General features: G+C 58.6%; 133 protein-coding genes, 4 tRNA genes and 2 pseudogenes (2 of these 139 running past the window's edge). 98 read left to right on the forward strand and 41 right to left on the reverse strand.

Annotated elements, in window-relative coordinates:
* The 19 genes from nuoF to QO002_RS10170 form a co-directional block, all read left to right on the forward strand.
* A protein-coding gene (gene nuoF / locus QO002_RS10080; protein ID WP_307229182.1) for an NADH-quinone oxidoreductase subunit NuoF crosses the window boundary here: on the forward strand, window positions 1–452 show its 3' portion. Its footprint begins 853 nt before the window's first position; 452 of the gene's 1,305 nt are visible here — the last part of the coding sequence; the start codon falls outside the window, past its left edge; the stop codon is at window positions 450–452.
* Between the two features lie 5 nt (window positions 453–457).
* Window positions 458–1,078 carry a helix-hairpin-helix domain-containing protein gene (locus tag QO002_RS10085; protein ID WP_307229184.1) on the forward strand — a complete coding sequence of 207 codons (621 nt, stop codon included), beginning with the start codon at window positions 458–460 and terminating at the stop codon, window positions 1,076–1,078.
* A 115-nt stretch (window positions 1,079–1,193) separates the two neighbouring features.
* A complete protein-coding gene (gene nuoG, locus QO002_RS10090) occupies window positions 1,194–3,275 on the forward strand; it encodes an NADH-quinone oxidoreductase subunit NuoG (protein WP_307229186.1) in 2,082 nt (693 codons plus the stop codon).
* Window positions 3,276–3,295: 20 nt separating this feature from the next.
* Window positions 3,296–4,339 carry an NADH-quinone oxidoreductase subunit NuoH gene (nuoH, locus tag QO002_RS10095; RefSeq protein ID WP_307229187.1) on the forward strand — a complete coding sequence of 348 codons (1,044 nt, stop codon included), beginning with the start codon at window positions 3,296–3,298 and terminating at the stop codon, window positions 4,337–4,339.
* 64 nt (window positions 4,340–4,403) lie between these two features.
* Window positions 4,404–4,895, forward strand: a complete 492-nt coding sequence (gene nuoI / locus QO002_RS10100) for an NADH-quinone oxidoreductase subunit NuoI (RefSeq protein ID WP_307233306.1) — start codon at window positions 4,404–4,406, stop codon at window positions 4,893–4,895.
* 136 nt (window positions 4,896–5,031) lie between these two features.
* Entirely contained in the window at window positions 5,032–5,646 is a 615-nt protein-coding gene (locus tag QO002_RS10105; RefSeq protein WP_307229189.1) for an NADH-quinone oxidoreductase subunit J, read from the forward strand.
* A 27-nt stretch (window positions 5,647–5,673) separates the two neighbouring features.
* A complete protein-coding gene (gene nuoK, locus QO002_RS10110; RefSeq protein ID WP_037169335.1) occupies window positions 5,674–5,982 on the forward strand; it encodes an NADH-quinone oxidoreductase subunit NuoK in 309 nt (102 codons plus the stop codon).
* Between the two features lie 7 nt (window positions 5,983–5,989).
* Window positions 5,990–7,987, forward strand: a complete 1,998-nt coding sequence (nuoL, locus tag QO002_RS10115) for an NADH-quinone oxidoreductase subunit L (RefSeq protein ID WP_307229194.1) — start codon at window positions 5,990–5,992, stop codon at window positions 7,985–7,987.
* Entirely contained in the window at window positions 7,987–9,498 is a 1,512-nt protein-coding gene (locus tag QO002_RS10120; protein WP_307229196.1) for an NADH-quinone oxidoreductase subunit M, read from the forward strand. Before nuoL ends, QO002_RS10120 begins: the two co-directional genes overlap by 1 nt.
* Before the next feature lie 19 nt (window positions 9,499–9,517).
* On the forward strand, window positions 9,518–10,957 hold the full coding sequence (gene nuoN, locus QO002_RS10125; protein WP_307229198.1) for an NADH-quinone oxidoreductase subunit NuoN: 1,440 nt from the start codon (window positions 9,518–9,520) through the stop codon (window positions 10,955–10,957).
* A complete protein-coding gene (locus QO002_RS10130) occupies window positions 10,954–11,721 on the forward strand; it encodes a biotin--[acetyl-CoA-carboxylase] ligase (protein WP_370878475.1) in 768 nt (255 codons plus the stop codon). Before nuoN ends, QO002_RS10130 begins: the two co-directional genes overlap by 4 nt.
* A 19-nt stretch (window positions 11,722–11,740) precedes the next feature.
* Window positions 11,741–13,408 carry a ribonuclease J gene (locus QO002_RS10135; RefSeq protein WP_307229200.1) on the forward strand — a complete coding sequence of 556 codons (1,668 nt, stop codon included), beginning with the start codon at window positions 11,741–11,743 and terminating at the stop codon, window positions 13,406–13,408.
* A 20-nt stretch (window positions 13,409–13,428) separates the two neighbouring features.
* Entirely contained in the window at window positions 13,429–13,833 is a 405-nt protein-coding gene (mce, locus tag QO002_RS10140) for a methylmalonyl-CoA epimerase (RefSeq protein WP_307229202.1), read from the forward strand.
* A 103-nt stretch (window positions 13,834–13,936) separates the two neighbouring features.
* On the forward strand, window positions 13,937–14,206 hold the full coding sequence (locus QO002_RS10145; protein WP_307229204.1) for a DUF1467 family protein: 270 nt from the start codon (window positions 13,937–13,939) through the stop codon (window positions 14,204–14,206).
* A 757-nt stretch (window positions 14,207–14,963) separates the two neighbouring features.
* Entirely contained in the window at window positions 14,964–16,292 is a 1,329-nt protein-coding gene (gene proS / locus QO002_RS10150) for a proline--tRNA ligase (RefSeq protein WP_307229206.1), read from the forward strand.
* A gap of 10 nt (window positions 16,293–16,302) precedes the next feature.
* Entirely contained in the window at window positions 16,303–17,607 is a 1,305-nt protein-coding gene (locus tag QO002_RS10155) for a lipoprotein-releasing ABC transporter permease subunit (RefSeq protein ID WP_307229208.1), read from the forward strand.
* A gap of 16 nt (window positions 17,608–17,623) precedes the next feature.
* Window positions 17,624–18,310, forward strand: a complete 687-nt coding sequence (locus tag QO002_RS10160) for an ABC transporter ATP-binding protein (RefSeq protein WP_307229210.1) — start codon at window positions 17,624–17,626, stop codon at window positions 18,308–18,310.
* Between the two features lie 190 nt (window positions 18,311–18,500).
* Window positions 18,501–19,274: an NAD kinase gene (locus QO002_RS10165; protein WP_307229212.1), complete on the forward strand. Its 774-nt coding sequence runs from the start codon at window positions 18,501–18,503 to the stop codon at window positions 19,272–19,274.
* Between the two features lie 172 nt (window positions 19,275–19,446).
* Complete coding sequence (locus QO002_RS10170; RefSeq protein WP_307229214.1) at window positions 19,447–19,968, forward strand: hypothetical protein; 522 nt, start codon at window positions 19,447–19,449, stop codon at window positions 19,966–19,968.
* 7 nt (window positions 19,969–19,975) lie between these two features.
* Here the strand turns inward: QO002_RS10170 and QO002_RS10175 are convergent, their stop codons facing one another.
* Complete coding sequence (locus QO002_RS10175) at window positions 19,976–20,920, reverse strand: LysR family transcriptional regulator (protein WP_307229216.1); 945 nt, start codon at window positions 20,918–20,920, stop codon at window positions 19,976–19,978.
* Between the two features lie 150 nt (window positions 20,921–21,070).
* Here QO002_RS10175 and QO002_RS10180 point away from each other — a divergent pair, with 150 nt between their 5' ends.
* Window positions 21,071–21,697: an FMN-dependent NADH-azoreductase gene (locus QO002_RS10180; RefSeq protein ID WP_307229218.1), complete on the forward strand. Its 627-nt coding sequence runs from the start codon at window positions 21,071–21,073 to the stop codon at window positions 21,695–21,697.
* Between the two features lie 157 nt (window positions 21,698–21,854).
* Entirely contained in the window at window positions 21,855–22,067 is a 213-nt protein-coding gene (locus tag QO002_RS10185) for an alkylphosphonate utilization protein (RefSeq protein WP_307229220.1), read from the forward strand.
* Between the two features lie 75 nt (window positions 22,068–22,142).
* On the opposite strand, the gene rlmB is transcribed toward QO002_RS10185, so the two are convergent.
* Entirely contained in the window at window positions 22,143–23,024 is an 882-nt protein-coding gene (rlmB, locus tag QO002_RS10190) for a 23S rRNA (guanosine(2251)-2'-O)-methyltransferase RlmB (protein WP_307229222.1), read from the reverse strand.
* A gap of 216 nt (window positions 23,025–23,240) precedes the next feature.
* Between rlmB and QO002_RS10195 the strand changes: the two genes are divergently transcribed.
* A tRNA-Tyr gene (locus QO002_RS10195) sits at window positions 23,241–23,325 on the forward strand.
* Between the two features lie 24 nt (window positions 23,326–23,349).
* A tRNA-Gly gene (locus QO002_RS10200) sits at window positions 23,350–23,423 on the forward strand.
* Window positions 23,424–23,527: 104 nt separating this feature from the next.
* Here QO002_RS10200 and QO002_RS10205 read toward each other — a convergent pair.
* Complete coding sequence (locus tag QO002_RS10205; RefSeq protein ID WP_307233567.1) at window positions 23,528–23,782, reverse strand: hypothetical protein; 255 nt, start codon at window positions 23,780–23,782, stop codon at window positions 23,528–23,530.
* Window positions 23,783–23,887: 105 nt separating this feature from the next.
* Between QO002_RS10205 and glf the strand changes: the two genes are divergently transcribed.
* From glf to rpoC, 13 genes are all read left to right on the forward strand, one after another.
* Complete coding sequence (gene glf / locus QO002_RS10210; RefSeq protein ID WP_307229224.1) at window positions 23,888–25,030, forward strand: UDP-galactopyranose mutase; 1,143 nt, start codon at window positions 23,888–23,890, stop codon at window positions 25,028–25,030.
* A 454-nt stretch (window positions 25,031–25,484) separates the two neighbouring features.
* A complete protein-coding gene (gene tuf / locus QO002_RS10215; protein WP_307229227.1) occupies window positions 25,485–26,660 on the forward strand; it encodes an elongation factor Tu in 1,176 nt (391 codons plus the stop codon).
* Window positions 26,661–27,048: 388 nt separating this feature from the next.
* On the forward strand, window positions 27,049–27,699 hold the full coding sequence (locus QO002_RS10220; RefSeq protein WP_307229228.1) for a hypothetical protein: 651 nt from the start codon (window positions 27,049–27,051) through the stop codon (window positions 27,697–27,699).
* Between the two features lie 53 nt (window positions 27,700–27,752).
* A complete protein-coding gene (locus tag QO002_RS10225) occupies window positions 27,753–28,646 on the forward strand; it encodes an NAD-dependent epimerase/dehydratase family protein (RefSeq protein ID WP_307229230.1) in 894 nt (297 codons plus the stop codon).
* A gap of 174 nt (window positions 28,647–28,820) precedes the next feature.
* A tRNA-Trp gene (locus QO002_RS10230) sits at window positions 28,821–28,896 on the forward strand.
* A gap of 202 nt (window positions 28,897–29,098) precedes the next feature.
* Window positions 29,099–29,299, forward strand: coding sequence for a preprotein translocase subunit SecE (gene secE / locus QO002_RS10235; RefSeq protein WP_307233310.1), 201 nt, complete (start codon window positions 29,099–29,101; stop codon window positions 29,297–29,299).
* A 12-nt stretch (window positions 29,300–29,311) separates the two neighbouring features.
* Complete coding sequence (gene nusG / locus QO002_RS10240; RefSeq protein ID WP_056323228.1) at window positions 29,312–29,842, forward strand: transcription termination/antitermination protein NusG; 531 nt, start codon at window positions 29,312–29,314, stop codon at window positions 29,840–29,842.
* A gap of 257 nt (window positions 29,843–30,099) precedes the next feature.
* Complete coding sequence (gene rplK, locus QO002_RS10245) at window positions 30,100–30,531, forward strand: 50S ribosomal protein L11 (protein WP_307229233.1); 432 nt, start codon at window positions 30,100–30,102, stop codon at window positions 30,529–30,531.
* 2 nt (window positions 30,532–30,533) lie between these two features.
* Window positions 30,534–31,232 carry a 50S ribosomal protein L1 gene (rplA, locus tag QO002_RS10250; protein ID WP_307229235.1) on the forward strand — a complete coding sequence of 233 codons (699 nt, stop codon included), beginning with the start codon at window positions 30,534–30,536 and terminating at the stop codon, window positions 31,230–31,232.
* A gap of 333 nt (window positions 31,233–31,565) precedes the next feature.
* A complete protein-coding gene (rplJ, locus tag QO002_RS10255) occupies window positions 31,566–32,087 on the forward strand; it encodes a 50S ribosomal protein L10 (protein ID WP_307229238.1) in 522 nt (173 codons plus the stop codon).
* A 57-nt stretch (window positions 32,088–32,144) separates the two neighbouring features.
* Complete coding sequence (rplL, locus tag QO002_RS10260; RefSeq protein ID WP_307229240.1) at window positions 32,145–32,519, forward strand: 50S ribosomal protein L7/L12; 375 nt, start codon at window positions 32,145–32,147, stop codon at window positions 32,517–32,519.
* Window positions 32,520–32,781: 262 nt separating this feature from the next.
* The gene (gene rpoB, locus QO002_RS10265) at window positions 32,782–36,921 is read left to right on the forward strand and encodes a DNA-directed RNA polymerase subunit beta (RefSeq protein ID WP_307229242.1); all 4,140 of its coding nucleotides are present in this window, start codon (window positions 32,782–32,784) and stop codon (window positions 36,919–36,921) included.
* A 181-nt stretch (window positions 36,922–37,102) separates the two neighbouring features.
* A complete protein-coding gene (gene rpoC / locus QO002_RS10270) occupies window positions 37,103–41,308 on the forward strand; it encodes a DNA-directed RNA polymerase subunit beta' (protein ID WP_307229244.1) in 4,206 nt (1,401 codons plus the stop codon).
* Between the two features lie 123 nt (window positions 41,309–41,431).
* Here the strand turns inward: rpoC and QO002_RS10275 are convergent, their stop codons facing one another.
* Window positions 41,432–42,139, reverse strand: a complete 708-nt coding sequence (locus tag QO002_RS10275; RefSeq protein WP_307229246.1) for an acid phosphatase — start codon at window positions 42,137–42,139, stop codon at window positions 41,432–41,434.
* Window positions 42,140–42,351: 212 nt separating this feature from the next.
* Complete coding sequence (locus tag QO002_RS10280; protein WP_307229248.1) at window positions 42,352–42,648, reverse strand: transcriptional regulator; 297 nt, start codon at window positions 42,646–42,648, stop codon at window positions 42,352–42,354.
* A 642-nt stretch (window positions 42,649–43,290) separates the two neighbouring features.
* Here QO002_RS10280 and rpsL point away from each other — a divergent pair.
* The 22 genes from rpsL to rplR all read left to right on the forward strand — a co-directional run bounded on the left by rpsL (window position 43,291) and on the right by rplR (window position 56,328).
* Entirely contained in the window at window positions 43,291–43,662 is a 372-nt protein-coding gene (gene rpsL / locus QO002_RS10285; RefSeq protein ID WP_003507760.1) for a 30S ribosomal protein S12, read from the forward strand.
* An 80-nt stretch (window positions 43,663–43,742) separates the two neighbouring features.
* Complete coding sequence (rpsG, locus tag QO002_RS10290) at window positions 43,743–44,213, forward strand: 30S ribosomal protein S7 (RefSeq protein ID WP_307229251.1); 471 nt, start codon at window positions 43,743–43,745, stop codon at window positions 44,211–44,213.
* A 30-nt stretch (window positions 44,214–44,243) separates the two neighbouring features.
* Window positions 44,244–46,343, forward strand: a complete 2,100-nt coding sequence (gene fusA / locus QO002_RS10295; protein ID WP_307229253.1) for an elongation factor G — start codon at window positions 44,244–44,246, stop codon at window positions 46,341–46,343.
* A 72-nt stretch (window positions 46,344–46,415) separates the two neighbouring features.
* Entirely contained in the window at window positions 46,416–47,591 is a 1,176-nt protein-coding gene (gene tuf, locus QO002_RS10300) for an elongation factor Tu (RefSeq protein ID WP_307229227.1), read from the forward strand.
* Between the two features lie 295 nt (window positions 47,592–47,886).
* Window positions 47,887–48,195: a 30S ribosomal protein S10 gene (gene rpsJ, locus QO002_RS10305; protein ID WP_003507767.1), complete on the forward strand. Its 309-nt coding sequence runs from the start codon at window positions 47,887–47,889 to the stop codon at window positions 48,193–48,195.
* Window positions 48,196–48,333: 138 nt separating this feature from the next.
* On the forward strand, window positions 48,334–49,014 hold the full coding sequence (gene rplC, locus QO002_RS10310) for a 50S ribosomal protein L3 (RefSeq protein WP_307229256.1): 681 nt from the start codon (window positions 48,334–48,336) through the stop codon (window positions 49,012–49,014).
* 12 nt (window positions 49,015–49,026) lie between these two features.
* Entirely contained in the window at window positions 49,027–49,647 is a 621-nt protein-coding gene (gene rplD / locus QO002_RS10315; RefSeq protein WP_307229258.1) for a 50S ribosomal protein L4, read from the forward strand.
* Window positions 49,644–49,937 carry a 50S ribosomal protein L23 gene (locus QO002_RS10320; protein WP_307229261.1) on the forward strand — a complete coding sequence of 98 codons (294 nt, stop codon included), beginning with the start codon at window positions 49,644–49,646 and terminating at the stop codon, window positions 49,935–49,937. Before rplD ends, QO002_RS10320 begins: the two co-directional genes overlap by 4 nt.
* 54 nt (window positions 49,938–49,991) lie before the next feature.
* Window positions 49,992–50,828, forward strand: coding sequence for a 50S ribosomal protein L2 (rplB, locus tag QO002_RS10325; protein WP_307229263.1), 837 nt, complete (start codon window positions 49,992–49,994; stop codon window positions 50,826–50,828).
* Between the two features lie 15 nt (window positions 50,829–50,843).
* A complete protein-coding gene (gene rpsS, locus QO002_RS10330) occupies window positions 50,844–51,122 on the forward strand; it encodes a 30S ribosomal protein S19 (protein ID WP_307229265.1) in 279 nt (92 codons plus the stop codon).
* 2 nt (window positions 51,123–51,124) lie between these two features.
* Window positions 51,125–51,514: a 50S ribosomal protein L22 gene (gene rplV, locus QO002_RS10335; protein WP_307229267.1), complete on the forward strand. Its 390-nt coding sequence runs from the start codon at window positions 51,125–51,127 to the stop codon at window positions 51,512–51,514.
* A complete protein-coding gene (rpsC, locus tag QO002_RS10340; protein ID WP_307229269.1) occupies window positions 51,514–52,227 on the forward strand; it encodes a 30S ribosomal protein S3 in 714 nt (237 codons plus the stop codon). Before rplV ends, rpsC begins: the two co-directional genes overlap by 1 nt.
* Window positions 52,228–52,265: 38 nt before the next feature.
* Complete coding sequence (gene rplP, locus QO002_RS10345) at window positions 52,266–52,679, forward strand: 50S ribosomal protein L16 (RefSeq protein WP_117372290.1); 414 nt, start codon at window positions 52,266–52,268, stop codon at window positions 52,677–52,679.
* Between the two features lie 11 nt (window positions 52,680–52,690).
* Window positions 52,691–52,891 (forward strand): 50S ribosomal protein L29, encoded by a 201-nt coding sequence (rpmC, locus tag QO002_RS10350; protein WP_056319072.1) that lies wholly within the window; start codon window positions 52,691–52,693, stop codon window positions 52,889–52,891.
* Window positions 52,892–52,903: 12 nt separating this feature from the next.
* Window positions 52,904–53,140, forward strand: a complete 237-nt coding sequence (rpsQ, locus tag QO002_RS10355) for a 30S ribosomal protein S17 (protein WP_307229273.1) — start codon at window positions 52,904–52,906, stop codon at window positions 53,138–53,140.
* A gap of 243 nt (window positions 53,141–53,383) precedes the next feature.
* Window positions 53,384–53,752, forward strand: coding sequence for a 50S ribosomal protein L14 (rplN, locus tag QO002_RS10360; RefSeq protein WP_018328276.1), 369 nt, complete (start codon window positions 53,384–53,386; stop codon window positions 53,750–53,752).
* A gap of 13 nt (window positions 53,753–53,765) precedes the next feature.
* Window positions 53,766–54,077 carry a 50S ribosomal protein L24 gene (gene rplX / locus QO002_RS10365; RefSeq protein WP_307229275.1) on the forward strand — a complete coding sequence of 104 codons (312 nt, stop codon included), beginning with the start codon at window positions 53,766–53,768 and terminating at the stop codon, window positions 54,075–54,077.
* The gene (rplE, locus tag QO002_RS10370) at window positions 54,070–54,630 is read left to right on the forward strand and encodes a 50S ribosomal protein L5 (protein ID WP_307229277.1); all 561 of its coding nucleotides are present in this window, start codon (window positions 54,070–54,072) and stop codon (window positions 54,628–54,630) included. Before rplX ends, rplE begins: the two co-directional genes overlap by 8 nt.
* A gap of 30 nt (window positions 54,631–54,660) precedes the next feature.
* On the forward strand, window positions 54,661–54,966 hold the full coding sequence (gene rpsN, locus QO002_RS10375) for a 30S ribosomal protein S14 (RefSeq protein WP_307229279.1): 306 nt from the start codon (window positions 54,661–54,663) through the stop codon (window positions 54,964–54,966).
* 12 nt (window positions 54,967–54,978) lie between these two features.
* Complete coding sequence (gene rpsH, locus QO002_RS10380) at window positions 54,979–55,377, forward strand: 30S ribosomal protein S8 (RefSeq protein ID WP_307229283.1); 399 nt, start codon at window positions 54,979–54,981, stop codon at window positions 55,375–55,377.
* Between the two features lie 42 nt (window positions 55,378–55,419).
* Window positions 55,420–55,953, forward strand: a complete 534-nt coding sequence (gene rplF, locus QO002_RS10385; RefSeq protein ID WP_307229285.1) for a 50S ribosomal protein L6 — start codon at window positions 55,420–55,422, stop codon at window positions 55,951–55,953.
* 12 nt (window positions 55,954–55,965) lie between these two features.
* Entirely contained in the window at window positions 55,966–56,328 is a 363-nt protein-coding gene (gene rplR / locus QO002_RS10390; RefSeq protein ID WP_056319051.1) for a 50S ribosomal protein L18, read from the forward strand.
* A gap of 9 nt (window positions 56,329–56,337) precedes the next feature.
* Here the strand turns inward: rplR and QO002_RS30890 are convergent, their stop codons facing one another.
* Complete coding sequence (locus QO002_RS30890) at window positions 56,338–56,466, reverse strand: hypothetical protein (protein WP_370878476.1); 129 nt, start codon at window positions 56,464–56,466, stop codon at window positions 56,338–56,340.
* Between QO002_RS30890 and rpsE the strand changes: the two genes are divergently transcribed.
* The 12 genes from rpsE to sugE all read left to right on the forward strand — a co-directional run bounded on the left by rpsE (window position 56,460) and on the right by sugE (window position 66,148).
* Complete coding sequence (rpsE, locus tag QO002_RS10395) at window positions 56,460–57,029, forward strand: 30S ribosomal protein S5 (RefSeq protein WP_307229290.1); 570 nt, start codon at window positions 56,460–56,462, stop codon at window positions 57,027–57,029. The genes QO002_RS30890 and rpsE overlap by 7 nt on opposite strands.
* A gap of 13 nt (window positions 57,030–57,042) precedes the next feature.
* Window positions 57,043–57,246 (forward strand): 50S ribosomal protein L30, encoded by a 204-nt coding sequence (gene rpmD / locus QO002_RS10400; RefSeq protein ID WP_307229292.1) that lies wholly within the window; start codon window positions 57,043–57,045, stop codon window positions 57,244–57,246.
* Between the two features lie 13 nt (window positions 57,247–57,259).
* Window positions 57,260–57,730 carry a 50S ribosomal protein L15 gene (gene rplO / locus QO002_RS10405; RefSeq protein ID WP_307229294.1) on the forward strand — a complete coding sequence of 157 codons (471 nt, stop codon included), beginning with the start codon at window positions 57,260–57,262 and terminating at the stop codon, window positions 57,728–57,730.
* A gap of 227 nt (window positions 57,731–57,957) precedes the next feature.
* Window positions 57,958–59,298, forward strand: a complete 1,341-nt coding sequence (gene secY, locus QO002_RS10410) for a preprotein translocase subunit SecY (RefSeq protein ID WP_307229297.1) — start codon at window positions 57,958–57,960, stop codon at window positions 59,296–59,298.
* Window positions 59,295–59,873 carry an adenylate kinase gene (locus QO002_RS10415; protein WP_307229299.1) on the forward strand — a complete coding sequence of 193 codons (579 nt, stop codon included), beginning with the start codon at window positions 59,295–59,297 and terminating at the stop codon, window positions 59,871–59,873. Before secY ends, QO002_RS10415 begins: the two co-directional genes overlap by 4 nt.
* A 228-nt stretch (window positions 59,874–60,101) precedes the next feature.
* Window positions 60,102–60,470: a 30S ribosomal protein S13 gene (gene rpsM, locus QO002_RS10420; protein ID WP_307229301.1), complete on the forward strand. Its 369-nt coding sequence runs from the start codon at window positions 60,102–60,104 to the stop codon at window positions 60,468–60,470.
* Between the two features lie 237 nt (window positions 60,471–60,707).
* Entirely contained in the window at window positions 60,708–61,097 is a 390-nt protein-coding gene (gene rpsK, locus QO002_RS10425) for a 30S ribosomal protein S11 (RefSeq protein ID WP_018328263.1), read from the forward strand.
* Window positions 61,098–61,194: 97 nt separating this feature from the next.
* Entirely contained in the window at window positions 61,195–62,205 is a 1,011-nt protein-coding gene (locus QO002_RS10430) for a DNA-directed RNA polymerase subunit alpha (RefSeq protein ID WP_037100639.1), read from the forward strand.
* A gap of 120 nt (window positions 62,206–62,325) precedes the next feature.
* The gene (gene rplQ / locus QO002_RS10435) at window positions 62,326–62,748 is read left to right on the forward strand and encodes a 50S ribosomal protein L17 (RefSeq protein ID WP_307229306.1); all 423 of its coding nucleotides are present in this window, start codon (window positions 62,326–62,328) and stop codon (window positions 62,746–62,748) included.
* Window positions 62,749–62,923: 175 nt separating this feature from the next.
* Window positions 62,924–64,357 carry a DegQ family serine endoprotease gene (locus QO002_RS10440; protein ID WP_307229308.1) on the forward strand — a complete coding sequence of 478 codons (1,434 nt, stop codon included), beginning with the start codon at window positions 62,924–62,926 and terminating at the stop codon, window positions 64,355–64,357.
* Window positions 64,354–65,664, forward strand: coding sequence for a replication-associated recombination protein A (locus tag QO002_RS10445; protein ID WP_307229310.1), 1,311 nt, complete (start codon window positions 64,354–64,356; stop codon window positions 65,662–65,664). Before QO002_RS10440 ends, QO002_RS10445 begins: the two co-directional genes overlap by 4 nt.
* A 169-nt stretch (window positions 65,665–65,833) precedes the next feature.
* On the forward strand, window positions 65,834–66,148 hold the full coding sequence (sugE, locus tag QO002_RS10450; RefSeq protein ID WP_307229312.1) for a quaternary ammonium compound efflux SMR transporter SugE: 315 nt from the start codon (window positions 65,834–65,836) through the stop codon (window positions 66,146–66,148).
* Between the two features lie 157 nt (window positions 66,149–66,305).
* On the opposite strand, the gene QO002_RS10455 is transcribed toward sugE, so the two are convergent.
* The 4 genes and pseudogenes from QO002_RS10455 to crcB all read right to left on the reverse strand — a co-directional run bounded on the left by QO002_RS10455 (window position 66,306) and on the right by crcB (window position 69,233).
* Complete coding sequence (locus tag QO002_RS10455; RefSeq protein ID WP_307229314.1) at window positions 66,306–67,091, reverse strand: ATP12 family chaperone protein; 786 nt, start codon at window positions 67,089–67,091, stop codon at window positions 66,306–66,308.
* Window positions 67,084–67,748 (reverse strand): annotated as a pseudogene (locus QO002_RS10460) (HAD-IA family hydrolase). Before QO002_RS10460 ends, QO002_RS10455 begins: the two are co-directional and overlap by 8 nt.
* Entirely contained in the window at window positions 67,748–68,734 is a 987-nt protein-coding gene (locus QO002_RS10465; RefSeq protein WP_307229316.1) for an RluA family pseudouridine synthase, read from the reverse strand. The pseudogene QO002_RS10460 and the gene QO002_RS10465 overlap by 1 nt, the downstream one beginning before the upstream one ends.
* Window positions 68,735–68,855: 121 nt before the next feature.
* The gene (gene crcB / locus QO002_RS10470; RefSeq protein ID WP_307229318.1) at window positions 68,856–69,233 is read right to left on the reverse strand and encodes a fluoride efflux transporter CrcB; all 378 of its coding nucleotides are present in this window, start codon (window positions 69,231–69,233) and stop codon (window positions 68,856–68,858) included.
* 143 nt (window positions 69,234–69,376) lie between these two features.
* Here crcB and QO002_RS10475 point away from each other — a divergent pair, with 143 nt between their 5' ends.
* Window positions 69,377–69,688, forward strand: a complete 312-nt coding sequence (locus QO002_RS10475; protein ID WP_307229320.1) for a DUF1883 domain-containing protein — start codon at window positions 69,377–69,379, stop codon at window positions 69,686–69,688.
* A 42-nt stretch (window positions 69,689–69,730) separates the two neighbouring features.
* Here QO002_RS10475 and fghA read toward each other — a convergent pair whose 3' ends face one another.
* From fghA to QO002_RS10505, 6 genes are all read right to left on the reverse strand, one after another.
* Entirely contained in the window at window positions 69,731–70,564 is an 834-nt protein-coding gene (gene fghA, locus QO002_RS10480) for an S-formylglutathione hydrolase (protein ID WP_307229322.1), read from the reverse strand.
* Window positions 70,565–70,583: 19 nt separating this feature from the next.
* Window positions 70,584–71,246, reverse strand: coding sequence for a DUF1345 domain-containing protein (locus QO002_RS10485; protein ID WP_307229325.1), 663 nt, complete (start codon window positions 71,244–71,246; stop codon window positions 70,584–70,586).
* Between the two features lie 9 nt (window positions 71,247–71,255).
* Window positions 71,256–71,723 carry a YaiI/YqxD family protein gene (locus tag QO002_RS10490; protein WP_307229327.1) on the reverse strand — a complete coding sequence of 156 codons (468 nt, stop codon included), beginning with the start codon at window positions 71,721–71,723 and terminating at the stop codon, window positions 71,256–71,258.
* A gap of 21 nt (window positions 71,724–71,744) precedes the next feature.
* A complete protein-coding gene (locus QO002_RS10495; protein ID WP_307229329.1) occupies window positions 71,745–72,224 on the reverse strand; it encodes a hypothetical protein in 480 nt (159 codons plus the stop codon).
* A gap of 107 nt (window positions 72,225–72,331) precedes the next feature.
* Window positions 72,332–73,459, reverse strand: coding sequence for an S-(hydroxymethyl)glutathione dehydrogenase/class III alcohol dehydrogenase (locus tag QO002_RS10500; RefSeq protein ID WP_307229331.1), 1,128 nt, complete (start codon window positions 73,457–73,459; stop codon window positions 72,332–72,334).
* 102 nt (window positions 73,460–73,561) lie between these two features.
* Window positions 73,562–73,960 (reverse strand): helix-turn-helix domain-containing protein, encoded by a 399-nt coding sequence (locus QO002_RS10505; protein ID WP_307229333.1) that lies wholly within the window; start codon window positions 73,958–73,960, stop codon window positions 73,562–73,564.
* Between the two features lie 304 nt (window positions 73,961–74,264).
* Between QO002_RS10505 and QO002_RS10510 the strand changes: the two genes are divergently transcribed.
* The 3 genes from QO002_RS10510 to QO002_RS10520 all read left to right on the forward strand — a co-directional run bounded on the left by QO002_RS10510 (window position 74,265) and on the right by QO002_RS10520 (window position 77,202).
* Complete coding sequence (locus tag QO002_RS10510; RefSeq protein ID WP_307233311.1) at window positions 74,265–75,146, forward strand: DMT family transporter; 882 nt, start codon at window positions 74,265–74,267, stop codon at window positions 75,144–75,146.
* Between the two features lie 96 nt (window positions 75,147–75,242).
* Window positions 75,243–75,845: a hypothetical protein gene (locus tag QO002_RS10515; protein ID WP_307229335.1), complete on the forward strand. Its 603-nt coding sequence runs from the start codon at window positions 75,243–75,245 to the stop codon at window positions 75,843–75,845.
* A gap of 94 nt (window positions 75,846–75,939) precedes the next feature.
* On the forward strand, window positions 75,940–77,202 hold the full coding sequence (locus tag QO002_RS10520) for a zinc metalloprotease (protein ID WP_307229337.1): 1,263 nt from the start codon (window positions 75,940–75,942) through the stop codon (window positions 77,200–77,202).
* On the opposite strand, the gene lipB is transcribed toward QO002_RS10520, so the two are convergent.
* Window positions 77,175–77,927 (reverse strand): lipoyl(octanoyl) transferase LipB, encoded by a 753-nt coding sequence (lipB, locus tag QO002_RS10525; protein ID WP_307229339.1) that lies wholly within the window; start codon window positions 77,925–77,927, stop codon window positions 77,175–77,177. The genes QO002_RS10520 and lipB overlap by 28 nt on opposite strands.
* Window positions 77,928–78,125: 198 nt before the next feature.
* On the opposite strand from lipB, the gene QO002_RS10530 reads away from it, so the two are divergent.
* Window positions 78,126–78,210 (forward strand) — tRNA-Leu (locus QO002_RS10530).
* 90 nt (window positions 78,211–78,300) lie between these two features.
* Here the strand turns inward: QO002_RS10530 and QO002_RS10535 are convergent.
* The 11 genes from QO002_RS10535 to QO002_RS10585 form a co-directional block, all read right to left on the reverse strand.
* Window positions 78,301–79,368: a tyrosine-type recombinase/integrase gene (locus tag QO002_RS10535; protein ID WP_307229342.1), complete on the reverse strand. Its 1,068-nt coding sequence runs from the start codon at window positions 79,366–79,368 to the stop codon at window positions 78,301–78,303.
* A 205-nt stretch (window positions 79,369–79,573) separates the two neighbouring features.
* The gene (locus QO002_RS10540; RefSeq protein ID WP_307229344.1) at window positions 79,574–79,999 is read right to left on the reverse strand and encodes a GTP pyrophosphokinase; all 426 of its coding nucleotides are present in this window, start codon (window positions 79,997–79,999) and stop codon (window positions 79,574–79,576) included.
* A gap of 351 nt (window positions 80,000–80,350) precedes the next feature.
* Window positions 80,351–80,731 carry an HNH endonuclease gene (locus tag QO002_RS10545; protein WP_307229346.1) on the reverse strand — a complete coding sequence of 127 codons (381 nt, stop codon included), beginning with the start codon at window positions 80,729–80,731 and terminating at the stop codon, window positions 80,351–80,353.
* On the reverse strand, window positions 80,731–80,913 hold the full coding sequence (locus tag QO002_RS10550; protein WP_307229348.1) for a hypothetical protein: 183 nt from the start codon (window positions 80,911–80,913) through the stop codon (window positions 80,731–80,733). The genes QO002_RS10545 and QO002_RS10550 overlap by 1 nt, the downstream gene beginning before the upstream one ends.
* Window positions 80,910–81,797 carry a phage Gp37/Gp68 family protein gene (locus tag QO002_RS10555; RefSeq protein ID WP_370878477.1) on the reverse strand — a complete coding sequence of 296 codons (888 nt, stop codon included), beginning with the start codon at window positions 81,795–81,797 and terminating at the stop codon, window positions 80,910–80,912. Before QO002_RS10555 ends, QO002_RS10550 begins: the two co-directional genes overlap by 4 nt.
* Window positions 81,798–81,801: 4 nt before the next feature.
* Window positions 81,802–82,575: a recombination protein NinB gene (locus QO002_RS10560; protein WP_307229353.1), complete on the reverse strand. Its 774-nt coding sequence runs from the start codon at window positions 82,573–82,575 to the stop codon at window positions 81,802–81,804.
* A 1-nt stretch (window position 82,576) separates the two neighbouring features.
* The gene (locus QO002_RS10565) at window positions 82,577–83,524 is read right to left on the reverse strand and encodes a recombinase family protein (protein WP_307229355.1); all 948 of its coding nucleotides are present in this window, start codon (window positions 83,522–83,524) and stop codon (window positions 82,577–82,579) included.
* Entirely contained in the window at window positions 83,524–83,793 is a 270-nt protein-coding gene (locus tag QO002_RS10570) for a primosomal protein N' family DNA-binding protein (RefSeq protein ID WP_307229357.1), read from the reverse strand. The genes QO002_RS10565 and QO002_RS10570 overlap by 1 nt, the downstream gene beginning before the upstream one ends.
* Window positions 83,790–84,791 carry a hypothetical protein gene (locus QO002_RS10575; protein WP_307229359.1) on the reverse strand — a complete coding sequence of 334 codons (1,002 nt, stop codon included), beginning with the start codon at window positions 84,789–84,791 and terminating at the stop codon, window positions 83,790–83,792. The genes QO002_RS10570 and QO002_RS10575 overlap by 4 nt, the downstream gene beginning before the upstream one ends.
* 63 nt (window positions 84,792–84,854) lie before the next feature.
* Window positions 84,855–85,040 (reverse strand): hypothetical protein, encoded by a 186-nt coding sequence (locus QO002_RS10580; protein WP_307229361.1) that lies wholly within the window; start codon window positions 85,038–85,040, stop codon window positions 84,855–84,857.
* Window positions 85,037–85,261, reverse strand: a complete 225-nt coding sequence (locus tag QO002_RS10585) for a hypothetical protein (protein ID WP_307229363.1) — start codon at window positions 85,259–85,261, stop codon at window positions 85,037–85,039. The genes QO002_RS10580 and QO002_RS10585 overlap by 4 nt, the downstream gene beginning before the upstream one ends.
* A gap of 79 nt (window positions 85,262–85,340) precedes the next feature.
* On the opposite strand from QO002_RS10585, the gene QO002_RS10590 reads away from it, so the two are divergent.
* A complete protein-coding gene (locus tag QO002_RS10590; RefSeq protein WP_307229365.1) occupies window positions 85,341–85,475 on the forward strand; it encodes a hypothetical protein in 135 nt (44 codons plus the stop codon).
* Window positions 85,476–85,755: 280 nt separating this feature from the next.
* Complete coding sequence (locus QO002_RS10595) at window positions 85,756–85,977, forward strand: hypothetical protein (RefSeq protein ID WP_307229367.1); 222 nt, start codon at window positions 85,756–85,758, stop codon at window positions 85,975–85,977.
* 171 nt (window positions 85,978–86,148) lie between these two features.
* On the opposite strand, the gene QO002_RS10600 is transcribed toward QO002_RS10595, so the two are convergent.
* The 4 genes from QO002_RS10600 to QO002_RS10615 form a co-directional block, all read right to left on the reverse strand.
* Window positions 86,149–86,850: a DUF3800 domain-containing protein gene (locus tag QO002_RS10600; protein WP_307229368.1), complete on the reverse strand. Its 702-nt coding sequence runs from the start codon at window positions 86,848–86,850 to the stop codon at window positions 86,149–86,151.
* Window positions 86,847–87,155 carry a hypothetical protein gene (locus QO002_RS10605; RefSeq protein WP_307229370.1) on the reverse strand — a complete coding sequence of 103 codons (309 nt, stop codon included), beginning with the start codon at window positions 87,153–87,155 and terminating at the stop codon, window positions 86,847–86,849. The genes QO002_RS10600 and QO002_RS10605 overlap by 4 nt, the downstream gene beginning before the upstream one ends.
* Before the next feature lie 64 nt (window positions 87,156–87,219).
* Window positions 87,220–87,591 carry a hypothetical protein gene (locus tag QO002_RS10610; protein WP_307229371.1) on the reverse strand — a complete coding sequence of 124 codons (372 nt, stop codon included), beginning with the start codon at window positions 87,589–87,591 and terminating at the stop codon, window positions 87,220–87,222.
* Window positions 87,592–87,878: 287 nt separating this feature from the next.
* Window positions 87,879–88,688 carry a S24 family peptidase gene (locus tag QO002_RS10615; RefSeq protein ID WP_370878478.1) on the reverse strand — a complete coding sequence of 270 codons (810 nt, stop codon included), beginning with the start codon at window positions 88,686–88,688 and terminating at the stop codon, window positions 87,879–87,881.
* Between the two features lie 38 nt (window positions 88,689–88,726).
* Here QO002_RS10615 and QO002_RS10620 point away from each other — a divergent pair, with 38 nt between their 5' ends.
* On the forward strand, window positions 88,727–88,978 hold the full coding sequence (locus QO002_RS10620) for a carph-isopro domain-containing protein (RefSeq protein ID WP_307229373.1): 252 nt from the start codon (window positions 88,727–88,729) through the stop codon (window positions 88,976–88,978).
* A gap of 280 nt (window positions 88,979–89,258) precedes the next feature.
* On the opposite strand, the gene QO002_RS10625 is transcribed toward QO002_RS10620, so the two are convergent.
* On the reverse strand, window positions 89,259–89,519 hold the full coding sequence (locus tag QO002_RS10625; protein WP_307229375.1) for a hypothetical protein: 261 nt from the start codon (window positions 89,517–89,519) through the stop codon (window positions 89,259–89,261).
* A 131-nt stretch (window positions 89,520–89,650) separates the two neighbouring features.
* On the opposite strand from QO002_RS10625, the gene QO002_RS10630 reads away from it, so the two are divergent.
* The 8 genes from QO002_RS10630 (at window position 89,651) to QO002_RS10665 (ending at window position 93,128) form a co-directional block, all read left to right on the forward strand.
* A complete protein-coding gene (locus tag QO002_RS10630) occupies window positions 89,651–89,875 on the forward strand; it encodes a hypothetical protein (RefSeq protein ID WP_307229377.1) in 225 nt (74 codons plus the stop codon).
* Window positions 89,876–89,978: 103 nt separating this feature from the next.
* A complete protein-coding gene (locus tag QO002_RS10635) occupies window positions 89,979–90,203 on the forward strand; it encodes a hypothetical protein (protein ID WP_307229379.1) in 225 nt (74 codons plus the stop codon).
* The gene (locus QO002_RS10640) at window positions 90,203–90,502 is read left to right on the forward strand and encodes a hypothetical protein (protein ID WP_307229380.1); all 300 of its coding nucleotides are present in this window, start codon (window positions 90,203–90,205) and stop codon (window positions 90,500–90,502) included. The genes QO002_RS10635 and QO002_RS10640 overlap by 1 nt, the downstream gene beginning before the upstream one ends.
* 119 nt (window positions 90,503–90,621) lie before the next feature.
* Window positions 90,622–90,972 carry a hypothetical protein gene (locus QO002_RS10645; RefSeq protein WP_307229382.1) on the forward strand — a complete coding sequence of 117 codons (351 nt, stop codon included), beginning with the start codon at window positions 90,622–90,624 and terminating at the stop codon, window positions 90,970–90,972.
* Window positions 90,969–91,517 (forward strand): hypothetical protein, encoded by a 549-nt coding sequence (locus QO002_RS10650; protein WP_307229384.1) that lies wholly within the window; start codon window positions 90,969–90,971, stop codon window positions 91,515–91,517. Before QO002_RS10645 ends, QO002_RS10650 begins: the two co-directional genes overlap by 4 nt.
* A 5-nt stretch (window positions 91,518–91,522) precedes the next feature.
* Window positions 91,523–92,071, forward strand: a complete 549-nt coding sequence (locus tag QO002_RS10655; protein WP_307229386.1) for a hypothetical protein — start codon at window positions 91,523–91,525, stop codon at window positions 92,069–92,071.
* Between the two features lie 80 nt (window positions 92,072–92,151).
* Window positions 92,152–92,505 carry a helix-turn-helix domain-containing protein gene (locus QO002_RS10660; RefSeq protein ID WP_307229388.1) on the forward strand — a complete coding sequence of 118 codons (354 nt, stop codon included), beginning with the start codon at window positions 92,152–92,154 and terminating at the stop codon, window positions 92,503–92,505.
* Complete coding sequence (locus QO002_RS10665) at window positions 92,502–93,128, forward strand: hypothetical protein (protein ID WP_307229390.1); 627 nt, start codon at window positions 92,502–92,504, stop codon at window positions 93,126–93,128. The genes QO002_RS10660 and QO002_RS10665 overlap by 4 nt, the downstream gene beginning before the upstream one ends.
* A 20-nt stretch (window positions 93,129–93,148) precedes the next feature.
* Here QO002_RS10665 and QO002_RS10670 read toward each other — a convergent pair whose 3' ends face one another.
* A complete protein-coding gene (locus QO002_RS10670) occupies window positions 93,149–93,397 on the reverse strand; it encodes a DUF982 domain-containing protein (protein ID WP_307229392.1) in 249 nt (82 codons plus the stop codon).
* A gap of 89 nt (window positions 93,398–93,486) precedes the next feature.
* Between QO002_RS10670 and QO002_RS10675 the strand changes: the two genes are divergently transcribed.
* Both QO002_RS10675 and QO002_RS10680 read left to right on the forward strand, forming a co-directional pair.
* Window positions 93,487–94,065 (forward strand): MT-A70 family methyltransferase, encoded by a 579-nt coding sequence (locus QO002_RS10675; RefSeq protein ID WP_307229395.1) that lies wholly within the window; start codon window positions 93,487–93,489, stop codon window positions 94,063–94,065.
* Window positions 94,062–95,531: a DnaB-like helicase C-terminal domain-containing protein gene (locus tag QO002_RS10680; protein ID WP_307229397.1), complete on the forward strand. Its 1,470-nt coding sequence runs from the start codon at window positions 94,062–94,064 to the stop codon at window positions 95,529–95,531. The genes QO002_RS10675 and QO002_RS10680 overlap by 4 nt, the downstream gene beginning before the upstream one ends.
* A gap of 2 nt (window positions 95,532–95,533) precedes the next feature.
* On the opposite strand, the gene QO002_RS10685 is transcribed toward QO002_RS10680, so the two are convergent.
* The gene (locus QO002_RS10685) at window positions 95,534–95,803 is read right to left on the reverse strand and encodes a DUF982 domain-containing protein (protein WP_307229399.1); all 270 of its coding nucleotides are present in this window, start codon (window positions 95,801–95,803) and stop codon (window positions 95,534–95,536) included.
* A gap of 71 nt (window positions 95,804–95,874) precedes the next feature.
* Here QO002_RS10685 and QO002_RS10690 point away from each other — a divergent pair.
* The 4 genes and pseudogenes from QO002_RS10690 to QO002_RS10705 all read left to right on the forward strand — a co-directional run bounded on the left by QO002_RS10690 (window position 95,875) and on the right by QO002_RS10705 (window position 97,883).
* A pseudogene (locus QO002_RS10690) lies at window positions 95,875–96,521 on the forward strand (hypothetical protein).
* Window positions 96,518–96,805 (forward strand): hypothetical protein, encoded by a 288-nt coding sequence (locus tag QO002_RS10695; protein ID WP_307229401.1) that lies wholly within the window; start codon window positions 96,518–96,520, stop codon window positions 96,803–96,805. The pseudogene QO002_RS10690 and the gene QO002_RS10695 overlap by 4 nt, the downstream one beginning before the upstream one ends.
* Window positions 96,802–97,245, forward strand: coding sequence for a hypothetical protein (locus QO002_RS10700; RefSeq protein ID WP_307229404.1), 444 nt, complete (start codon window positions 96,802–96,804; stop codon window positions 97,243–97,245). Before QO002_RS10695 ends, QO002_RS10700 begins: the two co-directional genes overlap by 4 nt.
* Window positions 97,242–97,883, forward strand: a complete 642-nt coding sequence (locus tag QO002_RS10705) for a hypothetical protein (RefSeq protein WP_307229406.1) — start codon at window positions 97,242–97,244, stop codon at window positions 97,881–97,883. Before QO002_RS10700 ends, QO002_RS10705 begins: the two co-directional genes overlap by 4 nt.
* Before the next feature lie 986 nt (window positions 97,884–98,869).
* Here the strand turns inward: QO002_RS10705 and QO002_RS10710 are convergent.
* The 3 genes from QO002_RS10710 to QO002_RS10720 form a co-directional block, all read right to left on the reverse strand.
* Entirely contained in the window at window positions 98,870–99,046 is a 177-nt protein-coding gene (locus QO002_RS10710) for a hypothetical protein (RefSeq protein WP_307229408.1), read from the reverse strand.
* Window positions 99,047–99,132: 86 nt separating this feature from the next.
* Window positions 99,133–99,327, reverse strand: a complete 195-nt coding sequence (locus QO002_RS10715) for a hypothetical protein (RefSeq protein WP_307229410.1) — start codon at window positions 99,325–99,327, stop codon at window positions 99,133–99,135.
* Between the two features lie 42 nt (window positions 99,328–99,369).
* On the reverse strand, window positions 99,370–99,573 hold the full coding sequence (locus QO002_RS10720) for a hypothetical protein (protein ID WP_307229412.1): 204 nt from the start codon (window positions 99,571–99,573) through the stop codon (window positions 99,370–99,372).
* A 324-nt stretch (window positions 99,574–99,897) separates the two neighbouring features.
* On the opposite strand from QO002_RS10720, the gene QO002_RS10725 reads away from it, so the two are divergent.
* Window positions 99,898–100,125: a hypothetical protein gene (locus QO002_RS10725; RefSeq protein ID WP_307229415.1), complete on the forward strand. Its 228-nt coding sequence runs from the start codon at window positions 99,898–99,900 to the stop codon at window positions 100,123–100,125.
* Window positions 100,126–100,170: 45 nt separating this feature from the next.
* Here QO002_RS10725 and QO002_RS10730 read toward each other — a convergent pair whose 3' ends face one another.
* Entirely contained in the window at window positions 100,171–100,698 is a 528-nt protein-coding gene (locus QO002_RS10730; protein ID WP_307229417.1) for a hypothetical protein, read from the reverse strand.
* 22 nt (window positions 100,699–100,720) lie between these two features.
* On the opposite strand from QO002_RS10730, the gene QO002_RS10735 reads away from it, so the two are divergent.
* From QO002_RS10735 to QO002_RS10755, 5 genes are all read left to right on the forward strand, one after another.
* A complete protein-coding gene (locus QO002_RS10735; protein ID WP_307229418.1) occupies window positions 100,721–101,206 on the forward strand; it encodes a terminase small subunit in 486 nt (161 codons plus the stop codon).
* Window positions 101,154–101,873 (forward strand): hypothetical protein, encoded by a 720-nt coding sequence (locus QO002_RS10740; protein WP_307229420.1) that lies wholly within the window; start codon window positions 101,154–101,156, stop codon window positions 101,871–101,873. The genes QO002_RS10735 and QO002_RS10740 overlap by 53 nt, the downstream gene beginning before the upstream one ends.
* A 57-nt stretch (window positions 101,874–101,930) precedes the next feature.
* On the forward strand, window positions 101,931–103,451 hold the full coding sequence (istA, locus tag QO002_RS10745; RefSeq protein WP_307226926.1) for an IS21 family transposase: 1,521 nt from the start codon (window positions 101,931–101,933) through the stop codon (window positions 103,449–103,451).
* Window positions 103,441–104,235, forward strand: a complete 795-nt coding sequence (gene istB / locus QO002_RS10750) for an IS21-like element helper ATPase IstB (RefSeq protein WP_307226847.1) — start codon at window positions 103,441–103,443, stop codon at window positions 104,233–104,235. Before istA ends, istB begins: the two co-directional genes overlap by 11 nt.
* A 421-nt stretch (window positions 104,236–104,656) precedes the next feature.
* Window positions 104,657–104,839, forward strand: coding sequence for a hypothetical protein (locus tag QO002_RS10755; protein ID WP_307229423.1), 183 nt, complete (start codon window positions 104,657–104,659; stop codon window positions 104,837–104,839).
* Window positions 104,840–105,340: 501 nt separating this feature from the next.
* Here the strand turns inward: QO002_RS10755 and QO002_RS10760 are convergent.
* On the reverse strand, window positions 105,341–105,574 hold the full coding sequence (locus QO002_RS10760) for a hypothetical protein (RefSeq protein WP_307229425.1): 234 nt from the start codon (window positions 105,572–105,574) through the stop codon (window positions 105,341–105,343).
* Between the two features lie 325 nt (window positions 105,575–105,899).
* A protein-coding gene (locus QO002_RS10765; protein ID WP_307229427.1) for an ImuA family protein crosses the window boundary here: on the reverse strand, window positions 105,900–106,353 show its 3' portion. The gene runs 338 nt beyond the window's last position; 454 of the gene's 792 nt are visible here — the last part of the coding sequence; the start codon falls outside the window, past its right edge — the gene reads right to left on this strand; it ends in the stop codon at window positions 105,900–105,902.

A 106,353-nucleotide genomic window follows, 5' to 3' on the forward strand; every position in this document is an offset into this window, starting at 1 on the left:
CCGGTGGCTCGTCCTGCCCGGTCGTTCGGGCCGAGGACATCGTCGATGCGCCGATGGATTTCGACGGCATGCGCGACGTCAAGTCGTCCTTGGGAACGGCCGCTGTCATCGTCATGGACAAGTCGACCGATATCATCAAGGCTATCTGGCGCCTTGCAGCGTTCTACAAGCACGAGAGCTGCGGCCAGTGCACGCCTTGCCGCGAAGGCACCGGCTGGATGATGCGCGTGATGGAACGCATGGTTCAGGGGCGTGCCCAGAAGCGCGAGATCGACATGCTGTTCGACGTGACGAAGCAGGTTGAAGGCCATACGATCTGTGCGCTGGGTGATGCGGCTGCATGGCCGATCCAGGGCCTGATCCGAAACTTCCGCCCGGAAATGGAAAAGCGCATCGACGAATATACGCGCAACTCCTCGTCGCATGGTGCGGGTCTGGAGGCGGCGGAGTAACAATCATGGTTGGGCCGAAAGAAGAAAACGGTAAAGGGACGGGACCGGCAGATGCCGGCGCCGACCCTTCGTCCGCTTTCGGTTCGGCTGACGATCCGTTCGGGATGACCGAGTGGCTGAAGGAGGTGCCGGTGGCATCGCTTCATCCGCTGATGCAGCATCCGGTGGCGGCCATGGCGGCAGCGACTGCGATCGGATTTGGCGTCACCAGCCATTTTGCCGGTGTCATGTTCGGGGCGATGCAGGGCATGGCGGAGGCGGCGCAGAAGGCAGGGACGACCGGAGCGGAAACCGCGCCGGTTCATCAGCCGACGCAATCGGCTCCGGTGAAGGCACCAAAGGTGGAAACTGTCGAAAGGGCCGATCCGGTCGAGAAGACAGTCAAGCCGAAACGCAACAAACCGGCCGCTCGGGTGGTCGAGACTGTTGCGGATGACTTGAAGAAGATTGCGGGCATCGGCCCGAAGCTGGAGCAGGTGTTGAACGGCATGGGCATCCAGCGCTACCAGGATATTGCGCGCTGGACGACCAAGGATGTGCAGCGGGTGGACGAACAGCTCGGCTTCAGCGGACGGATTGCCCGCGACGGTTGGGTTGAAAGTGCAAAGACCCTGATAAAGGGCTGAAGGAAATTTCGGGGGAGGGCCTGCCAAGGGCATCCTCGACAAAGGTCTTCGTGACCTTGGATTATCTGTCCGTGGCCTCAAAGGCGGCGGACGAAGGACAGGATTGAGTGCTAAGATGGCAAAGCTGAAAGTCGACGGAAAAGAGATCGATGTTCCGGATCATTTCACGCTGCTTCAGGCGTGCGAAGAAGCCGGCGCTGAAGTTCCGCGCTTCTGTTTTCACGAGCGGCTTTCGGTTGCCGGGAACTGCCGCATGTGTCTGATCGAGGTGAAGGGAGGGCCGCCAAAACCCGCCGCTTCCTGCGCCATGGGCGTGCGCGACCTTCGCCCCGGCCCGAACGGCGAAGCCCCGGAAGTCTTCACAACCACGCCGATGGTCAAGAAGGCCCGCGAGGGTGTCATGGAATTCCTGCTGATCAACCATCCGCTGGATTGCCCGATCTGTGACCAGGGTGGCGAATGCGACCTGCAGGACCAGGCGATGGCCTTCGGCGTCGATTCGACCCGCTACAACGAAAACAAGCGTGCCGTCGAAGACAAGTATATCGGCCCGCTGGTCAAGACCGTGATGAACCGCTGCATTCACTGCACGCGCTGTGTCCGCTTCACCACGGAAGTGGCCGGCATCGCCGAACTCGGCCTGATCGGCCGCGGCGAGGACGCCGAGATCACCACCTATCTCGAGCAGGCGATGACATCCGAGCTGCAGGGCAATGTTGTTGATCTCTGCCCGGTTGGCGCGCTGACCTCCAAGCCATACGCCTTCAACGCTCGCCCTTGGGAACTCGGCAAGACCGAATCCATCGATGTGATGGATGCCGTCGGTTCCGCGATCCGGGTCGATACCCGCGGCCGTGAAGTGATGCGCGTTATGCCGCGTGTCAATGAAGAGATCAACGAAGAATGGATCTCCGACAAGACCCGCTTCATCTGGGATGGCCTCAAGACCCAGCGTCTCGACCGTCCTTACGTGAAGACGGATGGTCGTCTGCGTCCTGCAAGCTGGAACGAAGCCTTCGCTGCGATCGAGGCTGCCGTTTCGAAGACCACCGGCGACCGGATCGGCGCGATTGCCGGCGATCTGGCCTCGGTCGAGGAAATGTTCGCGCTGAAGGCGTTGATCTCATCGCTCGGCTCGGCCAATATCGACTGCCGTCAGGATGGCGCAGCGCTTGATCCATCGTTCGGCCGCGCCAGCTACATATTCAACCCGACGATCCAGGGAATCGAACGAGCCGACGCGATCCTCCTCGTCGGCGCGAACCCGCGCTATGAAGCGTCTGTACTCAACGCCCGCCTGCGCAAGCGTTACCGCATGGGCGGTCTGCCGATCGCCGTGATCGGCGAGCAAGCTGAGCTGCGTTACCCTTACGAATACCTTGGCGCGGGTACGGATACGCTTTCCGACCTGATTGCCGGCAAGGTCGGCTTCCTCGATGCGCTGAAGAAGGCCGAGCGTCCGATGATCATCGTCGGGCAAGGCGCGATTTCGGGTGCCAACGGTGCTGCCGTTCTCGCATCCATTGCCAAGCTTGCTTCAGCCGTTGGCGCTGTGAACAATGACTGGAACGGTTTCGCGGTTCTTCACACAGCGGCTTCGCGTGTTGGCGGTCTCGATCTCGGATTCGTGCCGGGTGAGGGCGGCAAGACGGCAGCTGAGATGCTGACCGGGACCGACGTTCTCTTCCTGCTCGGCGCCGACGAGATCGACTTCTCCGGCAAGACTACAGGTTTCACCGTCTACATCGGCTCGCATGGCGACAACGGTGCCCATGGCGCCGATGTCATCCTGCCGGGTGCTACATACACTGAAAAGTCTGGCCTCTGGGTCAATACCGAAGGCCGCGTCCAGATAGGCAACCGTGCCGGCTTTGCGCCGGGCGACGCCCGCGAAGACTGGGCGATCCTGCGCGCACTGTCCGATGTTCTAGGCAAGCGCCTGCCATTTGATTCGCTTGGGCAATTGCGTACGAAACTGTACGAGGAACATCCGCATTTCGCCGATGTCGATGCGATTTTCGCAGGTACGTCGGGCGAAATCGAAGCCCTTGGGCAAAAAGCAGGTGGGATGACGAAATCGGTGTTTGCGTCTCCGGTCAAAGACTTCTATTTGACGAACCCGATAGCACGCGCGTCCGCCGTCATGGCCGAATGTTCGGCCCTGGCACGCAACAATTTCAAAGCTGCGGCGGAATGAGCGCGGGAGATTAAGAGACTATGGACGCTTTCATTTCGACCTATGTTTGGCCAGCCATCATCATGGTCGCCCAGTCGCTTCTGCTTCTGGTCGCGCTGTTGCTTTTCATCGCCTATATTCTGCTGGCCGACCGCAAGATCTGGGCTGCCGTGCAGATGCGCCGCGGACCTAACGTGGTGGGTCCGTGGGGACTTTTCCAGTCCTTCGCCGATCTTTTGAAGTTCGTCTTCAAGGAACCGGTTATCCCGGCCGGCGCCAACAAGGCGCTTTTCCTTCTCGCTCCGCTCGTTTCCGTGACGCTGGCTCTTGCCGCCTGGGCGGTCATTCCGCTCAACGAAAACTGGGTGATGGCGAATATCAACGTCGGCATCCTCTATGTGCTCGCCATATCTTCTCTCGAAGTTTATGGCATCATCATGGGCGGCTGGGCGTCGAACTCGAAGTATCCGTTCCTCTCGGCGCTACGCTCGGCGGCACAGATGGTGTCCTACGAAGTCTCGATCGGCTTCGTTATCGTCACCGTTCTGCTTTGCGTCGGTTCGCTGAACCTGACGGACATCGTCAATTCGCAGCGTGACGGCCTCGGCACGATGATGGGCCTTCCGGGTTCGTTCCTCGACTGGTACTGGCTGCCGCTCTTCCCGATGTTCATCATCTTCTTTATTTCGGCGCTGGCTGAAACCAACCGTCCGCCCTTCGACCTCGTCGAAGCGGAATCCGAACTGGTCGCGGGCTTCATGGTCGAGTATGGCTCGACCCCGTACATGATGTTCATGCTCGGCGAATATGCCGCCATCTACCTGATGTGCTCGCTGACGACGATCCTGTTCCTCGGCGGCTGGCTGCCTCCGGTTGATGTCTGGTTCCTCAATTGGGTTCCGGGTATCATATGGTTCATCCTCAAGGCATCGATGGTGTTCTTCATGATAGCCATGGTGAAGGCCTTCGTACCGCGCTACCGCTACGACCAGTTGATGCGCCTGGGCTGGAAGGTGTTCCTGCCGCTCTCGCTCGCCATGGTCTTTATCGTTGCAGTCACGTTGAAGCTTGTGGTGTGGGCCTGATGTCCGCACTCGGTTTCTCGTCAATCGCCGGTTTCTCCCAGACCGGCTCGTTTGGAGGTTGATGATGGCAAGTCTTACACAAGCCGTCAGTTCGCTGTTCCTCAAGGAATTCGTGGGCGCTTTCTTTCTGTCGATGCGCTATTTCTTCGCACCGAAGGCAACGCTGAACTATCCCTTTGAAAAAGGGCCGATCAGCCCGCGTTTCCGCGGCGAACATGCACTGCGCCGCTATCCGAACGGGGAAGAGCGCTGCATCGCCTGCAAGCTGTGCGAAGCGATCTGTCCTGCACAGGCGATCACCATCGAAGCCGGCCCGCGCCGCAACGATGGTACCCGCCGCACGGTCCGTTACGATATCGACATGGTGAAGTGCATTTATTGCGGTTTCTGCCAGGAGGCATGCCCGGTCGATGCGATCGTCGAAGGCCCGAACTTCGAGTTCGCCACCGAGACGCGCGAAGAGCTGTACTACGACAAGGACCGTCTGCTCTCGAACGGCGACCGCTGGGAGCGTGAAATCGCCCGCAACATCGCGATGGACTCGCCTTACCGCTGAGCCCTTTTGGAATGAGCCCGCCAACTTGAGGCGGGTTTCAAACAGGTTTTTGGGTGATGCCGGATGTTTCCGGTGTGCCAGGGGCTGGAGCGGCAAAAGGTCGTATCCGGTCAGGAAGACGAAAAAGGCACCGATCATGGGTCTGCAGGCTCTTTTTTTCTATCTCTTCGCCTTCATCGCCGTTGCGTCGGCGTTCATGGTGATCTCGGCCAGGAACCCGGTTTATTCCGTGTTGTTTCTGATCCTGACGTTCTTCAACTCTGCCGGCCTCTTCCTGCTGACCGGCGCTGAGTTCCTCGCCATGATCCTGCTGGTCGTCTATATCGGCGCGGTTGCGGTTCTCTTCCTCTTCGTGGTGATGATGCTCGACATCGACTTCACGGAATTGAGGTCGGGCGTTCTTGAATATGCCCCGGTCGGCGCTCTGATCGGCCTGATCCTTGCAGCCGAGCTGATCATCGTCATCGGTGGCAGCACCTTCTCGCCGGAAATCGCCAAGACAATCTCGATGCCGATCCCGGCGCTGGCGGACCGGACGAACACGGCCGCCCTCGGCGACGTGCTTTATACGCACTATGTCTACTTCTTCCAGATCGCCGGGCTGGTGCTTCTGGTCGCCATGATTGGCGCTATCGTGCTGACGCTCCGTCACCGCGAGAACATCAAGCGCCAGGATATTCCCACACAGGTTGCCCGTTCGCCCAAGACCGCTGTCGAAGTGGTCAAGGTGAAGTCGGGCCAAGGCCTATAAGACGGACGCGGGGTCAAGGAACACATCATGGAAATCGGTATTTCCCACTATCTGACCGTCAGCGCCATTCTCTTCACGCTCGGCGTCTTCGGCATCTTCCTCAACCGGAAGAACGTCATCATCATCCTGATGTCGGTCGAACTCATCCTGCTTGCGGTCAACATCAACATGGTTGCCTTCTCGTCGTTCCTCAACGACATCACCGGCCAGGTGTTCGCCCTGTTCATTCTGACCGTCGCGGCCGCGGAAGCTGCGATCGGCCTTGCAATTCTCGTCGTCTTCTACCGTAACCGCGGCTCCATCGCGGTTGAAGACGTCAACATGATGAAGGGCTGACCGGGCCATGGATACGCTTATCAAAGCCATCGTCTTTCTGCCGCTGATCGGCTTCCTGATTGCAGGCCTGTTCGGCACGGCGATCGGCGCCAAGGCATCCGAATATGTCACCACCGGCTTCATGATGATCGTGGCCGTGCTGTCGTGGATCGTCTTTTTCCATGTAGCGCTCGGCGAAACCGAGATGATCAGGGTCAACGTTCTGCGCTGGGTCCAGTCGGGCAGTTTCGATGCCGAATGGGCGTTTCGTGTCGATACGCTGACGGCCGTTATGTTCGTCGTGGTCAACACGGTCTCCTGCCTGGTTCACCTCTATTCGATCGGCTACATGCACCACGATGCGCATCGGCCGCGTTTCTTCGCCTACCTGTCGCTGTTCACCTTCGCGATGCTGATGCTGATCACCTCCGACAACCTGCTGCAGATGTTCTTCGGCTGGGAAGGCGTGGGTCTGGCGTCCTATCTGCTGATCGGCTTCTGGTACAAGAAGCCGTCCGCGACGGCTGCCGCCATGAAGGCCTTCATCGTAAACCGCGTTGGCGACTTCGGCTTCGTTCTCGGCATCTTCGGTGTCTTCGTTCTGTTCGGCTCGATCAGCTTCGAGACGATCTTTGCAGCCGCTTCGACCTATCTGCCGCACGAGGGCGCTGCCGAAGGCGGCGAGGCGGTCCTGAACTTCCTCGGCATGCAACTCGACAAGGGCCATGCGATCACCGCCGTCTGCCTGCTGCTCTTCATGGGCGCGATGGGTAAGTCGGCGCAGTTCCTGCTGCACACCTGGCTTCCGGACGCGATGGAAGGCCCGACCCCGGTTTCGGCGCTCATTCACGCCGCAACCATGGTCACCGCCGGCGTCTTCCTCGTCGCCCGCATGTCGCCGCTGTTCGAATTGTCGCACACGGCTCTGACCGTCGTGACGGTTGTCGGCGCGATCACCGCCTTCTTCGCGGCTACCGTCGGCCTCGTGCAGAACGACATCAAGCGCGTCATCGCCTATTCGACCTGTTCGCAGCTCGGCTACATGTTCGTGGCGCTTGGCTGCGGTGCCTATGGCGCGGCGATCTTCCACCTGTTCACGCACGCCTTCTTCAAGGCGCTCTTGTTCCTTTGCGCCGGCTCGGTCATCCACGCCGTCGATGGCGAGCAGGACATGCGCTACATGGGCGGCCTGCGCTCGCACATCAAGTGGACCTATGGGATGATGATGATCGGCACATTTGCGATCACCGGCGTCGGCATTCCATTCACGTCGTTTGGTCTGGCTGGCTTCTTCTCCAAGGATGTGATCATCGAGTCGGCCTATGCTGCACACTCGTCGGTCAGCGGTTTTGCGTTCGCGCTTCTGGTGATCGCAGCCATGTTCACGAGCTTCTACTCCTGGCGTCTGATTTTCATGACCTTCTTTGGCAAGCCGCGCGCTTCCCATGAAGTCATGCATCACGTCCACGAATCGCCGATGGTCATGCTTGTGCCGCTGTTCGTTCTGGCTGTCGGCGCCGTGTTTGCCGGCTTCCTCGGCGAGGGCCACTTCTTCGGCGAGGAGTATGGCGAGTTCTGGCAGGGCGCACTATTCACCTCGTCGGAAAACGAAATCCTCGAGCATTTCCATCACGTGCCGGCCTGGGTGAAGCTCAGCCCGTTCATCGCGATGATCCTCGGTTTCGTTACCGCCTGGTATATGTACATCCGCTCGCCGCAGACGCCGAAGTATCTGGCTGAGCAGCATCGTGGCCTCTACCAGTTCCTGCTCAACAAGTGGTACTTCGACGAGCTTTATGACTTCCTGTTCGTTCGCACCGCCAAGCGCATCGGTGTCTTCCTCTGGAAGGAAGGCGACGGCCGCGTCATCGATGGCTACGGCCCGAACGGCATTGCCGCCCGCGTCATGGACGTGACTGACCGCGTCGTTCGCCTGCAGACTGGTTACCTTTATCACTATGCGTTCGTGATGCTGATCGGCATCGCCGCGCTCATTACCTGGATGATGCTCGGGAGTTCCTTCTGATGACCGATTGGCCCATTCTTTCAGCGGTCACCTTTCTCCCGCTGGTTGGCGTGGTTCTGCTCCTGCTTACACGCGAGGACAGCCCGGCCGGCCGCCGTAATATCCTGAACATTTCGCTTTTGACCACGATCGTCACCTTCCTGGTGTCGGCCGTGATCTGGTGGAACTTCGATAATGCCAATCCGGGCTTCCAGATGGTGGAAAAGCACGCCTGGCTCGGCACCGGCATCTCCTACCATCTCGGCATCGACGGCATCTCGGTGCTCTTCGTCGTACTCTCCGCCTTCCTGATGCCGTTCTGCGTGCTCGCAAGCTGGCATTCGGTAGAGAAGCGGCTGAAGGAATACATGATCGCCTTCCTGCTTCTGGAAGTGTTCATGGTCGGCGTGTTCGTATCGCTCGATATCGTGCTGTTCTACGTCTTCTTCGAAGCCGGCCTCATTCCGATGTTCATCATCATCGGCGTCTGGGGTGGCAAGGATCGCGTCTACGCGAGCTACAAATTCTTCCTCTACACGCTGCTTGGTTCGGTGCTGATGCTGCTCGCCATCATGGCGATGTATTGGCAGGCCGGCACGACGGACATTCCGGAACTGCTCGCCTACCAATTCCCGCGTCAGATGCAGACATGGCTATGGCTTGCCTTCTTCGCCTCGTTTGCGGTGAAGATGCCGATGTGGCCGGTCCACACCTGGCTTCCCGACGCGCACGTCCAGGCGCCGACGGCGGGATCGGTCATTCTGGCCGGCGTTCTCCTGAAGCTTGGCGGCTACGGCTTCCTGCGCTTCTCGCTGCCGATGTTCCCGCTGGCATCTGAGTATTTCGCGCCTTTCGTCTTCACGCTGTCGGTGGTCGCTATCATCTACACCTCGCTGGTCGCGATGATGCAGCAGGACATCAAGAAGCTGATCGCCTATTCGTCCGTCGCGCACATGGGCTATGTCACAATGGGCATCTTCGCCGCCAATGTTCAGGGCGTGCAGGGTGCGGTGTTCCAGATGCTGTCGCACGGTATCGTCTCGGGCGCACTCTTCCTCTGCGTCGGGGTCGTCTATGACCGCATGCACACCCGCGAGATTTCGGCCTATGGTGGTCTCGTCAACAACATGCCGAAATATGCCGTCGCCTTCATGGTCTTCACCATGGCGAACGTCGGCCTGCCCGGCACCTCCGGCTTCGTCGGTGAAGTCCTGACCCTGCTCGGCGCCTTCCGCGCCAACACATGGGTCGCGTTCTTTGCCGCAACCGGCGTCATCCTTTCAGCGGCTTACGCGCTCTGGCTCTATCGCCGGGTGATCTTCGGCCCGCTCGACAAGGAAAGCCTGAAGGCACTGCTCGATCTGTCCGGCCGCGAGAAGATCATTCTCTATCCGCTGATCGTGCTGACCATCTTCTTCGGCATCTATCCGGCTCCGGTCTTCGATGCCACGGCATCCTCGATCGACCTTTTGGTCAACAACTATTCCGCTGCAGTGCAGGCGGCGCACGATGTTGCGCTATCTGTGAAATGACGACAGGACGTGATTGAACATGACTGCTGAAACAATCCTTGCAAGTTTGCACCTGTCGCTGCCGGAAGTCATTCTTGCGGTGGGCGCTCTGTTCATGCTGATGGTCGGCGTCTTCACGGGCGAAAAACCGGGCGTGGCGACGTGGCTGGCGATCGTCATCCTGGCAATCTCCGGCGCGGTGCTGATCTGGCAGACCGGCGACGGCACCGCCTATAACGGCGTGTTCGTATCCGATGCCTTCGGACGCTTCATGAAGGTCCTGACCCTCGGCGGCTCGATCGTCGCCATCTTCATGTCGGCGGGCCAAGCGCGTCTGACGGGCATCGACAAGTTCGAATATCCGGTGCTGCTGGTTCTGGCGACGCTCGGCATGCTGCTGATGATCTCGGCGAGCGATCTGATCGCCGTCTATCTCGGTCTTGAGCTGCAGTCGCTGGCGCTCTACGTCGTCGCCGCGATCAACCGCGACAACCTGCGCTCTACGGAAGCGGGTCTCAAGTACTTCGTGCTCGGCGCGCTTTCTTCGGGCATGCTGCTTTACGGCATGTCGCTGGTCTACGGCTTCACCGGCCACACCGGCTTCACGGAAATCGCAGCCGCTCTTTCATCGGAAGGTCGTTCGCTCGGTCTCGTCTTTGGTCTGGTCTTCGTTCTTGCCGGCGTGGCCTTCAAGATTTCGGCCGTGCCGTTCCATATGTGGACGCCGGACGTTTACGAAGGTGCACCGACCCCGGTAACGGCATTCTTTGCCGCCGCCCCCAAGGTCGCGGCCATGGCCATGCTCATCCGCATCGTCGTCACACCCTTCCAGCCGATCTTCGCCGACTGGCAGCAGATCGTCGTCTTCATCTCGATCGCCTCGATGCTGCTCGGCTCCTTCGCGGCAATCGGCCAGCGCAACATCAAGCGACTGATGGCCTATTCGTCCATCGGTCACATGGGTTATGCGCTCGTCGGTCTCGCCAGCGGCTCCATGGCCGGTATTCGCGGCGTTCTCATCTATATGCTGGTCTATGTCGTCATGACGCTCGGTACTTTCGCCTGCATCATGGCCATGCGCATGAAGGATGGTGAAGCCCGCGAGAATGTCGATGATCTCTCTGGCCTGTCGCAGACCAATCCGTTCATGGCAACGGTCATCACCGTCATGATGTTCTCGCTTGCCGGCATTCCGCCGCTTGCCGGGTTCTTCGCCAAGTACTTCGTGTTCATGGCGGCGATCGAGGCGCATCTCTACGCGCTGGCCATCATCGGCGTGCTCGGTTCGGTCGTGGGTGCTTACTACTACCTGCGTGTCGTGAAGGTCATGTGGTTTGATGAGCCCAAGGGCGAGTTTGCCCGTCCGTCCGGTTCGCTGAAGCTGGTCTATGGCCTGAGCGGCCTGTTCGTTCTCGCCTACGTGCTGATCGGCGGCCCGATCGGTACCGCCGCCGAAGTCGCGGCGCGGACGTTCTTTTGAGAATTGAAGCTGGGTCGGGCAGATCATCGCTGCCCGACTTCAGGCATACCGCACTCGGTGAAGTCGGCTCCACCAACACGGAGGCGCTGCAGCTTGCGCGGGCAGGGGATACCGGTCATCACTGGATCACTGCTATCAGGCAGACGGCCGGTCGTGGCCGCCGCGGTCGCAGTTGGATGTCGGAACCCGGCAATCTCTACGCCTCCCTCCTTCTGATTGATGCTGCTCCTGTTGAAAAGCTTGGTGCGCTGCCTTTGGCTGTTGCCGTTGCCGTCTATGATGCGATCCGCGCCGTCATGCCACCGGGTGGCAATCCGGTGACGATCAAATGGCCGAACGACATTCTCGTCGGCGGCAAGAAGATCTGCGGCATACTGCTCGAGGGTGAGAGGCTTGCGGATGGCCGGCAGGCTCTGGTCATCGGTTGTGGCATCAATATCGCGGTCCTGCCGGACCATGGACTCTACCCGGTCACCAGTCTTCGCGTTGAAGGATCAACTGTTTCGCCGGACCAGATTTTTGCGCATCTCTACCAGACGATGGCCGAGATCCTGGCCATCTGGAACTACGGCGGGGGCATCAGCGCTATGATAGAGCGCTGGCGCTCTAGCGCCGGCGGCATCGGGCAGAAGATTACGGTCAATCTGCCGGATCGCTCGCTCGTCGGAATTTTTACAGGCATCGACGAAGACGGCCGCTTGGTTCTTGACCTTGGGTCAGGGATGATCGAGCGTATCGCCGCCGGCGATGTATTTTTTGGATGAAACAAGGCACACTCGACTTATGAGCAAACAAGATGAACTGGTCTTCCTGCCGTTGGGCGGGGTGGGCGAAATCGGGATGAACCTTGGCCTCTACGGCTATGGCACGCCCGCAAACCGCCAGTGGATCATGGTCGATTGCGGTGTGACCTTTCCGGGTCTCGATCTGCCGGGCGTCGATCTCGTGCTGCCCGACATTCGCTTTCTTGCCGAGCAGCGCAAGAACCTGAAGGGCATTATCATCACCCATGCCCACGAAGATCACTACGGGGCGCTGGCCGACCTCTGGCCGGGCCTGAACGTGCCGGTCTATGCTTCGCCGTTTACCGCCGGCATGCTGGAAGCCAAGCGCAATTACGAGCGTAGCCGCGCCGATGTGCCGGTCACCATCTTCAAGGAGGGCGACCGGATCAATGTCGGCCCATTCGAGATCGAGGCGGTCGGCGTCAACCATTCCATTCCGGAGCCCATGGCTCTGGTCATCCGTACGCCGCTCGGCAACATCGTCCATACCGGCGATTGGAAGATCGACCACGCACCGTCGCTCGGGCCGCTGACCGACGAGAACCGCTTCCGCCAGATCGGCGACGAAGGCGTGCTGGCCTTGATGTGCGACAGCACGAATGCCATGCGTGACGGTGTTTCTCCCTCGGAGGAAGAAGTTTCCGAGAGCCTGACCAAGGTTATCGAGAGCGCGGAAGGGCGCGTCGCAATCACCACCTTCTCATCGAATGTCGGGCGCATCCGTTCGATCGCCAAGGCTGCAGCTGCGGCTGGCCGTGAAGTTCTGCTGCTTGGCAGCTCCATGAAGCGCGTCTGTGAGGTCGCTCGCGACGTCGGGCTCATGGAAGGGTTGAACCCTTTCATTGCCGAGGACGAGTTTGGCTATATTCCACGCGACAAGGTGGTTGTTATCCTAACGGGTAGTCAGGGCGAACCCCGTGCGGCGCTCGCCAAGATCGCGCGCGACGAAATGCGCAATGTCGCCTTCACTGCTGGAGATACGGTCGTATTTTCCTCCCGTGCCATCCCGGGCAACGAAAAGGCGATCAACGACATCAAGAACGGCCTCGTCGAGCAGGGCATTCGCATCATCACCGATACGGAAGCGCTGGTCCACGTCTCCGGCCATCCCCGCCGCCACGAACTGCAGCAGATGTATTCCTGGATCCGGCCGCAAATATTGGTACCGGTGCATGGTGAGGCAGCACATCTGGTGGCGCAGGGCGAGCTTGCGCTGCAGTCCGGCATCAAGACCGTTCCGAAAATGCGCAATGGCGATATCCTGCGCCTTGCGCCGGGACCGGCCGAGGTCATTGGCGAAGCGCCGCATGGACGTATTTACAAGGACGGCAGCCTGATCGGCGACTATGACGAGATGGGAATCGGCGAACGCCGCAAGCTGTCCTTTGCCGGCCATGTTTCGGTCAGTGTTCTTCTCGACGAGCGCTACGATTTCCAGGACGACCCCGATGTCGTGACCATCGGTCTGCCGGAGTTCGACGACGAAGGTGAGAGCATGAACGATACGCTCTATGACGCCGTGCTTGGTGCCGTGGAAAGCATCCCGCGCGGAAAGCGCAAGGATCTTGCGATGGTCAAGGAAGCCGTCCGCCGGGCGGTCCGCGGCACCGCCAATGATGTCTGGGGCAAGAAGCCGCTCGTGACAGTCTTCCTCAACCGGGTTTGATTGATCGCAAGGGAAAGATCGTGCTCGGACGCGTCAATCACATCGCTCTGGTGGTTCCGGATCTTGAGGTCGCGGCTGCCCGTTATGCCGGGACTTTAAATGCGAGGGTGACGGCACCCAGCAGTCTGCCGGAACATGGCGTACGTGTCGTGTTCGTGGAGCTTGAAAACACCAAGATTGAGTTGCTGGAGCCTGTGGGCGAAGGTTCTCCTATCCAGGCGTTTCTCGATAAGAACCCGTCCGGCGGCATGCACCATATCTGCTACGAGGTCGCCGATATCCTTGCAGCACGCGATGCGCTGGTTTCCAACGGTGCGCGTGTGCTGGGGGATGGAAATCCGAAGACCGGCGCCCATGGCAAGCCTGTCCTGTTCCTTCACCCCAAGGATTTCTTCGGCACGCTGATCGAACTCGAGCAGGTGTGACAGAAAGGCGCGATGCGTCACGTTTGCGGGACTGCTGCCATAGCGCTATAAGCGCGTTATCGAAGCCCGGTTGCTGCGGCGCCTCTGTTCGGGAATTTTGTAAATGCCGCTGTTTTCCACATTCGCCATCTACTTCATCATCTGGTGGCTGACGCTCTTCATCGTTCTTCCCCTCGGTCTGCGCACCCAGGCGGAAGAGAACAATGTCGTGCCCGGCACAGTGGAAAGTGCACCGGCGAGGTTCCGTGCTTTACGGGTTTTTGTGTTGACCTCGGTGCTCGCGGCCGTTTTTCACCTGATCTGGTATATCGTCTCGGTCAAGCTGGGATACGGGCTTGACGCGATCCCGCAATTTGCGCCCAAATTCTACTGATCGCGCATCGCCGCCCGCCGATTTTACGAAGGTAAAGAGCATGGATCTGATGGCGACCGGGCATGACTCAGCGACACATCGTCCAAGGGAATAATATTCCGTCGAGGCTGACTTACGCAGAGTCAGCTCGGTGAGGTCGCTTCAAGCGCCTTAAATTCGGCACATTTCAGGCGTGCTGAACGGAATCGGGAAAATCGTCGTTTTAAAAAGTCAAAAAAAAACAAGGCTAAAAGCCTTGTTTCTAAAGTATCGCGTGATCCTTATCCGTTGCCGGTGGCTGCGGGTAAACGCGCCTAAGATCTTATCCTCCCAAGACTTGACCGCGAAATCGACAAGAATTTAATCTCCCTGCCTCTTTTGTGAGCCGAAACTAGCTCATACCTTGGGCGTTGTCATCCGATTTTTTTGCATTTTTGCGACAGTCGAGTAAAATTTTTCACTTGACAACGGAGATCACGTTACCGTTACTACGTCCTTTTTTGATGCGTATGTACGGTTCCGCGCAAATTTTGTCGCCCTTACGCTACGGGACTCTTGCTCACACAAATCACGGGTTTTCTTCGGTGCGCGAAGCGTCTATGAACGCTTTGCGGGAATCTGCTGAATTGATGAACAATTCGTGTTTCCCAGCTTCTGCGAATTTAAAACGGCACGGCCTGTTCGACGCTCCAAAGTCGCCGTTCAAGGTCTGCAAGCTCAACCTTATTTCGCCCGATTCAAACGATAGGGCGGAGTGCTCCAGTACCGGAACCCCTTCATGCGCCTGTCCCGCTTTTTCATGCCCATTCTCAAGGAAAATCCGAAGGAAGCGGAGATCGTTTCCCATCGGTTGATGCTGCGTACCGGCATGGTCAAGCAGAATTCGGCTGGCATTTATACATGGCTGCCATTGGGCAAGCGCGTTCTGGACAAGGTTAATGCGATCATCCGCGAGGAGCAGAATCGCTCCGGCGCCGTCGAGCTTTTGATGCCGACGTTGCAGTCGGCCGAGCTCTGGCAGGAAAGTGGTCGTTACGATGCCTACGGCAAGGAGATGCTGCGCATCAAGGATCGTCAGGACCGGCCGATGCTTTATGGGCCGACCAACGAGGAGATGATCACGGACGTGTTCCGATCATACGTGAAGTCCTACAAGGACCTGCCGCTGAATCTCTACCATATCCAGCTAAAGTTCCGGGACGAGATCCGTCCGCGCTTCGGCACCATGCGTTCGCGCGAGTTCCTGATGAAGGACGCCTATTCCTTCGATCTCAATCGGGAAGGGGCGGAACACGCCTATAACCGCATGTTCGCGGCTTACCTGCGCACCTTCTCGCGCATGGGTCTGCGCGCCATTCCGATGCGCGCCGATACCGGCCCGATCGGTGGCAATCTCAGCCATGAGTTCATTATCCTCGCCGAAACGGGCGAATCGGAAGTGTTCTGTCACAAGGATTTCCTTGGCTTCGATATTCCGACCGAAGATACCAATTTTGATGATGTTGCCGGTCTGAAGACGATCTTCGACAAGTGGACCTCGCTCTATGCGGCGACCTCCGAGATGCACGACGAAGCAGCCTTCAACGCGATCCCGGATGCTGACAAGGTTTCTGCCCGCGGCATCGAAGTCGGTCACATCTTCTATTTCGGCACCAAGTATTCCGAGGCCATGGGCGCCAAGGTGCAGGGACCGGATGGCAAGGAGCATACCGTTCACATGGGCTCTTATGGCATTGGCCCGACCCGTCTCGTGCCGGCGATCATCGAAGCATCGCACGACGAAAACGGCATCATCTGGCCGGATGCAATCGCGCCGTTCAACGCCGTCGTCATCAATATGAAAGCCGGCGATACCGCATGTGACACCGCCTGCGATACGATCTATGCGGCGCTGACCAAGGCCGGTATCGACACGCTTTATGACGACACAGACGATCGGGCAGGTACCAAGTTCGCGACAGCCGATCTGATCGGCGCTCCCGTCCAGATCATTGCCGGCCCGCGTTCGGTTGCCGCTGGCGAGGTCGAGATCAAGGATCGCAAGACTGGCGCCCGTGAAACGATGTCGATCGAAGCGGCGATCAACAAACTGACCGCTGCGAAATAAGGAAAACAGAATGAGTGTCGCCACGGCAGAACAGGAACCGGCGGCTGTCCGTCCGCCGTCGACCCGTCCCTTTTCCTATTTCGAGCGCATGGTCGCCTGGCGCTACCTGCGCTCCCGGCGGAAGGAGGCGTTCATTTCGGTGATCGCCGGCTTCTCTTTCATCGGCATCATGCTCGGTGTCGCGACGCTGATCATCGTCATGGCCGTCATGAACGGGTTCCGCACGGAGTTGATCTCGCGCATCCTCGGCATCAATGGCCATATGATGGTGCAGTCGCTGGATGGTCCGCTCGACAACTACGCCGATCTCGCGGCGAAGTTCTCGGGCATCCAGGGCGTGACGATGGCGATCCCGTTGATCGAGGGCCAGACGCTCGCGTCCGGCCAGGGCGGAGCAGGCACCGGGGCGCTCGTGCGCGGTGTGCGCGCCGATGATCTTGCGAAGATGAAGTCCATCTCCGACAACATCAAGTCCGGCGACCTCGTCGGCTTTGCTGCCGGAACCGGCGTCGCCATCGGCTCGCGCATGGCCGACCAGCTCGGCCTTCAGGCTGGCAGCACTATCACGCTGGTCGCTCCAGAAGGCGATGTGACGCCGATGGGGGTCAACCCGCGCGTCAAATCCTATACCGTCTCGGCGATCTTCGAGATCGGGATGTCGGAATATGATGCCTCGATCATCTTCATGCCGCTTGAAGAGGCGCAACTCTACTTCAACGCCGAGGGCATTGCCCAGTCCATCGAGCTGTTCGTCGCCAATCCGGACATGGTGGACAGCCTGCGCAAGCCGGTTGAAGACGCCGCAGGTCGGCAGATCTTGATCAGTGACTGGCGCGACCGCAACAAGACCTTCTTCTCGGCACTCGAAGTCGAACGCAACGTCATGTTCATGATCCTCACGCTGATCGTACTGGTCGCGGCGCTCAACATCGTGTCGGGCCTGATCATGCTGGTGAAGGACAAGGGGGCGGATATTGCCATCCTGCGCACGATGGGTGCCAGTTCCGGTTCCGTCATGCGAATCTTCTTCATGACCGGGGCGGCGATCGGCATTGTCGGCACATTTGCAGGCGTCCTGGTCGGGGTGATCGTTTGTCTGAATATCGAATCGATCCGCGAGTTCTTCTCGTGGATTTCGGGGCAGACGATCTTCAATCCGGAGCTTTATTTCCTCAGCCAGCTTCCGGCCGACATGAATGCCGGCGAGACGGTTTCCGTCGTGCTGATGGCGATCGGCCTTTCTTTCCTCGCGACGATCTTCCCGGCCTGGCGCGCCTCGCGCCTCGATCCGGTGCAAGCGTTGCGTTACGAGTAACAGGGATTACGACACGATGGCCGCACGCGTGGCATTGCAGCTTACCGGCGTCGAACGCCATTACACGCAGGGCGACAACTCCCTGTCGATTCTCAAGGGAGTGGATTTTTCGCTGAAGGCAGGACAGACGGTGGCGCTTGTTGCCCCCTCGGGTACCGGGAAATCCACACTCCTGCACCTTGCCGGCCTGCTGGAGCGGCCGGATGCAGGCGAGGTGTTGATCAACGGTGTCTCCTGCGGGACGATGGGCGATCAGCAGCGCACGGCTATCCGTCGCAACGATATCGGCTTCGTCTATCAGTTCCACCATTTGCTGCCGGAATTCACGGCCATCGAAAACATCATGATGCCGCAGCTGATCGCAGGTCTTGCGAAAGCCGAGGCCCGCGAACGGTCGGCTGCCCTTCTCGATTATATGCGTATCGGCCATCGGGCCGAGCACAGGCCGGCTGAATTGTCGGGCGGGGAGCAGCAGCGCGTGGCGATTGCGCGCGCCGTTGCCAATGCGCCGCTCGTGCTTCTGGCGGATGAGCCGACTGGCAATCTCGATCCCGAGACTGCCGGCTATGTCTTTGAGGCTCTGGAAGCGCTGGTACGTCAATCCGGACTGGCGGCGATGATTGCCACTCATAATTATCAGCTGGCCTCGTTGATGGATCGCCGCGTAACACTTGAAAACGGCAAGGTCGTCGAGCTCGACTGAGCGCTTCTCGGTTGTGCGATTGCGTTTTCCGAAACGCCACTGCATTGCGGAATTGTTTTTCTTTTCCAAGAACTTGTTTTGTGCATGATGCTTGAGCGCGACCGTGTGGCCGCGCTGCGCGGTAACTCCTTGAATTCCCAAAGGAGGAGATGCCGTGCTTCTGATCCATCATCGATAAAGCAGGCATTCCATGGCACGTACCTTCAACAGCATCGCCTTTGTCGCGTCTTCCGCGGATGACGCACAGCAGGCGGCCGAGGAGCTGACGGCGCTTTATGGCAATACCGACCCGACCGAAGCCGATGTGATCGTCGCGCTCGGTGGCGACGGCTTCATGCTGCAGACCCTGCACAAGACGATGAATTCGGGAAAGCTCGTCTATGGCATGAACAGGGGGTCTGTCGGCTTCCTGATGAACCGCTATAGCGCAGAAAACCTGCCGGAACGCCTCGCCGAGGCTGTCGAGAACGCCTTCCGGCCGCTGGAAATGCAGACTGTGGATGTCGACGGCAACCGTTTTCGGGCGCTGGCCATCAATGAAGTCTATCTGTTCCGGCAATCCTATCAGGCAGCCAAGCTGCGGATCGTCATTGATGGTCGGGTGCGCCTTGAGGAGCTGATCTGCGACGGGGTTCTCCTGGCGACACCGGCAGGCTCCACGGCCTACAACCTTTCCGCCCACGGACCGATCCTCCCTCTGGAAGCGCCGCTGCTGGCGCTGACGCCAGTCAGCCCCTTCCGCCCGCGGAGATGGCGCGGCGCGCTTCTTCCCAACAAGGTCACGGTCGACATAGCCATCCTTGAGGACGATAAGCGCCCGGTAAACGCGGTCGCCGATCATATCGAGGTCAAGTCGGTCGTGAAGGTACGGATTGCCGAGTCGGAAAACACCACGGCCCGGATCCTTTCGGATCCGGACTATTCCTGGTCCGATCGTATTCTGGCTGAACAATTCGACAACTGAAGGTGTCACCGGGCGAATAAGCGTCCCGAAAGCCGCCGTTCCGCCGTGTCGTTCATAAATCCTTAAATCCGGGACGATTTATCGCTAGTATTGCGCCTGAATTCATAGTCTTTGTGCGCTCTCTGCGCGCCGGAGAGTTGTGTACCCGATAGATGCACCTGGAGCTGGACAGATGCGCCGTGCCTACTTTCTTGCTGCTCTCGCCTTTACGTCGCTGACCGGTCTTGCCCGCGGGGCGGAGGAGGTGCTTCCGGCAGCAAACATCATCTTCGTGACCAGTACCGGATATTGGGAAGAAAGCGGTGATCCGCTGAACGTGCTGGATCTGACAGGCGAAGCCGAGAAGAAGCAGAATCCGCCTTCGACGCAACAGGCAGAACCGGATACCCAGCGCGGCTACTACAAGCTGATCGCCGTGCGTCAGCCCGAGGGCAACGCACATATCTATCTTCAGCAGATCGCATCCAGCGCCGATGGGCCGAAAATCATTTCATCGGCGGAGCTTGAAGAGTTTTCCGCGATGAAAGCCTATGTGACGGACATCCGCCCCGAAACATCCGACGGCATTTCACGCCAACCCGGCCTGTTTGCCACTGTCTACTTAAAGACAGACCCGGCGGCGACAGAATCGGAAACCTGGACCGTGCTGATCGACGACATCGGCGATATAAAAGTCGAGCGCGAAACCAACTGATCGGATGCTACTCGGCAGCGTCGAGCATTGCAGGTTGCGGCACGATTTCCCGGCAGCGAGACATGGCGGCGGGCAGAGATTCTGCCAAAAAGTCGATCAACGCCCTCACGGCCGGCAGAATACCGTGACGCGAGGTGAAGGCCAGATGCACGATGGAGTCTCGCGATGACCAGTCGGGCAGGACAGGGACGAGGATGCCGGACCGAAAGCCGCGTTCACAGAGATGATCGGGCAACAGGGCGACACCGACGCCTTCAATTGTCGCACGCTCGAGTATCCCGAAATCGCCGCAGCCGATTACCGGATTATGAACAATTTCACGCTCGATCCCATCCTTGTCTACGAGTTGCCAGGCGTCGGTGGCGTGGATGTCGTTCATCGAAAGCGTGGGGACCTTTGCCAACGTGTCGATGGTAATTTCACCATGATGGGCGATAAAAGCCGGGCTCGCGGCCAGGAAACGCCGGGCCTCTCCCAGCTTGCGTACGATCAGATGGTTTTCCGTATCAAGTTGGTCCCGGGCCCGGAGCGCGATGTCGATGCGCTCCTCGACCAGATCGATACGGCGGTTTGTCGTATGGACGAGAATACGAACGGCCGGGTAGCGGCGATGGAAGACGGGGAGGATGCCGGCCAGCATCGGCGTGAAACCGATGGGGCATGCAAGCCTGACGATCCCGGCCGGCGCGCTGCGCGCCGCTTCGACAACAGCCTGTGCAGCCTCGACGCCGGCAAGCACGGTCTCGCATCGCTCGTAGAAGGCTTGACCGATCTCGGTGACCCTCAATTTCCGGGTTGATCGTTCCAGAAGGCGAACGTCCAGCTGCTGTTCGAGGCGAGCGACATGTTTGCTGAGCTTGGACTTCGGAATGTTGAGGCTGCGGGCTGCAGCTGAAAACCCCTTGTGCTTCACCACGGCTGCAAACAGCGCCAGATCGTTCAAGTCTTGCATGAGACGTTCCTTTTCGAACCGCTGCTTCCAACGATATTCCTTACTATTGTTTCTATCAGGAAACGGATCGTGGAAAAAGAGCCGACTTATCGTTTGATTGTTTTGAATTCATATCATTGGCAACGAAACACTCAATCCAGAAGGTCTGCCATGAACATCCTCCATATCGATTCCGGTATCCTCGGCGATCACTCCGTTTCCCGCGCTCTGACCGCCGCCATCACCGAAAAACTGAAAGCCGAAAACGCAGGCGCCTCCGTCGTTTACCGCGACGTTGCCGCCGCACCGCTGGTCCATCTCAACGGTTCTCACCTGATGGCCGCTTCCGCCAACCCGGAAGGCATCGACAGGGGCCTCGCCGGTGAACTGGACGTCGCCCGCGATGCGCTTCAGGAATTTCTTGCAGCTGACGTCGTCGTCATCGGCGCTCCGATGTACAACTTCACCATCCCGAGCCAGTTGAAGGCCTGGATCGACCGCATCCTCGTTGCCGGCACGACCTTCCGCTACACGGCTTCCGGTGTTGAAGGCCTGGCCAAGGGCAAGACGGTGATTGTTGCCTCCACCCGTGGCGGCCACTATTCCGCCGGCTCGCCCATCAGCGCCATGGACCATCAGGAAACCTACCTGACATCCGTCTTCGCTTTCATCGGCATTACGGACGTCGAGTTCGTGCGTGCCGAAGGTTTGGCGATCAGCGCCGAATCGAAGGAAGCCTCAATTGCTGCGGCACGCAAGGAAATCGCAGCGCGGAACGACCTCGCCACTGCAGCCTGATCGAATCAAGCGAAGCATTGCAAGGCCGGGCCAGCCTCCAGCGCCCGGCCTTTCGCGTGGGTTATGCGCGCGCCGATGGACAATCGGGAGCCAAAGCTTTAGGGCCGGGAGGGGGTACGCATCAAGCGCCCTCGAGCCGAAGCCACGGAGCAGTGAGATGGACGTCAGAGACAGCAACGGCACCCTTCTTCAAGAGGGCGACAATGTCACGTTGATCAAGGACCTGAAGGTGAAGGGCACGTCGGAAACGCTGAAGCGCGGCACCGTCATCAAGGGCATCCACTTGACCGACAATCCCGATGAAGTCGATTGCCGGCATGCCAAGATCAAGGGACTGGTGCTGCGTACGGAGTTTCTGAAGAAGGCCTGACGCGAACTCGGCAATGTGCCGTTTCTTTCGCACAATGCGAATGAAACAAGGACACGGCAGGGAGCCGAAAGCTCCCTATTGCCGGCCCAGATGGTTGCGTGTTGCATACATGGCGATTGCCGCTGCGTTGGAGACGTTCAGCGACTTGATTGCGCCGGGCATATCCAGTCGGGCAAGCGCCGAGACGGTCGTGCGTGTTTTCTGCCGAAGGCCCTTGCCCTCGGCGCCGAGCACAAGCGCGACCTTTTCCCCGGACAGAGTTTCCTCCAGCGGTGCAGGCCCTTCCGAATCAAGGCCGACGGATGTGAAACCCAGCTTGTGCAACTCTTCCAGGGCGTCGGCCAGATTGGTGATCTGGATATAAGGAATCATTTCCAGCGCGCCGGAGGCGGATTTTGCCAGGACGCCCGATTCGGTCGGGCTATGACGCATGGTGGTGATCAGCGCGCCGGCGTTGAAGGCAACGGCCGATCGCATGATGGCGCCGACATTGTGCGGGTCCGTAACCTGATCCAGAACCAGAATGAGCGGGCTGTCCTTAAGTGCCGAAAGACGGCGCACGGGCAGGGGACGCGTTTCCAGCATGATGCCCTGATGGATCGCATCAGGCCCCAGAACCTTGTCGAGATCCTGCGGCGAAACCATCTCCACGGGGAACGTTAGCGCTTCAACCGGGCCGATCTCAAGGCGCACGAGCGCGTTCTGCGTCACCGACAGCTTGATGATCTGCCGCTCGGGATTATCGAGCGCTGCACGCACGGTGTGCAGGCCGTAGAGCAGCACCTGGTCGGGCTGTAGCTGTGGCGCCTTCCAGTCGTCCTTACCCTTCTTGGCTCGGCGATCCTGCTGCGGCGTCGGGATTTCTCCACGCTCGCGCCGGCCGTCGCGGTGGGCGCGTCGCAGCGTTGCATAATGGCTGTCTTTGGCGCTCTTGTCGCCCGGATTGTCCTTGGTCATGTCAGCCTTATATCGGTGAACCCGTGACGGCGAAACCGTTTTTCGCGTTTCTTGCAGCCGTCGATATTTCTGACGGAAAAACGCAATTTTTTCTGAGAGGTCGTGTTGACAGGAGGGAGCGAGGCAGTCATATACCCGGCGCAGATCACGAGGCGTCGCCGACGAGGCCACCGCCGAAATGATCTGATACTGGTCGCTTGATCCCGACAGAATAATGGAGGGATGCCCGAGTGGTTAAAGGGGACGGACTGTAAATCCGTTGGCTCAGCCTACGTTGGTTCAAATCCAACTCCCTCCACCATTCTGTTGCACGGATCATGACCCCGCGGGTATAGCTCAATGGTAGAGCAGCAGCCTTCCAAGCTGAATACGCGGGTTCGATTCCCGCTACCCGCTCCAATTTCCTAGATTATTGCTGTGTCACCTGTGCTCCGCCTCGTCACGGATCTTGTACCCCGCCGCCATGGATGGCGACGAGGGTGTGTTGGGAAGGCGTTTGCCCATCACTTCTTTTTGCCGAGCGTGCTCTCGCTGCTCTTCACCTGCGAACCAAATGCAGGCGCCGCTTTTTCAGCGACCTTATCCTTCTTCGGTTTGCGGGTTTCCTTGTTGCTCTTGACTTGACCTTTAGCCATTTCCGGCCCTCCTCTTGCTGATGGGGCGAGCATAACCCGCTTATTCTTCGAGTAAAGCAGGAGTTTGTTTTCCGCCTTCAGAAAGCTGCAGATCGTCGATCCGTCCGGCAGCCATGCTTTCATTGCGGGAATGCCGGATGCGAGAAATCAGCATGGTTAATTTAGACTTGCCGAGGGATGTGTGCCGACATACGAAGGCTGAAACGGACACGCTTTCAAAGGCTCCCAATGTCTAAGCGAATTCTTCTTGTGGGCGCCGGCCTGTCCGGCGCGGTCATCGGCCGGACCCTGGCCGAGGCGGGGCACGACATCACCATCGTCGACGAGCGCAAGCATATCGCCGGAAACTGCTACACTGAGCGTGACGACGAATCGGGCGTGATGGTTCACACCTACGGGCCGCATATCTTTCATACGGATGATGAAGAGGTCTGGACCTACGTGAACCGCTTCGAGCGGTTCATGCCCTATGTCAACCGGGTCAAGACCACCTCCGGCGACCAGGTCTATTCGCTGCCGATCAACCTGCATACGATCAACCAGGTTTTCGGCAAGAGCTTTCGCCCGGACGAGGCGAGGGCGTTTATCGAGACCCTCTCCGATACGTCGATCGAAGATCCCAAGACCTTCGAGGAGCAGGCCCTGCGATTCGTCGGCCAGAGGCTCTACGAGGCCTTCTTCAAGGGCTACACCATCAAGCAGTGGGGCTGCGATCCGAACGATCTGCCTGCGAGCATCCTGAAACGGTTGCCCGTCCGCTTCAACTATGACGATAACTACTTCTTCCATCGTTTTCAGGGCATGCCTGAAAACGGCTATACGCCGATGGTTGAGAAAATCCTTGATCATGATCGCATCCAGGTCGAGCTCAATCGGCGCTTCACGCGCTCGGACGCTGGCGCCTTCGACCATGTCTTCTATTCCGGGCCGCTGGACGGTTACTTCGACTTCGAACTCGGCCGGCTGGGCTATCGCACCCTGGATTTCGAGATGTTCCGCCATGACGGGGACTATCAGGGCTGTGCTGTGATGAACTACGGCGATGTCGAAGTGCCTTATACCCGCATCACCGAGCACAAGCATTTCTCGCCGTGGGAGAAGCACGAGAAATCCGTTTGCTACCGCGAATACTCGCGCGCCTGTGGCGAGAATGATATTCCATACTATCCTATCCGTCTCGCCGACGAGAAATCGCTGCTGGGCAGATATGTCGAAAAGGCGAAGGCGGAGCACGGGGTGACCTTCGTTGGACGCCTCGGCACCTATCGCTATCTCGACATGGACGTGACGATCCGCGAAGCGCTCGATACTGCCGCCGCCTACAAACGCGACGGCGATACCATGGGCGCGTTCCACGTCAATCCGGACTGAGCGCGCGTCGCCTCCAGCTTCGGGCCTCCGAACTCAGGCTCCCGGTTCCGGCTGGGGGCCTTTTTGCTTTTTCAGCGAGTCGAAAGTTCGCAGCTTTCCCTGCTTTCTAGTGAGTTTCGGCAGTGGAAGGGCTGTGGTTGTCGAACGGATCGGAGCGCTGCGGCTTGCAATTGGTTCCCGTCGATTGTCCTCTCTTTCTGCGGACGGGACATATTTCGCGCCGCTTATGAGAAACTGCGGACAAGTCCCGGCTTCTCCGTTGTTTTCATTCGAAAAGCCCTCCCACTGGAAAAGTCGAAGCTTACGCCCCATATGCGTCACCAAGGCGTACCGGACCTCCGGTATCGCGCAACGCAATTAAGTCTTGCGCAATTCTTCCGAAACCCTTAAACGCCTCCCCAAACCGGCGCCGCCGGACGCATCCATTGTCATAGATCACAGGAAACCTAGCCCCATGGCAAAGAGCAAATTTGAGCGCAACAAGCCGCACGTTAACATTGGCACGATCGGCCACGTTGACCATGGCAAGACGTCGCTGACGGCGGCGATCACGAAGTATTTCGGCGAGTTCAAGGCGTACGACCAGATCGACGCTGCCCCGGAAGAAAAGGCGCGCGGCATCACCATTTCGACGGCGCACGTCGAATATGAGACGCCTGCCCGTCACTACGCGCACGTCGACTGCCCCGGCCACGCCGACTACGTCAAGAACATGATCACCGGTGCGGCGCAGATGGACGGCGCGATCCTGGTTTGCTCGGCTGCCGACGGCCCGATGCCGCAGACCCGCGAGCACATCCTGCTTGCCCGTCAGGTTGGCGTTCCGGCGATCGTCGTGTTCCTCAACAAGGTCGACCAGGTTGACGACGCCGAGCTTCTCGAGCTGGTCGAGCTTGAAGTTCGCGAACTTCTGTCGTCCTACGACTTCCCGGGCGATGACATCCCGATCATCAAGGGCTCGGCTCTTGCTGCTCTGGAAGATTCGGACAAGAAGATCGGCGAAGACTCGATCCGCGAGCTGATGGCTGCTGTCGACGCCTACATCCCGACGCCTGAGCGTCCGATCAACCTGCCGTTCCTGCTGCCGATCGAAGACGTGTTCTCGATCTCGGGCCGTGGTACGGTTGTGACCGGCCGCGTCGAGCGCGGTATCGTCAAGGTTGGCGAAGAAGTCGAGATTGTCGGCATCCGCCCGACTACCAAGACGACGGTTACCGGCGTTGAAATGTTCCGCAAGCTGCTCGACCAGGGCCAGGCCGGCGACAACATCGGCGCGCTGATCCGCGGCGTCACCCGTGACGGCGTTGAGCGTGGCCAGATCCTGTGCAAGCCGGGTTCGGTCAAGCCGCACAAGAAGTTCATGGCAGAAGCCTACATCCTGACGAAGGAAGAGGGCGGCCGTCATACGCCGTTCTTCACCAACTACCGTCCGCAGTTCTACTTCCGCACGACGGACGTGACCGGCATCGTTTCGCTGCCGGAAGGCACGGAAATGGTTATGCCGGGCGACAACGTCACGGTTTCCGTCGAGCTGATCGTTCCGATCGCGATGGAAGAAAAGCTGCGCTTCGCAATCCGCGAAGGCGGCCGTACCGTCGGCGCCGGCATCGTGGCCTCGATCGTCGAGTAATCGACGGGCCGACGATGGCGAAAGCTGCCGACGGCGCTTAAGAGGTGCAAATGGCGCGCAAGCGCGATTTGCGTACGGCGCCGGGATCGTGGCTTCCATTGTCGAGTAATCGACGGTCCGGCTTCAAGCCTGATTGAATAAAAGAAGGCGTCGCAAGTGATTGCGACGCCTTCTTTTTTTGTCTTTGTGCCCGGGTGGGTTCGGAAAAGATCGCGTCGTCTTGTTGTGGGGCTGGTGCAACACAGCCGCCTTTTGAGCCCGGATATATTCCATTCAAAGCTTCATCTCTTCGATGCTTTTTGTTACAAGATAGCCGAACCCGTTGTCTTGAGCCGGCCCAATTTGGGTGAGGCTCGTTGCGCTCAATGCGCCATGGCTGGGGTAACCAATGAACATCTGGAAGATGAAGGCGCTTTGCGTCGGCGTGTTGCTGTTCGCGGTCGGAGCCTATCCGGTGAATGCCGACAATCTGATATGGGTGCCCGCAAAGACCGGCGAGAACGCCTACACGTTCAAAATGGGCATGAAGCTGCCGCTGCCGGCGGATGTAACCGCTGGGGCCGATGTATTCGTCAATGCGAACAACGCAGGGCGGCTGACGACGCTTGTGCCGGTGGATTTCTGGGGACGCATTTCCACGCAATCCGGGCAGAGCATGGCCGCTACCGGACAAAACAGTTTCAACGTTCGTCGCAACGTCGTAACGGGCGCGGTTGGCGTTGGGGTGGAGGCATTGCGCCGACGCATCCTGACCAAGCGGCTAGATCTGCAAACCAGTCGATCTTTGACCCTGCAATGCAACACGTATGAACGCCAGTGCCGTTCGGCGACAGGCAGGCAAACCGCACGGCTTTCCGTGACGGAGGGCGGACCATCCTTGATTGCCGAGGGGGCGTTCTCGACCGGGGACGGTACATTCACAAACCGGCTTGCCTTCGAGCAGAATATCCTCGGAGGCGTTGTCCTGCAGGGCGCCGTGCAAAATCCGGTTCGCGCGCCGACCGCGTCCGTCAATCTGCGCTACGCGCTCAACTGGTAATCGCCATACTTTTCTCCTAGAAACGCAGCTAAGACGTTTCTGGGAGGACGAAGATGAAGAAACGAATTCTGTTCACGGGTGGATCAGGCAAGGCGGGGCGGCATGCCGTGCCCTATCTGGTCGAGGCGGGCTATGACGTCCACAATATCGATCTCGTGCCGCTGGAGAGCCCCGGCGTCACCAACCTGATCGCTGATATCACCGACAGCGGTCAGATGTTCAACGTGCTATCCATGCACTGCGACTTTCCGGATCTCGAAAGTGGCAAGGGGGTGCAGCCCTTCGATGCCGTCGTACATTTCGCGGCCGTGCCGCGTATCCTGATCAAGCCAGACAACGAGACTTTCCGCATCAACACGATGGGCACCTACAATGTCATCGAGGCGGCAGTGAAGCTTGGCGTGCGTAAGATCATTGTGGCATCGAGCGAGACGACCTACGGCGTCTGCTTCGCCGAAGGTCATCGCGACTTCCATCACTTTCCGCTGGAGGAAGATTACGACGTCAATCCAATGGACAGCTACGGGCTTTCAAAAGTGGTCAATGAAAAGACGGCGCGTGCCTTTGCCGAACGCTCTGGCTTCGACATCTATGCGCTGCGAATCGGAAATGTCATCGAGCCCCATGAATATGCGAACTTCCCTGCCTATTTTGCCGATTCCTCCATCCGCAAGCGCATTGCCTGGAGCTATATCGACGCCCGCGATCTCGGCCAGATCGTCAAGCTCTGCATTGAGAAGGATGGCCTTGGCTATCAGGTCTTCAATGCAGCGAACGACACGATTTCGGCAAATACCCCGACGCGCGCACTTGCCGAGCGTTATTTCCCAAATGTGCCGTTCCGCCGTGAGATCGGCAGCTACGAGGGGTTGCTCTCGAATCGCAAAATCAAGGACGTGCTCGGTTTTCGCGAGGAACACGACTGGCGCAAATATGTGAAAGTGTGAATATGTGCCGCAACATACTGCCTGCCACTCTTCGCAGGGCGGGGAGGCAGGCGCGCCGTAAAATTTCTCCGCGCTTGCATACTTTTTCCACCAAAGGCGCTTGTCTTCCACGGGCAAACTGAATAATAAGCCGCAGACCCACGCGGCGCGGGTATCGCAGGCGCCCGGGGAACTAGGGGTATAGCTCAGTTGGTAGAGCGGCGGTCTCCAAAACCGCAGGTCGTAAGTTCGAGCCTTACTGCCCCTGCCATTTCATCCAGCGCAGACGATTGCCGCGGTGCAGTGGATAATGTATAAAGACGGAAGAGGGCTTGCTCTCTCCCTCTAATTTCGCAAAAAGACCGACGACCTCTTGTGATTTCGAGAATCGGTCTTTATGTAGGGTTCAAACAGACACGCGGCGCGTGGGGCTGAAAGTTCAGCTTTACGGGCCGTTAAGGCGTGAGCATTCAATGGCATCGAAAACAAATCCGTTTACGTTTCTGCAGCAGGTTCGCGCTGAAACGGCGAAAGTGACTTGGCCCTCGCGGCGTGAGACAATGATCTCCACGCTGATGGTCTTTGTCATGGTCTTTTTTGCTGCTGCTTTCTTTTTTGCGGCTGACCAGTTGATGGGTTGGGTTATCGGCCTCATCCTCAACGTCGGTCTGTAAGGAGATATAGGAATGGCAGCGCGCTGGTACATCGTTCACGCCTATTCGAACTTCGAAAAGAAGGTCGCTGACGATATTGAAAACAAGGCTCGCCAGAAGGGGCTTGAGCATCTTTTCGAAAAGATTCTTGTTCCGACCGAGAAGGTTGTCGAGGTTCGTCGCGGCCGCAAGGTCGATGCTGAGCGCAAGTTCTTCCCGGGTTACGTGCTGGTACGCGCCAACCTGACGGATGAGGCTTATCACCTCATCAAGAATACCCCGAAGGTGACGGGCTTCCTCGGTTCCGACAATAAGCCGGTTCCGATTCCGGACTATGAAGCCGAGCGCATTCTCGGTCAGGTCCAGGACGGTGTTGATCGTCCCAAGCCCTCGATCTCCTTCGAGATCGGCGAGCAGGTCCGCGTTTCCGACGGTCCGTTCGCCTCCTTCAACGGCATCGTTCAGGATGTCGATGAAGAGCGTTCGCGCCTCAAAGTCGAAGTCTCGATCTTCGGCCGCGCAACGCCGGTCGACCTCGAATACGCGCAGGTCGAGAAGGTCTGAGCAAGAATTGGTCGCGACGGTTTTGTCCGTTCGCGACCCTGACTGTTTGTCGGAGGCTTCGGTCGCCGGCAGTCGCGGGTTGTCCCGCAAAAACGCGTGGAAGGATCAAGGTCTTAGCCGGACCGGTTATCCGCACCACGCAACCGCAGCCGCCGGGCTCTCGAAAGGGGTTTGGCAGAATTGACCGGGAGACCGGTCGTCATAGTCCCGGCAATCTCGCATTTGGGTATGTCGGCAAACTGTAAAGGCAGAGAGATATGGCTAAGAAAGTTGCAGGCCAGCTCAAGCTTCAGGTCAAGGCAGGATCGGCAAACCCGTCCCCGCCGATTGGTCCTGCGCTTGGTCAGCGTGGCATTAACATCATGGAATTCTGCAAGTCGTTCAACGCGGCTACGCAGGAAATGGAAAAGGGCATGCCGATCCCGGTCGTCATCACCTATTACCAGGACAAGTCCTTCACCTTCGCTATGAAGCAGCCGCCGGTTACCTACTGGCTGAAGAAGGAAGCAAAGATCTCGTCGGGTTCCAAGACGCCTGGTAAGGGCGGCAAGGCCGGCACCATCACCAAGGCTCAGGTCCGTGCGATCGCCGAAGGTAAGATGAAGGATCTGAACGCGGCCGACATCGAAGGCGCAATGGCAATGGTTGAGGGCTCTGCCCGCTCCATGGGCCTGGAAGTGGTAGGTTGATCATGGCTAAGCTTGCAAAGCGTATTCAGAAGATCCGCGAAGGCGTTGATCCGACCAAGCTCGTCGCTCTCACCGATGCGATTTCCATGGTCAAGGAACGTGCCGTCGCCAAGTTCGACGAAACAATCGAAATTGCCATGAACCTGGGTGTTGACCCGCGCCACGCCGACCAGATGGTCCGCGGCGTTGTCAACCTCCCGAACGGTACCGGCCGCGATGTTCGCGTTGCCGTTTTCGCACGTGGCGCCAAGGCTGATGAAGCCCGCGCTGCTGGCGCAGATATCGTTGGTGCGGAAGACCTGCTGGAAATCGTCCAGGGCGGCAAGATCGACTTCGATCGTTGCATCGCGACCCCGGACATGATGCCGCTCGTCGGTCGTCTCGGTAAGGTTCTTGGCCCCCGTGGCATGATGCCGAACCCGAAGGTTGGCACGGTCACCATGGACGTCACGGGTGCCGTCAAGGCTTCCAAGGGCGGCGCCGTCGAGTTCCGCGTCGAGAAGGCTGGTATCGTCCATGCCGGTATCGGCAAGGCTTCTTTCGATGCCAAGGCTCTTGAAGAAAACATCAAGGCTTTTGCCGATGCTGTCATCAAGGCAAAGCCGGCTGGCGCCAAGGGCAATTACGTCAAGCGTGTCGCGATCTCCTCGACCATGGGTCCGGGCGTCAAGATCGATCCGGCAACCGTAAACGCCGCTTAATCGAGTTTCCCGGACCTTCTGGTCCGGAACAAAGATTTCCGGCCCTTCGGGGCCGGAAATTCCGGGATAGAACCCGGAACTCCTGTCCGAGATTGCAGGTGGTTGTCCCTTAATCACTTTTGCCTGCATGAGATGGGTGAGACCCGGATTTCAAAACGCACGGATGTGCGGAAATTCGGTTCGAACCTCGGCTTGCCTTGTGTCGCACCCGGTAACGGGGACGCGCAGGGGACAGGATCCTCGAGCGTCGCTTGGGATCAATTCTGATCCCTCGCGGCAAAGGCAAACCCGGCGGGTCCGCGATTATGCGGTCCTGTCAACTGGAGATAGGCAGTGGAAAGAGCGGAAAAACGCGAATTCGTCACAGACCTGAACGAGTCCTTCAAGGGCGCGGGATCGGTCGTTGTGGCCCACTATGCTGGTGTCACCGTCGCGCAGATGAACGATCTTCGTTCGAAAATGCGCGCTGCTGGCGGCACCGTCAAAGTCGCGAAGAACCGTCTGGCCAAGATTGCCCTTCAGGGTACGGAGTCGGAAGGGATCGCAGATCTCTTCAAGGGTCAGACGCTGATCGCATACAGCGCAGACCCGATCACGGCTCCGAAGGTCGTCATGGATTTCGCTAAGACCAACGACAAGGTCGTTGTCCTGGGCGGTTCCATGGGCGCAACCGTGCTCAACGCCGAAGCAGTCAAGTCGCTTGCGACCCTGCCTTCGCTGGACGAGCTGCGTGCAAAGCTGTTGGGTATGATTCAGACCCCGGCACAGCGTATCGCTTCGGTTGTTGCAGCACCGGCAAGCCAGCTTGCCCGCGTGTTTGCGGCCTACGCCAAGAAGGACGAAGAAGCCGCATAAGGCGGTTTTTCGCTGTTTATTCAACAAAGTTCGAACCGAACATAAGGAACTATCAAAATGGCTGATCTCGCAAAGATCGTAGACGACCTCTCCTCGCTGACCGTTCTGGAAGCTGCAGAACTGTCGAAGCTTCTCGAAGAAAAGTGGGGCGTTTCCGCTGCTGCTCCGGTAGCAGTTGCTGCTGCTGGCGGCGCTGCTGCTGCTCCGGCTGAAGAAGAAAAGACCGAATTCGACGTTATCCTCGTCGACGCCGGTGCAAACAAGATCAACGTCATCAAGGAAGTCCGCGCCATCACCGGTCTCGGCCTCAAGGAAGCCAAGGACCTCGTCGAAGGCGCTCCGAAGGCTGTCAAGGAAGCGATTTCCAAGGGTGAAGCTGCTGATCTCAAGAAGAAGCTCGAAGACGCTGGCGCCAAGGTTGACGTCAAGTAATTTGAGTTTACTGCTCGGGAGGTGGTCCGAAAGGGCCGCCTCTCTTTGATCTTTTTTTGAACGTATTACCCAAAAGCCACGTGAAAACGGCTTTTGGGTAATGGGTTCTTCAAGAGGATGGTTCGTTTCGAAGGCAGCACAGTAGTCCGCGCTGAGCGTTTTCGAACATGAACGAGTTTGAACACCACCCATGATTGACGGGATCGACTGGCCATCGGTTCCCGTCCGTTGCAGGCCCGGATGCAAAATTGAAGGAGCGACGATGGCTCAGACCCTTTCGTTTAACGGTCGTAGGCGCGTACGCAAGTTTTTTGGTAAGATCCCCGAAGTCGCTGAGATGCCGAACCTGATCGAGGTTCAGAAGGCGTCCTACGACCAGTTTCTGATGGTTGACGAGCCGCAAGGCGGCCGTCCCGATGAAGGCCTTCAGTCCGTCTTCAAGTCGGTCTTCCCGATCACCGATTTCTCGGGCGCTTCCATGCTGGAATTCGTATCCTACGAGTTCGAACAGCCGAAGTTCGACGTAGAGGAATGCCGCCAGCGCGATCTTACCTACGCTGCACCCCTCAAGGTGACGCTGCGTCTCATCGTGTTCGATATCGACGAGGATACGGGCGCGAAGTCGATCAAGGACATCAAGGAACAGAACGTCTACATGGGCGACATGCCGCTCATGACCGACAACGGTACGTTCATCGTCAACGGCACCGAGCGCGTCATCGTTTCGCAGATGCACCGTTCGCCGGGCGTGTTCTTTGACCACGACAAGGGCAAGAGCCATTCTTCCGGCAAGCTGCTCTTTGCTGCCCGCGTCATCCCGTATCGCGGTTCCTGGCTCGACATCGAATTCGACGCCAAGGACATCGTCCATGCGCGTATCGACCGTCGTCGCAAGATCCCCGTCACGTCGCTGCTGATGGCACTCGGCATGGATGGCGAGGAGATCCTCGACACCTTCTACACAAAGTCGCTCTACCAGCGCGATGGCAAGGGCTGGCGGATTCCGTTCCAGCCGGACGCCCTCAAGGGCCAGAAGGCGCTTTCCGACCTGATCGACGCCGACACCGGTGAAGTTGTTGTCGAATCCGGCAAGAAGCTGACCCCGCGCCTGCTCAAGCAGCTCACCGAGAAGGGCCTCAAGGCCATCAAGGCGAGCGATGATGATCTTTACGGCAACTATCTTGCCGAAGACCTCGTCAACATGCAGACGGGTGAAATCTTCCTCGAAGCCGGCGACGAAATCGACGAGAAGACGCTCGGCGTCATCCTCGCATCAGGCTTCGACGAAATCCCGGTTCTCGACATCGACCATATCAATGTCGGCGCCTACATCCGCAACACGCTGTCGGTAGACAAGAACGAGAACCGTCAGGATGCTCTGTTCGACATCTACCGCGTCATGCGTCCGGGCGAACCGCCGACGATGGACTCGGCTGAAGCCATGTTCAACACGCTGTTCTTCGACGCCGAGCGTTACGACCTCTCGGCCGTTGGTCGCGTGAAGATGAACATGCGCCTTGATCTTGATGCTGCCGATACGGTTCGCATCCTGCGCAAGGAAGACATCCTGGCTGTTGTGCGCATGCTCGTCGAGTTGCGTGACGGCAAGGGCGAAATCGACGACATCGACAACCTCGGCAACCGCCGTGTTCGTTCGGTCGGCGAGCTGATGGAAAACCAGTATCGCCTCGGCCTGCTCCGCATGGAGCGCGCGATCAAGGAACGCATGTCCTCGATCGAGATCGACACCGTGATGCCGCAGGACCTGATCAACGCGAAGCCGGCAGCTGCCGCGGTTCGCGAATTCTTCGGTTCCTCGCAGCTGTCGCAGTTCATGGACCAGGTGAACCCGCTTTCGGAAATCACTCACAAGCGCCGTCTTTCGGCTCTTGGCCCGGGTGGTCTCACCCGCGAGCGCGCCGGCTTTGAAGTCCGCGACGTTCACCCGACCCACTACGGCCGTATCTGCCCGATCGAAACGCCGGAAGGCCCGAACATCGGTCTGATCAACTCGCTCGCAACCTTCGCCCGCGTCAACAAGTACGGCTTCATCGAAAGCCCGTACCGCAAGATCGTGGACGGCAAGGTGACGAAGGACGTTGTCTATCTGTCGGCGATGGAAGAAGCCAAGTACCACGTCGCGCAGGCCAACTCGGTCCTGAACGCGGATGAGTCCTTCTCTGAAGAGTTCGTCGTTTGCCGTCACGCCGGCGAAGTCATGCTCTCGCCCCGCGACCAGATCAACCTGATGGACGTTTCGCCGAAGCAGCTCGTTTCGGTCGCTGCCGCGCTCATCCCGTTCCTTGAGAACGACGACGCGAACCGCGCACTGATGGGTTCGAACATGCAGCGTCAGGCCGTTCCGCTTCTGCGGGCGGAAGCGCCGTTCGTCGGTACCGGCATGGAGCCGGTCGTGGCTCGCGATAGCGGTGCTGCTATCGCCGCTCGCCGCGGCGGTGTCGTCGACCAGGTTGACGCAACGCGTATCGTTATCCGTGCGACGGAAGACCTCGATCCGGGCAAGTCCGGCGTCGATATCTACCGCCTGCAGAAGTTCCAGCGTTCCAACCAGAACACCTGCGTCAACCAGCGCCCGCTGGTTACCGTTGGCGACGTTCTGAACAAGGGCGACATCATCGCGGACGGTCCGTCGACCGACCTCGGCGATCTGGCTCTCGGCCGCAACGCGCTCGTCGCGTTCATGCCGTGGAACGGCTACAACTACGAAGACTCGATCCTGCTCTCCGAGCGTATCGTTCGTGACGACGTGTTCACCTCCATCCACATCGAAGAATTCGAAGTGATGGCCCGTGACACCAAGCTTGGTCCGGAAGAAATCACCCGCGACATTCCGAACGTTTCGGAAGAAGCGCTGAAGAACCTCGACGAAGCCGGTATCGTCTACATCGGTGCGGAAGTTCAGCCGGGCGACATCCTCGTCGGCAAGATCACACCGAAGGGCGAAAGCCCGATGACGCCGGAAGAAAAGCTTCTGCGCGCCATCTTCGGTGAAAAGGCGTCCGACGTTCGCGACACCTCCATGCGCATGCCTCCGGGCACGTTCGGCACCATCGTCGAAGTTCGCGTCTTCAACCGCCACGGCGTTGAGAAGGACGAACGTGCGATGGCGATCGAGCGCGAGGAAATCGAACGCCTCGCCAAGGACCGCGATGACGAACAGGCGATCCTTGATCGTAACGTCTACGCACGTCTGATCGACATGCTGCGTGGCCACTCGGCCGTTGCCGGTCCGAAGGGCTTCAAGAAGGGCACCGAGCTTTCCAACGCTGTCGTCTCCGAATACCCCCGCTCGCAGTGGTGGATGTTCGCAATCGAGGACGAAAAGGCTCAGGGCGAGATCGAAGCTCTGCGTGGCCAGTATGACGAATCCAAGTCGCGCCTTGAACAGCGCTTCATGGACAAGGTCGAAAAGGTTCAGCGTGGCGACGAAATGCCTCCGGGCGTCATGAAGATGGTCAAGGTCTTCGTTGCTGTGAAGCGCAAGATCCAGCCGGGCGACAAGATGGCCGGCCGTCACGGCAACAAGGGTGTCGTGTCGCGTATCGTGCCGGTCGAAGACATGCCGTTCCTGGAAGACGGCACGCATGTTGACGTCGTTCTGAACCCGCTGGGCGTGCCTTCGCGCATGAACGTCGGTCAGATCCTCGAGACACACCTCGGTTGGGCTTGCGCCGGTATGGGCAAGAAGATCGGTGCCATGCTCGACGCCTACAAGGCGGGCGACAGCATCCAACCGCTGCGCGATACCATCGACAGCGTCATCGGGTCCGGTCCGAAGGGTGAGCCGATCAAGCAGTACGACGATGAGTCGATCGTGCGCCTGGCCGAGCAGACCCGTCGCGGTGTCTCGATCGCAACGCCGGTCTTCGACGGTGCTGTGGAAGCCGACGTCAACACGATGCTGGAACAGGCAGGCCTGAAGGTCACCGGTCAGTCGACGTTGTATGATGGCCGTACCGGCGATCAGTTCGACCGTCAGGTTACCGTCGGCTACATCTACATGCTGAAGCTGAACCACCTGGTCGACGATAAGATCCACGCCCGTTCGATTGGTCCTTACTCGCTCGTTACCCAGCAGCCGCTGGGCGGCAAGGCGCAGTTCGGCGGTCAGCGCTTCGGGGAAATGGAAGTCTGGGCGCTCGAAGCCTACGGCGCCGCCTACACCCTGCAGGAAATGCTGACGGTCAAGTCGGACGACGTGGCCGGCCGTACCAAGGTCTACGAAGCGATCGTCCGTGGCGACGACACCTTCGAAGCGGGCATTCCGGAGAGCTTCAACGTTCTCGTCAAGGAAATGCGCTCGCTAGGCCTCTCGGTCGAGCTTGAAAACTCGAAGATCGAGGATGTTCAGGCAGGCCAGCTGCCCGACGCAGCCGAGTAAAACAAATAAGGTGCGCGCCCTGTCTCGGCGCGCACCATTCTCGCCCTGAAGCGCCAGTCGCGAAGGGGAGGGAAGTGGACTGCATTTCCTGCAGTCATATCTGTTAAGGCAGGGGCCGACGCCCGGGAATTGTCGGCATCCTCGCTCAGCTCAGGGCAATTCGCCCGTAAAGGAGATAGGCATGAACCAAGAGGTCATGAACCTTTTCAATCCGCAGGTGCCTGCGCAGACCTTCGATTCCATCCGGATTTCGATTGCGTCGCCGGAGAAGATTCTCTCCTGGTCCTACGGTGAGATCAAGAAGCCGGAAACCATCAATTACCGTACGTTCAAGCCGGAACGCGACGGCCTGTTCTGCGCGCGCATCTTTGGTCCCATCAAGGACTACGAATGCCTGTGCGGCAAGTACAAGCGCATGAAGTACAAGGGCATCATCTGCGAAAAGTGCGGCGTCGAAGTCACGCTGTCGCGCGTTCGCCGCGAGCGCATGGGCCATATCGAACTCGCCGCGCCCGTTGCCCACATCTGGTTCCTGAAGTCCCTGCCGAGCCGCATCGCGACGCTGCTTGACATGACGCTGAAGGATATCGAACGCGTTCTCTACTTCGAAAACTACATCGTCACCGAGCCTGGCCTGACGTCGCTGAAGGAAAATCAGCTTCTGTCGGAAGAGGAATACATGATTGCCGTCGATGAGTTCGGCGAAGATCAGTTCACGGCGATGATCGGTGCTGAAGCCATCTACGAGATGCTCGCCTCGATGAACCTCGAAAAGATCGCAGGCGATCTGCGCTCGGATCTGGCGGACACCACGTCGGAACTGAAGCAGAAGAAGCTGATGAAGCGCCTGAAGATCGTCGAGAACTTCATGGAATCCGGCAATCGTCCGGAATGGATGATCATGAAGGTCGTTCCGGTGATCCCGCCGGATCTGCGTCCGCTGGTTCCGCTGGATGGCGGCCGCTTCGCGACGTCCGACCTCAACGATCTCTATCGCCGCGTCATCAACCGTAACAACCGCCTGAAGCGCCTGATCGAGCTTCGTGCGCCCGGTATCATCATCCGCAACGAAAAGCGCATGCTGCAGGAATCTGTGGATGCGTTGTTCGACAACGGCCGCCGCGGCCGCGTGATCACGGGCGCCAACAAGCGTCCGCTGAAGTCGCTGTCCGACATGCTCAAGGGCAAGCAGGGCCGCTTCCGCCAGAACCTTCTCGGCAAGCGCGTCGACTATTCCGGCCGTTCCGTCATCGTGACCGGTCCGGAACTGAAGCTGCACCAGTGCGGCCTGCCGAAGAAGATGGCGCTCGAACTGTTCAAGCCGTTCATCTACGCCCGCCTCGACGCCAAGGGTTTCTCCTCGACCGTCAAGCAGGCCAAGAAGCTGGTTGAAAAGGAAAAGCCGGAAGTCTGGGATATCCTCGACGAGGTCATCCGCGAACATCCGGTTCTCCTGAACCGCGCACCGACGCTGCACCGCCTGGGCATCCAGGCCTTCGAACCGATCCTGGTCGAAGGCAAGGCGATCCAGCTGCACCCGCTCGTCTGCACGGCCTTCAACGCCGACTTCGACGGCGACCAGATGGCTGTTCACGTTCCGCTTTCGCTTGAAGCCCAGCTTGAAGCCCGCGTTCTGATGATGTCGACGAACAACATTCTGCACCCCGCAAACGGTGCACCGATCATCGTTCCGTCACAGGACATGGTTCTCGGCCTGTACTATTTGTCGATCCTGAACCAGAACGAGCCGGGCGAAGGCATGGCCTTCTCCGACATCGGCGAACTGCATCACGCGCTTGAAACCAAGTCCGTGACGCTGCATGCCAAGATTCGCGGCCGCTTCAAGACTGTCGATGCCGAAGGCAAGCCGGTTTCGAAGATTTTCGAAACGACGCCTGGTCGTATGCTCGTCGGCGAACTGCTGCCGAAGAACGTCAACGTGCCGTTCGACGTCTGCAACCAGGAACTGACCAAGAAGAACATCTCCAAGATGATCGACACGGTCTACCGCCATTGCGGCCAGAAGGACACGGTCATATTCTGCGACCGTATCATGCAGCTCGGTTTCGCTCATGCCTGCCGCGCCGGCATTTCGTTCGGCAAGGACGACATGGTCATTCCGGACAGCAAGGTCAAAATTGTCGGTGACACCGAAAGCCTGGTGAAGGAATACGAACAGCAGTACAACGACGGTCTCATCACCCAGGGCGAAAAGTACAACAAGGTTGTCGACGCCTGGGGCAAGGCAACAGACAAGGTCGCTGAAGACATGATGGCCCGTATCAAGGCTGTCGAGTTCGACGACAACGGTCGCCAGAAGCCAATGAACGCCATCTACATGATGTCGCACTCGGGTGCTCGTGGTTCACCGAACCAGATGCGTCAGCTGGGCGGCATGCGCGGCCTGATGGCCAAGCCGTCGGGTGAAATCATCGAGACGCCGATCATCTCGAACTTCAAGGAAGGTCTGACCGTTAACGAGTACTTCAACTCGACCCACGGCGCCCGTAAGGGCCTTGCAGACACCGCTCTGAAGACCGCGAACTCCGGTTACCTGACCCGTCGTCTCGTTGACGTCGCGCAGGATTGTATCGTCAATCTCGTCGATTGCGGCACCGAAGCCGGCCTCACCATGACCGCCATCGTCGATGCCGGTCAGGTCGTTGCCTCCATCGGCGCCCGCGTTCTCGGCCGTACGGCTCTCGACGACATCGATCACCCGGTTACGGGCGTTCGTATCGTCGATGCTGGCCGCATGATCCTTGAGCCCGATGTCATCGAGATCGAAAAGGCTGGTATCCAGTCGATCCGCATTCGCTCCGCTCTGACCTGCGAAGTTCAGACCGGTGTCTGCGGCGTCTGCTACGGTCGTGACCTTGCCCGCGGTACCCCTGTCAACATGGGTGAAGCTGTCGGCGTCATCGCCGCTCAGTCGATCGGCGAGCCGGGCACCCAGCTCACCATGCGCACGTTCCACCTTGGCGGAACGGCGACGGTGGTCGACAGCTCGTTCCTGGAAGCTTCGTACGAAGGCACGATCCAGATCAAGAACCGCAACATGCTGCGCAACTCCGATGGCAACCTGATTGCCATGGGTCGTAACATGGCTGTTCAGATCCTGGACGAACGTGGTGTCGAGCGTTCCTCGCAGCGCGTTGCCTATGGCTCGAAGATCTTTGTCGACGATGGCGACAAGGTGAAGCGCGGTCAGCGTCTCGCGGAGTGGGACCCTTACACCCGCCCGATGATGACGGAAGTAGAAGGTACGGTTCATTTCGAAGATATCGTCGATGGTATCTCCGTTCTGGAAGCGACCGACGAAGCGACCGGCATCACCAAGCGTCAGGTTATCGACTGGCGTTCGACGCCGCGCGGTATCGACCTGAAGCCGGCGATCGTCATCAAGGACAAGAATGGCGCTGTTGCCAAGCTGTCGCGTGGCGGTGAAGCCCGCTTCCTGCTTTCGGTTGACGCCATCCTGTCGGTCGAGCCGGGTACCAAGGTCTCCCAGGCAGACGTGCTTGCACGTTCGCCGCTGGAAAGCGCCAAGACGAAGGACATCACCGGTGGTCTGCCGCGCGTTGCCGAACTCTTCGAAGCGCGCCGTCCGAAGGATCACGCTATCATCGCTGAAATCGATGGTACGATCCGCTTCGGCCGCGACTACAAGAACAAGCGCCGCGTGCTGATCGAGCCTGCCGAAGACGGTGTCGAGCCGGTCGAATACCTGATTCCGAAGGGCAAGCCCTTCCATCTTCAGGATGGCGACTATATCGAAAAGGGTGACTACATCCTCGACGGTAACCCGGCACCGCATGACATCCTGGCGATCAAGGGCGTCGAGGCTCTGGCTTCGTACCTCGTGAACGAAATCCAGGAAGTCTACCGTCTGCAGGGCGTTATCATCAACGACAAGCACATCGAGGTGATCGTTCGCCAGATGCTGCAGAAGGTTGAAATCACCGATGCAGGTGACTCGACCTATATCGTTGGCGACAGCGTGGACCGGATCGAACTGGAAGACGTCAACGATCAGCTGATCGAACAGGGCAAGAAGCCGGCCTTCGGCGACCCCGTCCTGCTCGGCATCACCAAGGCGTCGCTGCAGACCCCGTCCTTCATCTCGGCCGCATCCTTCCAGGAAACGACCAAGGTGCTGACGGAAGCCGCAATCGCCGGCAAGACCGACGGTCTGCAGGGTCTGAAGGAAAACGTCATCGTCGGCCGCCTCATCCCGGCTGGTACCGGCGGCACCATGACGCAGATCCGCCGCATCGCCACGGCTCGCGACGAGATGATCCTCGAAGAGCGCCGCAAGGGCACAGGCGTGGATGTTGCAACCCCGATGCTGGCCGACATGGCCAAGGAAGAAGCGGCTGCCGAGTAACGGCAGCGGGGAGGGGCGAGTTTTCGTCCCTCCTGCAACACAAAAAAGCCGCCGGAGAAAACTTCGGCGGCTTTTTGCTTTTCGCGGACGCTGAACTGACCGGCGTTTTTCGCGCTGCGATGATCAGGCGTGAGTAAGCCCGAGAACGGTGCGCAGCTCAGACTTCGCTGCTTCGAATTCAGCCTTGAAATCGTCATGTGTCATGATGGTCTGTGAGATGACCGTTCCGGAAATGCGGCCGGCTTCGATGTCGGTGGCGTAGTGAACGCCAGCAACCATGCGGTTGTGACCATATTCCCAGGCCCGCGTCATGATCGCTGCCTTCTGTTCAGGAACCATGTTCGACAGAACGATGCCCATTACGGTTCCAAGTGTCGTGTGGCCGGAAGGGTAGGCGCCTGACTTCGAAAGTTCGACGATCGGCTTGACGAGATCGCTGTAGAGATATGGACGCGGACGCTTCCAGAACTTCTTGGCAGGGTCGATCACGGCGCCTTCCGTTGCGACGATACGGTCAAAAAAGGCAGAGAACTTCGGCAGGTTTTCCTTCGTGAACTTCGGGTTGTTGATCACGTTGGCGAAGCGCCAGATTTCCTCTGCATCGTCGGCTGTCGCAAGCGCCGCTTCTTCCGGCGTGCGGGTAACCTGCAGGGTAAGAATTTCGCCCAGCTCGGCGCGGGTCTGCGCGGAATCGTCCGCTGGCGGCGGGGGCAGCAGATCAAGGAGATTGATTTCGGTCGCGTCGGCAAACGGCTTGGCGTCTTCCGCAAACACCGGGGAGACGAGGGCAATCAAAAGTGTGACGGCGAGAATGTTGGCTAGCTTGCGCATGGCTGCTCCTTTGAGTTGGGACAGTCCGGTCTAGCAACGCTGTATTTTAACAGTATGACAAAAATGACCCGCCTTGAGGCGGGCCGAAATATCGTTGCGATGCAGGCGGCCTTAGAGTTTGTCAGGGAAAAGTGGAAACCGGTTATCCCGAAAAGACAAACGCAAACAAAGGAATCTAGAGGATGTTTGGTTCAATCTGAACCAGACATTCTCTAGCCGAACTTGATGATAGCGACTTCGCCTTCGAGCGCGCCCTGATAGGCTGAGGCATGCGGCTCTTCGTCTGGTACATCGGTAAGGGTGCCGATCTGGTCGAGATCGGCTTCCAGGAAGCCTTCCTCCGCCAATGCGTTCAAGGCCTCGCGAACAGCCGTGTCATCATCGGGCGCACGCAGCATCACGTGGATGTCGACACCCTCCTTGTCGCCGTCGTGCTGATAGGCTTTGCCGATGATGATGAAGACCATCGGGCCGTCGAGGTTGTTGTCATTGTCGGCGGTTGTACTCATGGAGCGGTCCTTCGAAGGCTGGTCCAGCCAGCAATGCAAACAGTTGATCAGAGCGAACGGCCGGGGTGAGGAGCCTTATTTGGATCGCCAGATAGATCATCTTATAATGCAACTAAGTTGGGCGAATAGCCAAAATCGATTGAGAGGACGTTTTCCACGATCCGATTCTCCTGTTGCAGGACCGGGGAATCGCGCAATTGGACGATTGCTTGATGATTCCTTAAAAGCCATACGGCCCAGCGCCGATTCAGGGGATGCGCGCCGGGCGGGGTCGTGCTATCGACCGCAAAAGCCTTGTTTTGCAGGCATAGCAGCCCTGCTGGAGCCAGATTATTTGTTAACTCCCCTTGACGGGGAGGGCTTTAATCAGTACACCGCGCCCCATTAGAGCCCATGTGAGGCTGGCTGTTTCGGGACGACACGTTCTGAAGTTCGCCTCAAACAAGGTTCAAACGCACGCTGAAGACTGCAATGCTGCACGCAAGACGCTCGAATACGGTGTCCTCTGCTTTTTTGTGGGGCCATCTGCCGAAAGGCGGATAGGCCCTGATTTTGCGCATTGGACGAACGTGTGAAGTCGCCGGAGACGGCACCGATCCGCCCGCAAGGGTAACGAGACAAGAATTTGCAAGGGATGGTTATATGCCTACCGTAAACCAGCTGATCCGTAAGCCGCGTCAGGCACAGGTAAAGCGCAATAAGGTTCCTGCTCTGCAGGAAAACCCGCAGAAGCGTGGCGTTTGCACGCGCGTTTACACAACGACCCCGAAGAAGCCGAACTCGGCGCTGCGTAAGGTTGCCAAGATTCGTCTGACGAACGGCTTCGAAGTCATCGGCTACATTCCCGGTGAAGGTCACAACCTTCAGGAACACTCCGTGGTCATGATCCGCGGCGGTCGCGTCAAGGACTTGCCGGGCGTTCGTTATCACATCATCCGCGGCGTTCTCGATACCCAGGGTGTCAAGAACCGTAAGCAGCGCCGTTCCAAGTATGGTGCGAAGCGTCCGAAGTAATTCGGATTTTCTAAAGGTTTCGGCGCTGCGCGAGGTTCTCCGCGTGATAAGGCGCCAGTTTAAAGTAGAGAGACAAACGTATGTCCCGTCGTCATAGTGCAGAAAAGCGCGAGATCAATCCGGATCCGAAGTTCGGTGATCTGGTCGTCACCAAGTTCATGAACGCTATCATGCTTCATGGTAAGAAGTCGGTCGCTGAAAACATCGTTTACGGTGCCTTCGACCTGGTACAGGGCAAGCTGAAGCAGGAGCCGGTCACCGTGTTCCATTCGGCTCTCGACAACATCGCTCCGCACGTCGAAGTTCGTTCGCGTCGCGTCGGTGGTGCAACTTACCAGGTTCCAGTCGATGTTCGCCCTGAGCGCCGTCAGGCTCTTGCTATCCGTTGGTTGATTGCTGCTGCTCGCAAGCGCAACGAAACCACCATGGTCGATCGCCTCTGCGGCGAACTCATGGATGCCGCGAACAACCGTGGCAGCGCTGTCAAGAAGCGCGAAGACACACACAAGATGGCTGACGCAAACCGCGCCTTCTCGCATTATCGCTGGTAATCGACGAACAATTTCGGAAGGGAGTCCTCTATGGCTCGCGAATATAAAATCGAAGACTACCGCAATTTCGGTATCATGGCGCACATCGACGCCGGCAAGACCACGACGACTGAGCGTATCCTGTACTACACCGGCAAGTCCCACAAGATCGGCGAAGTCCACGACGGCGCTGCGACCATGGACTGGATGGAGCAGGAGCAGGAACGCGGCATCACCATCACGTCCGCTGCGACCACGACCTTCTGGAAGGGTCGCGATGGCAAGATGCGCCGCTTCAACATCATCGACACCCCCGGCCACGTTGACTTCACGATCGAAGTCGAGCGTTCGCTGCGCGTTCTCGACGGTGCGATCGCTCTGCTCGACGCCAATGCCGGTGTTGAGCCGCAAACGGAAACCGTCTGGCGTCAGGCTGAAAAGTATCACGTTCCGCGGATGATCTTCTGCAACAAGATGGACAAGACCGGCGCTGATTTCTATCGCTCGGTTGACATGATCAAGTCCCGTCTCGGTGCGATCCCGGTCGTCATGCAGCTGCCGATCGGCGCTGAAACCGAATTCAAAGGCGTTATCGATCTGATCGAGATGAACGCTCTGATCTGGCGCGATGAATCGCTCGGCGCACAGTGGGATGTTGTCGAGATCCCGGAAGACATGAAGGACAAGGCGGAAGAATACCGCGAACTCCTCATCGAAACCGTTGTCGACATCGACGAAACGGCTATGGAAAATTACCTGAACGGTGTCATGCCTGACAACGATCAGATCCGTGCGCTCGTTCGCCGCGGCACCATCGACGTGAAGTTCCACCCGATGTTCTGCGGTACGGCTTTCAAGAACAAGGGCGTTCAGCCTCTGCTCGACGCCGTCTGCGATTATCTGCCGTCGCCGCTCGACATTCCGTCGATCAAGGGCATCGACGTCAAGACCGAAGCTGAGATCGAACGTCATCCTTCCGATGAAGAGCCGCTTTCCATGCTCGCCTTCAAGATCATGAACGACCCCTTCGTTGGTTCGCTCACGTTCGCCCGCATCTATTCCGGCAAGCTCGAAAAGGGCACGTCGGTCATGAACACTGTCAAGGAAAAGCGCGAGCGCGTCGGCCGCATGCTGCAGATGCATTCCAACTCCCGTGAAGACATCGAAGAAGCCTTTGCCGGCGACATCGTTGCTCTCGCAGGTCTCAAGGAAACCACCACCGGCGATACGCTCTGCGATCCGCTGAAGCAGGTTATCCTCGAGCGCATGGAATTCCCTGAGCCGGTCATCCAGATCGCAATCGAGCCGAAGACCAAGGGCGACCAGGAAAAGATGGGCCTCGCGCTCAACCGCCTGGCTGCTGAAGATCCTTCGTTCCGCGTCAAGACGGATGAAGAATCCGGTCAGACGATCATCGCCGGCATGGGCGAACTTCACCTCGATATTCTCGTTGACCGCATGCGTCGCGAGTTCAAGGTTGAAGCCACCGTCGGCGCGCCGCAGGTTGCCTATCGTGAATCGATCACGAAGAAGCACGAGGAAGATTACACGCACAAGAAGCAGTCCGGCGGTACCGGCCAGTTCGCGCGCGTCAAGATCATCTTCGAACCGAATGAAGAAGGCGACGACTTCAAGTTTGAATCCAAGATCGTTGGTGGTGCTATTCCGAAGGAATATATCCCAGGCGTCCAGAAGGGCATCGAAAGCGTTCTGTCCTCGGGTCCGCTTGCTGGCTTCCCGATGCTGGGCGTCAAGGCGACACTCATCGACGGTGCATTCCACGATGTTGACTCTTCGGTTCTCGCGTTCGAAATAGCCTCCCGCGCCTGCTTCCGTGAAGCGGCAAAGAAGGCTGGCGCACAGCTGCTCGAACCGATGATGAAGGTCGAAGTCGTGACGCCGGAAGATTACGTCGGCGACGTTATCGGTGACCTGAACTCCCGTCGTGGCCAGATTCAGGGCCAGGAATCGCGCGGCGTAGCCGTCGTGATCTCCGCGAACGTGCCGCTGGCGAACATGTTCAAGTACGTGGACAACCTGCGCTCGATGAGCCAGGGCCGTGCTCAGTACACGATGACCTTCGATCACTATGCGCCGGTTCCGTCGAACGTGTCGCAGGAAATCCAGGCGAAGTACTCCGGTCAGAAGTGACCGGAGCCTACCAGAGCTGACAGAAACAAGAGAATATCCCCCTTATAGGGGCAAAGAAACGGAGAGCCGGAAATGGCAAAGAGCAAATTTGAGCGCAACAAGCCGCACGTTAACATTGGCACGATCGGCCACGTTGACCATGGCAAGACGTCGCTGACGGCGGCGATCACGAAGTATTTCGGCGAGTTCAAGGCGTACGACCAGATCGACGCTGCCCCGGAAGAAAAGGCGCGCGGCATCACCATTTCGACGGCGCACGTCGAATATGAGACGCCTGCCCGTCACTACGCGCACGTCGACTGCCCCGGCCACGCCGACTACGTCAAGAACATGATCACCGGTGCGGCGCAGATGGACGGCGCGATCCTGGTTTGCTCGGCTGCCGACGGCCCGATGCCGCAGACCCGCGAGCACATCCTGCTTGCCCGTCAGGTTGGCGTTCCGGCGATCGTCGTGTTCCTCAACAAGGTCGACCAGGTTGACGACGCCGAGCTTCTCGAGCTGGTCGAGCTTGAAGTTCGCGAACTTCTGTCGTCCTACGACTTCCCGGGCGATGACATCCCGATCATCAAGGGCTCGGCTCTTGCTGCTCTGGAAGATTCGGACAAGAAGATCGGGGAAGACTCGATCCGCGAGCTGATGGCTGCTGTCGACGCCTACATCCCGACGCCTGAGCGTCCGATCAACCTGCCGTTCCTGCTGCCGATCGAAGACGTGTTCTCGATCTCGGGCCGTGGTACGGTTGTGACCGGCCGCGTCGAGCGCGGTATCGTCAAGGTTGGCGAAGAAGTCGAGATTGTCGGCATCCGCCCGACTACCAAGACGACGGTTACCGGCGTTGAAATGTTCCGCAAGCTGCTCGACCAGGGCCAGGCCGGCGACAACATCGGCGCGCTGATCCGCGGCGTCACCCGTGACGGCGTTGAGCGTGGCCAGATCCTGTGCAAGCCGGGTTCGGTCAAGCCGCACAAGAAGTTCATGGCAGAAGCCTACATCCTGACGAAGGAAGAGGGCGGCCGTCATACGCCGTTCTTCACCAACTACCGTCCGCAGTTCTACTTCCGCACGACGGACGTGACCGGCATCGTTTCGCTGCCGGAAGGCACGGAAATGGTTATGCCGGGCGACAACGTCACGGTTTCCGTCGAGCTGATCGTTCCGATCGCGATGGAAGAAAAGCTGCGCTTCGCAATCCGCGAAGGCGGCCGTACCGTCGGCGCCGGCATCGTGGCCTCGATCGTCGAGTAATTCTCGGCAGGGAAGTGGCGCGCCATAAGCGCCGCTTCCACGATCATTTGTTGGTCGAAGCATGCGATTTGGATCGTATGCCTCTCGAATTGGCGGAAGCGCGAAAAATCGCGCTTCCGTAGGCGTTCGGGCATTGTATCGGACGCCGATTCCGTATATGTCGCGGGTCGATTTGCAGATTCGAACGAACAGAAAGCGATTTGCTTTCTGTGCTCTTTGAAGCATGAGCACCCGGAAACGAAAACGAACCGCCTCCACTTGAGGCATTCGCTTAACAAGAACAAGGACAAGTCGAATGAACGGCCAGAATATCCGCATCCGCCTCAAGGCGTTTGATCATCGGATTCTTGACGCCTCTACGCGGGAAATCGTTTCGACGGCCAAGCGCACGGGTGCTTCGGTCCGTGGCCCGGTGCCGCTTCCGACGCGGATTGAGAAGTTCACAGTCAACCGCTCGCCCCACGTAGACAAGAAGAGCCGCGAACAGTTCGAGATGCGTACGCACAAGCGTCTTCTCGACATCGTCGATCCGACCCCGCAGACCGTTGACGCGCTGATGAAGCTCGACCTCGCTGCCGGCGTCGACGTCGAAATCAAGCTTTAATAACAAGGAAGGTACGTGGACCTAGGTCCAACGGCTTCCCAAAACGGGCGACCCTCTGATCGGACGATCCGAGGGAGACCTTAAACCAGAGATGCGGAGGGGTTCGCCCCGAAGCTAACTCTCAAGAGGAATGAACCAATGCGTTCAGGTGTGATTGCACAGAAAGTTGGGATGACCCGCGTCTATAACGACGCTGGTGAGCATATCCCGGTAACAGTTCTGCGTATGGAAAACTGCCAGGTAGTGGCCCATCGCACGGAAGACAAGAATGGCTACACCGCAGTTCAGCTCGGTGCTGGCCAGTCCAAGGTCAAGAACACGAACAAGGCGCAGCGCGGTCAGTTTGCTGCCGCAAGCGTAGAGCCGAAGGCAAAGGTCGTCGAGTTTCGCGTTTCGTCCGACAACCTCATCGATGTCGGCGCTGAGATCACTGCAAACCATTTCATCGCCGGCCAGCTGGTCGACGTGACTGGTACTTCGGTCGGTAAGGGTTTTGCCGGTGCGATGAAGCGCCACAACTTCGGCGGCCTGCGTGCTACGCACGGCGTGTCCGTCTCTCACCGTTCGCATGGTTCGACAGGTAACAACCAGGATCCGGGTAAGGTCTGGAAGGGCAAGCGCATGGCTGGTCATATGGGCCAGACGCGCATTACCACCCAGAACCTGGAAGTGGTCTCCACCGATGAAGACCGCGGCCTGATCCTCGTCAAGGGCGCCGTACCCGGCTCCAAGGGCGCATGGATCGTCGTTCGCGACGCCATCAAGTCCGGCACTCCGGCTGACGCTCCGCGTCCCGCCGCTGTGCGCGCAGCCAAGTAAGGAGGCCCGACTATGGATCTCAATGTAACCACCCTTGAGGGAAAAGAAGCCGGCAAGGTCTCCTTGTCCGACGCGATTTTCGGCCTTGAGCCCCGCGAAGACATCATCGCTCGCGTTGTTCGCTGGCAGCTTGCCAAGAAGCAGCAGGGCACTCACAAGGCGAAGGGTCGCGCTGAAGTCGCCCGCACCGGCGCCAAGATGTTCAAGCAGAAGGGTACGGGCCGCGCTCGTCACCATTCGGCTCGTGCACCGCAGTTCCGCGGCGGCGGTAAGGCTCATGGTCCGGTTGTTCGCAGCCACGCCCATGACCTGCCGAAGAAAGTTCGTGCTCTCGGCCTGCGCCATGCGCTGTCGGCCAAGCTTCGCGCTGAAGGCGTGATCATCGTCGACAACCTGGTTGCTGCTGAAGCAAAAACCAAGGTTCTTGCCGGTCAGTTCGCTTCGCTCGGCCTCACCAACGCACTGATCATCGGCGGCGCCGAGCTTGACAACAACTTCAAGCTTGCTGCTCAGAACATCCCGAACGTGGACGTTCTGCCGGTTCAGGGCATCAATGTTTACGACATTCTGCGTCGCGGCAAGCTCGTGCTGTCCAAGGCTGCAGTGGAAGCTCTAGAGGAGCGTTTCAAGTGACCGATCTTCGCCACTATGATGTGATCGTCTCTCCGTCGATCACGGAAAAGTCGACCCTGGTATCTGAAAACAACCAGATCGTCTTTAACGTCGCCAAGGGTGCTTCCAAGCCTGAAATCAAGGCTGCCGTCGAAGCTCTGTTCGGCGTCAAGGTTACGGCCGTGAACACGCTCGTCCGCAAGGGCAAGCTCAAGCGCTTCCGTGGCTTCGCTGGCCGGCAGTCGGACGTCAAGAAGGCAATCGTCACGCTCGCTGACGGTCAGTCCATCGACGTCTCTACCGGGCTCTAAAGGTTAAACCCGCGGTTCAAAACCTCAGGGCAGAACCCATAAGGGAACAAGAAAATGGCATTGAAAAGTTTCAATCCGACGACCCCGAGCCAGCGTCAGCTGGTCATCGTCGACCGGTCCGGCCTTCACAAGGGCAAGCCGGTCAAGGCGTTGACCGAAGGCCTGTCCTCCAAGGGCGGTCGCAATAACACCGGTCGCATTACCGTGCGCTACCAGGGCGGCGGTCACAAGCGGACCTACCGTCTGATCGACTTCAAGCGTCGCAAGTTCGACGTTGAGGGCACCGTAGAGCGTCTGGAATATGACCCGAACCGTACGGCGTTCATTGCGCTGATCAACTACGCGGACGGCGAACAGGCCTACATCCTCGCTCCGCAGCGTCTCGCTGCAGGCGACAAGGTCATCGCTTCCACGAAGCAGGTTGACGTGAAGCCCGGCAACACCATGCCGCTTCAATTCATCCCGGTTGGCTCGATCGTGCACAACGTTGAAATGAAGCCGGGCAAGGGCGGTCAGATCGCCCGTTCGGCAGGCACCTACGTTCAGCTCGTCGGTCGCGACCAGGGCATGGCGATCCTTCGCCTCAACTCTGGCGAACAGCGCCTCGTGCATTCTTCGTGCCTGGCAACTGTTGGTGCCGTATCGAACCCCGATCACGGCAACATCAACGACGGCAAGGCCGGTCGCTCCGTATGGCGCGGCAAGCGTCCGCACGTTCGCGGCGTCGTCATGAACCCGGTCGACCATCCGCACGGCGGTGGTGAAGGCCGCACATCCGGTGGCCGCCACCCGGTTACCCCGTGGGGCAAGCCGACCAAGGGCAAGCGCACGCGTTCGAACAAGTCCACGGACAAGTTCATCATGCGTTCGCGCCATCAGCGTAAGAAGTAAGAGAGGAAGTCTCCAATGGCTCGTTCAGTATGGAAAGGTCCGTTTGTTGACGGCTATCTTCTCAAGAAGGCTGAGAAGGTTCGTGAAGGCGGTCGTAGCGAAGTGATCAAGATGTGGAGCCGTCGCTCCACCATCCTGCCGCAGTTCGTCGGTCTGACCTTCGGCGTCTACAACGGTAGCAAGCATGTGCCGGTTTCCGTGTCGGAAGACATGGTCGGTCACAAGTTCGGTGAATTCTCTCCGACCCGGACCTATTACGGTCACGGTGCGGACAAGAAGGCAAAGAGGAAGTAATTATGGGCAAGGCAAAAGCCGAACGCCGGCTGAAGGATAATGAGGCGCAGGCAGTTGCGCGCACGATCCGCGTCAGCCCCCAGAAGCTCAACCTGGTTGCCGCGATGATCCGCGGCAAGAAGGTCGATCGCGCTCTGGCCGAACTGGAATTCTCGCGCAAGCGCATCTCCGACACGGTCAAGAAGACCCTCGAGTCGGCGATCGCAAACGCTGAGAACAACCACGACCTCGACGTTGACTCGCTCATCGTCGCGGAAGCCTTTGTTGGCAAGTCGATCACCATGAAGCGTTTCCACGCCCGTGGCCGCGGTCGTGCATCGCGTATCGAAAAGCCGTTCGCTCACCTGACGATCATCGTTCGTGAAGTGGAAGCCAAAGGGGAGGCCGCATAATGGGTCAGAAGATTAATCCGATTGGTTTCCGTCTGGGCATCAACCGTACCTGGGACAGCCGTTGGTTCGCCGACAATGCCGAGTACGGTCAGCTTCTTCACGAAGACCTCAAGATTCGTGCCTACCTGCTTGAAGAACTCAAGCAGGCCGGTATCGCCAAGGTCGTAATCGAGCGTCCGCACAAGAAGTGCCGCGTCACGATCCACTCGGCTCGTCCGGGCCTGATCATCGGCAAGAAGGGTGCAGACATCGAAAAGCTTCGCAAGAAGCTTTCCGAGATGACGAATTCTGAAACGCACCTCAACATCGTTGAAGTTCGTAAGCCGGAAGTCGACGCAACCCTCGTTGCTCAGTCGATTGCCCAGCAGCTCGAGCGCCGCGTGGCTTTCCGCCGTGCGATGAAGCGTTCGGTTCAGTCTGCTATGCGTCTTGGCGCCGAAGGCATCAAGATCACCTGCGGTGGCCGCCTCGGCGGTGCTGAAATCGCCCGTACGGAATGGTACCGTGAAGGTCGCGTTCCGTTGCACACGCTGCGCGCCGACATCGACTACGGTGTTGCCGAAGCAAAGACTGCTTTCGGTATCTGCGGCATCAAGGTCTGGATCTTCAAGGGCGAAATCCTTGAGCATGATCCGATGGCATCCGAACGCCGCGCAAGCGAAAGCGATGCACAAGGCCCGAGCAGCAATAACCGCCGTCGTGAAAACGCCTAACAGTCGTTCCTGGCAGCCGATATTGGAGAAGTAAAAAAATGTTGCAGCCAAAGCGTACTAAGTACCGGAAGCAGTTCAAGGGACGCATCAAGGGCGTCGCCAAGGGCGGTTCCGATCTGGCGTTCGGCGAATTCGGCCTGAAGGCTCAGGAACCGAACCGCGTCAACGCCCGTGAGATCGAAGCGGCTCGCCGCGCGATCACCCGTTACATGAAGCGCGCCGGCCGCGTGTGGATCCGCGTCTTCCCAGACGTTCCGGTCACCGCAAAGCCGACCGAAGTCCGCATGGGTAAGGGTAAAGGTTCGGTCGAATACTGGGCAGCCAAGGTCAAGCCCGGCCGAATGATGTTTGAGATCGATGGCGTTAGCGAAGAAATCGCACGCGAGGCTCTGCGCCTCGGCTCCGCCAAGCTCTCGGTTAAGACGCGCTTCGTTCAGCGCATCGCAGAGTAAGGATAGAAGCCATGAAAGCTGCAGATGTTCGCGCGCTGAGCGCCGATCAACTCAACGAAGAGCTGGCAAAGCTGAAGAAGGAGCAGTTCAACCTGCGCTTCCAGAAGGCAACCGGCCAGCTCGAAAAGTCGTCGCGCATTAATGAAGTCCGTAAGGACATCGCGCGCGTAAAAACCATTGCCCGCCAGAAGGCGGCGGAAGCCAAGGCTTAAGGACCGAAAACTATGCCGAAACGCATTCTGCAGGGCACTGTCGTCAGCGACAAGAATGACAAGACCGTTGTGGTCCGTGTCGAGCGTCGCTTCGCGCACCCGATCTTCCAGAAGACCGTCCGCCGGTCGAAGAAGTACAAGGCGCATGACGAGAACAACCAGTACAAGGTCGGCGACGTCGTTTCCATCGAGGAATGCGCGCCGATCTCCAAGGACAAGACCTGGACCGTGGTGTCTGCTCAGGTTTAATTGTTAAGACTCTTTGCGCGGGGGCTTGCTTCTCGCGCAAAAATCTGTATGAAGCAGCGTCAGAACGCTCGTCCTTCGGGCGTTCTTTTGCTTTGAGCGCACGGAAGGTCCTTGATCCAAGGAAACCACCCTGGCAACGATCGATCCCGCGCACGAACAAAATTTTCATAAGCTGGAACAGGGGGTCCCTCCGTCGTAGGAGTGTGCCCAACCGGTCTGGTAACAACAAGAAGGCGACCTGATATGATTCAGATGCAAACAAACCTCGACGTGGCGGATAATTCCGGCGCACGTCGTGTCATGTGCATCAAGGTGCTGGGCGGTTCCAAGCGTAAGTACGCTTCGGTCGGCGACATTATTGTCGTTTCGATCAAGGAAGCTATTCCGCGCGGCCGCGTCAAGAAGGGTGATGTGATGAAGGCGGTTGTTGTACGCACCGCCAAGGACATCCGTCGTCCGGACGGCAGCGTCATCCGCTTCGATAACAACGCAGCTGTTCTTATCGATAACAAGAAAGAGCCGATCGGCACCCGTATCTTCGGACCGGTTCCGCGCGAACTGCGCGCCAAGAACCACATGAAGATCATCTCGCTGGCTCCAGAAGTACTGTAAGGGAGCGACAGAGATGCAAAAGATTCGCAAGGGCGACAAAGTCGTCGTACTCACCGGTAAGGACAAGGGCCGTTCCGGTGAAGTTATCCAAGTGCTGCCGAAGGAAGATCGGGCTGTTGTGCGTGGCATCAATCTGGTGAAGCGTCACCAGCGCCAGACCCAGAGCCAGGAAGCCGGCATCATCAGCAAGGAAGCCTCCGTGCACCTTTCCAACCTCGCCGTTGCAGACAAGGACGGCAAGCCGACCCGCGTCGGCTTCAAGGTTCTTGAGGACGGCAAGAAGGTCCGTGTGGCCAAGCGTTCGGGAGAAGTGATCGATGGCTGACGCAAGCAAGTACGAGCCCCGGCTCAAGAAGGATTACGTCGAGCGCATCCGCGCTGCGATGCAGGAGAAGTTCTCCTACGCCAACGAAATGCAGATCCCGCGTCTTGAAAAGATCGTGATCAACATGGGTGTTGGCGAGTCGACCTCCGACTCCAAGAAGCCCACGGTTGCTGCAGCCGATCTCGCCGCGATTGCCGGCCAGAAGCCGGTCATCACCAAGGCTCGCAACTCCATCGCCGGCTTCAAGCTGCGCGAAGGCATGCCGATCGGTGCGAAGGTTACTCTTCGTGGCGCGCGCATGTATGAATTCCTGGACCGCCTCGTGAACATCGCTCTTCCGCGCGTTCGCGACTTCCGTGGTCTGAACCCGAAGTCCTTCGACGGCCGTGGCAACTTCGCCATGGGCATCAAAGAGCACATTGTGTTCCCTGAGATCAACTACGACAAGGTTGATCAGATGTGGGGCATGGACATCATCGTTTGCACGACGGCAACTGTCGACGACGAAGCGCGGGCTCTGCTTACAGAGTTCAACTTCCCGTTCCGCCAGTAAACCGTAACGACAAGCAGAAGGATAAGTTTTATGGCGAAAACGAGCGCAGTTGAAAAGAACAAGCGCCGCCGCAAACTGGTCTCCCAGGAAGCCTCCAAGCGGGCTGCCCTGAAGGCGACCATCATGAACCAGTCTCTTCCTCTCGAAGAGCGGTTCAAGGCAACTCTGAAGCTGGCCGCCCTCCCGCGCGATGGTTCGAAGACCCGCGTACGCAACCGTTGCGAAGTCACCGGTCGTCCGCGCGCTTACTATCGTAAACTCAAGATGTCGCGTATTGCGCTTCGCGAACTTGGCAATTTCGGCCGCGTGCCGGGCATTGTTAAGTCGAGCTGGTAAGGAGACGGGCACATGGCAATGACTGATCCATTGGGCGATATGCTCACCCGTATCCGTAACGGTGCTGCTCGCCGCAAGTCCAGCGTTTCGACGCCGGCTTCGAAGCTGCGCGCACGCGTTCTGGATGTTCTTCAGGCTGAAGGCTACATCCGCGGTTACTCCGAAGTCGAATTCGGCAACGGCAAGGCTGAGCTGAATATCGAACTGAAATACTACGAAGGTGCGTCGGTGATCCGTGAGATCGGCCGCGTATCCAAGCCGGGCCGCCGAGTTTATGTCTCGGTGAAGTCCATTCCGCAGGTCGCGAACGGTCTCGGCATCACTATCCTTTCGACTCCGAAGGGTGTGATGGCTGATCACCAGGCACGCGAACAGAACGTTGGTGGCGAGATCCTTTGCTCCGTATTCTAATACGGCGCAAGGATCTCCATAACGGACAGACAGGGTAAAACAATGTCTCGTATCGGTAAAAAGCCCGTTCAGGTTCCCGCAGGTGTCACCGCGACTGTCGATGGACAGAAGGTGACGGCAAAGGGCCCGAAGGGCGAACTCTTCTTCGTTGCAAACGACGAAGTTCTCGTAAAGCTGGAAGACGGCGCTGTTGCTGTTACTCCGGTTGACCAGTCCAAGGATGCACGGTCGAAGTGGGGCATGTCCCGCACGATGATCGAAAACATCTTCAAGGGTGTCAAGGATGGTTACGAGCGCAAGCTCGAGATCAACGGCGTTGGTTACCGCGCGTCGCTTCAGGGCAAGAACCTGCAGCTGGCACTCGGTTTCAGCCACGACGTGATCTACCAGACCCCGGAAGGCATCTCGATTGCTGTGCCGAAGCCGACGGAAATCGTCGTCACCGGCATCAACAAGCAGCAGGTCGGCCAGGTTGCAGCGGAAATCCGCGAATACCGTGGTCCTGAGCCTTACAAGGGCAAGGGCGTCAAGTATGCCGGCGAGCGGATTGTCCGCAAAGAAGGCAAGAAGAAGTAAGGATCACGCGAAATGGCTACAAGGAAAGATACTCTTGTGCGTCGCGCCTCTCGCGTGCGTCGTCAAATCAAGGCTGTTGCAAACGGCCGTCCGCGCCTGTCGGTTCATCGCTCGTCGAAGAACATCTACGCTCAGGTTATCGATGATGTTGCTGGCAAGACGCTCGCGTCTGCCTCGACCCTCGATACGGATCTCCGCTCTTCGCTGAAGACTGGCGCCGATGCAGCAGCTGCTGCAGCCGTCGGCAAGCTTCTCGCAGAGCGTGCATCGAAGGCTGGTGTCAAGGACGTCGTCTTTGACCGTGGCGCCTTCATCTATCACGGCCGCGTCAAGGCGCTCGCCGAGGCAGCCCGCGAGGGTGGCCTGAACTTCTAATGCAACTTTTCAGGCATTCGTGTCTGGACTCGAACAAGTTGCATAGATAATACCCCGGTCGCTTCGGTCTTGCACCGAAGCGACTTTTGTCAATCTGCCGATTGCACCGGAAAAGAAAAAGGAAAAGGACAATGGCACAAGAAAAAAGAGGTTCTCGCGAAGACCGCCAGAACCGCGAGGAGCGTGACAGCGAATTCGTTGACAAGCTCGTCGCCATCAACCGCGTCGCAAAAGTCGTCAAGGGCGGCCGTCGTTTCGGCTTTGCTGCTCTCGTCGTCGTCGGCGACCAGAAGGGCCGCGTTGGCTTCGGTCATGGCAAGGCACGCGAAGTGCCGGAAGCCATCCGCAAGGCCACCGAAGCTGCCAAGCGCGAACTGATCTTCGTTCCGCTGCGCTCCGGCCGTACGCTGCATCATGACGTTCACGGCCGTCACGGCGCTGGCAAGGTTCTCCTGCGCGCTGCCAAGGCTGGTACCGGCATCATCGCCGGTGGTCCGATGCGCGCCGTCTTCGAAACGCTCGGCATGCACGACGTTGTTGCGAAGTCGACCGGTTCGTCGAACCCGTACAACATGATTCGTGCCACGTTCGACGCCCTCAAGAACCAGATGCACCCGAAGGACATCGCAGCTCAGCGCGGCATGAAATATGCTACGTTGCAGGCTCGTCGTACGTCCGCCGGCGTTGCTTCCGAAGAATAAGGGAGCCTGAACAATGGCCAAGAAAGAAGTTGCACAGAAGACGGTTACGGTCGAACAGATCGGTAGCCCCATTCGCCGGCCTGCCGTACAGCGCCAGACGCTGATCGGTCTCGGGCTCAACAAGATGCACCGGGTTCGCACTCTGGAAGATACGCCTTCCGTTCGCGGCATGATCCGGTCTGTCCAGCACCTCGTTCGCGTCGTCGACGAGAAGTGAGGGAGATACAGTCATGAAACTGAATGAAATCAAGGACAACGAAGGCTCGACCCATAGCCGCAAGCGTCTCGGCCGCGGTATCGGCTCGGGCTCCGGCAAGACCGGTGGTCGTGGTGTCAAGGGTCAGAAGGCTCGTTCGGGCGTTGCGATCAACGGCTTCGAAGGCGGTCAGATGCCAATCTACCGTCGTCTGCCGAAGCGCGGCTTCAACAACATCTTCCGTGCGGATTTTGTCGTTGTGTCGCTCGGCCGCATCCAGACCGCAATCGACGCCAAGAAGCTTGACGCTTCTGCAGCGATCGATGCTGCTGCCCTGACCGCTGCCGGCGTTATCCGCCGCGCCAAGGACGGCGTTCGCATTCTGGCCGATGGCGAACTGAAGGCGAAGGTTTCGCTCGAAGTTGCCGGTGCTTCCAAGTCTGCGATCGAAAAGATCGAGAAGGCTGGCGGCTCGATCAAGCTGCTTTCGGGCGCTGCTGAATAATTGCTTTGAGAACCGCCCGGGGTGCTTCACACCGGGCGGTTTTGCTCCCATATGTGAGCCCTCACGGATAATGCGGCAGGATAGGCCGTAGCGCATTGAACGGAGACCTGGTGGGCCCATGATTGCAGTCGCAGTCGTTTTCGCGCCGGTTTCCAACCACAGAATTTAGCTTTTCCGGAGCAACCCGGTTCGTTCCGCGGGTTCCGACTGGCTACGCGGAGAATTGCATGGCTTCTGCAGCGGAACAGCTCGCCTCAAACCTGAACTTTTCGACCTTTGCCAAGGCAGAGGATCTGAAGAAACGCCTTTGGTTCACCCTTGGTGCGCTGCTGGTGTATCGTCTCGGCACCTACATCCCGTTGCCCGGCCTCAACCCTGAGGCATTTGCGCAGGCCTTCCAGGGGCAGAGCGGCGGTATTCTCGGCCTCTTCAACATGTTTTCCGGCGGCGCGGTTGCCCGCATGGCGATCTTCGCCCTCGGAATCATGCCCTACATCTCTGCCTCGATCATCGTTCAGCTGATGACCTCGGTCGTCCCGTCGCTGGAACAGCTAAAGAAGGAAGGCGAGCAGGGGCGCAAGATCATCAACCAGTACACCCGCTACGGCACGGTGCTGCTCGGCACGCTGCAAGCCTATGGCATTGCGGTTGGACTTGAGAGCGGCAACGGTCTCGTCATCGATCCGGGCTGGTTCTTCAAGATTTCCACCGTCATCTCGCTGCTCGGCGGCACGATGTTCCTGATGTGGCTCGGCGAGCAGATCACCTCGCGCGGTATCGGCAACGGTATTTCGCTGATCATCTTCGCCGGTATCGTCGCGCATCTGCCGACGGCTCTGGCCGGCACGCTTGAACTTGGTCGCACCGGCGCGCTTTCCACGCCGCTGATTCTTGCGATCATCGTCATGGTCGTAGCCGTGATCGCGCTGATCGTCTTCGTCGAACGCGCCCAGCGTCGCCTGTTGATCCAGTATCCGAAGCGACAGGTGGGCAATCGTATGTTCCAGGGCGATACGTCGCACTTGCCGCTGAAGCTGAACACCGCCGGCGTTATCCCCGCAATCTTTGCATCGTCGCTTCTGCTTCTGCCGGCGACGCTTGCAGGCTTTGCCAACAGCGCCAACATGCCAGCTTGGGCAACGACGGTGGTTGCGTCTCTCAGCCACGGCAAGCCGCTCTACATGGTGCTTTACGGCGGCATGATTGCGTTCTTCGCCTTCTTCTACACGGCCATTGTCTTCAATCCGAAGGATACGGCCGACAATCTGAAGAAGCATGGCGGCTTCATCCTCGGTATTCGCCCGGGCGAGCGCACTGCCGAATACATCGACTACGTCCTGACACGCATCACCGTTCTCGGTGCGATCTACCTGATGTTCGTCTGCATTCTGCCTGAAGTTCTCATCGCGCAGACCGGCGTGCCGTTCTACCTTGGTGGTACGTCGCTTTTGATTGTTGTCAGCGTGACCCTTGATACTGTAGCACAGGTGCAGGGTCACCTGATCGCTCAGCAGTACGAGGGGCTGATCAAGAAGTCGAAGCTGCGTGGAGGGAAGAGGGGACGATGAGGCTGATATTTTTGGGGCCGCCGGGTGCCGGCAAGGGCACACAGGCAAAGCTGCTGACGGAAAAGTATAACATTCCGCAGCTTTCCACCGGCGACATGCTGCGCGCGGCCGTTGCCGAGCAGAGCGACGTTGGCAAGCGTGCCAAGGCCGTGATGGATGCGGGGCAGCTGGTTTCCGACGAGATTGTCAACGAGATCGTTTCCGACCGCATCGATGCGCCGGATTGCGCATCGGGCTTCATTCTCGACGGATACCCGCGCACGGTTCCGCAGGCCGTGGCTCTGTCCAAGATGCTCGAAGGCAAGGGGCTTGTGCTCGATGCCGTGATCGAGTTGAAGGTCGATGAAGAAGCGCTTTTGAGGCGCATCGAGAATCGTGTAGCAGAAACCATTGCTGCAGGCGGCAAGGTTCGTTCGGATGACAATCCGGAATCGGTGAAGAAGCGTCTCGTCGAATATCGCGAGAAGACAGCACCGCTTTCGCAGCATTATGCCTCGACCGGTCAGTTGAAGACTGTCGATGGCATGGCGGATGTCGCGGTTGTTACCCGCGAGATCGAGAAAATCCTGGGTTAGGCCTTGGCCGAAATCCAAAAAGCACAGGATGGGAGTTGACTTTTACAGTCGATTCCGTCAAACACCGCGCTAACTCGCAACATGCTGGGATCGGCGCGGATTTCGAGAACGAAGTCCGGGCGCGATCTTTTTGACGTGTTCCGAACATCAACTTAACGGTCAGTCCCTTTTGGGCTGTATAACGAAGTACCTATTGCCGGACGGCAACTGGAAGCAAGGAGAACAGGCGTGGCTCGTATCGCTGGCGTCAACATCCCGACTGCAAAGCGCGTTGTTATCGCGCTGACCTATATTCACGGGATCGGTCCGAAATTTGCGCGGGAAATCATGGAAAAGGCCGGTCTTCCGGCTGACAAGCGTGTCCATCAACTGACGGACTCTGAAATCCTGCAGATCCGCGAAGCCATCGACCGCGATTACCAGGTCGAAGGTGACCTGCGTCGCGAGACGTCGATGAACATCAAGCGTCTGATGGACCTGGGCTGCTACCGCGGCCTGCGTCATCGTCGCTCGCTGCCGGTTCGCGGTCAGCGCACGCACACCAATGCTCGCACCCGCAAGGGTCCGGCAAAGGCGATTGCTGGCAAGAAGAAGTAATTTCCCTTCAGGGGAAATGGAGAGGCTGGTGCTCGGCGCCGGCCTCTTTTCGTAGTTTCGGAAGGGGCGTCCAGCATGCCCCTCCCGGTGGAGCTGCTGGCATTACGGCAGTGACGATATCGCCGCGCGGGCCGGGTATCCGGTTTGCGTAAAGACTGGAATTCAGGTCGGGACTTAGTCCCCTCCGGTGGAGCCGCTGGTACTACGGCGGTGCAGAGATCAACGAAAGGTATACCAATGGCCAAAGAAGCCACCCGCGTTCGCCGTCGCGAACGTAAGAACATTTCCACGGGCGTTGCTCACGTCAACTCCTCGTTCAACAACACCATGATCACCATCACCGACGCGCAGGGCAATGCGATTGCCTGGTCGTCGGCCGGCTCGAAGGGCTTCAAGGGTTCGCGCAAGTCGACCCCGTTCGCAGCCCAGATGGCTGCCGAAGATGCTGCCAAGAAGGCGCAGGAACACGGCATGAAGACGCTCGAAGTCGAAGTTTGCGGCCCGGGTTCGGGTCGTGAATCGGCTCTGCGCGCGCTGCAGGCTGCAGGCTTCATGATCACCTCGATCCGTGACGTTACGCCGATCCCGCACAACGGTTGCCGTCCGCGCAAGAAGCGCCGCGTCTGATCATTCACTTCGTCGGCCGGGGGAGGGTTACTTCCTCCGGTGCTTCAGGGCTCGGTTGCCACGATAGGATGGTGGCAACGAACGGAAGGCAAAACACATGATTCAGAAAAACTGGCAGGAACTCATCAAGCCGAACAAGGTCGAGTTCTCCTCTTCCGGCCGCACCAAGGTAAGCCTTGTTGCCGAGCCGCTTGAGCGTGGCTTTGGCCTGACCCTCGGCAACGCGCTTCGCCGCGTTCTTTTGTCGTCGCTTCGTGGCGCTGCGGTTACCGCGGTGCAGATCGACGGCGTCTTGCACGAGTTCTCCTCGATCCCGGGCGTCCGGGAAGACGTGACGGATATCGTGCTCAACATCAAGGAAATCGCCATCAAGATGGATGGCGACGACGCAAAGCGCATGGTCGTGCGCAAGCAGGGGCCGGGCGTTGTTACCGCCGGTGACATCCAGACGGTTGGCGATATCGAAATCCTCAACCCGAACCATGTGATCTGCACCCTCGACGAGGGCGCAGAGATCCGCATGGAGTTCACCGTCAACAACGGCAAGGGCTATGTGCCGGCCGACCGTAACCGTTCGGAAGATGCTCCGATCGGCCTCATCCCGGTCGACAGCCTGTACTCGCCGGTCAAGAAAGTGTCCTACAAGGTGGAAAACACCCGCGAAGGCCAGGTTCTCGACTACGATAAGCTGTCGATGCAGATCGAGACCGATGGTTCCGTCACCGGTGAAGATGCCGTCGCATTTGCAGCGCGCATCCTTCAGGACCAGCTCGGCGTCTTCGTCAACTTCGACGAACCGCAGAAGGAAGCCGAAGAAGAAGCCGTTACCGAACTGGCCTTCAACCCGGCGCTCCTCAAGAAGGTCGACGAACTGGAACTTTCCGTCCGTTCGGCGAACTGCCTGAAGAACGACAACATCGTCTATATCGGCGACCTCATTCAGAAGACCGAAGCCGAAATGCTTCGCACTCCGAACTTTGGCCGCAAGTCGCTGAACGAAATCAAGGAAGTTCTCGCTTCCATGGGCCTGCACCTCGGCATGGAAGTGCCTGCATGGCCGCCCGAGAATATCGAAGATCTCGCCAAGCGCTACGAAGACCAGTACTGAACAAACAAAAGGCAGGTGTAACTCTGCCTTTCCCAGTCAAACAGCAGGCAAAAGTCTGCATGTGCCAGGAAACGGCAGGCCCATCTTGAAGAGGGACCCTGCATTTAAAGGAGAATAGCAATGCGCCACGGTGTAGCCGGCCGCAAGCTGAATAGAACTGCAAGCCATCGAAAGGCAATGTTTGCCAATATGGCTGCCTCGCTCATCGAACATGAGCAGATCGTCACGACCTTGCCGAAGGCAAAGGAAATCCGTCCGATCGTCGAGAAGCTCGTAACTCTCGGCAAGCGCGGCGACCTGCACGCTCGTCGTCAGGCCATCTCGCAGATCCGCGACGTTGCTGTTGTTGCCAAGCTTTTTGACGCGATCGCTTCGCGTTACGCAACCCGCAACGGCGGTTACCTGCGCATCATGAAGGCCGGCTATCGTCACGGCGACAACGCAGCTCTCGCAGTCATCGAATTCGTTGACCGCGATCCCGCTGCCAAGGGTGCCAAGGATCTGGCCCGCGTTGCTGCCGAAGCAGAAGCTGAAGCCGCTTAATATTTTCCGTTCTTCGGGAAAACTGACAGCCGGGCCAAAAGCCCGGCTGTTTTGCGTTTGGGGTGCTGCGTTAGGGCCGGTGTTGAAGCGGTTCATCTTCACGTTTCCGCCGTCTTTGCTTTTTACCCATGAGGTCCTATCTCTAGGTCCCAATGATCGATTCCAGCAGGTTCTCATGACCCGTAAACCTTTTGCTCTCGTCCTGTCCGCGATGGCCGGACTGGCGCTTCTCGCCTTTGTTGTTCAGCCGAAGACGAGCGATGCTCAGACCAGCGCGACAGAAACGCAGAAGACCATTCCGCAAAACCATGTCGAGATGCAGCTTTCCTTCGCGCCGCTCGTCAAGCAGACGGCGAATGCGGTCGTGAACGTCTATGCCGAGAAAACTGTCCAGGGCCAGTCGCTGTTTTCGGGTGATCCCTTCTTCGAGCAGTTCTTCGGCCAGCAGATGCCGAACCGTTCGGAAAAGCAGTCCTCGCTCGGTTCCGGCGTGATCGTCGGCAAGAATGGCATCGTGGTGACCAACAATCATGTTATCGAGGGGGCAGACGACATCAAGGTGGCACTTGCGGACGGGCGGGAATTTGCAAGCAAGGTCATGCTCAAGGATGATCGCCTGGATCTGGCCGTGCTGAAGATCGAATCGGACGGCCCCTTCGAAACCATTCCTTTCGGCAATTCCGATGCGGTCGAGGTGGGCGATCTTGTGCTAGCCATCGGCAATCCGTTCGGCGTCGGCCAGACGGTGACGTCAGGCATCGTCTCTGCGCTCGCTCGCAATCAGGTCGTATCCGGTGATTTCGGCTTCTTCATTCAGACGGATGCCGCGATCAATCCCGGCAACTCCGGCGGCGGTCTCATCAACATGAAGGGCGAGCTGATCGGCATCAACACTGCGATCTTTTCGCGGGGCGGCGGCTCGAATGGTGTTGGCTTCGCTATCCCCGCCAATCTCGCCAAGGTTTTTGTCGCGTCTGCAGAAGGTGGAAACGGCAGTTTCAGCCGGCCCTATATTGGCGCAAGTTTCGAACCCGTCACGTCCGAAGTCGCCGAAGCACTGGGGCTTGAGCGGGCACGCGGCGCACTCGTCAGTTCCGTTGTCGAAGGTGGCCCAGCCGAGGCCGCCGGTCTGCGTCCCGGTGAAGTCGTAATGGCTGTAAACGGTATCCCGGTAGAGCATCCCGACGCGCTCGGTTACCGTCTGACCACAGTCGGCGTCGGCCATGATGCCAGGCTGACGGTGGCTGACAACGGCAAGACCCGCGATGTCGTTCTGTCCCTCACTGATGCTCCCGAGAAGCCTCCGCGCGATGAAAGGCTGATCGAAGGACGCAATCCCTTCGCAGGTGCTGTCGTCGGTAATCTTTCGCCACGACTTGCGGATGAGCTGCATATGCCGGGCGGATCGAAGGGAGTTGTCGTGACCGAGGTCAATCGCGGCTCACCGGCGGCCCGGGTTGGCTTTCAGCCCAAGGATATCATCGTCGCAGTGAATGGAACGGCGATTGAGAACTCGGCGTCGCTCGAGGAGCTTGCCGCGCAGGACCCCTCTTTCTGGCGCGTCGAGATCGAACGCGATGGCCAGCGCATTCGTCAGTTCTTCCGATGAGCGATCTGTTCTCGCCCCACGAGCCGCCGGGCATGGAGACAAAGCGTCCGCTTGCAGATCGTCTGCGTCCGCAATCACTCGCAGAAGTCACAGGACAGGCGCATCTGGCAGGGGAAGACGGCGCCCTGTCGCGCATGATCGCTTCGGGAACGCTTGGCTCGATGATCTTCTGGGGGCCGCCGGGGACAGGCAAGACCACCGTGGCGCGATTGCTTTCGGGCGAAGCGGGGCTGGCCTTCGAGCAGATTTCCGCGATTTTTTCGGGTGTTGCCGATCTCAAGAAGGTCTTCGAATCGGCTCGGGCGCGACGGATGTCCGGCCGGCAGACGCTGCTTTTCGTCGACGAGATCCACCGTTTCAACCGCGCCCAGCAGGATAGCTTCCTGCCTGTCATGGAAGACGGCACGGTGATCCTCGTCGGTGCGACGACGGAAAATCCGTCCTTTGAACTCAACGCCGCTCTTCTTTCGCGTGCGCGGGTGTTGACCTTCAAGCCGCATGACGAGGCAAGCCTTGCCGAGCTTCTGGACCGCGCCGAGGAAATTGAGGCCCGACCGCTTCCGCTCGACGAGGACGCGCGGGCAAGCCTGATCCGTATGGCAGATGGTGACGGGCGAGCCGTACTGACGCTTGCCGAGGAGGTCTGGCGTGCCGCCCGCAAGGGGGAGGTTTTCAATGTAGCCGCGTTGCAGGAGATCGTCCAGCGCCGCGCACCTGTCTATGACAAGGGCCAGGACGGTCACTACAATCTCATCTCCGCGTTGCACAAATCGGTGCGTGGCTCAGACCCGGATGCCGCACTTTACTATCTCTGCCGCATGTTCGACGCTGGCGAGGATCCGCTCTATCTCGGACGGCGGCTGGTACGCATGGCAGTGGAGGATATCGGCCTCGCCGATCCGCAGGCACTCGTTGTCTGTAATGCAGCCAAGGACGCCTACGATTATCTGGGGTCACCGGAAGGGGAGCTGGCGCTGGCGCAGGCTTGCGTCTATCTGGCAACCGCGCCAAAATCCAATGCCGTCTACACCGCCTACAAGTCGGCGATGCGCGCGGCCAAGGAAAACGGCTCTCTGCTGCCGCCCAAGCATATTCTCAATGCCCCGACCAAGCTGATGAAGGGCGAAGGTTATGGTGACGGCTATCGCTACGATCATGACGAGCCCGATGCCTTTTCCGGCCAGGATTATTTTCCAGAGAAGATGGGGCGGAAAACTTTTTACGACCCGCCGGAGCGTGGCTTCGAGCGGGATATTCGCAAGCGGTTGGACTGGTGGGCCAAGCTGCGTCGAGAGCGCGGGACCTGAGGACAACCCTCAAGCCGAGCGATGTCTGCGGGGCATGGCTGACTTGCCCTTTGATATCTTGCGGATAAACGGTGTCGATGGCATATAGGCGTCATGCAGACGGCTGCACGGGAGGCGATTCTTCCGAACATCCGCGGGGACGGCCTCGCTCCTTTGAACGGAGTTTATCATGGCCTGGGCTATTCTTTTCCTCGCTGGACTTCTCGAAATCGGCTGGGCGATCGGGCTGAAATATACGGATGGCTTTACCAAGCCCTTGCCGACGGTGCTGACGGCGGCTTCCATGGTTGCGAGCGTCGTGCTTCTGGGGATTGCGATGCGCAGCCTGCCGCTCGGAACAGCCTACGCGATCTGGACCGGTATCGGTACGGTCGGTACAGTCATTTTCGGTATCTTCCTTTTCGCCGAACCTGCGACAGCTGTCAGAATCGGCTGCATCGCCCTGATCGTCGCCGGTATCGCCGGGTTGAAGATGACAGCATAAGCCTATGAAAAGCCACGCCTTTAAAGTTTGTCAGGGAAAAGTGGGAACCGGTTTTCCCGAAAAGACAAACGGAAACAGAAGAATCTGGAGGACGTCTGCTTCAATCTGAACCAGACGTCCTCCAAAGACGGGCATTTTACGGAAAGGGCGCGGTTGTTTAGCGCAGGGCGTCCAGAGTCTTCGCTGCCGCCTGCATCTCCCGCCAGCGAAGTTCGCGACGCTGGAAGGCTTCCTCGTCGGTTCCCCAGTGTTCGATCTGCCAGTCTTCGTCGACATGGGCGAAGGCCCAGGTTTCTTCCGCAGTAGCCCTCTGTTCGGCAAAGGCAAGCGCGAGTATAGCGGATCCGGTCAGCGTCGTGATGGTATGCAGGCATGCCAGACCAAGCGGGGTTGCATAGGCACGAAGCGCATTGGCAAAGGCATTGACGGCTGCACGCGGCTGTTCCTGATGGATAATACCTTCGGCAAGAACGAAGCGCGCGCCAAGGCTTTCGGCAGCCCAGGCCAAAATGGGATCCCAACCCTCCATCTGTCGCGCAACAAGACCCTCCGGTTCGGAGGCACGGTAGCAGAGAAGGTCAGTCCCCGAGAATTTCAGGATATCTTCGAAAACAGCGCGAATATCCTTGGCAACGCCGTCCAGGGCCGTGTTGGCGAGCCGGGTTACCGGCATGGTCGCGGGATCGATAACGTCCTTCTGGGCGTCCCATTCTTCCGCGAGCAAGGCTGCAACCCGGGCTGTCGGAACCGATAGCGGGTTCTTTGCCGGCGTGCGAACCGTGCGGCCGTCGAGCAGCACCGCGTGGCCACCATTGTCAGAGGAAGCAACAGTTACGGCCGTATAGAAGCGCTTCGGCAGTGGCTTCAGCATCTGAATCTGAGCGCGGCGTACGGGTTCGGGATCGCTGAGTGCGCCCGTCAAGTCATCGCGGATATCAGGCATGCTGTCTCTCCATCCATTTCAGGATTTCCTCTGGCGTGCGGACAATGTGGTCAGCGCCGGCTTCGACGAGATCCGGCACCGAGGCATAGCCCCAGGACACACCCAGCGCCGTTGCACCAGCACTTTTGGCCATCTGCATGTCATAGATTGCATCACCGATGACGATGGTATCGCGAGCATCGATCCCAGCTTCGGCGCAGCATTCCGTCACCATGGCCGGATGCGGCTTGGACGGGCAATCATCCGCGGTACGGGATGTGAAGAATGTCTTTTCAAAACCGTGGCTTGCGCAGATCGCTTGAAGTCCGCGACGGGACTTTCCCGTTACGGCACCCAGAATCACGTCGTCCTTTTGTGAAAGGGTGGCGATCATGCTGGCGATACCCGGAAAGAGCGGCTCCTGAAAGCCCGGCTCGGCGCGGACACCGGTAAAAATCGACTTGTATGCGCTGTCATGGCCAGCGACTGATCATCCACATGAGGTATGCCGCGCATGCGCGCGATGGCAATATCCAGCGTCAGTCCGATGACGCCTTTGGTCTCTGAAAGCTGCGGTCGCGGCAGATTGAAATCGACGAAGGTGCGCGACATGACCTCATGGATCAGGCCCGCGCTATCGACAAGCGTTCCATCACAATCAAACAGGACGAGTTGCATCAGTCCTTCTCTCCGGCATTGTCGAGATCAAAACCGAACAGGTTCCAGGATTGCGTCATATGCTGTGGCATCGGCGCCGTGATCTTCAGGCGTCCACCATCGGGATGCGGGATGTCGATGTGACGGGCATGCAGGTGCAGCTTGTTCTGGACCCCGCCGGGGAAGTTCCAGCCCGGCGCGTCATCGAAATATTTCGGATCCCCCAGGATCGGATGGCCGATGTGCAGGGCGTGGACGCGCAGCTGGTGCGTGCGGCCGGTATAGGGTTCCATCTCCAGCCAGGCGAAGTTCTGGCCCGCCTGCTCGATGACGCGGTAATAGGAAATCGCGTGATCGGCACCCTCTTCGCCATGCTTGGCGATGCGCATGCGGTCGCCATCCGGCGTCTGCTCCTTGACGAGCCAGGTGGAAAGTTTGTCTTCCCGCTTGCGCGGCACGCCCTTGACCAGCGCCCAGTAGATTTTCTTGGTGTCGCGCTCACGGAAGGCGGCCGTCAGCTTTTGGGCTGCACCCCGGGTGCGGGCGATGACGAGAACGCCTGACGTGTCGCGGTCGAGCCGGTGCACGAGGCGCGGCTTCTCGCCCCGCGGGCTGGTCCATGCCTCCAGCATCTGGTCAATATGCCGGTTGACGCCGGAGCCACCCTGAACGGCGATACCCGGGGGCTTGTTGAGCACAATCACCTTGGCGTCTTCATGCAGAAGCATGCGCGACAGAAGCTCGTGATCGGAGGCATTGCGCAGGTCGCGCCCGGCAATCGGACCCGTCTTCTTGGCATCGACGTCCATCGGAGGGATTCGAACAACCTGGCCCGGCTGGACGCGGGTATCGGATTTTACGCGGCCACCGTCCACGCGGATCTGACCCGAGCGGAGAAGCTTTTGCAGCGGGCCGAAGCCGAGGCCGGGATAGTGCACCTTGAACCAGCGATCGAGCCGCATGCCCGTTTCGTCGGCTTCCACCTGCCTGTGTTCAATACCTGCCATCTGTTCAATCCGCTTTCGTCACCACGCGCCATCCGTGCGATGCCGGATCGCCTGCAGGGGCCTCTACGTGTTCTTGCCATTTCTGCCGCGCACATTTCCGGCGCTGGCCTGAACGCACGCTTTAGACCATTGCGCGCATCAGAGCCAGCCCGGCAACGACTGCGAGACCTGAAAGAATGACACTTGCCCCGACATAAAGTGCTGCCGGCAGCGTTTCTCCGCGCTCGAACAACGTAACTGCGTCCAGCGAGAAGGCGGAAAAGGTCGTATATCCGCCCAGTATACCGGTGACCAGAAATACTCGCATCTCCGGCGAGGCGCCGAACTTGCGGATGACCACTTCAGACAGCACGCCGATCAGGAACGAGCCGGTGACATTCACTGTCAACGTCCCCCAGGGGAAACCCGGACCAAAACTTCGCAGGGTGCCGAGACCGACAAGATAGCGCAGAACGGAGCCAAGGGCGCCGCCAAGCGCGACAAGAATAATGTGTGCCATGATTTTGCCATAGCTTATCCGGTCGCTGTTGAAAAGAACAGCAGTGTCCCGAAGTGGGAAGGTAAATGGCTGGCCAGTCAATCCGGACTTAACGATTGGCTGCTTAAATGCCGTTCAGCATAGTTCAACCACGCGGATGGCAGATGATGGCCTTGGCAATCCAGTTCACCCATTACGATCTCAAGCTGCTGCGAGCCGGGATCACGGTCGAGATCACGCTTGCGGCGGTGGCAAATGTCCGGCTGATGACGGCGAAGAACTTCGCGCTCTACAAGGAGGCGATGAAGCATCAGTTCATCGGTGGCGTCGCGCGCAAGTCGCCGATCCGACTGACCATCCCACAGGCTGGCCACTGGCATGTGGTGGTAGACATGGAAGGGCACCACGGCCAGAGCGAATCCAGCATTCGCATCGTTGAAACGGCTCCCGCACCCCGCTTTCAGTCGGCATCATGATTTGCGGCTGCCCGGCAGGCCGGCAGCGCCGTTTCTTCCCAGTTATGCCAGGCGTTCGGCATGCCACTTCAGGTGATCGTCCATGAAGGTCGAGATGAAGTAGTAGGAATGATCGTAGCGCTCGTGGAGCCTCAGCGTCAGGCCTATATCCGTTCCCTTGATCGCCTCTTCGAACAGCCAGGGACGCAGACCACCGTCGAGAAAATTGTCCGTCTTGCCCTGGTCGATCAGGAATTCCGGAAAGCGTGCGCCGTCCTTCACCAGTGCACAGGCGTCGTACTGGCGCCACGCAGCCTTGTCTTCTCCAAGATATTTTTCAAAGGCACCGATTGACCAATCGGCGGTGGAAGGCTCGACGATCGGGGCGAAGGCGGAGCAGCTGCGGAACCGGTCGGGATGCTTGAGGGCGATGGTCATGGCGCCATGGCCACCCATCGAATGACCGAAGATGCCCTGGCGGCTCATATCCACACGGAAATGCTGGGCGATGAAAGCCGGAAGTTCCTCGGTGATATAGGTGTGCATCTGGTAGTGATCGGACCAGGGCATCTGGGTCGCGTCGAGATAGAATCCGGCACCTTTGCCCATCTGCCAGTTGGTCAGTTCATCCGGCACATCCTTGCCGCGCGGGCTGGTGTCCGGGCAGACGATGATCAGGCCGAGCTCGGAGGCCATGCGCCGATATTCGCCTTTTTCCATGACATTGGCGTGCGTGCAGGTCAGGCCTGAGAGGTACCAGACCACGGGGCAGGGCTCTGCAATGGCCTGCGGGGGAACATAGACAGCAAAGGTCATCTCGCCGCCACAGGCTTCAGAATCGTGGGCGAAGACGCCCTGCATGCCGCCAAAGGCGGTGTTCTGGGAAAGGACTTTCATGTCGGCTCCTTACAAATTGCTATGCCAGCGAGACGGCCGTATTGACCGCTGCGGCAACGAGGGTGGTGTTGAAGAAAAACGAGACGATCGAATGCAGCAGGCTCAGCTTGCGCATGTCGGTCGAGGTGATCGCAATGTCGGATGTCTGGCCGGTCATGCCGATCACGAAGGAAAAGTAGAGAAAATCGTAAATGCCCGGCTCTGTATCTCCGGGAAAGTTGAGGCCGCCGCCGTTCTCTTTGTCCGCGGTGGTTCCGATAGCAGGGCTCCAATAGCGATGAGCATAGTGAAGGGCCGCCATCGTATGGATTGTCAGCCAGCCAAGCGTGACGGCAAGAAAGGCAAGAACCAGCGAGGCGAGGGGCGGTGTACCCGGTGCCTTGTTGAGTACCATGAAAAGCGAAGCAACCGACGCGATGATCGTCGCAAGCGTGACCGCGAAGATGATCGGGGCAGGTTCGTCCGTGCCGGCAGCATGTTTCTTTAGATAGGAAGCAGTCAGTTTGCGCAGCTGGAATCCGGTGAGCACCAGATAGACGACAAAGAAGACGACGGGCGTGCCGACGATCATCAGTTTCGGCTCGATCACCAGGCAGAGGAGAAGCGAAAGCAGGGCAACGACGACCGCGATATAGAAGGGCGCATGACGGCGAAGGGAGAGATTGCTGTCTCCGTTGGTCATTCCTGTCTCCTAACGACGCTTCACCCGCCGGCACAGCCGGTCGAGCGTTTCCAGAAAAGCGGATCGATCGCGAGGGGAGAACGCAGCGTTGTAACCCTTGCTTTCCCCGGTCTCGCGCAGATGTGCGCCAAGATCGCGCATAGCCGTCGCCATACCGATATTGCCCTTGTCGAACACCCGGCCCGTTGGTCCGGTCACTTCAGCACCTGCCGCGACGCAACGTCCTGCCAATGGCACGTCGGCGGTGATCACGATATCGCCCTCGACCGCCCGTTCGGCAATCCAGTCGTCGGCAGCATCGAAGCCGGCCGAAACGATTATGTTTCTGACCATCGGATCTCGCGACGGTCGCAGGCCCGAATTGGCGACGAAAACCACCGGCATGCCATGGCGCTCGGCGACCTTGAGGATCTCCGGCTTCACAGGGCATGCGTCGGCATCGACATAGATGGTGTTTTCGTGAGGCGTATCGTTCATGGCTCGATCCAGCGGCGATGGTTAGGGGCGGGATATGGTGTTGCCCATAGGCTTCATGGCCTCGCTGGCACCCTTCGTACCGGGAGCAGTCAGCGAGCGGATTGCTCCCTGGCGTGTCCAGGTCTCCGTCGACAACTCGCCGCCGGCATAGGCCCAGTTACCCTTCCAGCTGCCATCCGGCTGCAGGTCGTATTGAGAGATTCCGAAGCCGTCGTCGTTGCCGTAGCCGATCGCGATTGTATCATCATCCGGCGATGCAGCCTGGCTGGAGGTTTTACCGGCCTGCTTGCCGCCAAGTCCGACGCCGTAGGATTCTGTTCCGGCGATGGTCCACACGACGGAATAGGTCGTGCCGTTGCGGGTTACTTCAACCATACCGGTATACTCGCCGCCATTGTCCGGATTGATCCCCACCACATCGTAGGTTCCAACGGGATCTGCCACGGCGAAGGCGGGCGAAAGAAAGAAAAAGGCAGAAATGGCAAGACGGCGTGGCAACATGGTCTGTCCTCTAAGGACCGGCGCCGCATCCTGCTTGGAATGCGGCGCCGGTGCTGTTTGGGTGAAAGCGATGCGCGCTGCCTGACGTTACGTCAAGCTTGCACCCCTCAGTAAATCACGACCGAGCGAATGCTTTCGCCGGCATGCATGAGGTCGAAGCCGTTGTTGATGTCTTCGAGCGGCATGGTGTGGGTGATCATCGGATCGATCTGGATCTTTCCCTCCATGTACCACTCGACGATCTTCGGCACGTCTGTGCGGCCGCGCGCGCCGCCAAAGGCGGTGCCCATCCAGTTGCGGCCGGTGACCAGCTGGAACGGACGGGTGGAAATCTCCTGGCCGGCGCCGGCGACGCCGATGATGACCGACTTGCCCCAGCCGCGGTGCGATGATTCGAGCGCCTGGCGCATGACCTTGGTGTTGCCGGTGCAGTCGAAGGTGTAGTCAGCACCGCCGATCGTATCGCCGTTGCGCTTGGTCATGTTGACGAGGTAGGGCACGATATCGTCGCCCACTTCCTTCGGATTGACGAAATGCGTCATGCCGAACTTTTCGCCCCATGCCTTGCGGTCATTGTTGATGTCGACGCCGATGATCATGTCGGCGCCGGCAAGGCGAAGGCCCTGGATGACGTTGAGGCCGATGCCGCCGAGACCGAAGACGATGGCTGTCGAACCGATCTCGACCTTGGCCGTGTTGATGACTGCGCCGATGCCGGTGGTCACGCCGCAGCCGATATAGCAGATCTTGTCGAAGGGGGCGTCGGGGTTGACCTTGGCAAGCGCGATCTCGGGCAGGACGGTGAAGTTCGCGAAGGTCGAGCAGCCCATGTAATGGAAGATCTTGTCCTTGCCGATCGAGAAGCGCGAGGTGCCGTCCGGCATCAGGCCTTGCCCTTGCGTGGCGCGGATCGAGGTGCACAGGTTCGTCTTGCGCGACAGGCAGGAATAGCACTCGCGGCATTCCGGCGTGTAGAGCGGAATGACATGGTCACCCTTCTTGAGCGAGGTGACGCCCGGTCCGACATCGACGACGATGCCGGCGCCTTCATGACCGAGAATGGCCGGAAACAGGCCTTCCGGATCGGCGCCGGAAAGCGTGAATTCGTCCGTGTGGCAGATACCGGTTGCCTTGACCTCGATCAGCACTTCTCCGGCGCGCGGGCCTTCGAGCTGAACGGTCATGATTTCCAGCGGCTTTCCTGCCTGAACGGCGACGGCTGCGCGTACGTCCATGGGTGTGTTCTCCTTTATGGCAATGATTTTTGTCCACAATCGCAGAGTGGCGCAGCGCGCTCAAGCGCGTTGTCAACGGATTGTGGGGGAATCGATCAAGTCCTAGCGGATATCCTGTAGGACGCGGACAAGCTCGGCCTCAAGTGCTGCGATCGCTTTTCCCGTCTGCTCGTGCAACCCTTTGATTTGTGCCAGCTGAGCGGTAAGAGTGGCCGAGAGGGAACCTGAAAGTTCGTCCTTCGGCGCGTCGCCGAGACCTGCAATCAACCAGGCAGGGGTGACCCCAAGCATACCGGCCAGCATGAAAAGACGACTGGTTCGCGGTTCCGAGCGATCCCGCTCCCAGCCGGAAACCGTATCGACATGCACGCCCAGGCGGTCGGCAAGCTCTCGCGCCGACATTCCCAAGGAATCGCGTGCACGCCAGATGCGCCCGCCCAGCGTGTCGTTGTCCTGCGCCCTTCGCAGCATGGATATGGCGGTTTCCGTCGATAGACGCATCGGTTTCCCCTCTGGCAGCCGGACATGCACGGTGTGACATCAGGCGCGGCATTGGAAGTCCTGTTGCAATCTACAGTGTCCAGCTTCTCCGGGAATAGCCGCGAGCGGCAAAAGATCCGCCAAACGCGTCTTTCAGCCGCTTGAATTCAAGCGGTTTCTGAAGTTTCGACAAGCTCGCCTTCGCCGATTGAAACGGGCAGCGAAGTCGATAAGGTTCGGCTTTCATCGTTTGGATAGCCCGTCCGTGACCCCAGCCTCGTCCCTGCCTGCACCCACTCATACGGTCCTGCAGGGCCTCGCCATCATGCTTTTCGCGATGATCATTCTGCCCTGCATGGATGCTATCGCCAAATACATGGCGCTCTATCAGGGCATGTCGCCGGGGCAGGTGACGTTCTACCGTTTCTTCTTCCAGCTGGTTTCGACCCTGCCGTTGCTGCTTGCGCAAGGTGGCGTTCGGGCTCTGAGACCCAATCGGCCGGGTCTCAACCTGCTGCGCGGTGTGCTCCTGGCCGCCGCCGCTTTGTTGTTCTTCGTGTCGGTCAAGTACATGCCGCTTGCCGACGTTTTCGCCATCTATTTCGTCGAGCCATTCATCCTGACCTGCCTCTCGGCGCTGGTGCTGGGTGAAAAGGTCGGCTGGCGGCGATGGCTTGCCATCGTCGTCGGTTTCGGTGGCGCCATGATCGTCATCCAGCCGAGCTTCGAACTTTTCGGCCTGACATCGCTTTTGCCGATCGGCTGCGCTTTTCTTTTTGCTTGTTATCTTCTGATGAACCGCGCACTGGGCAACGCGGATTCGCCGCTTGTCATGCAGACCATCGCCGGGATCGGGGGGAGCGCCTTCATGATCGGTGCGCTGGCCATCGGTCACGGCATGGGGTCCGTTGATTTTGTTCCCTCACTGCCCAATACGACGCTCGGTTGGGTGCTCGTCATTACACTCGGCACACTTTCTGGCTATGGTCATCTGCTCGTGGTGAAGGCGTTTCAGGCCGCACCGGTCTCGATCCTTGCGCCGTTCCACTATTTCGAAATCATTTCGGCAACGGCACTCGGCTATTTCATCTTCTCTGATTTCCCGACCGCCTCGAAGTGGCTGGGCATCCTGATCATCATTGCTTCCGGCCTCTACATCATCTGGCGCGAACGCCGCCTGGCGCGCCAAAAGGTAAATGTTGAATGAACAGGGCAAGCCTCTGCTAAGGCTTCTTCTTGTCGGATTGGAAACGGCTGGATCCTAACCTAGCTCCCGGTTTCATGATGAAACGGGAGAGAAAGAATGGGCGAGCTTCGTCTGTCTTATCCGGCATGTGTTATCGCCGGGAAAATGCGCCTGACTGCGGAGGATATTCATATCCTGCGTGACCATGTCTTCGTTAGCGGCGTGACCACGTCTCAGGACGCGGTCATCCTGCTTGCAATCAATTCGTCCTGCACCGAGAAATGCCCGGAATGGCACCACTATTTCATCGAGACCATGACCGGTTTCATTGTCCGGCACTGCTATCCCCAAGGCTCCATGGATGATTGGAATACCGATTGGTTGATCGCCATGATCTCGACCCGAGGGGTCGTCAATTCACGGATCGAGCTCGATCTGCTTTTCCATATCCTGGATGTGGCTTCCAGTATTCCCGACAGCCTGTCGATCTTTGCCCTCGAGCAAGTCCGCCTGGCACTGACGGAAAAAAGTGGGGTCTGGGCATCCATGCGAGGCGGTCCCGATCGACAGTTGAACAAGGCGGATGTGCAGCTCGTCTGCCGGGTCATGGTGGCAATCGCCCGCTCGCGCGCAGCCAGCCTCACGGAACGCGAAACGACAATGTTACGCCAGATCGGCATATTGAGCGGGATCAACGGCCGGCGGGCTGCCGCCGCATAAGGCGACAGCGACACTGCCCGTGGATCGGGGTTGCCTGTGAGACGCTGGCTGCAAGGCTGAGTGGCCGAGCAGCGGGCGTTGACAGGAGATTGAGATGACGGCCCATCTTCCCGCAATTCTGCTTGCGGTGTTGAATGTTCTGCTCATCTGGCTGCTGATGGCGGTGCCGGTGGGACGGCGTAAACTGACCGGGCGGTTAAGATTGGCAGCCAGCGCTGACATGGTATGGGAGGCGGTTTCGCCGCGCGGCCGCTTCTCCGCGTGGCATTATAACATCATATCGAGCCTGCCTGTGCCTGGCGATTCTGGTCTCGTAGAGCAGCGGCTGACCGCGCCCGATCGTCACGGCGAGCCGATCAAGCGGGTTTTGCGCATCGATGAGCAAATGGATAGCAATGAACGGCGGCTGGTGGATGTCACGGTTGTGGAGGACAGCGCTCTCGATATCTCCTTCTGGAAGGATTTTCACGAACTGTTCATTCTGGATGATCATGGTAATGGCGTCGTAACGCTGACGATCGAGCGCACGGACCGCTATCGTGGGCTGGCGTTTCTGATTTTTCGATATTTTGCACTTCAACGCGAGTTGAAGGCACTTCGGCACTGGATCGAAACCGGTCGCAGCGAACGGGTGCGGATGGGTTTCGAACATCCTCTCGTTCAGACATTGCTGGCTGTGCTGTCGACTTTGATCCTCTGGCCGTTTTTCGGGATTACCGTCACTGGCCTGCTTCTCTCGGCGCTGCTGACCGTGGTCATTGTCATGCACGAGCTTGGCCATATGGCGGCTTACAGGGCATTTGGTCACCGCTCGACGCGGATGATCTTCGTGCCTTTGCTTGGCGGTGTGGCGATCGGCGGCAGGCCATATAATTCGCTGTTCGAGGTCGCTTCCTGTGCCCTGATGGGCGCTGGAATGTCCGCATTCCTCGTTCCGGTCGCCATTGCCCTGCATCAGGCTTGGGGTAAGGGCGCTGGCGCGACATCAATGCTTTTCTTTTTGCTGATTCTGGGCGCCTTCAATCTGCTCAACCTGCTGCCGATGAACCGCTTCGATGGAGGGCAGGTGCTTCGGCAAGTGTTTCCGGGGTCGACGAGCCTTGCAGCAGGCAGCTTCGTGGTAACCGGTATCGTATTGTCGATCGGCTGGCGCATCGGTGTTCCGCAGTTGGGTCTGCTGGCGGCCCTGGCGATCTTTGCGCTTCTGAGCTTGATGGGGCATCGGGGTGTGAAGCCACGCCACAGGCTCGACGACATGACGTCCTGCCAAAGACTGGTGAGCGGGCTCGGGCTTTACGCGGCGCTCGCGTTGCACGGCTACGCTCTTGTTTATGCGACCGACCGGCTGTTCGCCTGATCCAAACCCGATTTCTCAAGGATCACGGGTCCGAAGACAGCTTCAAGCGCTTCCTTCAAGCGGATGTCCACATCTGCCATAGAGACTGGCAAGCCAAGATCGACAAGACTTGTTACGCCATATTCCCTGATCCCGCAGGGAACGATCCCGCCGAAATGATCGAGATCGGGATCGATGTTCAGCGACAGTCCGTGAAAACTCACCCACTTGCGCAAACGAATGCCGATCGCCGCGATCTTGTCTTCGGCCATCTGGCCATTGGTGAGCAGCGGCCGCTCCGGTCGACGTACCCAGACACCGACGCGATCCTCACGGCGTTCCCCGGTGACGTTCATGCTCGCCAGCGTTTCGATCACGACGCGCTCCAGGGCTGCGACGAACTGGCGGACGTCTTGGCGGCGGCGCTTGAGGTCGAGCATGACATAGACGACCCGCTGGCCGGGGCCATGATAGGTGTACTCACCCCCGCGGCCGGTCTGGAAAACCGGGAAGCGATCCGGGGAAACGAGATCGGCAGAATCAGCACTCGTGCCGGCGGTATAGAGAGGCGGATGTTCGACCATCCAGATGAGCTCGTCGGCCTCGCCCTCGGCAATCGCGGCCACTTCCGCTTCCATTGTCGCTACTGCTTCCTGATAATCCACAAGGCCGGATGCGAATCTCAGACGAATGGCGGGACCGCCATCGGCGGCGAAAAATGTGGTTTCGAGCTTGTCTCTCTGCATATCGGTGCTGTCATCTCGCTTCAGTTCGACTTCTAAATGGTATGCTTCACAACCGAAGTCCAGCATTTGCAGGGGGTGCGCGAAGGTGGGGCGGAATTAGTTGATCTCCCTTTCAAATTTCTTTCACAATGGCCTTGTGCACCCCAGATGCTTTTGCTACATGCAGCCCCGCCGGAGCAATCCGGCGCCTACCACGATGCGGTCGTGGCGGAATTGGTAGACGCGCAGCGTTGAGGTCGCTGTGGGGCAACCCGTGGAAGTTCGAGTCTTCTCGACCGCACCAAGTAAACCGGCCTTGTGCCGGTTTTTCTTTTTCTAATCAACGATTTATGTTTTGAAGTGGTCCAATGTTTTTGGGGCGTTGGACCAAACGCTATCCCCACGAGCTATTTGTATTGACCCTCGAAAGAGCGGTCTTGGCAAGGTTCCAGCGCTCTACGCGCCGGGTGTAAACCTCGCTCGTCTTGGCTTCCGAGTGGCCCAGAATTGCCATGATCTCGTATTGGCTGCAGCCCAGTTCGGCCAGCACTTCTGCAAGGCCTTTCCTCACCCCATGAGCCGACAGATGCCCAAGGTTTGCATCGACGCACCACCGCTTAAACATCGCGGACATGGCGTCACCGCTGGCATAGGCTTTCGCTCCCCTACGGATGACATAGGTAGTGCCCAAGATTGTCGGCGCACGAACAGCGACCTTCAGCGGGTCCAGGAAGGGGATGCAGACTTCGGTTGATCCTTTCTTCATCGGGATCCACCTAAGCGCCTCCACGCCGTCTATGACACATTCAAACGATGGCCCGAGCATTGTCAGGTCTTCAATGCGGCATCCCGTCCAGAGAAGGACGGACATCGCGACGTGAGGCGTGCTGCCAGCCTTGTGCTTGGCAAAGAAGGCTTTGACATCATCGGCCTTCCACGGTGTCGCTCCGTCCCCTTTGCGATAGACCGATTTGATTCCGCGCGCTGTGTTTTCCTTGAGATATTTCCGGTCTACGCCCCAGTCGAACATCACCCCCACAGCTTCGATGAACGCATCGGCCTGGGCGGGTGTTGAGCCCATCCCATCCTGCATCCCGATCAGCTTTTCCCGAGGTATCTGCATCTTCTTGTCGGGTTTCTTGAGAAGACGGTTGAGCAGGTTTCGCTTCTTCTTGAGCGTTTTCGCGCTCGTCGTTCCCGCCTTCACCCGCTCTTCGAGATATTCGAAATAGGCGTGCACCAGCCAGCCGATGGTTTCCGGCATGGCCTGCTCGGACGGCTTCTTCTGGATGTCGGGCTTGATTCCCTTGCGGGCGAGATCGTACTGCCGGCTGAAGTCCGGATCGCCCGGTGACGCGTAGAGCTGGACCCGCTTGCTATGCTGATTTTTCGGCCGCACGCGATAGATCACACTCCCTGACGGCAGCTCCTGCCGGATCAGGCCGGGATAGTCGATTTTCATGGATGCGCTCACCAATCTTCGGGGCCTCCATGATCCGGTGAGGGCTTTTCTGCATCAACGCGGCCGCAGTGGATTTCGATTTGTCCACCGGTTATGCACAGCTTCTCCACAGAGAGGCCTGTGTCCTGAACGACCCTCAAGGCAATGCGCAAAGCTCTCTCGCTGGCGCGTACTCGTTTGGCTGGTTGGAAGAGGGCAGGCGCCGTCATTCCTCGCCTCCGTCTATTTCGCAACCCTCAGTCAACATCCGCAGCGCCGCCTCATATTTCGAACGTAGATGCTCCGCACCTGGCCGGAGGTTGTCTTTGATGTCGGCAATCTTCACCGATCGAGCTAGCGGGTTAACGGCAAGTCGGCGGATGAAATCGGGGTAGTCTTCGCCGGGTTTGCGCGACAAGGCGAAAACTGCTTCCACGACGTGCGGCTTGAAACCGTGCTCCCAATAGAGATCATTGGCGGTGACCGGCGTGTCTTCAAGGATATCGTGCAGCACGGCGACTATGCGCTCGTCTTCCGTCTCCATGGCGAGCATGACCCGGAGTGGATGGAGGATATAAGGCTGTCCGCTCTTGTCGACTTGCCCTGCGTGAGCGGCGGTGGCCACCTGGATCGCGGTGTTTAGGTCGGTCAATTTGCACCTCGTGTTTTCTTCGATGACGGAGTCCGCAGTGCTCGTCCATGGTACGCTATCGGACGAAGGAGATCACCCACTTGACGTCGCAAATCCCGGAGCCCTATCAGGCGTTCACGTTGCGAATGGAGGCGATGTTATGGAAAGAAACGAGCGCGATTGGGTTGGTCAGGAATCCACGAGCATTCAGGAGAGAGAGAAGGCGGATCTAGAAGCGGAGAAGACAGATCGGATCTGCGTCCATTGTGGGCAACCGTTTTTTTCCTACACGTCTGTCGCGGCCGAATTCTTTCTTTGTAGCGCGTGTGCCGATCAGTAAGCTTGCAGCCTTTCCCAGCTTCTAAGGCGTGGTCATGACACGATTTCTCCTGTGCGGCGGTCAACGACATCGCCGTTCATCAGTTTCCTGAAGCGGGGATTCGACAGGCTCGACTTCTTCTTTCCGCCGACGCGCTTGATCCGGTTGGCGTTGACCTTCGCGCGCACGGTTGCCTCGGTCTTGGTCTTGGCGAGGTGCGCCTTTCTGGTGATCGCCTGAAGGTTGCTCTCGCGGTTCTGGCCCCCAAGCCATACCGGGGTGATGTGATCGAACTCGGCTTTCACGCCGTCGCGGAACTCGACACCGGACACGGCGCAGACCCATCCCTGCCGATCAAGGATTCTGCGCTTGCACGCGTCTGTCGGCATGGCATCGTCGTTGCGACCGATCCACTCTTCTACAGTGCGGACCATCAGATCCCCCACATCCAAGCAAAGACCAGGGCGATGGCAAGCATGATGATGCTGGGCCAGAACAGTTTGACCGAATCGTCGTACTTCTCCTTGCGAGCCGCTACGACGGTGGCGACCAGCCCAAGGGCTCCAGGCAGACCAAAGGCCCCGACGATCGTGTAAGCGATGATATTGCCGATCATGCCGCACCGCCGATCTGCGGGAACGCATCGTGCGTCACGCCGTCGAGCATTCGGCCTGACTGCTTTTTGCCGATCTTGATCATCGACTGCAGCGAGGAATGGAAGTTTCCCGGGTAGTATTCGGACCCATCCTCCATGACGTGCATGATCGGCTTGTTGCCCGGATTGCCGTTTCGCGGGATCCACGGAACCCATTCGCCGTTCTGCTTGTGATGGAAGGCTGCGCCAGATTCTCCGGCCTGACGCCGAAGGCTACGGAACCACTCGGGATGTGTCGGACGTGCCATGTGGCCACCCTGGTCGGTTTCACCGCCAGTGATCACCCAATCAGGCATGAATGCCGCCGGGATGGCTATCGGGCCCAGCAACGGCTCAAACGATCCAAACGTGAATAGCGGTGATGTTTCAATCTTGGCGACCTGTAGCGCCGGCAGATTGATGTCAGCGCGCTTCTGGTCCTCGACGGTGGTGCCGAGAGCGGCATTGGCAGGCAACCCACCGACAGCATCAGCCATCTTGACGATGTTCTGCGGGCGCTTGGTCAGCAGCAGATAAACGAGGTTCGGCGTCTTCCGCATAACCGCGAACGCGTCACCGCGCCAATCCTGCGGAACCTGATTGTCGAAGATGTCGGCCAGCGATGCGCAGAACACAAAGGGCCGCGTGCCGTTCTTCTCTGCCTGGCGCTGCCACCGGAGTGGATCATTCCATGTGTGGCCGCCGGTGCGGACTCGCTCGCCTTTCGGTCCCCACTGGACCTTGCCATAACGCTTGTCCATCAATGCTTCGGCATAGCAGCCGTCGCAGGCTGGGGAGACCTTCGTGCAACCCATCCATGGGTTCCACGTGTGCGTCGTCCAAGATATTGCGCTGTTCTCGGCCATCGCCTCAGCCCTCCAACTCGGAAACATCAACGCCAGCCATGTTTGCGATGTAGCGAAGGGTGTCGCCGCGCGAGTGGGTGCCGAGAAGGCATTCCTTACACCGGATGTAGATCGAACCGGCTTTGTCACGGGCGAACTCGGAAAGCCCTTCAGGCTTATCGATAGCGAGCCGTTGGACGTTGAGGACACGTAAGGCTTCCTCGGTGTCGTTCGTCTTCGGCGTGGCTGCCCAGAGCATTCTCGCGACAACTGCGAGCCAGGTCAGATCGCTGGCGGAAAGAGTAGAGGGCGACGGCAATGGGGCGGAGCCATCGCCCTCTGCCGGCGCAATTGACGCGTCGGCACTCGCCACAGATGACGGGGGGGCGGTGTCATCTGCGGGTTCGGCGTTATGTAGTGATTCCTTAAATACCACTGAGCGTTCCGCTCCGAAAGCGTAGATCAGCTCAATCAGATTGCTCATCTCGTCGATCGTCAGCGTGGAGGTATGCATTCCCAACGGGACAAAGGTGCCTTTGTCGATGCCAGGGACGACGCGAGCGTGACGGAGGGAAGCGGTAAAAACATCCTTCCAGTCTTCGGCATCCAACTTCTGGCCGTACCATTCGACCTGATCGGACACCTCGTTGAGCATCGCCCACATTTTCGCGGACTGCTCGCTCGAGCGGCTTTTCTTGCGGAAGGTGACGACGGTGCCAGGATCAACGTTTTGAGCCCAGCGGGCCACCTGAGCCCGATCGTCGTTCGTTTTGATCGTCACGGTGGCGCGCGTGTTCATGTCAGCCCCCGATCTCGGAATTGATCTGCGACAGGCGGCGATCCTTGATCTTCTGCGCGATCCCACGGCTTTCGTCGTCACCATCGAAAGTCCCATCCGGGTCAAGATCGGTCCAGATTTCCTCCACGGTTGCTTCATCGTTCGCGCCGGCAAGCGCCGTCTCCATTGCCTCGAAATATCCGGTGCTGTCGAACGGCTGCTCTTCCCGTTGGGGCTCCGGTTCTGTCGCGGCGTCTATCGTCACGCCTTCGTCTGGCGGCATAGGCGGGGCAGGCGGCTCCTTGCGCGGGGTGATGTCGCGGATCTCTTCCGCATCGGCAATCTCACGCGCTTCGTACTCGTCACGGATACCGCCGAGGACGTCGCCGAAGAGTTCACGAAGGCAATACCCTGCCGCGCGCCACGCAAGCATGCGCTGCGGAAAGCGCCACCACGGGCTGTCGTTTGGCTTCTGCTCGTTCTTCTTGTCCCACTTGTTCCACTTCGTGACGACGGCTTCGGTCTGCCACAGGCCAGCGCGGACTGCGTCTTCCTGGGAGAACTCGACGCGCTTGTCCTCGTCGGTGTCGTTCCGCTTGGCTTCGCACCAGCCGATCATCTGGCCGTCGCGAATTTCGCAGCCGGTGCGCAGATAGGTGACTTTGCCCGACTGTCGAACGATGTTGATCAGGCCGTCGCCGTAGAGGGCGGGCTTACCGTTGATGACAGTGAAGCTGCGCAGCGCGACCATCGGCTTCAGGCCAAGCTCGGCGCCCGACATAATGGCAACCGTTACGGCACTGATCGCCGCATCTCCTTCCAGTTTGCCGATCAGCGCGGAGGGAGCGAGACCGCCGAGATAGACGGCCTTCGCAACGCGAAACGTCTCCTCGAAGGTCTGCGGTACGATCGCCATGACGTGACCGCCGCCGGCCAGCGCCGGCAGGTTCTGTTTAAGCGGAGCGTTCATCAGAAATTCCAATCCTGCTTGCCGGTAGCCTGTTGGGGCTCGGGCTTTGGTTCCGCGATGCGAACGATAGGCTTTGCGGCCATTTCGGACTCGGACTTGATCGCGATGACCTCGACTTCGGTTTCGCCTCGCGCGGTCGTAACGATGACCTTGGCGCCTGGCGCGATCTCCATGCCGGCCGGGATGAAATAGTCGTAGGTCTTCTCGTCCTTCTGCCATTTGAATTTGACAGCGGCGACCGCCAAAGCGGGTGTGAGTAAATCGGTCATCGTACTGCTGCCTTCTCTTCGGTGGTGATGCCGGGGATGTTGGTGCGGCCAGCGTCGAGCGCGCGCTGTGCGAGCTGCCGAAGCGTGTCCTGCATGGTGGGGTGGCCGATCATGTAGGCGGCGAGCGCCGTCCAGTCGGTAACGTCCTTCAGGATCGTCTTGACCTGCACGCTGGCCGACTTGCCGTATGTCGGCTTGATCGGAGCAGGAGCGGCTTCCGCGACAGAAACTGGCGTTGGGGCGAGAGCAACGTCGGACTGCGGCTCAGCGGCCCGTGCGGCTTCCTCTGCGGCAAGACGGGCCGTTTCCGCGTCACGTTCCCGCTGGCGCTGCTGTTGAAGCTTCACGGTCTCCCACGACCCAATTGCGTCACGGACCTTGTTCGCGCCCTCCTTGGCCGACTTGACCAGTGGCTGCCATTTGGCATCGACGGCCTTGCCCGCCTCAAAGTGCGGCTTCTTCAGCGCCTCGCGCTTCTTGTCGGCTTGATTGGAAAGCTCATTCAGCCGGTTGCGCAGCGACAGCGCCTTGGCTGCCGTGGCGTCGTCAGCGATTTTGGCATAGGCATTCATGCCCGTGAGCGCCGCGGCGATCTGATCCTGAAGTTCGGCGGCCTCGTCGACACCGGCAGAGTTATCGCCGGCCTTTGCCACCTGGTCTGCGACTACAGCGTCTTCGTCTGGGAACGGCTTGCCTTCCAGAGCCGCGTCATAGTCGGCGCGGGTGATCGGGTGCGTGCGGCAGAAGTTCCAAGTCTCGGCTGGATCGGCTTCCCTGCCGCTGCGATATGCGAGCCAGCCGCCGGAATCCTCATCCCACCACAATGCGACAGGCTCCCACTTGCCGCCTTTGAAGCGGGTCCGGTAGTAACCCTGCTCCGGCTGGCCTTCGCTCATCGGGCCGATTACGCCCTTCAGCGCGTTCTGCCACCACGCCCAGCGGTTCACGAGCTTTGTCGCGATAGACCCAAGGCTCTGCGCTTCCATATGCTTGTTCATTCTCGGCTCCTGTCGAATAGGGTTCCCCGGCCTACGAGAGACAATGGGCTGGGGAAGTGGGGGTTAGGTGGGCTCGAAGGTCCGCGGCGCGGTGAGTGCGACCCGGATGAGTTCCCGGCCAAGGGCAAGGTTCTCGTCGCGTGGCGTTAGGTTGCTGGCCTTGTCGTCCTCAAAGGTGATGAACAGCCGGCGGAGTTCGTGAAGCGTCTTGACGGGTACGGAGACGCGGGGCTCGGTGCGGCCGATCATGCTACTGCCCTCGCGTTTTCTAGGGCGATGACGGGATCGGGGAACGTGGAGAAGCGCTGAAATCGCTCCACCGTCGTGCCGGGGTGAAGATTGGATTCCTCGATCGCGGCGGCTTCCGTCCGGAATTCGATTGCGTCGTCGATCTCGTAGGAGAACTCGCCGTTCTCGGTCAGGAACAGACCGCACTCGGCTTCAACTCTGTATCGCGTGACCATCGTCATCTCGGATCCCCATCATTGCGCCGACCCGTTTCTCTGCTTGCTTTGCGGCGGGTCATTCGTGTCGGCTGATGGGGAGAAGATGTCATCGAACACGATCAGTGTCAACATGTTTTATGTTGATTACGATAAAATCAACATGATAGATGTTGACTATGTTGGTCAGGGAGCAAAAGAAAAGTCTCAGCGGGACGATCCGACTGGTGCTGATATGTGATTTGTTGGGCGACCGGGTGCAACTCCCGAGCTGGTGAAGCCCGAGGCGCGGGAAGCGAAAGCCCTACTGTGCTGCCAGAAAATGAGGGTGGATTGCTGAAAGGCGTCCTGGCACGTGTCCCATCCCGGCTCCGGCCTTCAGGACTTGGCCATGGTTTCCCCCGCCTCTTGAACTTGGTTCATGGGGTAGGGGGAAGCTATGGCCGGAACCCTCCCTCTCGCAACCTTCAGAACCTTGAAAAACAAGATAGATCAGTAGGTAATTGGGTTAGGAGATACACATGCGTATGAACAATCTAAGCGCCAGGCTGAAAGTGAACTCCTGGCTTGAGCGAACTGGTCGCAAGGCTATTTCGGCTGATCTGTCTTATGAGGGTTTCGCGACAGAACTCCGTAAGATCACCGCCCCGAAGACTGCGCAGGCTCCGTTCGTGACACGCGCCGACGCGGTTGCATATATCCGACACATCGCTAGCGTTGGGACGCTGCTGTTCCCGCTCTGAAGGGAGTTGTTGGAAACAGGGGTAGCAGACGTGATTAGAGTGGAACATCCGGCACTATCTGGTACTCTACGGGAACTCCCGCAGGTGTGACCCCACTGCCTAGAGTCGTGTGGACCGTGAACCCGGTGGCTTTCGAGCCTTGACCCTGCGGGATCCTTCTACTGCAACTGCCTATGCCAGACCGTGAATTTGCCTTTCAGGTTCGTATCTCGCCATACGTCCGCTATCTTGGCGCGGCCAAGAATGTATTCGCTGAGATGGTTCTTGGACCAAATGGTGCCCGTTCAGTCGGTGAGTAACCGCCCCTAAGAGAAGATCGACCACCTGTAGGCAGTGAACATCCTTGGAATTCCTAAAATGAACTCTTCGGAACGGTTGATGGCGAGTGTCGCCTTTTTTCTTGCGGCCCGCGTTCAATATTGTTTGAAGTTCGTCAAGCGATGATGGTGTGTCTCGGTGATCTGCATGTACATGGAACATCGGCTCCGGATACAGCCGAGCGCATTTGTGCAATAGCTGATAAACTTCCTTGTTAAAGCCAATCTCTTTGTCGCCCTGATTAAAGACGTGCTCCTTCCGCTTTGTCGTATCGACCACGAGGCAGTGGAATTCCAGAGGCGTGTAGTCATCGACCACGTCAAAGAAGCAGTCCGCCACGAGTTTGTAGGCGAATAGCTTTGCCTTCGACACTTTTCCCCATTTCAACTCACCATTCGGTAGCTCGAGCTTCCTGGCGTGCGCGATGCAGTGGTCGAAGAGCGAAACAAATCTATTGTCGAGAACAAGGGCGCCAAGCGTCAGATATCGGTGCTTCGTCTGGCTGCTCTCATCGAGAAAGATCGAGTATGTGGCGGCCGCTTCTGAGTAGCTCATCCGCCCCTCAAGACCTCATCCTTCGAATCCAGCACGATCTTGAGCATGCGGATTGTAGTAGCTGCGTCGAGCAGAGCATCTTTCGCCTGATCGACAGGTAACCATCGCGCTCTTGCTGACGCTGTTCGTAGGTAAATCACTACATCTCGCCCGAGTGCTGTTTCCTCAGGTCCGATGTGCCCCCGCATGTCCCGGATTGTGTCGATCGACTGATCGAGAAGCCGGCTCACTTCGCGCGCGGTCAGCCGATCAGCATCATTTGCAGCTCTGATCAGTTCTGGAATTAAGTCGGTGGTGTGGGTCATGGCTTCATCTGCTGATCGCACGTTCGTACTGCATCCTCATGCATATCGTTCCGTGGCTTGTCGGTTATAGGCAGGCTTGAACGCCGGCGCGAATGGATTCCGTTATGCTCGGCAGCATTGACTGGCCCTTGTAGATCGAGAGCGTCGAGCCCGATCCGTTACCCTTCACGTTGATCGTGTAAGTGTAGTAGCCGTTGATCATCCCATCTGTCGGAACCACGTCATATTCCTTGCCTGGCGCAATGGTCTGGGCAACGAACCGCTGCGGCGAAACCGCCTTGTAGTGTTGGGCGAGGGAAGGGACCAGGCATGTAACGGCGGCGTCTGCCGACTTCGACGACTTGAAGTTTTCCATGGGGGCATTGCTGCGGACGGTAGCGTCTGACTGGCAGCCGGCTACGATCAAAATAGGGATCAATGGAATCAGGCGCTTCATTGCATGGCTCCGGGTCGGTAGCAAAAACGATTCGACTCTCGCGCTGACTCCTGCTTTTCTTCAGTGAACGAAATGAGAACAAACGGAGCGGTAGTCGTATGGAAAGGGATGAGGCAAGTCAGTTTCGCGTAGCACCTTGTGCCGACGAAATTCAGGATGGGGTGAAGGTGTCCAAAGGAAAGCAGGCGCCCATCATCGAGGTGCAGAGAGAGCGCTGGGTGCTCGACGGCAACGTTGAGATTTCCCGATCCTTCGAAGTGACCACAGCCCGCCATCCGCGCTCCTGACTACTTTCGCGCGATGTGGCCGCAAATGCGGCCAATGATCGTCAGCTTGTCGAGCTCGACGGTGAAGGTTTGCAGATTGGGATTGTCAGATATGATGAGCACTTGGGCGGGATCGCTGAACGGGACACGCTGGAGGCGCTTAATCTGTGGTTCGCCTTCGCCATCGCTGATCACGTAGACTGTGTCGGTGACCAGTTTGTTTTGCGAAAGATCAACAATCACCCGATCGCCTGGCATGTAAGTCGGCGTCATCGAGTCACCGATGATTTCGGTAATGATAGTGACCGAGGCTTGCACCTTCGCTTCGTTGCGCAGGTACTCTCCAGGGATTAGCCATTCCGACACAACCCGATGCCCTGAAATATTCCCGGCCCCGGTTGGCAGGTTAATCACATCGCCCACGATGCCAAGACCAGCGCCGACTTTCAAATCCAGTTCAGGAACCGCCCCAGCAATTGTGGGGGACCACCTATCGCGGCTATATGCTGCGCCTTCGACGTTCTCTTGCTCCGGCTCGTCCGGGTCGTAAGACGACACCAAAGATGCCCCCGGTCGCCCGTTTTTCATCGGGCCTTCACCGGTCAACAAATACGCTGCTGTCGTTCCAAATTTTCTCGCATAGGCCTGCGCAATTTCCGGGCCGAACTCGTTCTGGCCGTTCTCGTGCGCCCTGTACGAAGATGCGCTCACGCCGAGCGCATCCGCGGCTTTTGAAGCGGATTTGAAGTTGGCTGCCTCGCGGGCAAGCCTGAGTCTTTCACCCATTGTTTGCATGGGCGAGACATTTGCAGAATGCGCAACACAAATCATGTTGACATATCGACACGATGTATGTCACAAATATCGACATGAACACTGTTAGCGACATATTCGATGTTTTCGGCGGGAACGCGGCGGTAGCGCGGATTCTCGGGGTTGGCGCCTCGACGGCTTCCGAAATGAAGCGTCGGGAAAGCATTCCGGTCGAATACTGGCCGGCTCTCGTCGACGAGGCCAAGAAGATCGACCGGGAAGACGTCTCGCTCGAACGTATCGCAATTGTAATGGCAGAGGCTGGCGCTCGGCGCCGGTCAGCGAAGAGTTCTGAGGTGGCGGCATGAGCAACCAAACCAAGTCCCTTTTGATCTCCTTCGGGTGCGCGTTCGCTATCCTCTTCATCACGGGTCTTATCGCTGGTGCCCACCGGGTATTCGATGTGGGCCCGGAAATCTTTTCGCTGGCGATGCAACTCTTCGTCCTCCTTTTTTCGATCTACGCGGCGACCCGGAACCGCACTTCTCCAACTCAAAAAAAGCGCACAGCGGTCCGGGCCTCGATGTCGATATCAGCGACAAACGGGAAGGATTTTCAGACGGACGTCAGGAGGTACGCCCTATGAGCTCACTGCTTTGTGCGCGTGATCTCTTGGACCGCCCGCTTGATTTCCTGCAGAGTTTCATCAGCCCCGCGTGCAACCTCGGTGAGGAAGTCCGAGAGATCTTCCGGGTCTTCCTTCTTCGGCTGAAGGCCGGCGGACAGCGTTTCAAGATGGTCGAGAAATTCGGTCCCATTGGGATGGCTGGCGAGAAGCTGTGCGGCAATCGACTGCAGCACCAGTATGCCGCCCATGGCCCTTCCGGGCCTGTCTGGGAAGATTTCCATCCAGTTCGCTCCTTGGTTGGCGTGGTTGAGTCTGTTTGCAACTCAACTCTTCCACGCCATGCCAAGGGGCGTCCAGTGGGGAGGGCTAAAACGTGATCTGGAACCCCGATCTCTCCCAAGCGAGACAAGACGTGCCTGTATGGCTGGCTACCAAGTGCGGCAAGGTCATCAAGTCGGCATGGATCGACGGCAAGGGCTTGCCCGGTAGATGGGCGGGTCTGGCGACCAAGGAGCTGCCGATCGCGTGGCAGCCCTATGTCGTGCCAGCACACCCGTCTGCCACGGTCCAGCCCATGGGCATCAAAACATTCGATCATGATTTTATGGCCGCTTGCGACGGGGAGGGCAGCGTATGACACCGATCCTCCCATCCAATTCACCTGATGCAATGGCTCAACGGGCGATCGAGCACCGTACCGGCCACGACCGAAAGCAGATCGCAAGACCGGGGAGGGCGTCATGATCCTCGACATCAACTGGTCCTACGTCCTCGTGTTCGGTGCTGTGTTCGTTGTCGGGCTTTTCGTCATCGCCAGCATTTGCATGATGGTAGCCGCCTTCATCGCCCGTGCGCTTACTCGCCGCTCTCAGGGTAGAGAGGCAGAGAACCGCCCGGCTGACATTCTCATTTCGAAGTTTCAAGACGTCCGCAAAGACGTCGAGCGGGCGGCGGGGTTGCAGTGATGACCCTCGCATCTCGCGTCCATTCTTCGCTGATCAAAACCGTTCAGTCTCAAACAGACACCAAAGCGGAGCAGATCATTGAGCTTCTCTGCGCGGTCTATCCGCGCTCATTCACTGCAAGAAAACTCATGGGGCTGTGCGGCTTTGCTTTGGACCGCGATCCGCTCACCCCGTTTGTCGAGTTCATCAACCTCATCAATCGGATCAATCACGACCTTCGTCCGCTCGGCTGGCAGGCCAGACGGACAGGCGGGACGCCCGATGATCATTACAGGCTTTCGCCGTATGCGGGCGCCTAACTCCTTTCGTGGCCGTCCCTCTGCTGGGTTCAAACCTAGCAGATGCGGAAGGGACGGCATTCACGATGTCAAAGAATCACATTCACGAAGTCATTTCAAAGCAACAGGGAAACAAGGTCATGAGTACGGCCATAGCCAGTGAGTACGTGAGGAAAATGGTTGAACGCGAGACCGCCGGAAACGGTGACGTCGAGAACGCAGTTCGCCGCCTAGCACGCAAGCACGGTCTCTCGTTCTGGCAAATCATGCACCTGCGGGCGGGCAGGGCAAAGTCCATCACCGTGGACGCTTTCACGACAATTCGCCGGGCATATCTGGACTACTGCGAGGCCGAGATCCGGGCCTTACAGCATGAAATCAAACAGGATCGGGATCGGTACGAAGACAATGACGATCTTCAAAATCTGGAAAACGAAGCTCAAGCGCTGGCTGAAAAAGTTCGGCTGGCAAGAGAAAGGCTCAGGGCATGACAGACCTTCGAAACACCACCCTGAATGAGGACGAGCGCGCCGCGTTGTACGGCGTCCTGTGCCGCGAGGAACGGGATCAGCGAGCGGTGATCGCCGGCGCTGAAGCCAAGCTCAAGGACAACTACAAGCGCGGCAAGGAGTGGGGTTTCGCCAAGGAGGAAATCACCTTCCACGAAAAAGCTCGCAAGGCTGGTGACGGCTCGTCGATCGTGCAGAAGCACGGCATTCACAAGAAAATCCTGATCAAGCTCGGGCTCGTTCCCGATGACCGCGGCGGAGATCTTCTGACCGACCGGGCCGACTGGCTTCAGATGTACGACGCCAAGGGCGAGGCTGATGGCCTCGTCGGTGAAGGCGGTCCCGGCCATTCCAAGCATCCCGCCAACAGCGATGAAGACAAGGCGTATCTGGCCGGTTGGAAGCGCGGGCAGATGAAATACGCCGAGAACTGGAAAGCGGCGATGGAGAAGGCCCAGGCAGCCCGCTCCAAAGAAGAACCAGCCGCCGATCCCGGCTCCGATCCATTCCAAGACGCTGCGGAGTAACGCCGATGGGATTCGAGCGTGCAAAAATCACCGTCAGTTCTGCAACGACCGGCACTGGCATCAAGGTCACGCTTCGTAAGGCCAAGACCGGCCCTGCATCGATGATCTTCTCCATCAAGGGCGACATCGCCATAAAGCTCGGATGGGCGGAAGGCGACAAACTGGAAGTGCTGATCGGCACGGATGGCGACCACGGCCTTCTCCGGTTCCGCAAGAACAACTCGGCCGGCGATGCCGTCGTGAAGTTCAAACGCGCCATGAAGGCGATCACCTACGCGACGATCAATCTCGGGCATCAGGCTCGGTTCGTCGATCGATCCGAAGCTGGCCGCTGGTGCCAGCACGAGGAAGTCGAGGACGGATATCTCGAAATCGTCTTGCCCCGCTGGGCGGATGAGACTGCCCCGAAGAAGCCCCTCGCTCAAATCCCGATGGCTACCAAGCCCACGCAGCCGCCGGAAAAGCCCGTCGCAAGTCGTGCTGTCACCAGCGATCTCATGGGCGATCCTCCTCCTGGCCGCCGCCAGATGCTCGACAAGATCGGGCAAATCTAACCTCCAGCGTCGGCCGTTTCTCCCAAGCCGGCCGGCCAACTCTCCTGCGCAAATGCGGGTTCTTACTCAGCGAGGTTTCCGTGAACGTCATCCCTCAGGTTCAAACTTACACATGCCCTTGCTGCCACGGATATATCGGTGAGGCAGCGCCAATCGACGCCGTGCTTGAGCGTGTCGCTCGCGGGCAGCAGAAAACCATCCTCGAGCTTTTATCCAGGCGCGTCGGCAAGACGGTCGCCAAGGACACAGTTCTGTCGCTTCTGTTCGACGATCGAGCAGACGGCGGGCCGGACAACGCTGGGCATGTTCTGGCGGTCCAGATCTTTCATCTGCGGAAGTTCGTCGGTGCCTACGGCTGGTCGATCGTGACCACCGGCGGCGGGCGTGGGGCTTCCACATTCTATCGGCTGATACCAACGGAGGCAGGCGCATGAAGGTCATCGCGTTCGACCCGAGCAAATCCACCGGATGGGCCTTTTGGGATACCGCCAAGGATCATTCCTCGATCCGTTGCGGCGTCTTCCAGATGCCCGACAAGGCCGACCACTATTACACCTCCGACCAGATCGGCTTGAAGGTGACGAACTTCATCAAGGAACTGGTAGCGGACAAGAATGCGGGCAGACCGGATTTCGCGGTGCTCGAGGAGCAGTCCCTTGCCAAAATCGGCAACACCAGCGCCGACGCCATGATTTATCCATGGGTCGCTACATCGGCGATTGTCGCCACTCTGGCAAACTTCGGCATCCCCTACGGCACGCTTCCTGCCGCTTCTTGGCGCAAGGCCTTCTACGGCGAGGGCTTCAAGCCTCCGCTCGACAACAAGGGCAAGAAGGACTGGAAAAAGGCCAGCGTGACCGAGTGCGAGCGTGTGGGCATCGTCCTGCCTCCACAGAAGACAATCAGCCACAACGCGGCTGAGGCCTGCGCTTTGGCGATCTGCTGCCATGTCAATGCGATGAAGCTCCATGCCCGCCGGTACGAGCCGGCGCTCCTGGCGCTCCGTATGGCACGAAACAGCCGACCGACCGGCGATCTATTCGGGAGTGCGGCATGACCCTAACCCAGACGGTATCTTCAAACTCGTTTCAGTATCCCGGCCTCAAGGGCGGCAGCCTCAAAGGCAGCACGAGCTTCGGCGTTCGGCAAAGTTCCATTTGCTGCTTCCAAACACAGCTTTTTTGCCAGGACGAAACTCACGCCCTTTTTATTCGGCCATTTCGTTTTCAGGCAGGCAACCGCTTCTCGAGCACTCTTGATGACAACAAAATGATCGCTGCACTCAATAGTAAGTTCAACGTTCGTATCCCAGATGCTGGCGGCCATGACGCACTCCCATTTGCATTCTGCCCTTCAACGGATGTCGAGTTACTCGGTTCCCGTCGCCTGAAAGTAAGTAGCCTGGGGGCGATCGTATGAGGCTCTTCCAGGACCAATGGCCTTTCGGCGATCTGCAGCCGCACAGCTTTGATTTCATCATGGCTGACCCGCCGTGGCGTTTCGCCGTTCGGTCGGAGAAGGGCGAGGGGAAGTCTGCCCAAGCGCACTACAAAACGATGCCGCTTGATGAGATCAATGCAATGCCAGTCCTCGACCTGGCCGCGCCGAACTGCACCCTATGGCTCTGGTGCACCGCGCCGATGCTGCCGCAGCAACTGACGACCGTCACCGCATGGGGGTTCATCTACTGCACCGAGGGTGTCTGGGTGAAGATGACGAAGCACGGAAAGGTGTCGTTCGGGACCGGATACGGGCTGCGGGGTTCCCATGAGCCATTCATCATCGCCAAGCGCGGCGAGCCAACGCTGACCAGATCCACCCGCTCCGTCATTCACGGCAAGGTTCGCGATCACTCCCAGAAACCCGAGGAAGCCTACCACGAGGCCGAGCGGCTGATGCCGCGTGCCAACCGCCTCGATCTCTTCAGTCGAACCGACCGCACAGGTTGGACAGCTTGGGGCGACGAGGCCGGTAAGTTTGGAGAAGCCGCATGAACATTCAAACCGACCAACAAACATTCAGAGATCGCATCAGCGACCAAGACGCCTTCGAAGCAGCTGAAATCTTCTTTGCCTGCATGTTTTCGGATAACTCGATCCTTGCCGACTGTGGCCTGGAGCCAGAGGATTTCGTCGAGGGCATCCATAGCACGGCGTTCAAAGCCGCCGTGGAGCTTTACCGAGGAGGCCAGAACGTCAACTCAGTCTCGTTGAAGCCATCGCTGCCGAAAGTCCTGAAGTTCAAGGCTGAAGACAGGAAGGACGTCGAAATCAGCCCGGCCGGCTATCTCTCCCAGCTCATGATACTCGGCGCCAATGCAGGGACGCGCAGCCGCCTCGAAGGATCGATCGAGACCATCAAGGGCGTGGCTCTGGCCCGTATGCTTAGCCACGAAGCCGAGTTCGGGCTTGAGATGTCCAAAGAGGGGCATTCGCTGATGACGCTGGTCGACGAGATCGAGCAGCTGGAAAATCGCCTCAAGGAGCGCCGTGAGCGCCTGTCAGCGCTGAAATCCAGCGCGTCGGCTGGATCATCCTATCTCGCCAGCTTCAACGCTGCTTCCAAGCGCGACGGCGTTGTCGGGGTGCCGATCGCGCTTGCTGAGATTGCAAAGGTGTTGTCCGAGCCGGTGTTCGAAGCCGGAAACCTCTATGGCCTGCTGTCATCCTCAGGAGAGGGAAAGAGCAGCCTCACGATGCAGCTCATCTATCACGCGATCAAACAGGGCCATCCGGTCCTCTTCCTCTCCTACGACCAGTCGGCGTCGCAGTGCATCCGGCAGATGATCGCCCAGGTTCACGGCATCGATATCCGCCAACAGCGCGACCCGGCTCGCATGATGAGCCAGAGCGAGCAGGACACATGCGTCAACTTCGCCATGTGGATCGACAGGCAACCGCTCGAAATCATCCGTTGCCAGCGGGAAGGGGTAACGCAGCTTGTCGCCTACGCTCGACGCTTCATCAAGCGCTTCGCCAACGGTCGCACGCCAATGGTCGTCCTCGACCACATTGGCAAGGTGAAGCCGAAAGACCCCAAACTATCGGCAGATCGGATCTCCGGAGACGTCACTGTCGAGTTGAAGGCGTTGGCTGATGAAACGGCAGCTGCTGTTCTCGTCCTCAATCAGCGGAACGGATTCGGCGACAAGCGCGACAACCCGCGCCCGATAGCCGCTGACCTCTACGGCGGGGCTGGCGCACGCGCTGACTATGACGCGGTCATGTACCTCTACAGGGCCGAGAAATACAAAGCCGAGCGGGAAAAGATCGCGGCATCCGACGCCGACTGGAAAAAGATCAACAAGGTTTTCGGGTCCGAGATCGCCGGCGTTGCCGAGATAGGCAGCATCAAGGTCCGCTTCGGTGATCCTACAATCACCGACACGCTCAAATTCGAGGCTCGTTACACTCGGTATGTGTCCGAGCGACCAGCCGAAGTGCAGGGGAGGCTGATGTGATGCTAAACGCAGTACAGCCCAGCCTCAAGGCAAGCCTCGATAAAGTCATCCCGCATCGTCTCGGCCGGCACTCGACGGCCCATGGCCGCCATGCAAAGTTTTCGCGCTCGCTCGTAGTGTTCGCCGCGTTCATCTTTCGGCCAGTCCATCGCGAGGACATTCATCGCCTCTTGCGGGCCGCAGACGTCAAGTTTCCGTCCTTTTGGGGTGCGCACCGGCACGGGGACGGACCAGCGAATGTCGCTGCAGTTCATCTCGGTTTCGATCAGCATTTTTGGGTTCCTCCCAGAACCGCGAGAATAACTGCGAACGCTAATATTTGTTCCGGTGGGAGGGCGTTCTGATGCGATCAACGAAAGTCCTCATTGCATGTGAATTCTCCGGCACTGTCCGGAATGCTTCCTTGCCCGCGGCCACGATGCTTGGTCGTGCGACCTCTTGCCGGCGGAAGATGGTAGCAACCGCCATATCACGGGCGATGCACGCGACATCCTAAACGATGGTTGGGATTTGCTCATGGTCGCTCACCCGCCATGCACCCGGCTTTGCAACAGCGGAGTACGCTGGTTGTCCAAGGCGCCTCCCGGCCGCATAGAGGCGGATATGTGGGCGGAACTGGACGAGGGCGCCGCGGTGTTCGGGGCTTTCTGGAATGCTCCGGTTGAACGCATCGCGATCGAGAACCCGGTCATGCACAAGCACGCGAAGGAGCGGATACCGAACTATCAGGAGTTCACCCAGAGTGTTCAGCCTTGGCAATTCGGTCACCCGGAAGTGAAGCGCACGTGCTTGTGGCTGAAGAACCTGCCGGCGCTCGTCCCCACCAACATCGTTGAAGGACGGCAGGCACGTGTTCACCGGATGCCCCCCGGTCCCGACAGGTGGAAAGAGCGATCCCGGTTTTTCACCGGCATCGCAGAGGCAATGGCAAATCAATGGCCGGAATATGCAGCCCGCGGCCCTGACCAGATGGATTGGATTGCAGCATGAACGAGTACAGCGGTTACACCAGACCAGTCCCCGGCGGGTTTTGGGCCATGCTTCGGTTCGCCAAGGACGGCCAACCCAAACCCCTCATGGGTGGCGGTGCAAGGCCTGTCGTCTTCCCGACCGAACTTGAAGCCACAAAGGCGGTGCTGAAGGCGACGTTTGCATATTTCAACGGGGACTATAAGAGAGCCGGAGACCGCTGCCAGGTGCCCAAGATCGCGGCGGATAAGCTGTTTCGGAAAGGTCGCATGATCGAGGTCGAGCGGAAGGCGAGGGCTGTATGATCGACCCGCGCGTCCCGGCAATCTGTGAGGAATACTCGATCGAGATCATCGACGGCCGAGCCTATCCGGATATCCGACAGACTCGCGCAGTAGCCACCATGGACCGCATCCTTCGGAACCGCGGCGAGGATCATTTCCGAATGGTGATGTCCACCCTTGCCGAAACAGCCAACAATCAAGGGCAGCTCGACGAGTACCTTTTCTGGGCCGTCAGCGACCTGGTGGAGGCTTGCAAGGGCATCATCGAAGACGAGCCAATCAAGTGGCTGGAAGTCTTCGACGCCACGCCGGTAGGGCAGCTACAATACATTGCTCGAGACCTTTCCGGCATCACTCATCAGCGCCATGCGCTCGCCGGCATGCTATACGAGCGGGTAGTCAAAGCATTCGGCCCCAGCGCCACACAGCCAGACCTTTTCGACGAACGGAGATCGGCATGACCAGAGAAGAGATCATCGAGCTTTTCATCCGCGGTGCCGAGACAGATAGGCGGTTACCCGACACGGCCCGGCCAGCACGCTTGAAGTCGCAGAGCCTGCCATTCATCCATAGCCAGGCCGATCAGAACGGATGGGGCGGAGAGCGATACGAGGAAGAGCGCGCGTCCTTCTGGGATCAGCGATCAACCCGCCTCAAGGCCGAGGACATTTCAGCATGGGAGCGTTGCAATCAACTGGTGATCTTCGTCGTTGACGAGAGTGAGCGTCGGTGCCTTTGGCATTGGTCAATGGGCAGGGCAGGCGGCCGACCGTTCAAACACTGGTGCTTGGACGAAGGCATCCATGTCGAAACCGGAAGACGCCGCAAAGACCGGGCAATTTCGCATATTGCGTTAGCACTGGCTCGGAACTCATTGCAAAATAACGAAACTGGTCTGCTTGACCTGTTGCGTGTTGGCCCCGAAATCGAGCATATTCACGTCAACATCGCAGACGTCGCCCACGAATTGACATGGCGAGATGACGGAGCTTTCAGCCCGGTCGCCGTTCCCGAGCTTCGGGACTTCACCTGGGCCGATAAGCGAAATGAGATGCGCCGCCAGCGAGAGTCCGAAAGACGGAAGCGGCAGGCGGCATAGGGCAGGTTGCTCACGCGTTTGTGAGCGCCTCACCTGATTGAATTGCGCGTATTCGTTTGTTAGCCTGTCCTTGTATTCAACGGGGCTTTCAACGACCAAACCATAATAAAAGCATATGAAGCCGCCCTGGAAAGTCAAAGGGCGGCTTCTGCTTTTTGGGTGCTTTTCGGGGATCGAATTCAATGGGCGATCACCCGGCGGAGATGATCGCCCATCAAGAAGCAAGGATGAACCTGCTTCGCTGTCCTCTTGCCCGCGGGTGCACCTTTTGGACGCGAGGTGAACGCTAGCGTTTGGGGTTTGGGTTGCTAGCACTGTAATCCATATCTTACGGTTGAAACGGCAAACAGTCAGGTATTTGGCGACTCAGGATGGGGATGCCATCCCCAAATGGATTAGAGGCGTTGCGACGTTGTTTGTCGGTGCGTAATCCGTTCAGTCACTCGCGAGGCACCCCTCTAGGCGGAGTGGCTCAGTTCAGGACTTGAGCATGCAACTGAAGGCGCCCACCAATTTTTCAATTCATCGACGTAGAGCAGCCCGTCGCCGGGCAAGCGCGATTAGCCGATAACCGCCGTCTATGCGGTAGGATGGCCGCCTTCAATGCCGTTACGGAGCTGGTGTCGTCGTGGATGGCTGCGTCGTTGTCGGTTCAGTTGTTGACGGCGTCGTAGTTGTCGGGGCGGTAGTCGAAGGCTGCGAAGTCGTCGGCTCGGTCGTCGTCGCCGGCGGCGTAGTTGTTTCTGTCGTAGTGTCCTTGCTCCCTGGCGTCAGGTACACAAACGCAAGGACAATAACCACGATGGCAACTGCAAGGCCAATAAGGGTATTTCGGTTCATGGTGGCTCCTCCTAAGTGTAACTTGGAGAAATGGGGCGCCGTGCGGAATTTTCAATCCACACGTCGGCGTAGGGCGTGCTTCGGGAAGAAGCCACAAGGGCGCCGGCGGGTCTTGTGGCCTTCTCGCCAGGTTAAGGTCCGGTTCTCTACCTCTCGGCATCCCTGACACGTTGGCGATAAAGTTCGCGGATATCTTCGCCGACACCTACAGCAATGTCCTGCCCTGTTCTGGACATGAATGGCTCTGCCCAGACCATATAGGGGTCCTGGTTTTCTTTCTCGAACAGCGCTTTAGCCAGTTTCTCAACTTCCGCGTATTCCATCCAAACCTCCAACGTTATTGCGGCAAGTGTAGAATATTCATATCGCGAAATGACAGCCGGCCACCGGCAGGTAGGAATAGTTTTGCTCAGTGTCGCCAGAATATCCCGCGAGCGCGCCAGACATCCATGCATTTGTCCTCGATCTCCTCAGGAGACCGGTGTGGAAACATCGAACTAAGTGTTTTCGACACTAGCTTCAGATCCATGGGTTTGTCCCGGTGCTGATCTGCCCGGCTAGCGACGGCATTGATTTCGGCCATCAGCAATTCGTCTTCGTCCATTGTCCTCTCCCAAGGACGACCCATGCCAGTCCTAATCGCTGGCTAGTCGCCGGTGCTACCCAGGCCCGACAAACCGTCAAGATGGCTGGCCGCCAGCCCAAGCGATCGAACCGCTTCTATAGTCAGTGCCAGCCCGGACATTATCAACGCAAGGTCGTGGTTTTGATCGGGATGGGCCAATGCTAGTGCCCGCGTATGCAGTTCCTCGCCAATGGAGCCGAGGCGAGCGATAAGATCTTCGTCCATTCTTTCCTCCTAAGCTAGGATATAGTGTCCGGACGATGCTGCCCATTGCTGAGTGGAGTGGGACGCATCGGAGATCATAGCTCCCTTTGCACTCGCGCTTTCGGTGCCTGCCTTGTAAAAGCCGTTGTAGATGAGAAGCAGTGCCAGCAGACAGAACGCGCCGCACAGTAGGAAAATCATATTTCTTGGGGTCATTGGGTATCCTCCAGCGAGTGAACCCTTAGAAGTCTCTAATGTTCCTCCCCGGGCCGACAAACCCGGCTTAACCCCGTCAGCCTCACGGCCGGCGGGGTTTCTTTCTCACCCCAGCCGAAAGGAAACAGCATGCGCTACTACCGACACCTGCACGGGTTCTACAGTGTCGCCGTTGTCCTGAGCATTCTGCTCATCGACTTCTTCCGTCCCGCCTTCGTCTATGCGGCCAGCCACACCTGGCAGTTCATGCGCACCGCCGGCGTCGTCGCCTACCGCAAGATCGCCGATCTCCGGCCGGTCTACCTTGAGAGCTTCGACACCCACGGCCTATCACTCGATCCCGGGCGAATGCGGTAACACTCCCGCAGTCCTGAAATGGAGAGCCGGGCTAAGGTTCGGTTCTTATTGTATCCAGTGAGGCTTCTTCGCTTCAGCTTCGAGAGCAGGCAAAATTGCTTGCACCGCATCTACTAGCGCCTGAATATTGAACTCCTGCCCCCAAAACCCGACGTTTGTCGTCGTTGGGTCAAATTCCCTGAACAGATCGGTGGGGTCGGGGATTGCCACCGCCCCTTTGGGGGCCACAACCCGATCTACATGGACATGTTGCTTCGAGTTTACCCACCATCGGTCAATTCGCTCGTCCATATGCTCGAAGTTGTTGCGCATAGTTACTTCCCGCAATGCGGAGTCGTCAGCCACGTTGACGCTAGCCCGTAATGCTTCTCGCTCTTTCGCGCGCTTCCCTAGTTGCCCCCAAAGCATCTTGGAAATGTTGGCGCCGGCGTTCAGTAAATTCTGGATGGAGAAAAACACTTCGTCGAGATCGTTTGCCGCGAGACCGGTGTTAATGCGCTCAGCCGCTTTGATTAGGTACTTGCATTGGTCAAGGACTTGTCGCTGCATCACACGCATATGGAAAAGTTCCATCTACCCCCTCCAAGGTTAGCCCATGCCCGTCTTGAAGAACGCTAGGCACGAGGCATTCGCCCAGGCACTTGCCAAGGGCATGACTGCTACGGACGCATATCTGGAAGCCGGTTACAAGGGTGACAGGACCGCCGCCTCTAGGTTGTCAACAAATGTCAACATCGCCTCTCGTGTTGACCAAATCAAAAACAGAGTGGCCGAGAAAGCCGAATGGACAGCCGCTGACAGGCTTTCCGCTCTCAAGACGATATTCGATGGCCACGCAGAGAAAGACGCGCGAGTGGCCATCTCTGCCATTGCTGAGGCAAACAAGATGCAGGGCAGTTATGCCCCTGCCAAGCGTGAACTGTCTGGACCGGGTGGCGGCGCCATCCCAATCGATCTGACCAACGTGAGTGCAGATGATCTCGAACGCCTCGAAGCTCTCTTCGGTCCGCTTGCCGGTGGACCCGGCGATGATGATGAGGGCGATACGAGCGGAGAAGGCTCGGAGAGCAGCGGCTCTTGAAAGGGAACGGACCGCCAAGGATGCGGAGCGCATACGGGCGCGCTGCCAAACCCTGGCTGGCTTCGTTCGTGAAGCATGGCATGTGGTGGAGCCGAACTCGACGTTCGTCCACGGTTGGCATCTGGACGCGATCTGTGACCATCTGGAAGCGGTGACCGATGGGCGGATCAACCGCCTGCTGATCAATGTGCCGCCCGGCACGATGAAATCCCTTCTGACGTCGGTTCTCTGGCCGGCGTGGGAATGGGGACCGATCGGGTGCCCGTCGCTCCGATATCTGACCACGAGCTATGCCGAGAAGTACGTCAAGCGCGATAGCCGCCGCATGCGTGACCTCGTGCAGTCCGAATGGTATCGGGCGCTCTGGCCAGAGGTTGAGCTTGTAAGAGCGGGTGAAAGCTCGTTCGCCAATACCAAGACCGGGTTTCGTGAAGGCGTTCCATTCGCCAGCCTGACCGGTGGCCGTGGTGATCGAGTGATCATCGACGATCCACACTCGACCGAGACGGCGGAATCAGAAGCTGAACGCACCAATACGTCGCGCATCTTCCGGGAGAGCGTGCCGACCCGACTGAATGACCCGATCAACTCGGCAATCATCGTCATCATGTGTTGGTTTTCACGCAGAACTGAGCCGGTTAGGCGCATAATTTCCATTGAGAATTGAGCCATGTGAACCTTTCCCCCCAACGCGGTGAGCGACGGGGGCAACGGAGTGATCCACATGGGACTTTTAAACATCATCCGCCGGATGGCGCTGCGCGAGAAGCAGTCGATCCGGGAGATCAGTCGGCGCACGGGGCTGTCACGCAACACGATCGCGAAGTATTTGAGCGCTGGTACGATCGAGCCGACGTTCGCGGTACCGGAGCGACCGAGCAAGCTTGATCCTTTCGCCGATAAGCTCTCTGGCTGGTTGAAGACCGAGGCCGGGAGGTCGCGCAAGCAGCGCCGAACGCTGAAGCAGCTTCATGCGGACTTGGTGGTTCTCGGCTTTACCGGCTCCTATGGTCGGGTCGCCGCATTCGCCCGTGACTGGCGGGCTGAGCAGCAGAAAGCGGGCCGCGGCATATTCGTTCCGCTATCCTTTCGCCCAGGCGAAGCATTCCAATTCGATTGGAGTGAAGATTATGCCGTGGTAGGCGGCGAGCGCACGAAGCTGCAGGTCGCACATATCAAGCTGTCGCACAGTCGGGCTTTTCTGGTCAGGGCCTACCTGCTGCAAACGCACGAGATGCTGTTCGATGCCCATTGGCACGGCTTCCGTGTGTTCGGCGGCGTACCTGGCCGTGGCATCTACGATAACATGAAGACGGCGGTCGATCGCGTAGGCCGGGGCAAGGAGCGGCAGGTCAACATCCGCTTCCTGGCGATGACGAACCATTATGTCTTTGCGCCCGAGTTCTGCAATCCAGCGGCAGGTTGGGAGAAAGGTCAGGTCGAGAAGAACGTCCAGGATGCCCGACCACGCTTGTGGCAACAGATGCCGGACTTTCCAGATTTGGCGGCGTTGAATGCCTGGCTGGAACAGCATTGCCAGGACCTATGGAGGGAGACTGCGCATGGCACCTTGTCCGGCACGATCGCGGATGTCTGGGCTGATGAGCGGGCAGCATTGATGTCGCTCCCCGCCATGTTTGACGGCTTCGTCGAGCAGAGCAAGCGCGTCTCGCCGACATGCCTGATCACCTTTGAGCGTAATCGTTACAGCGTGCCAGCATCGTTTGCGAACCGGCCCGTCAGCCTGCGGATTTATCCCGAGCGACTGGTCGTTGCGGCCGAGGGCAATGTCCTATGCGAGCATGAGCGGGTCATTGAACGCAGCCACGACAAACCGCCGAGGACGATTTATGACTGGCGACATTACCTTGCCGTCATCCAGCGCAAACCCGGTGCCCTGCGCAATGGTGCGCCCTTCCTGGAATTGCCGTTGGCCTTTCGACAACTGCAAGACCAGATGCTTCGCCGCCCCGGCGGTGATCGTGAGATGGCGGACATACTCGCTCTTGTCCTTCATCACGACGAACAGGTCGTCCTCAGGGCTGTGGAACTGGCTTTGGATGCGGGGGTGGCGACCAAGACGCATGTGCTGAACCTGCTGCATCGGCTGATCGACGGCAAGACAATCGATGGTCCCGACATCGATACGCCACAGGCGCTGACCTTGCTGCGTGAACCCAAGGCCAACGTCGAACGCTATGATGGCCTACGCGCCCGGATCGCAGGAGGTCGCCATGCGTCATGATCCTGCCAGTGCCGCCGTCGTCATCATGCTGCGTAGCCTGAAGATGTATGGCATGGCCCAAGCCGTCACAGACCTGATCGAGCAAGGGGCTCCTGCCTTTGATGCGGCCGTGCCCATCCTGTCACAGTTGCTGAAGGCCGAGATGGCCGAGCGCGAGGTCCGCTCCATCGCCTATCACATGAAGGCCGCTCGCTTTCCTGCGTACAAAGACATCTCCGGCTTCGACTTCGCTGACAGCGAAATCAACGAGGCTACCGTGCGCCAACTGCACCGATGCGAGTTTATGGATGGGGCGCAGAACGTTGTCCTAATCGGTGGCCCTGGCACTGGAAAAACGCATGTCGCGACCGCTCTTGGAATCCAAGCCATCGAGCATCATCGCCGAAAGGTCCGCTTCTTCTCGACCATCGAACTGGTCAATGCTCTCGAGCAGGAGAAGGCCAAGGGCAAGGCGGGCCAGATCGCGGAGACCTTGGTGCGCCTCGATCTGCTCATCCTAGACGAGTTGGGATACCTGCCGTTCAGCGCCTCAGGCGGCGCACTACTCTTCCACCTTCTGAGCAAGCTCTACGAGCGCACCAGCGTCATCATCACAACCAATCTCAGCTTCAGCGAGTGGGCAACCGTCTTCGGCGACGCCAAGATGACGACCGCTCTGCTCGATCGTCTGACCCACCGTTGTCATATCCTGGAAACTGGAAATGACAGCTTCCGCTTCAAAGCCAGCTCGGCCGCCGCAGCCCAGAAGAAAGGAGAAAAAGCCAATCTCTTGACCAAACCCTGATCAGAAAACCATACTTAGAGGTGGCTCACTTCTCGGTGGAAAAACCGGCTCAGTTCCGCGTGAAAACCAACACCCTGCCGTTCTGCTCAGCCCACCGGATTTGGCGCTTTGGCTTGATTTTCAAAACCCCTTTCTTCGTGCTGATCTTGATCCAAGACATTCGAGTGCTCCCGCGAATGGGTTCCCCAGAGTTATATACTCAATCCTCTCGCATTGTAACCGAGTGGGTCACTCCCACCTTCATCCTCTTTGGGAAAAGGTATTCCCCGAGATCCTGCAGCGCATCTAAGGGCCCAGAGAGCCGGAACTGCGTCTCCCTGTTCGGCGGCATCGGGCGGCACATGTTTCGGCATCATCAGAGGTAGTTAATATAGCAGCGGCGCGCCGGAGGGCCTCCTCGCCGGTAATCTCGGCGTCACAGGTGCAAACTCCACCTTGGTTGCCGCTTAAGCCCACCCATCGTCCCGGCGGGAAGATCCCCAAGACGTTCGAGACATGCTTCGTATTCCAGCCACTCCTCACGGAGCGCGACTATGGCTTCGGCAACCTGTCGCGATGGCTCTGCCTGGTACAGCGCTTCAAGGTCATCGCTGATCAGTTGTAGATGGAACGTCAAAGCTTCGACATCCGCGTCCACTGTTCGTCCTCCCGAGGTTAACCCCAAAGCAGATTTTAACGCCGGGCCGTGAAAGTCGGTAGTTGACCGTTTGGATGGTGTAGTCTCGGAAAAGCGAGCACTGGCGGCCTCTAGTAAGTCATTCTCATGAACTACCTGACCGGGGGAGAGTCATGTCGAACGCGCTTACGCTTCCTTTCTACAGGGCCTTGATCATCTCTGCGCGACAAGTAAATCTTGTCCTCAGGCTTTACCGGCCAGCTAGCAAAGACAAAGCCACCAATCAGAAAAACTCCCACGGCAAGAGAGCTCCAGAGTAAGTAAAGTTGCCCGGCATCACTTTCCATTTGAAATTCCTTTAGTTTATTCGATTTATAAAACTTTAAACCCTTTTTAGGGTATTCGCTTTCCATTCGCAATTTTTCAAGCGGGTATGGCTAACGGCCTCGGTGAGTGGGCTTAGATTGCTCACGCGCCAGGGGCTGGCCTTTACGCACCAGGATCATCAACTTTCGTCCAAGTCAGCGACCACTCATCATCGCCGCCATGGTTGTGCATATAACTCCCGTGTTCGGCACTCTCCGTTTCCATCGTGATCCAATCCGGCGGTGCTACGCCCGGTAGCTCCAGCACGCGCAAGACGTCGTGCATATCCTCGATCGTGGTGACCTTCTTAATGGTCTGTCGGCCCTTTGCTTCGATAGTCCAGGCGTAGTGGGTCATGTTCGGTCCTCCCGTTCCTATCCCCCAAATGGGGTACGCGGGAATCAGTTCCTTGTGGTATTGATTCGATCGTTGATGCAGCGGACCTGAACCATCTCACTGCGTGCAAGCTCAGTGGGGTGGTTTCTCTATCCCAAGCCTTGCAGCAATGCTCGCGGCTTCCCTTTGTTCCGGCGTCTCGTTCTTATGGGGATAATGCTCCCAGCACCACCAGCGGGCCTCGACGTGCTTGCTCGCCGCGAACCCGGCCAATCCCCATTTCTCGCATCCACCGATGCAGCATTTCGGCGCGTAGTGCACATTTGCGTTCGCGATCGAGTGACCGCTATCCCCGCCGTTGCCAATGCTGCTCATCGTCAGTCCTTTCCTGGCGCACCGCGCTCATATGGCCTTCGGCGTCGCATGCGTTCACTTCAATATCGAAATTCTCCCCGGCTCGCTGCCTGATGAGTTCAAGCAGCCATCGTGGGCGGCCGACGCCTTCAACGGGTAGGGGTTCGGACGGCATGCCGCTCACTCTCCAGCGTGTCGAGGCAGCCGTAGGGTGACCGAAGTCGGTTGCTTCAGCCTGACGACGCCATCGGCGTACAATGAGCCCGAGGGTACCGGTCTTCTCTGCCGCGAGGTGAAAGCGTCTGGACAGATCCGCAGGCAAACGAACAAGCTCGGCCACGACCGCGCCCATCCCTCCATATCTCAGACATTCCTCGAAACTTTCCCCGATCGCAGTCTCATCGTTGCTCTCGACGAAGATGATGCGGTTTGGATTTAACCCGACC

The organism is Pararhizobium capsulatum DSM 1112 (genome assembly GCF_030814475.1).
In the GTDB taxonomy this organism is placed as follows: domain Bacteria; phylum Pseudomonadota; class Alphaproteobacteria; order Rhizobiales; family Rhizobiaceae; genus Pararhizobium; species Pararhizobium capsulatum.

Bases quoted from the DNA above. Each gene is read 5' to 3' on its own strand.
- QO002_RS10085 (WP_307229184.1), top strand. From the start codon at position 458: ATGGTTGGGCCGAAAGAAGAAAACGGTAAAGGGACGGGACCGGCAGAT.
- nuoG (WP_307229186.1), top strand. From the start codon at position 1,194: ATGGCAAAGCTGAAAGTCGACGGAAAAGAGATCGATGTTCCGGATCAT.
- nuoH (WP_307229187.1), top strand. From the start codon at position 3,296: ATGGACGCTTTCATTTCGACCTATGTTTGGCCAGCCATCATCATGGTC.
- nuoI (WP_307233306.1), top strand. From the start codon at position 4,404: ATGGCAAGTCTTACACAAGCCGTCAGTTCGCTGTTCCTCAAGGAATTC.
- QO002_RS10105 (WP_307229189.1), top strand. From the start codon at position 5,032: ATGGGTCTGCAGGCTCTTTTTTTCTATCTCTTCGCCTTCATCGCCGTT.
- nuoK (WP_037169335.1), top strand. From the start codon at position 5,674: ATGGAAATCGGTATTTCCCACTATCTGACCGTCAGCGCCATTCTCTTC.
- nuoL (WP_307229194.1), top strand. From the start codon at position 5,990: ATGGATACGCTTATCAAAGCCATCGTCTTTCTGCCGCTGATCGGCTTC.
- QO002_RS10120 (WP_307229196.1), top strand. From the start codon at position 7,987: ATGACCGATTGGCCCATTCTTTCAGCGGTCACCTTTCTCCCGCTGGTT.
- nuoN (WP_307229198.1), top strand. From the start codon at position 9,518: ATGACTGCTGAAACAATCCTTGCAAGTTTGCACCTGTCGCTGCCGGAA.
- QO002_RS10135 (WP_307229200.1), top strand. From the start codon at position 11,741: ATGAGCAAACAAGATGAACTGGTCTTCCTGCCGTTGGGCGGGGTGGGC.
- QO002_RS10145 (WP_307229204.1), top strand. From the start codon at position 13,937: ATGCCGCTGTTTTCCACATTCGCCATCTACTTCATCATCTGGTGGCTG.
- proS (WP_307229206.1), top strand. From the start codon at position 14,964: ATGCGCCTGTCCCGCTTTTTCATGCCCATTCTCAAGGAAAATCCGAAG.
- QO002_RS10155 (WP_307229208.1), top strand. From the start codon at position 16,303: ATGAGTGTCGCCACGGCAGAACAGGAACCGGCGGCTGTCCGTCCGCCG.
- QO002_RS10160 (WP_307229210.1), top strand. From the start codon at position 17,624: ATGGCCGCACGCGTGGCATTGCAGCTTACCGGCGTCGAACGCCATTAC.
- QO002_RS10165 (WP_307229212.1), top strand. From the start codon at position 18,501: ATGGCACGTACCTTCAACAGCATCGCCTTTGTCGCGTCTTCCGCGGAT.
- QO002_RS10170 (WP_307229214.1), top strand. From the start codon at position 19,447: ATGCGCCGTGCCTACTTTCTTGCTGCTCTCGCCTTTACGTCGCTGACC.
- QO002_RS10175 (WP_307229216.1), bottom strand. From the start codon at position 20,920: ATGCAAGACTTGAACGATCTGGCGCTGTTTGCAGCCGTGGTGAAGCAC.
- QO002_RS10180 (WP_307229218.1), top strand. From the start codon at position 21,071: ATGAACATCCTCCATATCGATTCCGGTATCCTCGGCGATCACTCCGTT.
- QO002_RS10185 (WP_307229220.1), top strand. From the start codon at position 21,855: ATGGACGTCAGAGACAGCAACGGCACCCTTCTTCAAGAGGGCGACAAT.
- rlmB (WP_307229222.1), bottom strand. From the start codon at position 23,024: ATGACCAAGGACAATCCGGGCGACAAGAGCGCCAAAGACAGCCATTAT.
- QO002_RS10205 (WP_307233567.1), bottom strand. From the start codon at position 23,782: ATGAAAGCATGGCTGCCGGACGGATCGACGATCTGCAGCTTTCTGAAG.
- glf (WP_307229224.1), top strand. From the start codon at position 23,888: ATGTCTAAGCGAATTCTTCTTGTGGGCGCCGGCCTGTCCGGCGCGGTC.
- tuf (WP_307229227.1), top strand. From the start codon at position 25,485: ATGGCAAAGAGCAAATTTGAGCGCAACAAGCCGCACGTTAACATTGGC.
- QO002_RS10220 (WP_307229228.1), top strand. From the start codon at position 27,049: ATGAACATCTGGAAGATGAAGGCGCTTTGCGTCGGCGTGTTGCTGTTC.
- QO002_RS10225 (WP_307229230.1), top strand. From the start codon at position 27,753: ATGAAGAAACGAATTCTGTTCACGGGTGGATCAGGCAAGGCGGGGCGG.
- secE (WP_307233310.1), top strand. From the start codon at position 29,099: ATGGCATCGAAAACAAATCCGTTTACGTTTCTGCAGCAGGTTCGCGCT.
- nusG (WP_056323228.1), top strand. From the start codon at position 29,312: ATGGCAGCGCGCTGGTACATCGTTCACGCCTATTCGAACTTCGAAAAG.
- rplK (WP_307229233.1), top strand. From the start codon at position 30,100: ATGGCTAAGAAAGTTGCAGGCCAGCTCAAGCTTCAGGTCAAGGCAGGA.
- rplA (WP_307229235.1), top strand. From the start codon at position 30,534: ATGGCTAAGCTTGCAAAGCGTATTCAGAAGATCCGCGAAGGCGTTGAT.
- rplL (WP_307229240.1), top strand. From the start codon at position 32,145: ATGGCTGATCTCGCAAAGATCGTAGACGACCTCTCCTCGCTGACCGTT.
- rpoB (WP_307229242.1), top strand. From the start codon at position 32,782: ATGGCTCAGACCCTTTCGTTTAACGGTCGTAGGCGCGTACGCAAGTTT.
- rpoC (WP_307229244.1), top strand. From the start codon at position 37,103: ATGAACCAAGAGGTCATGAACCTTTTCAATCCGCAGGTGCCTGCGCAG.
- QO002_RS10275 (WP_307229246.1), bottom strand. From the start codon at position 42,139: ATGCGCAAGCTAGCCAACATTCTCGCCGTCACACTTTTGATTGCCCTC.
- QO002_RS10280 (WP_307229248.1), bottom strand. From the start codon at position 42,648: ATGAGTACAACCGCCGACAATGACAACAACCTCGACGGCCCGATGGTC.
- rpsL (WP_003507760.1), top strand. From the start codon at position 43,291: ATGCCTACCGTAAACCAGCTGATCCGTAAGCCGCGTCAGGCACAGGTA.
- rpsG (WP_307229251.1), top strand. From the start codon at position 43,743: ATGTCCCGTCGTCATAGTGCAGAAAAGCGCGAGATCAATCCGGATCCG.
- fusA (WP_307229253.1), top strand. From the start codon at position 44,244: ATGGCTCGCGAATATAAAATCGAAGACTACCGCAATTTCGGTATCATG.
- tuf (WP_307229227.1), top strand. From the start codon at position 46,416: ATGGCAAAGAGCAAATTTGAGCGCAACAAGCCGCACGTTAACATTGGC.
- rpsJ (WP_003507767.1), top strand. From the start codon at position 47,887: ATGAACGGCCAGAATATCCGCATCCGCCTCAAGGCGTTTGATCATCGG.
- rplC (WP_307229256.1), top strand. From the start codon at position 48,334: ATGCGTTCAGGTGTGATTGCACAGAAAGTTGGGATGACCCGCGTCTAT.
- rplD (WP_307229258.1), top strand. From the start codon at position 49,027: ATGGATCTCAATGTAACCACCCTTGAGGGAAAAGAAGCCGGCAAGGTC.
- rplB (WP_307229263.1), top strand. From the start codon at position 49,992: ATGGCATTGAAAAGTTTCAATCCGACGACCCCGAGCCAGCGTCAGCTG.
- rpsS (WP_307229265.1), top strand. From the start codon at position 50,844: ATGGCTCGTTCAGTATGGAAAGGTCCGTTTGTTGACGGCTATCTTCTC.
- rplV (WP_307229267.1), top strand. From the start codon at position 51,125: ATGGGCAAGGCAAAAGCCGAACGCCGGCTGAAGGATAATGAGGCGCAG.
- rpsC (WP_307229269.1), top strand. From the start codon at position 51,514: ATGGGTCAGAAGATTAATCCGATTGGTTTCCGTCTGGGCATCAACCGT.
- rplP (WP_117372290.1), top strand. From the start codon at position 52,266: ATGTTGCAGCCAAAGCGTACTAAGTACCGGAAGCAGTTCAAGGGACGC.
- rpmC (WP_056319072.1), top strand. From the start codon at position 52,691: ATGAAAGCTGCAGATGTTCGCGCGCTGAGCGCCGATCAACTCAACGAA.
- rpsQ (WP_307229273.1), top strand. From the start codon at position 52,904: ATGCCGAAACGCATTCTGCAGGGCACTGTCGTCAGCGACAAGAATGAC.
- rplN (WP_018328276.1), top strand. From the start codon at position 53,384: ATGATTCAGATGCAAACAAACCTCGACGTGGCGGATAATTCCGGCGCA.
- rplX (WP_307229275.1), top strand. From the start codon at position 53,766: ATGCAAAAGATTCGCAAGGGCGACAAAGTCGTCGTACTCACCGGTAAG.
- rplE (WP_307229277.1), top strand. From the start codon at position 54,070: ATGGCTGACGCAAGCAAGTACGAGCCCCGGCTCAAGAAGGATTACGTC.
- rpsN (WP_307229279.1), top strand. From the start codon at position 54,661: ATGGCGAAAACGAGCGCAGTTGAAAAGAACAAGCGCCGCCGCAAACTG.
- rpsH (WP_307229283.1), top strand. From the start codon at position 54,979: ATGGCAATGACTGATCCATTGGGCGATATGCTCACCCGTATCCGTAAC.
- rplF (WP_307229285.1), top strand. From the start codon at position 55,420: ATGTCTCGTATCGGTAAAAAGCCCGTTCAGGTTCCCGCAGGTGTCACC.
- rplR (WP_056319051.1), top strand. From the start codon at position 55,966: ATGGCTACAAGGAAAGATACTCTTGTGCGTCGCGCCTCTCGCGTGCGT.
- rpsE (WP_307229290.1), top strand. From the start codon at position 56,460: ATGGCACAAGAAAAAAGAGGTTCTCGCGAAGACCGCCAGAACCGCGAG.
- rpmD (WP_307229292.1), top strand. From the start codon at position 57,043: ATGGCCAAGAAAGAAGTTGCACAGAAGACGGTTACGGTCGAACAGATC.
- rplO (WP_307229294.1), top strand. From the start codon at position 57,260: ATGAAACTGAATGAAATCAAGGACAACGAAGGCTCGACCCATAGCCGC.
- secY (WP_307229297.1), top strand. From the start codon at position 57,958: ATGGCTTCTGCAGCGGAACAGCTCGCCTCAAACCTGAACTTTTCGACC.
- QO002_RS10415 (WP_307229299.1), top strand. From the start codon at position 59,295: ATGAGGCTGATATTTTTGGGGCCGCCGGGTGCCGGCAAGGGCACACAG.
- rpsK (WP_018328263.1), top strand. From the start codon at position 60,708: ATGGCCAAAGAAGCCACCCGCGTTCGCCGTCGCGAACGTAAGAACATT.
- QO002_RS10430 (WP_037100639.1), top strand. From the start codon at position 61,195: ATGATTCAGAAAAACTGGCAGGAACTCATCAAGCCGAACAAGGTCGAG.
- rplQ (WP_307229306.1), top strand. From the start codon at position 62,326: ATGCGCCACGGTGTAGCCGGCCGCAAGCTGAATAGAACTGCAAGCCAT.
- QO002_RS10440 (WP_307229308.1), top strand. From the start codon at position 62,924: ATGACCCGTAAACCTTTTGCTCTCGTCCTGTCCGCGATGGCCGGACTG.
- QO002_RS10445 (WP_307229310.1), top strand. From the start codon at position 64,354: ATGAGCGATCTGTTCTCGCCCCACGAGCCGCCGGGCATGGAGACAAAG.
- sugE (WP_307229312.1), top strand. From the start codon at position 65,834: ATGGCCTGGGCTATTCTTTTCCTCGCTGGACTTCTCGAAATCGGCTGG.
- QO002_RS10455 (WP_307229314.1), bottom strand. From the start codon at position 67,091: ATGCCTGATATCCGCGATGACTTGACGGGCGCACTCAGCGATCCCGAA.
- QO002_RS10465 (WP_307229316.1), bottom strand. From the start codon at position 68,734: ATGGCAGGTATTGAACACAGGCAGGTGGAAGCCGACGAAACGGGCATG.
- crcB (WP_307229318.1), bottom strand. From the start codon at position 69,233: ATGGCACACATTATTCTTGTCGCGCTTGGCGGCGCCCTTGGCTCCGTT.
- QO002_RS10475 (WP_307229320.1), top strand. From the start codon at position 69,377: ATGATGGCCTTGGCAATCCAGTTCACCCATTACGATCTCAAGCTGCTG.
- fghA (WP_307229322.1), bottom strand. From the start codon at position 70,564: ATGAAAGTCCTTTCCCAGAACACCGCCTTTGGCGGCATGCAGGGCGTC.
- QO002_RS10485 (WP_307229325.1), bottom strand. From the start codon at position 71,246: ATGACCAACGGAGACAGCAATCTCTCCCTTCGCCGTCATGCGCCCTTC.
- QO002_RS10490 (WP_307229327.1), bottom strand. From the start codon at position 71,723: ATGAACGATACGCCTCACGAAAACACCATCTATGTCGATGCCGACGCA.
- QO002_RS10495 (WP_307229329.1), bottom strand. From the start codon at position 72,224: ATGTTGCCACGCCGTCTTGCCATTTCTGCCTTTTTCTTTCTTTCGCCC.
- QO002_RS10500 (WP_307229331.1), bottom strand. From the start codon at position 73,459: ATGGACGTACGCGCAGCCGTCGCCGTTCAGGCAGGAAAGCCGCTGGAA.
- QO002_RS10505 (WP_307229333.1), bottom strand. From the start codon at position 73,960: ATGCGTCTATCGACGGAAACCGCCATATCCATGCTGCGAAGGGCGCAG.
- QO002_RS10510 (WP_307233311.1), top strand. From the start codon at position 74,265: ATGCTTTTCGCGATGATCATTCTGCCCTGCATGGATGCTATCGCCAAA.
- QO002_RS10515 (WP_307229335.1), top strand. From the start codon at position 75,243: ATGGGCGAGCTTCGTCTGTCTTATCCGGCATGTGTTATCGCCGGGAAA.
- QO002_RS10520 (WP_307229337.1), top strand. From the start codon at position 75,940: ATGACGGCCCATCTTCCCGCAATTCTGCTTGCGGTGTTGAATGTTCTG.
- lipB (WP_307229339.1), bottom strand. From the start codon at position 77,927: ATGCAGAGAGACAAGCTCGAAACCACATTTTTCGCCGCCGATGGCGGT.
- QO002_RS10535 (WP_307229342.1), bottom strand. From the start codon at position 79,368: ATGAAAATCGACTATCCCGGCCTGATCCGGCAGGAGCTGCCGTCAGGG.
- QO002_RS10545 (WP_307229346.1), bottom strand. From the start codon at position 80,731: ATGGTCCGCACTGTAGAAGAGTGGATCGGTCGCAACGACGATGCCATG.
- QO002_RS10550 (WP_307229348.1), bottom strand. From the start codon at position 80,913: ATGATCGGCAATATCATCGCTTACACGATCGTCGGGGCCTTTGGTCTG.
- QO002_RS10555 (WP_370878477.1), bottom strand. From the start codon at position 81,797: ATGGCCGAGAACAGCGCAATATCTTGGACGACGCACACGTGGAACCCA.
- QO002_RS10560 (WP_307229353.1), bottom strand. From the start codon at position 82,575: ATGAACACGCGCGCCACCGTGACGATCAAAACGAACGACGATCGGGCT.
- QO002_RS10565 (WP_307229355.1), bottom strand. From the start codon at position 83,524: ATGAACGCTCCGCTTAAACAGAACCTGCCGGCGCTGGCCGGCGGCGGT.
- QO002_RS10570 (WP_307229357.1), bottom strand. From the start codon at position 83,793: ATGACCGATTTACTCACACCCGCTTTGGCGGTCGCCGCTGTCAAATTC.
- QO002_RS10575 (WP_307229359.1), bottom strand. From the start codon at position 84,791: ATGAACAAGCATATGGAAGCGCAGAGCCTTGGGTCTATCGCGACAAAG.
- QO002_RS10580 (WP_307229361.1), bottom strand. From the start codon at position 85,040: ATGATCGGCCGCACCGAGCCCCGCGTCTCCGTACCCGTCAAGACGCTT.
- QO002_RS10585 (WP_307229363.1), bottom strand. From the start codon at position 85,261: ATGACGATGGTCACGCGATACAGAGTTGAAGCCGAGTGCGGTCTGTTC.
- QO002_RS10590 (WP_307229365.1), top strand. From the start codon at position 85,341: ATGTCATCGAACACGATCAGTGTCAACATGTTTTATGTTGATTACGAT.
- QO002_RS10595 (WP_307229367.1), top strand. From the start codon at position 85,756: ATGCGTATGAACAATCTAAGCGCCAGGCTGAAAGTGAACTCCTGGCTT.
- QO002_RS10600 (WP_307229368.1), bottom strand. From the start codon at position 86,850: ATGAGCTACTCAGAAGCGGCCGCCACATACTCGATCTTTCTCGATGAG.
- QO002_RS10605 (WP_307229370.1), bottom strand. From the start codon at position 87,155: ATGACCCACACCACCGACTTAATTCCAGAACTGATCAGAGCTGCAAAT.
- QO002_RS10610 (WP_307229371.1), bottom strand. From the start codon at position 87,591: ATGAAGCGCCTGATTCCATTGATCCCTATTTTGATCGTAGCCGGCTGC.
- QO002_RS10615 (WP_370878478.1), bottom strand. From the start codon at position 88,688: ATGATTTGTGTTGCGCATTCTGCAAATGTCTCGCCCATGCAAACAATG.
- QO002_RS10620 (WP_307229373.1), top strand. From the start codon at position 88,727: ATGAACACTGTTAGCGACATATTCGATGTTTTCGGCGGGAACGCGGCG.
- QO002_RS10625 (WP_307229375.1), bottom strand. From the start codon at position 89,519: ATGGAAATCTTCCCAGACAGGCCCGGAAGGGCCATGGGCGGCATACTG.
- QO002_RS10635 (WP_307229379.1), top strand. From the start codon at position 89,979: ATGATCCTCGACATCAACTGGTCCTACGTCCTCGTGTTCGGTGCTGTG.
- QO002_RS10640 (WP_307229380.1), top strand. From the start codon at position 90,203: ATGACCCTCGCATCTCGCGTCCATTCTTCGCTGATCAAAACCGTTCAG.
- QO002_RS10645 (WP_307229382.1), top strand. From the start codon at position 90,622: ATGAGTACGGCCATAGCCAGTGAGTACGTGAGGAAAATGGTTGAACGC.
- QO002_RS10650 (WP_307229384.1), top strand. From the start codon at position 90,969: ATGACAGACCTTCGAAACACCACCCTGAATGAGGACGAGCGCGCCGCG.
- QO002_RS10655 (WP_307229386.1), top strand. From the start codon at position 91,523: ATGGGATTCGAGCGTGCAAAAATCACCGTCAGTTCTGCAACGACCGGC.
- QO002_RS10665 (WP_307229390.1), top strand. From the start codon at position 92,502: ATGAAGGTCATCGCGTTCGACCCGAGCAAATCCACCGGATGGGCCTTT.
- QO002_RS10670 (WP_307229392.1), bottom strand. From the start codon at position 93,397: ATGGCCGCCAGCATCTGGGATACGAACGTTGAACTTACTATTGAGTGC.
- QO002_RS10675 (WP_307229395.1), top strand. From the start codon at position 93,487: ATGAGGCTCTTCCAGGACCAATGGCCTTTCGGCGATCTGCAGCCGCAC.
- QO002_RS10680 (WP_307229397.1), top strand. From the start codon at position 94,062: ATGAACATTCAAACCGACCAACAAACATTCAGAGATCGCATCAGCGAC.
- QO002_RS10685 (WP_307229399.1), bottom strand. From the start codon at position 95,803: ATGCTGATCGAAACCGAGATGAACTGCAGCGACATTCGCTGGTCCGTC.
- QO002_RS10695 (WP_307229401.1), top strand. From the start codon at position 96,518: ATGAACGAGTACAGCGGTTACACCAGACCAGTCCCCGGCGGGTTTTGG.
- QO002_RS10700 (WP_307229404.1), top strand. From the start codon at position 96,802: ATGATCGACCCGCGCGTCCCGGCAATCTGTGAGGAATACTCGATCGAG.
- QO002_RS10705 (WP_307229406.1), top strand. From the start codon at position 97,242: ATGACCAGAGAAGAGATCATCGAGCTTTTCATCCGCGGTGCCGAGACA.
- QO002_RS10710 (WP_307229408.1), bottom strand. From the start codon at position 99,046: ATGGAATACGCGGAAGTTGAGAAACTGGCTAAAGCGCTGTTCGAGAAA.
- QO002_RS10715 (WP_307229410.1), bottom strand. From the start codon at position 99,327: ATGGACGAAGACGAATTGCTGATGGCCGAAATCAATGCCGTCGCTAGC.
- QO002_RS10720 (WP_307229412.1), bottom strand. From the start codon at position 99,573: ATGGACGAAGATCTTATCGCTCGCCTCGGCTCCATTGGCGAGGAACTG.
- QO002_RS10725 (WP_307229415.1), top strand. From the start codon at position 99,898: ATGCGCTACTACCGACACCTGCACGGGTTCTACAGTGTCGCCGTTGTC.
- QO002_RS10730 (WP_307229417.1), bottom strand. From the start codon at position 100,698: ATGGAACTTTTCCATATGCGTGTGATGCAGCGACAAGTCCTTGACCAA.
- QO002_RS10735 (WP_307229418.1), top strand. From the start codon at position 100,721: ATGCCCGTCTTGAAGAACGCTAGGCACGAGGCATTCGCCCAGGCACTT.
- QO002_RS10740 (WP_307229420.1), top strand. From the start codon at position 101,154: ATGATGATGAGGGCGATACGAGCGGAGAAGGCTCGGAGAGCAGCGGCT.
- istA (WP_307226926.1), top strand. From the start codon at position 101,931: ATGGGACTTTTAAACATCATCCGCCGGATGGCGCTGCGCGAGAAGCAG.
- istB (WP_307226847.1), top strand. From the start codon at position 103,441: ATGCGTCATGATCCTGCCAGTGCCGCCGTCGTCATCATGCTGCGTAGC.
- QO002_RS10760 (WP_307229425.1), bottom strand. From the start codon at position 105,574: ATGACCCACTACGCCTGGACTATCGAAGCAAAGGGCCGACAGACCATT.